The 111,955-nt window shown below is 71.1% G+C and carries 110 protein-coding genes and 3 pseudogenes; 75 read left to right on the top strand and 38 right to left on the bottom strand.

Features of this window, described 5'->3' with window-relative positions; translation table 11 throughout:
* Positions 1-74: 74 nt before the first annotated feature.
* Positions 75-449, top strand: coding sequence for a hypothetical protein (locus BM419_RS14345; RefSeq protein ID WP_056530696.1), 375 nt, complete (start codon positions 75-77; stop codon positions 447-449).
* A 337-nt stretch (positions 450-786) separates the two neighbouring features.
* Positions 787-1,047 carry a hypothetical protein gene (locus BM419_RS14340; RefSeq protein WP_056530699.1) on the top strand — a complete coding sequence of 87 codons (261 nt, stop codon included), beginning with the start codon at positions 787-789 and terminating at the stop codon, positions 1,045-1,047.
* A 19-nt stretch (positions 1,048-1,066) separates the two neighbouring features.
* On the opposite strand, the gene BM419_RS14335 is transcribed toward BM419_RS14340, so the two are convergent.
* A complete protein-coding gene (locus tag BM419_RS14335; protein ID WP_020095111.1) occupies positions 1,067-1,246 on the bottom strand; it encodes a hypothetical protein in 180 nt (59 codons plus the stop codon).
* 222 nt (positions 1,247-1,468) lie between these two features.
* Positions 1,469-1,951, bottom strand: a complete 483-nt coding sequence (locus tag BM419_RS14330; protein WP_020095112.1) for a DUF2721 domain-containing protein — start codon at positions 1,949-1,951, stop codon at positions 1,469-1,471.
* A gap of 1,009 nt (positions 1,952-2,960) precedes the next feature.
* Here BM419_RS14330 and BM419_RS14325 point away from each other — a divergent pair.
* Positions 2,961-3,791 (top strand): outer membrane protein, encoded by an 831-nt coding sequence (locus BM419_RS14325; protein ID WP_020095114.1) that lies wholly within the window; start codon positions 2,961-2,963, stop codon positions 3,789-3,791.
* A 202-nt stretch (positions 3,792-3,993) separates the two neighbouring features.
* Here the strand turns inward: BM419_RS14325 and BM419_RS14320 are convergent, their stop codons facing one another.
* Complete coding sequence (locus BM419_RS14320; RefSeq protein WP_056530705.1) at positions 3,994-4,587, bottom strand: hypothetical protein; 594 nt, start codon at positions 4,585-4,587, stop codon at positions 3,994-3,996.
* A gap of 196 nt (positions 4,588-4,783) precedes the next feature.
* Between BM419_RS14320 and BM419_RS14315 the strand changes: the two genes are divergently transcribed.
* The 8 genes from BM419_RS14315 to BM419_RS14280 all read left to right on the top strand — a co-directional run bounded on the left by BM419_RS14315 (position 4,784) and on the right by BM419_RS14280 (position 9,566).
* Entirely contained in the window at positions 4,784-4,999 is a 216-nt protein-coding gene (locus tag BM419_RS14315; protein ID WP_020095116.1) for a hypothetical protein, read from the top strand.
* 41 nt (positions 5,000-5,040) lie between these two features.
* Positions 5,041-6,045 (top strand): SDR family oxidoreductase, encoded by a 1,005-nt coding sequence (locus BM419_RS14310; protein ID WP_056530708.1) that lies wholly within the window; start codon positions 5,041-5,043, stop codon positions 6,043-6,045.
* A gap of 157 nt (positions 6,046-6,202) precedes the next feature.
* Entirely contained in the window at positions 6,203-6,469 is a 267-nt protein-coding gene (locus BM419_RS14305; protein ID WP_042675167.1) for a GCG_CRPN prefix-to-repeats domain-containing protein, read from the top strand.
* Between the two features lie 194 nt (positions 6,470-6,663).
* Complete coding sequence (locus tag BM419_RS14300; RefSeq protein ID WP_244492105.1) at positions 6,664-6,891, top strand: hypothetical protein; 228 nt, start codon at positions 6,664-6,666, stop codon at positions 6,889-6,891.
* Between the two features lie 165 nt (positions 6,892-7,056).
* Positions 7,057-7,599 carry a sigma-70 family RNA polymerase sigma factor gene (locus tag BM419_RS14295; protein WP_020095120.1) on the top strand — a complete coding sequence of 181 codons (543 nt, stop codon included), beginning with the start codon at positions 7,057-7,059 and terminating at the stop codon, positions 7,597-7,599.
* Positions 7,596-8,438 carry an anti-sigma factor family protein gene (locus BM419_RS14290; RefSeq protein WP_056530715.1) on the top strand — a complete coding sequence of 281 codons (843 nt, stop codon included), beginning with the start codon at positions 7,596-7,598 and terminating at the stop codon, positions 8,436-8,438. The genes BM419_RS14295 and BM419_RS14290 overlap by 4 nt, the downstream gene beginning before the upstream one ends.
* Positions 8,439-8,508: 70 nt before the next feature.
* Complete coding sequence (locus BM419_RS14285) at positions 8,509-9,201, top strand: helix-turn-helix transcriptional regulator (protein ID WP_056530718.1); 693 nt, start codon at positions 8,509-8,511, stop codon at positions 9,199-9,201.
* A 137-nt stretch (positions 9,202-9,338) separates the two neighbouring features.
* Positions 9,339-9,566, top strand: a complete 228-nt coding sequence (locus BM419_RS14280; RefSeq protein WP_091926802.1) for a YjiS-like domain-containing protein — start codon at positions 9,339-9,341, stop codon at positions 9,564-9,566.
* Between the two features lie 48 nt (positions 9,567-9,614).
* Here the strand turns inward: BM419_RS14280 and BM419_RS14275 are convergent, their stop codons facing one another.
* On the bottom strand, positions 9,615-10,634 hold the full coding sequence (locus tag BM419_RS14275; RefSeq protein ID WP_091926801.1) for a zinc-dependent alcohol dehydrogenase family protein: 1,020 nt from the start codon (positions 10,632-10,634) through the stop codon (positions 9,615-9,617).
* Positions 10,635-10,854: 220 nt separating this feature from the next.
* Here BM419_RS14275 and serA point away from each other — a divergent pair, with 220 nt between their 5' ends.
* The gene (gene serA / locus BM419_RS14270) at positions 10,855-12,075 is read left to right on the top strand and encodes a phosphoglycerate dehydrogenase (RefSeq protein ID WP_082558002.1); all 1,221 of its coding nucleotides are present in this window, start codon (positions 10,855-10,857) and stop codon (positions 12,073-12,075) included.
* A gap of 114 nt (positions 12,076-12,189) precedes the next feature.
* Here the strand turns inward: serA and BM419_RS14265 are convergent, their stop codons facing one another.
* From BM419_RS14265 to cysE, 3 genes are all read right to left on the bottom strand, one after another.
* Entirely contained in the window at positions 12,190-14,184 is a 1,995-nt protein-coding gene (locus BM419_RS14265; protein ID WP_091926800.1) for a family 2A encapsulin nanocompartment cargo protein cysteine desulfurase, read from the bottom strand.
* Complete coding sequence (locus BM419_RS33235) at positions 14,171-15,568, bottom strand: family 2B encapsulin nanocompartment shell protein (RefSeq protein ID WP_026605239.1); 1,398 nt, start codon at positions 15,566-15,568, stop codon at positions 14,171-14,173. Before BM419_RS33235 ends, BM419_RS14265 begins: the two co-directional genes overlap by 14 nt.
* Positions 15,569-15,997: 429 nt before the next feature.
* The gene (gene cysE, locus BM419_RS14255) at positions 15,998-16,870 is read right to left on the bottom strand and encodes a serine O-acetyltransferase (RefSeq protein WP_020095129.1); all 873 of its coding nucleotides are present in this window, start codon (positions 16,868-16,870) and stop codon (positions 15,998-16,000) included.
* Positions 16,871-17,507: 637 nt separating this feature from the next.
* Here cysE and BM419_RS14250 point away from each other — a divergent pair.
* The 3 genes from BM419_RS14250 (at position 17,508) to BM419_RS14240 (ending at position 19,414) form a co-directional block, all read left to right on the top strand.
* Positions 17,508-17,786, top strand: coding sequence for a hypothetical protein (locus BM419_RS14250; RefSeq protein WP_091926799.1), 279 nt, complete (start codon positions 17,508-17,510; stop codon positions 17,784-17,786).
* Positions 17,787-17,841: 55 nt separating this feature from the next.
* Complete coding sequence (locus BM419_RS14245; RefSeq protein WP_091926798.1) at positions 17,842-19,092, top strand: hypothetical protein; 1,251 nt, start codon at positions 17,842-17,844, stop codon at positions 19,090-19,092.
* 100 nt (positions 19,093-19,192) lie between these two features.
* A complete protein-coding gene (locus tag BM419_RS14240; protein ID WP_091681463.1) occupies positions 19,193-19,414 on the top strand; it encodes a hypothetical protein in 222 nt (73 codons plus the stop codon).
* Positions 19,415-19,441: 27 nt separating this feature from the next.
* Here BM419_RS14240 and BM419_RS14235 read toward each other — a convergent pair whose 3' ends face one another.
* Genes BM419_RS14235 through BM419_RS14215 form a run of 5 tightly spaced genes read right to left on the bottom strand, consistent with a single transcriptional unit; the run spans position 19,442 to position 24,547 of the window.
* Positions 19,442-20,242, bottom strand: a complete 801-nt coding sequence (locus BM419_RS14235) for an ABC transporter ATP-binding protein (RefSeq protein WP_091681464.1) — start codon at positions 20,240-20,242, stop codon at positions 19,442-19,444.
* 7 nt (positions 20,243-20,249) lie between these two features.
* Positions 20,250-21,620, bottom strand: coding sequence for an ABC transporter substrate-binding protein (locus BM419_RS14230; RefSeq protein WP_091926797.1), 1,371 nt, complete (start codon positions 21,618-21,620; stop codon positions 20,250-20,252).
* 33 nt (positions 21,621-21,653) lie between these two features.
* Positions 21,654-22,667 (bottom strand): branched-chain amino acid ABC transporter permease, encoded by a 1,014-nt coding sequence (locus tag BM419_RS14225; protein WP_244540774.1) that lies wholly within the window; start codon positions 22,665-22,667, stop codon positions 21,654-21,656.
* Between the two features lie 27 nt (positions 22,668-22,694).
* Positions 22,695-23,588: a branched-chain amino acid ABC transporter permease gene (locus BM419_RS14220; RefSeq protein ID WP_042675144.1), complete on the bottom strand. Its 894-nt coding sequence runs from the start codon at positions 23,586-23,588 to the stop codon at positions 22,695-22,697.
* The gene (locus BM419_RS14215) at positions 23,585-24,547 is read right to left on the bottom strand and encodes an ABC transporter ATP-binding protein (RefSeq protein WP_091926795.1); all 963 of its coding nucleotides are present in this window, start codon (positions 24,545-24,547) and stop codon (positions 23,585-23,587) included. Before BM419_RS14215 ends, BM419_RS14220 begins: the two co-directional genes overlap by 4 nt.
* Before the next feature lie 424 nt (positions 24,548-24,971).
* Here BM419_RS14215 and BM419_RS14210 point away from each other — a divergent pair, with 424 nt between their 5' ends.
* Together BM419_RS14210 and BM419_RS14205 are read left to right on the top strand one after the other, a co-directional pair.
* Entirely contained in the window at positions 24,972-25,703 is a 732-nt protein-coding gene (locus tag BM419_RS14210) for a Crp/Fnr family transcriptional regulator (RefSeq protein WP_091926794.1), read from the top strand.
* Positions 25,704-25,760: 57 nt separating this feature from the next.
* On the top strand, positions 25,761-26,480 hold the full coding sequence (locus BM419_RS14205; protein WP_091926793.1) for an HWE histidine kinase domain-containing protein: 720 nt from the start codon (positions 25,761-25,763) through the stop codon (positions 26,478-26,480).
* A gap of 3 nt (positions 26,481-26,483) precedes the next feature.
* Here BM419_RS14205 and BM419_RS14200 read toward each other — a convergent pair whose 3' ends face one another.
* Both BM419_RS14200 and BM419_RS14195 read right to left on the bottom strand, forming a co-directional pair.
* A complete protein-coding gene (locus BM419_RS14200; protein WP_091926792.1) occupies positions 26,484-27,263 on the bottom strand; it encodes a Crp/Fnr family transcriptional regulator in 780 nt (259 codons plus the stop codon).
* A 213-nt stretch (positions 27,264-27,476) separates the two neighbouring features.
* Positions 27,477-27,695, bottom strand: a complete 219-nt coding sequence (locus tag BM419_RS14195; protein ID WP_020095142.1) for a DUF6894 family protein — start codon at positions 27,693-27,695, stop codon at positions 27,477-27,479.
* A gap of 325 nt (positions 27,696-28,020) precedes the next feature.
* Here BM419_RS14195 and urtA (BM419_RS14190) point away from each other — a divergent pair, with 325 nt between their 5' ends.
* The 7 genes from urtA (BM419_RS14190) (at position 28,021) to BM419_RS14160 (ending at position 34,608) form a co-directional block, all read left to right on the top strand.
* On the top strand, positions 28,021-29,316 hold the full coding sequence (gene urtA, locus BM419_RS14190) for an urea ABC transporter substrate-binding protein (RefSeq protein WP_056530753.1): 1,296 nt from the start codon (positions 28,021-28,023) through the stop codon (positions 29,314-29,316).
* Between the two features lie 181 nt (positions 29,317-29,497).
* The gene (gene urtB, locus BM419_RS14185; protein WP_091926791.1) at positions 29,498-31,069 is read left to right on the top strand and encodes an urea ABC transporter permease subunit UrtB; all 1,572 of its coding nucleotides are present in this window, start codon (positions 29,498-29,500) and stop codon (positions 31,067-31,069) included.
* 5 nt (positions 31,070-31,074) lie between these two features.
* Positions 31,075-32,229, top strand: a complete 1,155-nt coding sequence (gene urtC / locus BM419_RS14180; RefSeq protein WP_026605241.1) for an urea ABC transporter permease subunit UrtC — start codon at positions 31,075-31,077, stop codon at positions 32,227-32,229.
* A gap of 89 nt (positions 32,230-32,318) precedes the next feature.
* Positions 32,319-33,029 carry an urea ABC transporter ATP-binding protein UrtD gene (gene urtD, locus BM419_RS14175; protein ID WP_042675143.1) on the top strand — a complete coding sequence of 237 codons (711 nt, stop codon included), beginning with the start codon at positions 32,319-32,321 and terminating at the stop codon, positions 33,027-33,029.
* A gap of 2 nt (positions 33,030-33,031) precedes the next feature.
* Positions 33,032-33,727, top strand: coding sequence for an urea ABC transporter ATP-binding subunit UrtE (gene urtE / locus BM419_RS14170; RefSeq protein WP_091926790.1), 696 nt, complete (start codon positions 33,032-33,034; stop codon positions 33,725-33,727).
* Positions 33,728-34,016: 289 nt separating this feature from the next.
* Positions 34,017-34,223, top strand: coding sequence for a hypothetical protein (locus BM419_RS14165; RefSeq protein ID WP_020095148.1), 207 nt, complete (start codon positions 34,017-34,019; stop codon positions 34,221-34,223).
* Between the two features lie 100 nt (positions 34,224-34,323).
* Entirely contained in the window at positions 34,324-34,608 is a 285-nt protein-coding gene (locus tag BM419_RS14160; protein ID WP_091926789.1) for a hypothetical protein, read from the top strand.
* 15 nt (positions 34,609-34,623) lie between these two features.
* Here BM419_RS14160 and BM419_RS14155 read toward each other — a convergent pair whose 3' ends face one another.
* From BM419_RS14155 to BM419_RS14145, 3 genes are all read right to left on the bottom strand, one after another.
* Positions 34,624-36,270 carry a hybrid sensor histidine kinase/response regulator gene (locus tag BM419_RS14155; protein WP_091926788.1) on the bottom strand — a complete coding sequence of 549 codons (1,647 nt, stop codon included), beginning with the start codon at positions 36,268-36,270 and terminating at the stop codon, positions 34,624-34,626.
* A gap of 431 nt (positions 36,271-36,701) precedes the next feature.
* Positions 36,702-37,535 (bottom strand): hypothetical protein, encoded by an 834-nt coding sequence (locus BM419_RS14150; protein WP_091926787.1) that lies wholly within the window; start codon positions 37,533-37,535, stop codon positions 36,702-36,704.
* Between the two features lie 79 nt (positions 37,536-37,614).
* On the bottom strand, positions 37,615-38,247 hold the full coding sequence (locus BM419_RS14145; RefSeq protein WP_042671988.1) for a LuxR C-terminal-related transcriptional regulator: 633 nt from the start codon (positions 38,245-38,247) through the stop codon (positions 37,615-37,617).
* 274 nt (positions 38,248-38,521) lie between these two features.
* On the opposite strand from BM419_RS14145, the gene BM419_RS14140 reads away from it, so the two are divergent.
* The 11 genes from BM419_RS14140 (at position 38,522) to BM419_RS14090 (ending at position 50,155) form a co-directional block, all read left to right on the top strand.
* Positions 38,522-39,115, top strand: coding sequence for a hypothetical protein (locus BM419_RS14140; protein ID WP_091926786.1), 594 nt, complete (start codon positions 38,522-38,524; stop codon positions 39,113-39,115).
* A gap of 3 nt (positions 39,116-39,118) precedes the next feature.
* Positions 39,119-40,219: an AAA family ATPase gene (locus BM419_RS14135; RefSeq protein WP_091926785.1), complete on the top strand. Its 1,101-nt coding sequence runs from the start codon at positions 39,119-39,121 to the stop codon at positions 40,217-40,219.
* A gap of 73 nt (positions 40,220-40,292) precedes the next feature.
* Positions 40,293-42,248, top strand: coding sequence for an AAA family ATPase (locus BM419_RS14130; RefSeq protein ID WP_056530780.1), 1,956 nt, complete (start codon positions 40,293-40,295; stop codon positions 42,246-42,248).
* A 22-nt stretch (positions 42,249-42,270) separates the two neighbouring features.
* Entirely contained in the window at positions 42,271-43,632 is a 1,362-nt protein-coding gene (locus tag BM419_RS14125) for a hypothetical protein (RefSeq protein WP_091926784.1), read from the top strand.
* Complete coding sequence (locus BM419_RS33230; RefSeq protein WP_091926783.1) at positions 43,629-45,071, top strand: peptidoglycan-binding domain-containing protein; 1,443 nt, start codon at positions 43,629-43,631, stop codon at positions 45,069-45,071. The genes BM419_RS14125 and BM419_RS33230 overlap by 4 nt, the downstream gene beginning before the upstream one ends.
* A 9-nt stretch (positions 45,072-45,080) precedes the next feature.
* On the top strand, positions 45,081-46,436 hold the full coding sequence (locus tag BM419_RS14115; RefSeq protein WP_091926782.1) for a hypothetical protein: 1,356 nt from the start codon (positions 45,081-45,083) through the stop codon (positions 46,434-46,436).
* 52 nt (positions 46,437-46,488) lie between these two features.
* On the top strand, positions 46,489-47,253 hold the full coding sequence (locus tag BM419_RS14110; protein WP_091926781.1) for a hypothetical protein: 765 nt from the start codon (positions 46,489-46,491) through the stop codon (positions 47,251-47,253).
* A 67-nt stretch (positions 47,254-47,320) separates the two neighbouring features.
* Positions 47,321-48,124, top strand: a complete 804-nt coding sequence (locus BM419_RS14105; protein ID WP_091926780.1) for a hypothetical protein — start codon at positions 47,321-47,323, stop codon at positions 48,122-48,124.
* A gap of 129 nt (positions 48,125-48,253) precedes the next feature.
* Positions 48,254-48,673: a hypothetical protein gene (locus BM419_RS14100; protein ID WP_091926779.1), complete on the top strand. Its 420-nt coding sequence runs from the start codon at positions 48,254-48,256 to the stop codon at positions 48,671-48,673.
* A gap of 100 nt (positions 48,674-48,773) precedes the next feature.
* The gene (locus BM419_RS14095) at positions 48,774-49,682 is read left to right on the top strand and encodes a lysozyme inhibitor LprI family protein (protein ID WP_244540769.1); all 909 of its coding nucleotides are present in this window, start codon (positions 48,774-48,776) and stop codon (positions 49,680-49,682) included.
* A gap of 128 nt (positions 49,683-49,810) precedes the next feature.
* Positions 49,811-50,155: a hypothetical protein gene (locus BM419_RS14090; protein WP_020095162.1), complete on the top strand. Its 345-nt coding sequence runs from the start codon at positions 49,811-49,813 to the stop codon at positions 50,153-50,155.
* Positions 50,156-50,190: 35 nt separating this feature from the next.
* Here BM419_RS14090 and BM419_RS14085 read toward each other — a convergent pair whose 3' ends face one another.
* Genes BM419_RS14085 through BM419_RS14070 form a run of 4 tightly spaced genes read right to left on the bottom strand, consistent with a single transcriptional unit; the run spans position 50,191 to position 53,531 of the window.
* Positions 50,191-50,490, bottom strand: a complete 300-nt coding sequence (locus BM419_RS14085) for a hypothetical protein (RefSeq protein ID WP_056530802.1) — start codon at positions 50,488-50,490, stop codon at positions 50,191-50,193.
* On the bottom strand, positions 50,474-51,601 hold the full coding sequence (locus BM419_RS14080) for a hypothetical protein (RefSeq protein WP_244540768.1): 1,128 nt from the start codon (positions 51,599-51,601) through the stop codon (positions 50,474-50,476). The genes BM419_RS14085 and BM419_RS14080 overlap by 17 nt, the downstream gene beginning before the upstream one ends.
* Positions 51,598-52,017 carry a DUF4383 domain-containing protein gene (locus BM419_RS14075; protein WP_026605246.1) on the bottom strand — a complete coding sequence of 140 codons (420 nt, stop codon included), beginning with the start codon at positions 52,015-52,017 and terminating at the stop codon, positions 51,598-51,600. Before BM419_RS14075 ends, BM419_RS14080 begins: the two co-directional genes overlap by 4 nt.
* Before the next feature lie 59 nt (positions 52,018-52,076).
* Positions 52,077-53,531 carry an FAD-binding oxidoreductase gene (locus tag BM419_RS14070; RefSeq protein WP_020095166.1) on the bottom strand — a complete coding sequence of 485 codons (1,455 nt, stop codon included), beginning with the start codon at positions 53,529-53,531 and terminating at the stop codon, positions 52,077-52,079.
* A 308-nt stretch (positions 53,532-53,839) separates the two neighbouring features.
* Here BM419_RS14070 and BM419_RS14065 point away from each other — a divergent pair, with 308 nt between their 5' ends.
* The 12 genes from BM419_RS14065 (at position 53,840) to urtA (BM419_RS14010) (ending at position 65,664) form a co-directional block, all read left to right on the top strand.
* Positions 53,840-54,526 carry a helix-turn-helix domain-containing protein gene (locus BM419_RS14065; RefSeq protein WP_091926776.1) on the top strand — a complete coding sequence of 229 codons (687 nt, stop codon included), beginning with the start codon at positions 53,840-53,842 and terminating at the stop codon, positions 54,524-54,526.
* Between the two features lie 101 nt (positions 54,527-54,627).
* Positions 54,628-55,536, top strand: a complete 909-nt coding sequence (locus BM419_RS14060; protein ID WP_091926775.1) for a class II glutamine amidotransferase — start codon at positions 54,628-54,630, stop codon at positions 55,534-55,536.
* Between the two features lie 49 nt (positions 55,537-55,585).
* Positions 55,586-56,272 carry a GltB/FmdC/FwdC-like GXGXG domain-containing protein gene (locus BM419_RS14055; protein WP_091926774.1) on the top strand — a complete coding sequence of 229 codons (687 nt, stop codon included), beginning with the start codon at positions 55,586-55,588 and terminating at the stop codon, positions 56,270-56,272.
* A gap of 103 nt (positions 56,273-56,375) precedes the next feature.
* Complete coding sequence (locus tag BM419_RS14050; protein ID WP_091926773.1) at positions 56,376-57,704, top strand: FMN-binding glutamate synthase family protein; 1,329 nt, start codon at positions 56,376-56,378, stop codon at positions 57,702-57,704.
* A 75-nt stretch (positions 57,705-57,779) separates the two neighbouring features.
* Positions 57,780-59,087, top strand: a complete 1,308-nt coding sequence (glnT, locus tag BM419_RS14045; RefSeq protein ID WP_056530819.1) for a type III glutamate--ammonia ligase — start codon at positions 57,780-57,782, stop codon at positions 59,085-59,087.
* 90 nt (positions 59,088-59,177) lie between these two features.
* On the top strand, positions 59,178-59,642 hold the full coding sequence (gene ureE, locus BM419_RS14040; protein WP_056530822.1) for an urease accessory protein UreE: 465 nt from the start codon (positions 59,178-59,180) through the stop codon (positions 59,640-59,642).
* On the top strand, positions 59,636-60,319 hold the full coding sequence (locus BM419_RS14035; RefSeq protein WP_091926772.1) for an urease accessory protein UreF: 684 nt from the start codon (positions 59,636-59,638) through the stop codon (positions 60,317-60,319). The genes ureE and BM419_RS14035 overlap by 7 nt, the downstream gene beginning before the upstream one ends.
* Positions 60,320-60,329: 10 nt before the next feature.
* Positions 60,330-61,025 carry an urease subunit beta gene (locus tag BM419_RS14030; RefSeq protein ID WP_056530829.1) on the top strand — a complete coding sequence of 232 codons (696 nt, stop codon included), beginning with the start codon at positions 60,330-60,332 and terminating at the stop codon, positions 61,023-61,025.
* A gap of 10 nt (positions 61,026-61,035) precedes the next feature.
* Complete coding sequence (gene ureC, locus BM419_RS14025) at positions 61,036-62,748, top strand: urease subunit alpha (RefSeq protein WP_091926771.1); 1,713 nt, start codon at positions 61,036-61,038, stop codon at positions 62,746-62,748.
* A gap of 42 nt (positions 62,749-62,790) precedes the next feature.
* Complete coding sequence (gene ureG / locus BM419_RS14020) at positions 62,791-63,417, top strand: urease accessory protein UreG (RefSeq protein ID WP_020095176.1); 627 nt, start codon at positions 62,791-62,793, stop codon at positions 63,415-63,417.
* A 2-nt stretch (positions 63,418-63,419) separates the two neighbouring features.
* Positions 63,420-64,256, top strand: a complete 837-nt coding sequence (locus BM419_RS14015; RefSeq protein WP_091926770.1) for an urease accessory protein UreD — start codon at positions 63,420-63,422, stop codon at positions 64,254-64,256.
* A gap of 175 nt (positions 64,257-64,431) precedes the next feature.
* The gene (urtA, locus tag BM419_RS14010; RefSeq protein ID WP_091926769.1) at positions 64,432-65,664 is read left to right on the top strand and encodes an urea ABC transporter substrate-binding protein; all 1,233 of its coding nucleotides are present in this window, start codon (positions 64,432-64,434) and stop codon (positions 65,662-65,664) included.
* 213 nt (positions 65,665-65,877) lie between these two features.
* Here the strand turns inward: urtA (BM419_RS14010) and BM419_RS14005 are convergent.
* Positions 65,878-65,982, bottom strand: a pseudogene (locus tag BM419_RS14005) (integrase core domain-containing protein); the annotation flags it as partial.
* Between the two features lie 15 nt (positions 65,983-65,997).
* Positions 65,998-67,305, bottom strand: coding sequence for an MFS transporter (locus BM419_RS14000; protein WP_020096109.1), 1,308 nt, complete (start codon positions 67,303-67,305; stop codon positions 65,998-66,000).
* Positions 67,306-67,582: 277 nt separating this feature from the next.
* Between BM419_RS14000 and BM419_RS13995 the strand changes: the two genes are divergently transcribed.
* The 6 genes from BM419_RS13995 to BM419_RS13970 are packed head-to-tail and all read left to right on the top strand — an operon-like array spanning position 67,583 to position 73,403.
* The gene (locus BM419_RS13995; protein ID WP_020096110.1) at positions 67,583-68,398 is read left to right on the top strand and encodes an IclR family transcriptional regulator; all 816 of its coding nucleotides are present in this window, start codon (positions 67,583-67,585) and stop codon (positions 68,396-68,398) included.
* 15 nt (positions 68,399-68,413) lie between these two features.
* Entirely contained in the window at positions 68,414-69,571 is a 1,158-nt protein-coding gene (locus BM419_RS13990; RefSeq protein WP_091926768.1) for a CaiB/BaiF CoA transferase family protein, read from the top strand.
* A gap of 10 nt (positions 69,572-69,581) precedes the next feature.
* A complete protein-coding gene (locus BM419_RS13985) occupies positions 69,582-70,298 on the top strand; it encodes an enoyl-CoA hydratase/isomerase family protein (RefSeq protein ID WP_091926767.1) in 717 nt (238 codons plus the stop codon).
* 25 nt (positions 70,299-70,323) lie between these two features.
* Entirely contained in the window at positions 70,324-71,151 is an 828-nt protein-coding gene (locus tag BM419_RS13980; RefSeq protein ID WP_020096113.1) for a CoA transferase subunit A, read from the top strand.
* On the top strand, positions 71,144-71,899 hold the full coding sequence (locus BM419_RS13975; protein ID WP_020096114.1) for a CoA-transferase subunit beta: 756 nt from the start codon (positions 71,144-71,146) through the stop codon (positions 71,897-71,899). The genes BM419_RS13980 and BM419_RS13975 overlap by 8 nt, the downstream gene beginning before the upstream one ends.
* Positions 71,900-71,936: 37 nt before the next feature.
* On the top strand, positions 71,937-73,403 hold the full coding sequence (locus BM419_RS13970) for a class I adenylate-forming enzyme family protein (RefSeq protein ID WP_244540767.1): 1,467 nt from the start codon (positions 71,937-71,939) through the stop codon (positions 73,401-73,403).
* 312 nt (positions 73,404-73,715) lie between these two features.
* Here BM419_RS13970 and BM419_RS13965 read toward each other — a convergent pair whose 3' ends face one another.
* The 7 genes from BM419_RS13965 to BM419_RS33380 all read right to left on the bottom strand — a co-directional run bounded on the left by BM419_RS13965 (position 73,716) and on the right by BM419_RS33380 (position 80,857).
* Positions 73,716-75,164, bottom strand: coding sequence for a class I adenylate-forming enzyme family protein (locus BM419_RS13965; RefSeq protein WP_244492111.1), 1,449 nt, complete (start codon positions 75,162-75,164; stop codon positions 73,716-73,718).
* Complete coding sequence (locus BM419_RS13960; protein WP_020096117.1) at positions 75,161-75,982, bottom strand: enoyl-CoA hydratase-related protein; 822 nt, start codon at positions 75,980-75,982, stop codon at positions 75,161-75,163. Before BM419_RS13960 ends, BM419_RS13965 begins: the two co-directional genes overlap by 4 nt.
* Before the next feature lie 20 nt (positions 75,983-76,002).
* The gene (locus BM419_RS13955; RefSeq protein WP_103985789.1) at positions 76,003-77,238 is read right to left on the bottom strand and encodes an MFS transporter; all 1,236 of its coding nucleotides are present in this window, start codon (positions 77,236-77,238) and stop codon (positions 76,003-76,005) included.
* A gap of 12 nt (positions 77,239-77,250) precedes the next feature.
* Positions 77,251-78,471, bottom strand: a complete 1,221-nt coding sequence (locus BM419_RS13950; RefSeq protein ID WP_091926765.1) for an ABC transporter substrate-binding protein — start codon at positions 78,469-78,471, stop codon at positions 77,251-77,253.
* A 152-nt stretch (positions 78,472-78,623) separates the two neighbouring features.
* The gene (locus tag BM419_RS13945) at positions 78,624-79,607 is read right to left on the bottom strand and encodes an acrylyl-CoA reductase (NADPH) (RefSeq protein WP_091926764.1); all 984 of its coding nucleotides are present in this window, start codon (positions 79,605-79,607) and stop codon (positions 78,624-78,626) included.
* Between the two features lie 21 nt (positions 79,608-79,628).
* Positions 79,629-80,273: an acrylate utilization transcriptional regulator AcuR gene (locus BM419_RS13940; protein ID WP_091926763.1), complete on the bottom strand. Its 645-nt coding sequence runs from the start codon at positions 80,271-80,273 to the stop codon at positions 79,629-79,631.
* Positions 80,274-80,548: 275 nt separating this feature from the next.
* Positions 80,549-80,857, bottom strand: a complete 309-nt coding sequence (locus tag BM419_RS33380) for a hypothetical protein (RefSeq protein ID WP_348273191.1) — start codon at positions 80,855-80,857, stop codon at positions 80,549-80,551.
* A gap of 321 nt (positions 80,858-81,178) precedes the next feature.
* On the opposite strand from BM419_RS33380, the gene BM419_RS13935 reads away from it, so the two are divergent.
* The gene (locus tag BM419_RS13935) at positions 81,179-82,378 is read left to right on the top strand and encodes an IS256 family transposase (RefSeq protein ID WP_091926762.1); all 1,200 of its coding nucleotides are present in this window, start codon (positions 81,179-81,181) and stop codon (positions 82,376-82,378) included.
* A gap of 380 nt (positions 82,379-82,758) precedes the next feature.
* Here BM419_RS13935 and BM419_RS32390 read toward each other — a convergent pair whose 3' ends face one another.
* Positions 82,759-82,974, bottom strand: coding sequence for a hypothetical protein (locus BM419_RS32390; protein ID WP_175556304.1), 216 nt, complete (start codon positions 82,972-82,974; stop codon positions 82,759-82,761).
* Here BM419_RS32390 and BM419_RS13930 point away from each other — a divergent pair.
* From BM419_RS13930 to BM419_RS13870, 14 genes are all read left to right on the top strand, one after another.
* On the top strand, positions 82,870-83,808 hold the full coding sequence (locus BM419_RS13930) for a MurR/RpiR family transcriptional regulator (RefSeq protein WP_026605401.1): 939 nt from the start codon (positions 82,870-82,872) through the stop codon (positions 83,806-83,808). The genes BM419_RS32390 and BM419_RS13930 overlap by 105 nt on opposite strands.
* Positions 83,805-84,782, top strand: coding sequence for an isoaspartyl peptidase/L-asparaginase family protein (locus BM419_RS13925; RefSeq protein WP_020096123.1), 978 nt, complete (start codon positions 83,805-83,807; stop codon positions 84,780-84,782). The genes BM419_RS13930 and BM419_RS13925 overlap by 4 nt, the downstream gene beginning before the upstream one ends.
* Positions 84,783-84,790: 8 nt before the next feature.
* The gene (locus BM419_RS13920) at positions 84,791-86,704 is read left to right on the top strand and encodes a dipeptide ABC transporter ATP-binding protein (RefSeq protein ID WP_091926761.1); all 1,914 of its coding nucleotides are present in this window, start codon (positions 84,791-84,793) and stop codon (positions 86,702-86,704) included.
* A gap of 31 nt (positions 86,705-86,735) precedes the next feature.
* Positions 86,736-88,283: a glutathione ABC transporter substrate-binding protein GsiB gene (gene gsiB, locus BM419_RS13915; RefSeq protein ID WP_244540766.1), complete on the top strand. Its 1,548-nt coding sequence runs from the start codon at positions 86,736-86,738 to the stop codon at positions 88,281-88,283.
* Between the two features lie 105 nt (positions 88,284-88,388).
* Positions 88,389-89,309 carry a glutathione ABC transporter permease GsiC gene (gsiC, locus tag BM419_RS13910; protein ID WP_091926759.1) on the top strand — a complete coding sequence of 307 codons (921 nt, stop codon included), beginning with the start codon at positions 88,389-88,391 and terminating at the stop codon, positions 89,307-89,309.
* 7 nt (positions 89,310-89,316) lie between these two features.
* Positions 89,317-90,219, top strand: coding sequence for a glutathione ABC transporter permease GsiD (gene gsiD / locus BM419_RS13905; protein ID WP_020096127.1), 903 nt, complete (start codon positions 89,317-89,319; stop codon positions 90,217-90,219).
* Positions 90,216-91,292: a DmpA family aminopeptidase gene (locus tag BM419_RS13900; RefSeq protein ID WP_020096128.1), complete on the top strand. Its 1,077-nt coding sequence runs from the start codon at positions 90,216-90,218 to the stop codon at positions 91,290-91,292. The genes gsiD and BM419_RS13900 overlap by 4 nt, the downstream gene beginning before the upstream one ends.
* A 3-nt stretch (positions 91,293-91,295) precedes the next feature.
* Positions 91,296-91,454: a M55 family metallopeptidase gene (locus BM419_RS32870; protein ID WP_234080784.1), complete on the top strand. Its 159-nt coding sequence runs from the start codon at positions 91,296-91,298 to the stop codon at positions 91,452-91,454.
* A 234-nt stretch (positions 91,455-91,688) separates the two neighbouring features.
* On the top strand, positions 91,689-92,525 hold the full coding sequence (locus BM419_RS13895; RefSeq protein ID WP_091926758.1) for a VOC family protein: 837 nt from the start codon (positions 91,689-91,691) through the stop codon (positions 92,523-92,525).
* Between the two features lie 101 nt (positions 92,526-92,626).
* Complete coding sequence (paoA, locus tag BM419_RS13890) at positions 92,627-93,202, top strand: aldehyde dehydrogenase iron-sulfur subunit PaoA (RefSeq protein ID WP_043713390.1); 576 nt, start codon at positions 92,627-92,629, stop codon at positions 93,200-93,202.
* Positions 93,202-94,152 (top strand): FAD binding domain-containing protein, encoded by a 951-nt coding sequence (locus tag BM419_RS13885; protein WP_020096131.1) that lies wholly within the window; start codon positions 93,202-93,204, stop codon positions 94,150-94,152. The genes paoA and BM419_RS13885 overlap by 1 nt, the downstream gene beginning before the upstream one ends.
* Before the next feature lies 1 nt (position 94,153).
* On the top strand, positions 94,154-96,367 hold the full coding sequence (gene paoC, locus BM419_RS13880; protein ID WP_020096132.1) for an aldehyde oxidoreductase molybdenum-binding subunit PaoC: 2,214 nt from the start codon (positions 94,154-94,156) through the stop codon (positions 96,365-96,367).
* A gap of 22 nt (positions 96,368-96,389) precedes the next feature.
* Positions 96,390-96,905, top strand: a complete 516-nt coding sequence (locus tag BM419_RS13875; RefSeq protein WP_020096133.1) for a VOC family protein — start codon at positions 96,390-96,392, stop codon at positions 96,903-96,905.
* A gap of 89 nt (positions 96,906-96,994) precedes the next feature.
* A complete protein-coding gene (locus BM419_RS13870) occupies positions 96,995-98,107 on the top strand; it encodes an alkene reductase (RefSeq protein WP_020096134.1) in 1,113 nt (370 codons plus the stop codon).
* Positions 98,108-98,171: 64 nt separating this feature from the next.
* Here BM419_RS13870 and BM419_RS13865 read toward each other — a convergent pair whose 3' ends face one another.
* The 5 genes and pseudogenes from BM419_RS13865 to BM419_RS13845 form a co-directional block, all read right to left on the bottom strand.
* Positions 98,172-101,033, bottom strand: coding sequence for an ATP-binding protein (locus BM419_RS13865; RefSeq protein WP_081636574.1), 2,862 nt, complete (start codon positions 101,031-101,033; stop codon positions 98,172-98,174).
* Positions 101,034-101,588: 555 nt separating this feature from the next.
* Positions 101,589-102,528 (bottom strand): annotated as a pseudogene (locus BM419_RS13860) (IS630 family transposase).
* 91 nt (positions 102,529-102,619) lie between these two features.
* A pseudogene (locus BM419_RS13855) lies at positions 102,620-103,060 on the bottom strand (transposase); the annotation flags it as partial.
* 3 nt (positions 103,061-103,063) lie between these two features.
* On the bottom strand, positions 103,064-103,399 hold the full coding sequence (locus BM419_RS13850) for a hypothetical protein (protein ID WP_020096501.1): 336 nt from the start codon (positions 103,397-103,399) through the stop codon (positions 103,064-103,066).
* A gap of 29 nt (positions 103,400-103,428) precedes the next feature.
* On the bottom strand, positions 103,429-103,965 hold the full coding sequence (locus BM419_RS13845; RefSeq protein WP_234080783.1) for a hypothetical protein: 537 nt from the start codon (positions 103,963-103,965) through the stop codon (positions 103,429-103,431).
* Positions 103,966-104,651: 686 nt separating this feature from the next.
* Here BM419_RS13845 and BM419_RS13840 point away from each other — a divergent pair.
* From BM419_RS13840 to BM419_RS13815, 6 genes are all read left to right on the top strand, one after another.
* On the top strand, positions 104,652-105,506 hold the full coding sequence (locus tag BM419_RS13840) for a hypothetical protein (protein ID WP_081636610.1): 855 nt from the start codon (positions 104,652-104,654) through the stop codon (positions 105,504-105,506).
* 117 nt (positions 105,507-105,623) lie between these two features.
* On the top strand, positions 105,624-105,944 hold the full coding sequence (csgH, locus tag BM419_RS13835) for a curli-like amyloid fiber formation chaperone CsgH (RefSeq protein ID WP_139257071.1): 321 nt from the start codon (positions 105,624-105,626) through the stop codon (positions 105,942-105,944).
* Positions 105,945-106,223: 279 nt separating this feature from the next.
* Positions 106,224-106,757 carry a hypothetical protein gene (locus tag BM419_RS13830; RefSeq protein WP_020096497.1) on the top strand — a complete coding sequence of 178 codons (534 nt, stop codon included), beginning with the start codon at positions 106,224-106,226 and terminating at the stop codon, positions 106,755-106,757.
* 4 nt (positions 106,758-106,761) lie between these two features.
* Positions 106,762-107,256 (top strand): curli assembly protein CsgF, encoded by a 495-nt coding sequence (locus BM419_RS13825; protein WP_020096496.1) that lies wholly within the window; start codon positions 106,762-106,764, stop codon positions 107,254-107,256.
* A 122-nt stretch (positions 107,257-107,378) separates the two neighbouring features.
* A complete protein-coding gene (locus BM419_RS13820) occupies positions 107,379-108,281 on the top strand; it encodes a CsgG/HfaB family protein (RefSeq protein ID WP_026605477.1) in 903 nt (300 codons plus the stop codon).
* Between the two features lie 6 nt (positions 108,282-108,287).
* Entirely contained in the window at positions 108,288-109,283 is a 996-nt protein-coding gene (locus BM419_RS13815) for a lytic transglycosylase domain-containing protein (protein ID WP_020096494.1), read from the top strand.
* Here the strand turns inward: BM419_RS13815 and BM419_RS13810 are convergent.
* Positions 109,277-109,633, bottom strand: a complete 357-nt coding sequence (locus BM419_RS13810) for a hypothetical protein (protein ID WP_043713697.1) — start codon at positions 109,631-109,633, stop codon at positions 109,277-109,279. The genes BM419_RS13815 and BM419_RS13810 overlap by 7 nt on opposite strands.
* A 557-nt stretch (positions 109,634-110,190) precedes the next feature.
* Positions 110,191-110,337 (bottom strand): hypothetical protein, encoded by a 147-nt coding sequence (locus BM419_RS32865; protein ID WP_234080782.1) that lies wholly within the window; start codon positions 110,335-110,337, stop codon positions 110,191-110,193.
* Positions 110,338-110,769: 432 nt separating this feature from the next.
* On the opposite strand from BM419_RS32865, the gene BM419_RS13800 reads away from it, so the two are divergent.
* Positions 110,770-111,792 carry an IS110 family RNA-guided transposase gene (locus BM419_RS13800; RefSeq protein WP_091926757.1) on the top strand — a complete coding sequence of 341 codons (1,023 nt, stop codon included), beginning with the start codon at positions 110,770-110,772 and terminating at the stop codon, positions 111,790-111,792.
* Positions 111,793-111,955: the final 163 nt, after the last annotated feature.

Raw genomic sequence — 111,955 nt, 5'->3', positions numbered from 1 at the left:
GGAGAATCCGGCGGTGTCGACAATTCAAGCGATCCCGTTCACGCGTCCCTAGGGCTCCGCACCGACGGTGGTGCATGCGTTCCGCCGATCCGACACCGCGCCTGTTCGCGGCCGCGGCCGCCCTCACCGGCACCGGGATCCTGATGTGCCGGACCGAGCCGTCCTGGGACGGGATCCTGATCGGCCTGTTCTGCCTCGGGCTCTGGGCCCTCGGCATGTTCGGCACCCTCGCGGCACGGCCTGGCCGACCGGTGCGTTCCGCGCCGCGGATGCGGCCCATCGTGCTGGAGGCGGTCGTCGTCGAGACGCCCCGGTTCCCGCCGGAGCTGCTGCCCGCGCCCAGGCCCCCCGCGGCCCGGGACCGTGCCCTGGCGGGCCCCTCCCGCCTGCCGGAGCTCCCGTCGCACCGGCAGCGCGTGGTCGAGCGCTACACCCGCAGGCGCGGTTGAGCGCGGCGAGGTGGCCGACCAAACCGCGAGCGCGTCGCGACGGCCGACCGGCGCGACGCCCTCGTGGGCGATCCGGAGACGATCCCGGACGCCGACGACGCGGCGGGCGAGGCGGCCTGACGGAGCCAGGGCGGCGTCCGACCGCCGGGCGATGCCCGTCCACGCGGGATTTTGGGGGCGAGCGCGAGAGGCACCGCGCGGGATCGCCCGTGGGCCGGACCGATCTGGTATGGATCGCGCTCGACGCGTCGTACCGAGAGAGGCCGGCGCCCGGGATCCTTGCGCCACGCCCGTTCCGGCGGCGCGCGGGTCCCGTGATCGGACGGGAGATCGCCACATGGCCACGCCCGAGACCCAGGCGCCCTACCGGCTGCAGTGCATGATCCACCGGGAAAGCGCCGGCGGCATCATCATCCACGACGAGCAGATTCCCGGGCCCCTCGTGGAGGCGGCGGTCGCCGCCGCCAAGGCCCGCTTCGCGGAGCTACGCGCCGGCCGCGCGGGCTCGGCGGCCCTGCGGGATTCCGCCGGGCGGGTGGTCTGGTCGGCCCGGCAGGACGCCGCGACGCCCGGCACCGGGGGATCGGCAGGCCGGTAGGCTTCGGACCGACGCGCCGTCAGGTGAGGTGGCGCGGCTCCAGATCGATCACAGGGCCGCCCACGTCGAAGAACTCGTCCTCGTACGGAAGCGCCTCATCCAGCTCCTCGGCCTCGCGCCGCCCGAACGGGATGACCGCGGACAGGATCCCGAGGCAGAGCGCGCCGGCAACGAAGGCAATCAGGATCGCGATGCTCATGACAGAACACTCGGGCGTCGCCGGCGGCGGAGTCGGGCCACGGCGAGACTAAGGCCCGGCTCGCGCACGCCGCAACCGAAATCGCCGCCCGTTCGCGCCGGATCGCCCAGCCCGCACGGCGGGCGCGGCCGCAGCGCGCGGCACGGGCTCGCCCCGCGATCTCCGGAAGATCGGGAGGCCGCTCCCGGTCGCGGAGCGCGTCCGGGCGATCCGGGACGGGCCTCACCGCGGCGTCGAAACCTGATCCTGCTGCCGGTCGACCGCGTCGCGGACGCCGCGGCCGGCCATGAGGATCTCGGTCATGAACGCCGCGATCGCCGCCACGGTGCAGACCAGCGCCGCTCCGAAGCAGGCGAACAGGACGGACGCGGTCGCCGCGTCGCGCAGCGCGCCGACGAACAGCGTGAGCACGGCAAGACCGATCAGGCCGCCCGCCAGCGAGGCCAGGACCACCGCCACGTCCAGCACGAAGGAGCGCCGCCGCAGGAAGGTCAGCCGGCGGGCGAGGCGGCCGGCCTCGGCTTCCGTCGCCCGGGCGGCCTCCGCCGAGAGGCTGTCGACCTTGTCGGAGATCCGGCCGAGGCGGGTCGAGAACACGTTGAGCAGCGTCGCCAGCGCCGACAGCAGGAAGGCGGGCGCGAGCGCCACCTGGATGATGTGGGCGATGCTGTCGGGCTCGGTCGCGCTGAGGGAGAAGCCGAACATCGGCGGGCTACGCGGGCGGACGCGCCGCGCCCCGCCTCCGCCGGTCGCCGGGACGGACGGCGGCGTTGCTCCGGACCGGGCGGATCACCACAGGAGGCCCTCCGCCTGCAGCCCGGCCACGAGCAGGCACAGCGCCGAGAGGAACGCCACCGCGAGATACGGGGCCGGCGTGTCGGTCATTGAGGCCTCCCGGCCGGCGCGGGGCCGGCATCCCCGATCCGGGTCCGGGCCCGGAGGGCCGGCATCGAAGGCAGCGCGACGGGGTGCATGCGCGTCTCCTGAAATCTCCACCGACGACGAGGCCGGCAGATAGGGCCTGCGGCGCGCCGGAAAAGCCGCGGCCGCCGCGCCGCCCCGGCGTGGCGGCGCCTTCTCCACAGGTCGGGAGACCGGCGCCGCGCCGCCGCCGATCCCCCGCGAGATCTGCCGGTGCCGAGGAGATCGATCCGGCCCCGGCGGCGCGCCAAGACCCGGGGATGCGCGATCAAGACTCGGGCCAGTCGGGCGGCCGGTTTCATCTGTGCAGATCCGTGGCCGGACGCGCGAGTGGTGCCCGCACAGAGGCGCGATGGCGTCCGAAAGCCCCGCAATACGGGACGGGATCGCGCGAGATCTGCGGCGCCGCCCGCACCCGCGCGCCCGGGGATGCGCGGGCACCACCCGTAAATTAATGTTAACCGCTCGCGTGATCGCGATCGGGCTTGCGGGCCGCCGACCGGTAGGATTTATTAAACCTCGAAGCTTCCTGGTTGGTCCTGGGAACGTTCACCGACAAACTGAAGCCCCGTCCGCTCGAGCGCGACGGGGCATTTTGTTTCTGGAAACATTCGGATACCGAAGTTCTTCTCGGGCTAGACCAGTCGATTTCGCGATGTGCTCCAGCGCACCCGGCTGTTTCGGGGTCAAAGACCCGATTCCGAGCTGTTGCAGCGATGCACTATCGCCCCGGCACGTCCTGGCGTTCTGTCCGCCCCGCACACATCCCGCCCAACGGGAGACAGAGGACCAGATGATCAAGAAGCTTCTGCTCGCGAGCGCCGCTACGGCTCTCCTGACCGGCGCCGCCTCGGCCGCCGACCTGCCGCGCCGCGCCGCCCCGCCGCCGGTGTTCACCCCCGTCCCGGTCTTCACCTGGACCGGCGCCTACTTCGGTATCAACGCCGGCTACGCCTTCGACGCCAGCAGCAACAACACCAACAGCTTCGGCGTGCCCGCCCCCTACGGCAACGGCACAACCGCCTTCTTCAGCCAGCGCAACCAGGAAGGCTTCACCGGCGGTGGCCAGGTTGGCTACAACTTCCAGTTCACCCCGGGCTCCGGCATCGTCGTCGGTGTCGAGGCCGACGCCCAGTACCTCGACTTCGGCCGCAGCCGGAACAACGCCTTCCTCGTCGGTCCGCTGGCCCCCGGCTACTACGTCACCGACCCGCGCGGCCTCTCCAGCCTCGACTTCTTCGGCACCGTCCGCGGCCGCATCGGCTACGCCTTCGACCGCGTCCTCGTGTACGGCACCGGCGGCTTCGCCTACGGCTCGGGCAGCGCCGACCGCTCCTTCGGCGGCTTCGCCGGCAACGACAGCTTCCGCACCGGCTACGCGGTCGGCGGCGGCATCGAGTACGCCCTGCCCACCGACTCGTTCCTGAACTTCTTCCGTTCGAACGCCGTGACGCTCAAGGTCGAAGGCCTGTACGTCAACCTCGACCGCAACACCCGCAACCAGGGTGCGTTCGTCATCAACGCCGCCAACAACTTCCCGGTGGTGTACAACAACATCGGCCGCCGCGACGACGAGTTTGCCGTCATCCGCGCCGGCCTGAACTACAAGTTCGGCTCGTACTAAGAACCACGCGCGACCGCGCCCCCCGCGCCGCGGGGGGCTGCGTCCCGCTCACCGGGACGGCGCGCGGGCCTCTGGACAGGCCGCATCCCTTCTCGACCTGAGCACCCCAGCCCGATCAAACTGGCCGCTTGAGCCGAGGAGCGTCCCGGGAGCCATTCCCGGGACGTCTTGCGTCGGGGGCGAGGGCCCGCCGCGGCGCGCCTCAGGCGTGGACCGCGTGCTCCAGCTGCGCCTTCGACATCCGCGACCGGCCGGGCACGTTCTGCGCCCGGGCCTTGCGCATCAGCGCGGCCTTGGTCGTTTCCACCTTGCCGGACGCCTTGCCGGACGCCTTGGCGGCAGACTTGCCGGTCGTCTTGCCGGACGTCTTGCCTTTTCCGGACGCCTTGGTGGACTTGCCGTCCTCGCGCGCCGCGGCGGCCTTCTCGGCGGCGGCCTTCGGCTGCTTCGAGAACTGCTTGCCCTTCCGGGTATCGGCGCGCTTCTTGGCCGTGCTGGCGGCGTATTCCGTGTCGGTCAGGCTCTCGCGGGCCTTCTTGGGCAGGTAGCGCTCGCCGGTCTTGCCGCTCTCTTTGCCAGACTTCGTGCCCCACTCCTCGTCGGTCCATTGCTGGAGATGGTTGTCGGCCGACTTCTTGCCGGCGTAGCCGCCGCCCTCCTTCTTGTATTCGGCGGTCGCAATCTGCGCCTTGCGCGCCGACCACTGGCCGGGCTTCCCGCCCTTCTCGGACTTCGTGACCTGCGTCTTGACCTTGTCCCACAGTTTCGGGTCGGTCTTCTTGGCGGTTCCTGACATCGGCGCCTCGTGAAAAAGATTTGGCAGACAACACGGGCCCCGCGGCCGTGTTCCTGCGGCGCGTTCGCCCGGCCCGCACCCTCCCGCACCTCGATTCGCGCACAGCGTCCGCCGCCCCGCGGCCGGGGGCGCCGGATACGCCGGCCGCCTGACGGGTTGGCCCTCAGGGGATCAGGCCCATCGCGAGGGATGCAGCATGGCGGACACGCCGGACGACACCCAGGCCGAGCGGATGCCGCACGGCGAGCCGGAGCGCGCGGGCCTGGCCGACAGCCCCCGCGACACCGCAACCGGCACGGTCAGGCCGCAGGACGGCCCGATGGAGCGGGCCGGCACCGAGAAGGAGGAGGCGCGCCAGGGCGGGACCAGTCTCGGCGCGGAGCGCGACCGGCCGGGCGGAGGCCGGGGCTGAGCGCCGCCATCGAGACAGCACGCGAGAGAGGAAGACGCAGCATGCAGATCCGGCACAAGCCCCTGCGCGAGCAGGTGATCGTCATCACCGGCGCCTCCAGCGGGATCGGCCTCGCCACGGCCCGGGCGGCCGCCCGCCGCGGCGCCCGCGTCGTGCTGGCGGCCCGGAACGGCGCCGCCCTCGACGACATCGTCCGCGACATCCAGGAGCGCGGCGGCGAGGCCCGGGCCGTCGTGACCGACGTGTCCCGCCGCGAGGATGTCGAGGCGCTGGCCGCAGAGACCGTGCGCGCCTACGGCGGCTTCGACACCTGGGTCAACAATGCCGGTCTCTCGATCTTCGGCCGCCTCGAGGAGGTTTCGGACGAAGACCATCGCCGGCTGTTCGACGTCAATTTCTGGGGGATCGTCTACGGCTCGACGGTGGCGCTGCAGCACCTGAAGCGGACCGGCGGCGCGCTGATCAACCTGGGCTCCGTCGCCTCCGACCTCGCCTTGCCGATCCAGGGCATGTACTCCGCCTCCAAGCACGCGATCAAAGGCTTCACGGACGCGCTCCGGATGGAGCTCCAAGAGGAGGGCGCCCCGGTCTCGGTGACGCTCATCAAGCCGGCCTCGATCGACACGCCGTTCCCGGAGCATGCCCGGAACTACATGGCGCAGGCGCCCAAGCTGCCGCCGCCGGTCTACGACCCCGCTGACGTCGCCGACGCGATCCTGTACGCCGCGGAGCACGGGCCCCGCGACCTCTACGTCGGCGGCGGCGGCAAGCTGATGAGCGCGCTGCGCAAGCGGGTCCCCGCGGCGACCGACTGGATGGGCGCCCAGGTGATGTCGCGGAGCCAGACGGCGGGCGCGGCCGGCAAGCGGCGGGACGGCGCCCTCCACGCGGCCGGCCGCGACGGGGCCGTGCGGGGCGGCTCGCCCCACCACGTCATGCGCAGCGCCTACACCCGGGCCTCGATCAACCCGGTCCTGACCGGGATCCTGCTGGCGGGGGCCACCGCGGCCGCGGCCTCGCTGCTGGGCCGCGTCGACCACCGCTAGAGCCCCGCCGCGGCGCCCGCCCCCGCGCGGGCGCCGGCCGGACTGTTTGTTTCTAGACGATGATGGCGGAGGTCAGCCGACATTCAGGCCCGATGACCATTCTGACCGGGTCTTGCGCCGGGCCGAACCGGCGCGGAACCGAACAGAAGGTCTGATGATGATGCACGTGAAGATGATCGCGGCCGCCGCGGCTGTCGTCGGCGGCCTCGGCCTGGCCTCCGCCGGCGCGGCGCCCCTGGCGCCCGCCGGCGCCGATACGCTCACCGGCCCCGCCGCGGTCAGCACTGTGGCGTTCGGCTGCGGCCCCGGCTGGGCGCCCGGCCCGTACGGGCGCTGCCGGCCGATGTACCGGCGGCCGCGCTTCTACGGCCCGCGCTGCTTCTTCCGTCCGACCCCGTGGGGACCGCGGCGCGTCTGCCGCTAAGGTCGCGCAGGCACGCGTCCCGACGCGCGGGTCCGGCGCCGAACCGTGGCCCGACCCGCGGGTTGATCCAGGGGCAGGTCCCGTCTCCGAGGAGGCGGGGCCTGCCCCTTTCCCGTTGACGGTGATGCGGGCCGGCAGCGCCGGGGATGCCACGACCGGGACCGCGGACGGTCCCGCTCCGGTTGGACATGGCCATGGCCCAGGATAAGAGCGGCGGCGCGAACCCCTCGGCGGCGGAACGGGCGGCGGCCGAGCGCGTCGCCCGCAAGCGCCTCGGTCCGGACGGCTGCCCGGAACCGGCACCCGACCGGCGATCGCCGTCCGGGCAGGACCGCGGGAGCGAGGCCGCGGCGCCGGACCGCCGGGCGCCTCCGGGGCGGCCGGTCGCGACGCGCCACCGGCCCGAGAGGCTTCCCGAGTAGCGCCCCGAGTAGCGCCCCGAACATTCGCGTGCCCGGACGCGGGAATAAAGCCCGCCGCCGCCCGGTTCCCGATTGTGTGGCACAAGGCTGCAGGCAGGAGCGCGAGGGCAGGGACCCCATGGCTTCGCAGGCTCTCGAGGGGGCGGGCCCGGCCCGGCCGCCGACATGACGACCCTGGCGCGCGCGCGCTTCAGTCAGCTCGTTCTCCCGCGCCTGGACGAGGGCTACCGGCTCGCGCACTGGCTCACCGGCAACGCCACCGACGCCGAGGACGTGATGCAGGAGGCGTGTCTGCGCGCCTACCGGGCGATCGAGGGGTTCGCCGAGGGCAATGCCCGAGCGTGGTTCCTGACCATCGTCCGCAACACCGGCTATTCCTGGCTGCAGCGGCACCGGCCGCGGGCGGTGGTCTTCGCCGACGACCTCGCCCCCGAGGCCCGCGCCGAGCTGGAGATCGGGGGCGCCCTGACCGAGGTCCCGGAGACGCCCGAGGCGACCCTCATCGCCCGCGACGACGCGGGGCAGCTCGCCCGGGCGGTCGAGGCCCTGCCGGTGGCCTTCCGCGAGGCGCTGGTCCTGCGCGAGTACCACGGCCTCAGCTACCGGGAGATCGCCACGGTGACGGGGGTCCCGATCGGGACCGTGATGTCGCGCCTCGGCCGCGCGCGGCAGCACCTGCTTGCACGGCTCGCGAAGGACGGGCGATGACCGACGACGAGACCCTCCTGCTCCTCAGCGCCTACGCGGACGGCGAACTGTCGCCCGGCGAAGTCCTGGCCATGGAGCGCCGTCTCGCGGCGGATCCCGACGCGCGGGCCCTGGCGGAACGCCTCCGCGACCTCTCGGCCACCCTGCGCGGGCCCCTCGCGGGGCCGCCCGCCCCGGAATCCCTGCGGGCGCGCGTGATCGAGCAGATCGGCTTCACCGACCCGCCTCCGTCGCGCGGCCGCCTCGGAGGCCCGCTCGGGACCCGGCTCGGGTCCTGGGTCGGGACCTGGGTCGAGGCCTGGCTCGAATCCTGGCGCAGATCCCGGCAGGCGCTGGCCGCGACGCTGCTCGTCGGCCTCGTCGGCGGGGCCGCGCTCGGCGGCGGGATCGTCTATCTCGACCGCCCCGACGGCGCCCCGGATACCGGCGCGGCCGTGCTCGCCGGCCATCTCCGCGGCCTCGCGGCGCCCCAGCCCTTCGACGTCGCCTCCTCGGACCGGCACGTGGTGAAGCCCTGGTTCAACGGCCGGACCCCCCTCGCGCCCGAGGCCCCCGACCTGTCCGACAAGGGCTTCCCGCTGGTCGGCGGCCGGGTCGACATCGTCGGCGGAACCCCCGTGCCGACCCTAGTCTATCGCCGCGACAGGCACGTCATCAGCGTCACGGTGGTCCCCGCCGCCGACGGCCCCGGCGCCGGCGAGGAGCGGCGCGACGGGTCCACGCTCGAGCGCTGGCGCCACGGCGACCTCACCTACTGGGCGGTCTCGGACCTCAACCGGCGCGACCTGCGCGCCTTCGCCGACCTGTTTCAGTCCCGGACCGGGGGCCCGCCGGGATAAGGCGGGAATAAGGGACGCCAGTTTCGGGTTATTACTGATATCGTGATGACGATCCGGCGAGGATCCCAGCGTGATCAGTCAATCCCACCTGCACACCCGCAGAGCCGAAACGATATCCGGGATCGGCTCCGCCCAGGAGCGGCGGGTTCAGGCCGGCGGCACCCCGGCCTTCCCGGACCCGACCCTCGTGGAGGCGGCGCTCCATCTCCTGGCGGAGCATCTCGAGCAGGGGCTGGCGGTGGCCGACCGGTACGGGCGGGCCCATTTCCTGAACCGCGCGGCGCAGGCCTTCGTCGCGCGCGGCCTCCTGTGCCTGGAGCACGGCGGCCTGCGCGGCGCGACGCCCGAGGACAGCGCGGGGCTGCGCCGGGTCATCGCCCGCTGCGCCGCGGGCCATCGCGGCGGCTCGGTGCGATTGGAGGGCGCGGGCGGGACGCTCCTGGTCGCCGCCTCGGCGATTCCCGGGACGCTCGGCCCGATCGGCGAGGGCGCGGTTCTCCTGCGTCTCACCGACCCCGGGACCCCGCGCCTGCCGGATCCCGGCATTCTCCAGGACCAGTTCGGCTTCACGCCCGCGGAGGCGGCCCTGGCCGTCGACATCCTGGCCGGGAACGACCTCGCGGCGAGCGCGACGCGCCGCCGGATCACCCGGAACACGGCGCGCGTGCACCTGCGCCACTTGTTCGAGAAGACGGGGACGCGCCGCCAAGCCGAGCTGGTGCGCCTGCTCCTGCTCTGCCCGCAGCCGATCGCGGACGCCTAGCGCGCTCCGGCAAAAATATTCGCGCCGCGCGCCACCCTTAATCCGAACGGAGGATGCGCATACTTTGCATTGAAGCGAGGCTGATCCGGCCGATCGTGGATAAACCACGGATCTTTCGGCGCAACGGAGGCTGGATCATGATCCTCTCGTTCCTGAAATCTGCCCGGAAGAGCCGTATCGCGGCGCGAAATCTTCGCATTCTCTCGGTCCTCGACGACGAGATGCTGAGCGACATCGGTCTCGACCGGCGCACACTTCGCACGTTCTGCGAGAACGGCTGCGCGCACGTGCCGCCGCCGCCGAGCCAGGCCGAGACGCCCCGGGCCCTGATGATACCCGGTGGGCTCGGGATCGCCTTCCGCTGAACGCCCGCCGCACCGCCCGCTGCACCGCCTCGGGCCCGGCCGGACCGCTCAGATCTCGACGCAGATCTTGCCGAAGTGACGGTTGCTCTCCTGGTGGCGGAACGCCGCGACGAGGTCGTCGAGGGGGAAGCGGCGGTCGATGACCGGCCGCAGCCCGCAGGCGTCGATGCCGCGGATCATCTCGATCTGGTGGCGCCGGCTGCCGACCAGCACGCCCTGCAGCCGGATCTGCTTCAGGAGCGCCGGCACCAGCGGCAGCTCGCCCGCGACCCCCGAGAGGATGCCGATCACCGAGACGTGGCCGGCGACCCGCGCGGCGGCCATGGACTGCTCCAGCGTCGCCGGGCCGCCGACGTCGAGGACGTGGTCGACACCGCGCCCGTCGGTCAGGCGCCGGGCGGTCTCGCCCCAGGCCGGGTCGGTGCGGTAGTTGATGACGTGGTCGGCGCCGAGACCGCGCAGGCGCCCCAGCTTGTCGTCGCTGGAGGAGGTGGCGATCACCGTGGCCCCCGCCGCCTTGGCGAATTGCAGGCCGAACAGCGACACGCCGCCGGTGCCCTGCACCAGCACCACGTCGCCGCTCTTCAGGCCGGCATCGGCGTGCAGCGCCCGCCACGCGGTGAGCGCGGCGGTGGTCAGCGTCGCCGCCTCGGCGTGGTCCCAACCCCGCGGGGCGCGGGTGAAGGCGGTGGCAGGCGCGGTGACGCCCCCGCGGGCGTAGCCGTCGACCCCGTCGCCCGGCACGGTGGCGAAGCCCTCGACGCGCGGCGCGCCCTCCAGCCAGGTCGGGAAGAACGTGCTGACCACCCGGTCGCCCACGGCGAACTCGGTCACGCCCGGCCCCACGGCCTCGACCTCGCCGGCCCCGTCCGACATCGGGATGCGCGGCTCGCTCGGGCCCCACATCCCGCTGACCACCGCATAGTCGTGGTAGTTGAGGGAGCTCGCCCGCAGGCGGACCGTGATCGCGCCGGGCCCGGGCTCCGGCACGGGCCGCTCGCCGAAGGTCACCGCGTCGAAGCCGCCGCCGGGCTGGACGATCACGGCCCGGGCTGTCGATCCGGTCATGGTGCACCTGTCGCTCCGCGGCCTCGGCCGCCGGGAGGCGGACACTGGCAGGCCCGGCGCGCGCCGTCGAGACGACGGGGCCGGGCCGTCCGCCGCGGGGCGGGGAGGGCGGCCCGCGCCGCGCGCCCGCAACCCCGTCCCGCCCGCGCCGCCCTTGCCGCTGCGCCGCGCCGGCGCCAAGGTCGCGGATCGCATCCCGTCCGTGGAGGGAGGACAGACCGTGTCGACCGAGCGCGTCGTTCTGACCGAAAGCATAGCGCCGACAGCGTCCAGGATCTTCACCCAGGCCGGGATCGGCGCCATCCGGCAGCTGTCGCGCGCGGTCAGCCCCGGGGACGCCGGCGAACTGGCCGACGTCACCGTCCTCGGCATCCGCTCGCGCACGCAGGTCACCGCCGCGCTTCTCGACGCCCTGCCCGACCTCGCCGCCATCGGCTGCTTCAGCGTCGGGACCAACCAGGTCGACCTCGAGACGGCGCGCGCCCGCGGCCTGCCCGTGTTCAACGCGCCGTTCTCGAACACGCGCAGCGTCGCCGAACTGACGATCGGCGAGATCGTGATGCTGCTCCGGCGCATCGTGCCGCGCTCGGTCGCGGCTCATGAAGGCGGCTGGGACAAGTCGGCCACCGGCGCCTTCGAGGTGCGCGGCAAGACGCTCGGCATCGTCGGCTACGGCAATATCGGCGCGCAGCTCTCGAACCTCGCCGAGGCGATGGGCATGCGCGTGATCTTCTACGACCTCACCGACAAGCTGCGCCACGGGAATACCGAGCCGGCCGAGAGCTTCGAGGCCCTGCTCGCCGTGAGCGACGTGGTCAGCCTGCACGTCCCGGAGACGCCGCTGACCCACGGGCTGATGGGCGCGGAGCGGATCCGCGCGATGAAGCCGGGCGCCTACCTGATCAACAACAGCCGCGGCACGGTCGTGGACCTGGACGCCCTGGCGGCGGCTCTGCGCGACGGTCACCTCGCCGGGGCCGCGATCGACGTCTTCCCGGTGGAGCCGACCTCCAACGCCGAGCGCTTCGTCTCGCCCCTGCAGGGGCTGCCGAACGTGATCCTCACCCCCCATGTCGGCGGCTCGACCGAGGAGGCCCAGGACCGCATCGGCGCGGAGGTGGCCCGCAAGCTGGTCGACTACGTCCAGACCGGCTCGACGCTCGGCGCCGTGAACTTCCCCCAGGTCCAGCTGCCGCCGCGCCTGTCGGGCGCGCGGTTCCTCCACGTGCACCGGAACGTGCCCGGCGTGCTCGGGCAGATCAACGCGATCTTCTCGGGCCGGTCGCTCAACATCGACGCGCAGTACCTGCAGACGGACGGCGAGTTCGGCTACGTCGTGGTGGACGCGTCCGTGCCGCCGGGCGAGGCGGACGCGGTGCTCCGCGCGCTGCGGGCCATCGACGGCACGGTGCGGACGCGGCATCTCCGGCCGGCGGCGTGAGGATCCGCGCGCCGCGCCGGACGTCGGCGACGGGTCGCGCGGATCCTCACGCCCGCAGGGCAGGGTTCGGCGCGGACACGACGCCCCCGCGCCCGCCGGCCGGCGACGCGCCGGTCACGGTCGCGGCAGGGTGTGCAGCGCCCGCAGGAAGGCGTCGACCTCCGCGCGGGTGTTGTAGAAGGCGAGCGAGGCCCGCACCGACTGGTCGACCCCGAACCGGCGCAGGGCCGGCAGGGCGCAGTGGTGGCCCGAGCGCACCGCGATGCCGTGACCGTCGAGGTGGTGGGCCACCGCCGCGTTCGTCTGCCCCTCGATCACGAAGGACATCACGCTCGCCTTCTCCCGGGCCGTGCCGATCAGGCGCAGGCCCTTCACGTCGGCGAGCCCACCCTGCGCGTAGCCCAGGAGGTCGTGCTCGTAGGCGGCGATCGCCGGCATGCCGATACCCGCGAGGTAGTCGAGCGCCGCTCCGAGACCGACCGCCCCGGCGATGTCGGGTGTGCCCGCCTCGAACTTCTCGGGCGCGCCCTTGTAGACGGTCTTCGCGAAGGTGACGTCCTCGATCATGTGGCCGCCGCCCTGCCAGGGCGGCATCGCCTCCAGCAGGTGGGCCTTGCCGTAGAGCGCGCCGATGCCCGTCGGCCCGAACACCTTGTGGCCCGAGAAGACGAGGAAGTCCGCGTCGAGGGCCTGCACGTCCAGCGGCATGTGCGGCGCGGATTGCGCCGCGTCGACCAGCACCGGCACCCCGTAGGCGTGGGCGAGCTGGATGATCTCCCGCACCGGGTTCACGGTGCCGAGCGCGTTGGCCACCTGCGTCACCGAGACGATCTTGGTCCGGCCGGAGAGCAACGCCGCGTACTGCTCGAAGATGATCTCGCCCCGATCGTTGACCGGGATCACCCGGAGCGTCGCCCCGGTCTGCTGCGCCAGCAGCTGCCAGGGCACGATGTTGGCGTGGTGCTCGATGGTCGAGACGATGATCTCGTCGCCCGGGCCGATCTGGGCCCGGCCGTAGGAGTTCGCCACGAGGTTGATCGCCTCCGTGGTGCCGCGCAGGAAGACGATGTCGTCCTTCGTGGGCGCGTTGAGGAAGCGGCGCACCGCCGCGCGGCCGCCCTCGAACAGGTCCGTGGCGCGCGCCGCCAGGGTGTGGGCGGCCCGGTGGATGTTCGAGTTGTGCCGGGCGTAGAAGTCCGCGGTCGCGTCGATCACGGCCTGCGGCTTGTGGGTCGTCGCGGCGTTGTCGAGCCAGACCAGCGGGTGGCCGTTGACGCTCTGGTGCAGGGCCGGGAAATCCCGGCGGACATGCTCCACGTCGAAGGGCGCCGCCACCGGGCTCGAGCCCTGCGCGACCAGGCGCGGCGCCGGGCCGGGATCGCGGGCCGGCTCCACCCGTGGGCTCGCCGACGCCCTGCGGGCCGGGCCGGGTCCGAGGTTCAGGAAGTAGTAGTCGGAGGCCGGCGCCTCGGGGGCCCGGGACAGAGGGCCGGTCCGCGCGAAGCGCTCCTGCGCCGCGTCACCGCCGGCCTTCGACGGGTCGGCCGGCACACGGTGCGGGACGAGCGCTTGGGCGAAGGCGTGGGCGCGGGGATGGTCCGCGGCGATCTGCCGGTGCAGCTCCGGACCGCCGGGCAGGGCGGCCGCCAGCGCCGGGGCGCTGGCGAAGGAGAAATCGGGCAGCACGGGGCGCGGGCTCGCCGGGTGGACCGGCGGGATCGCCCCGACATCGGCGAGGACCGGGCTCGCGGGTGCGAGGTTCGGCACGGTCGGGCCGGAGAGGCCCGGCAGGCCGACCGGCGGCGCCCCGAAGGAGCGCGCCGCCAGCGCGGAGGCGTCGGGCGGCAGGCCGGCGGGCTGGCCGCCCGCTGGGGCGGAAGGGACGCCCAGGGGCGCACTCGGCAGCGGCGCGCCGCCCGGGCCCTGGGGCAGGCTCTCGAGGGCCTGCGGGACCTGGGGGCCGGCGGGGAGCGCCGGCGCGAAGGGCCGGCTCGCGGCCTGACCCTGCCCGTAGATCTCCCGGGCGAGGCGTCCGACCAGATCCGCGTGGGCCAGCTCGCCCGGGCTCGCCCCGGGCAGCCCGAGGGCGACAGCCTCAGGCGTAGTCATGGTAGTTGCCCAGCAGCACGTTATCGAGGCGGGCGATCGCGTCCTCGACCAGCACGGCGGCCGAGAAGTAGCGGGTCACGAGGTGCGAGGCGATCGAGTGGTCGTTGGTGCCCATGTAGCGCACCGACAGGCCGGGCTCGATCTCGCCGGTCACGCCCGATTTCTGCAGGCCGACCACGCCCTGCTCGCCCTCGCCGACGCGCAGCAGCAGGATCGAGGTGGTCTCGGCCCCGGTCACCGGGTCGAGGTCGATCGGCAGCTTGTCGCTCGGCACCAGCGGCACGCCGCGCCACGTGATGAACGGCGCGCCGAACAGGTGGACGACGACCGGCGGCACGCCGCGGCGGGTCGCCTCCCGGCCGAAGGCCGCGATGGCGCGGGGATGGGCCACGAAGAAAGCGGGCTTCTTCCAGACCAGGGTCAGCAGCTCGTCGAGGTCGTCCGGGGTGGGCGGGCCGCCGCGGGTGGGGATGCGCTGGCGCGGGCCGACCTCGCCCAGGAGGCCGAACTGGGCGTTGTTCAGGAGCTCCCACTCCTCGCGCTCCTTCACGGCGTCGACCGTGAGGCGGATCTGCTCGCGGAGCTGGTCGATCTCGTTGGAGTAGAGATCGGTGACGCGGGTATGGGTGTTGAGGATCGTCTGGATGGTCGAGAGGTGGTACTCGCGCGGATCGACCTCGTAGTCCACGAAGGTCGTCGGCAGGCGCGGCTCGCCGGTATGGACCGCCAGCAGCTCGATCCCCTGCTCGCCGTAGGAGTTGGTGTGACCTTTGAGGCGGTCGCGCTCCTCGCGGTACTGCGCGATCTTGGCGCGGATCTCCTCGCTCTCCACCGCGGCGGCGTCGAGGGTCAGGAGGGTCACGGCCGACAGGGCCTTCACGGCCGGGGCGGGCGCGCGCTCACCGGCGAGGCCCGCATCGCCGAAATAGTCGCCCTTCGTGGCGAGCCCCTGGCGCAGGCGACCCTTGTAGGGGCCCGACAGGGTCAGCTCGACGGTGCCGTCGGCCACCACCGTGAGGCTGCGGCCGGCGGAGCCCTCCTCGTGGATCACCGTTCCGGCCTTGTGCCGGCTCTCGGTGAACTTGGCCGCCAGCGCCGCCAGCTCGGCATCGCCCAGCCGGCTGAACAGCGGCACGGCCCGCAGGGAGGCGGGACGGATCACCTTGCCGTCCCCCTTGTCCTCGGCGACGAGATCGATCCGGCCGGGGCGGGCCAGCACGACGGCGCGGCGGTTGACGCGGTAGACCCCGCCCGCCACGTCCACGAAGGGCAGGAGCCGGAGCAGCCAGCGCGGCGTGTTGGCCGCGTTCTGGACCGAGGTGACGGTCGCCGTCGCAAGATTGCGTGCCGCCGTGGCGCTCACGCTCAGACCCGGTCCGCTCATCGTTCGTCCTCACTCCATCCAGGATTTCAGGCGCGCCGCGCCGATCCGCGCGGCGGCGGTGCGCCCCGCAGCCTGTGCGGGGCGGACGCAAGTCGTTCCGATCAGAACGCGACGACGATCGCGACCCGAGCGGCCGAACCGTCAATCAAATCATGTATTCTCTAGCAGTCCGACAGCCATCGTCGAACGCTCGGCCGGGCCGACTTCATCGTTGTTCCGGCGATGTCTGGATAAAGTCTGATTCGCCCAAGGGTCAACGGAATGATGTCCCTATTTTTCGTCGATTCGTAGAAATGGATCCCGTGGTATGCACGACGAACAGGACACGACCGTCCTCTGACATGCATGTCAGAGAACTTAATTCTACCGAGTCGCGCCCAGCGGCGGCGCCCGGACGACTTTGTTGTCAGGAAAAATCTTTCGCGCGTCTCAGATGCCGTCCCCGTAGCCGAAGGACTGGTCCATGCTGAGCGCCGGCTCCTCGTCGACGGGCAGGCGCGAGACGACCCGAGCCGGCACGCCCGCCACAGTCGTGTGGGGCGGCACGTCCTGCAGCACCACCGCGGCGGCCGCGACCTTGGCGCCCGCCCCGACGCGGATGTTGCCCAGCACCTTGGCGCCGACGCTGAGCAGCACCCCGCGCTCGATCTTGGGATGCCGGTCGCCGCTCTCCTTGCCGTTGCCCCCGAGCGTCACCGACTGGAGGATCGAGACGTCGTCGGCGATCACCGTGGTCTCGCCGATCACCACGCCGGTGGCGTGGTCGATGAACACCCCCGAGCCGATCCGGGCCGCCGGGTGGATGTCGCAGCCGAACACCTCGGAGATCCGGCTCTGGACGTGCAGCGCCAGGGTCGCCCGGCCCCGGTGCCAGAGCCAGTGGCCGACCCGGTACGCCTCGAGCGCGGCGAGTCCCTTGTAGAACAGGAATGGGTCGAGGTAGCGGCGGCAAGTCGGGTCGCGCTCGCGGATCGCCACGAGGTCGCGCACCGCGTGGGCGCCGGCCTGCGGGTCGGCCTCGAAGGCCGAGAGGCACAGGTCGCGCATCGACAGGCGAGCGAGGTCGCCGTCCCCGAGCCGGTGGGCGAGGCGGTAGGCGAGGGCCTGTGCCAGCGAGCGCTGGTCGAGGATCGTCGCCTGGATGATCCCCGCATAGAGGGGCTCCTCGATCAGGGCCGCCTCGGCCTCGGCGCGCAGGGCGGCCCAGACTTCGGCCTCCGCGGTGCTGCGGCTCGTGATGCGCAGGGGCGGCTGGACCACGGCCATCGTGGCGCCCGCGGCGGGCAGGGCAGCGTGATGCATCGGTCGTCGCCGATCACGGCAGGGGGCGGAACGAGCCGGGCCGGCCGCGCTCCAGGGCGTCGTGCCCCTGGACCGTCACGCCCACATTGGCCGGGGCGTCGCCCCGCATCATCGTCCCCGGGGCCATGGTGTCGTCTCCCTCGAATCGGTCGCGGTGGCGGCCCGATTCCGCCGGCGGCGCCGGCGAGAAGTCTCTTCCGGATGCCCCGGCCCGGCGGAGAAGGTTTCGACCGCACGAGCGCGTTGCCGGAGCATTGTTTCGCTAAGTCCTTGTTAAAGAATGATATTCAGGCATCGCGCCGGTTTTGGCAAGTCCCGGGAGCCGGCCGTCGCCGACCGGCACCGGCGATCGATCGCGGCCGCGATCCCGGCATATTTCCGCCGACCCCGTGCTTCTGCTCCGGCTCGCGGCTTCGACGAACAACCTGCGCTGCAAGTCCTCGCCAATTTGGCAGCACATTCTCGGGTCCGGCACCTACATTGACGGCGTCGACATACAGTCGATGCGGAGCCCAACGGAGGTTTGCCGTGATCACCAGCAAGGAACGGTTCGCCCGGATGACTGCGCCGTGTCTGCCGTGTTGCCGCGTCCAAGAGGAGGAGAGCGCACGACATCAGACACGCGAGGCGACCACCGATGCTGACCTATGACACGACCCGGAACACCCGTCCCGACCTGAGCCCCGAACCGGCCGCCGCCCTCGGCCGGACCCTGTCCCGGAGCGTCCGCTCCCATCCCTCCCACGAACGCGCCGCCCTCGCGAGCGCCCTCGACGACGGCCTGATGCCCGACGAGGTCGCGCAGATCCTCGCCGGCCGCCCGGTGGCCGAGGCCTTCCCGATCCGCTGGGGCGAGAGCCCGGAAGCCTACGCGTCCCGGGCCGTGTCCGAGATGTTCGTCGCCTACCTCCAGTAGGCGCGTCGCTGCCGGCCGCGCCGGCCTCTCCGACCACGAACGATGGAAACCTGCCATGTCGGTCTTCCCCCGCGGGTGGAGGCGCCGGACGGGGACGGCCGCCTGCGCGCTCGCCCTGGCGCCCGCCCTGGCGCTCGGTGCCGCCGGCCCGGCCGCGGCCGGACACCCGCCGAAGGGCCGCGGCGCGGCCGGCGTGCCGGACGTCCCGGCCCGGCTCACGGTCGGGCCGGGCGGACGGGACCTGAGGCTCGCGGGCGATCTCGCGGCCGGGGTCGCCGCGCGGGTCCGGGCCATCCTCGCCGCGCACCCGCGGATCGCCCGGATCCATCTCACGAGCGACGGCGGCCTCGTGGAGGAGGGGGCGGCGATCGGGGCGCTCGTGGCGGCCCGCGGCCTCGCCACCTACGTCCCCGACGCCTGCGCCTCGGCCTGCACGCTGATCTTCGTCCGCGGCCGGACGCGCTACCTCGCGACCGGCGGCCGGCTCGGCTTCCACGCCCCCTACGAGATCGGGGCGCGGGGCCGGATGCGCCCGGTGGATTCCGCGCCGGAGCGGGCGGCCTACCGGGCCGCCGGCCTGCCGGCGGCCTTCGTGACGCGGGCGCTGGCGGTGCCCCCGGCCGGGATCTGGATCCCGACGGACGGGGAGCTGCGCGCGGCCGGCATCGTCACCGAGGTCGTCGGACCGGACCGCTTCCCCGATTCCACTCTGGACGCGGATCCGAGCGCGGCCGGGGCGCGGGCCGCGATCCTGCGGAACCTGCCGATCCTGCGCCAAGCCGAGGCGGCGGGGCTCGACCCGATCGCCCGGTGGTACCGGGACGGCTACGCCGCCGGCCGGCCGGAGGCGGAGGCCGCCGCGGGGTTGAGGCGGATGGCCGCCGGCTACCTGCAGCGGCGCTTCCGGGCGGCCGACGACGCCGTCGTCCGCGCCCTGGGCCAGCGGATCCTGGCGACGCTGGAGCGGGCCGGCGCGGGGGACGCGGCGGCCTGCGGCCTCCTCGCGGCCGGCGACCTTGTGGCGCTCGACGCGCGGCTGCGGGCCGAGCGGCCCGCGTCGCACGGGCTCGCCCCGCTCCTCGCCCGGACACGGGCCGCGCGGCCGGACGGGGCGGCCGCGCCCGCCGCGGACCCGGGCACCGCGCGGTCGATGGCCGCAGCGGCGGCCCCCTCGGGCGACTGCGCCGCCCGGATCGCCGCGACGCGGCGCGCCCTCGACCTTCCGGCCCGCGAATCGGCCGCCGCGCTGCGGGCCCTGTTCCTCGCGGAGCCGCAGCGGATCCTGGCGAGCCGCGACGGGCCGTAGCGGCCCGCCGACCCTCGACACGCCGCGCCGGCGCCTATCTTCGCACCCGCGGCACGCCCCGGACGGGCGCCGGCCGCGGGGGGAGACGGGGGTTCGACGGATGCCGGATTATCGCCTGCGCGGGGCGGTCCGTGGCGAGGATGGCGAGATCGGCGCGCCGCGCGTCGACGAGGTGCTCACGGCCGCGGACGCGAAGGAGGCGGTGCGCCTCGCCAACAGCCGCTCGCTGACGATCGAGGACGACGCGGTGAACGCCCTGTGGCTGGTCGACGCCCACGGTACCCTGCTCTGGTCCCTGCGCCGGGCCGACCGGGACTCCTGACGCGAGGCCTGACGCGGGCCGGCACCGTCAGCCCGATGCGCGGCGGCCCGTCTCCGGCAGCGCGGCGGCCCCGGCATCGTCGGCGCCCCCGAGATACAGGGACCGGACGTCGTCCCGCGCCCGCAGGGACGCGGCGGTGCCGGCCAGCGCGCTGCGCCCGTTCTCCAGCACCACGGCGTGGTGGGCGTGGCGCAGGGCGAGGCGGACGTTCTGCTCGGCCACCAGCAGGGTCAGACCCTCGGCGCGGTTCAGGCCGGCGAGCACCCGGTAGATCTCCTCGACCACGCGGGGGGCGAGCCCCATGGACGGCTCGTCGAGGACGAGCAGCCGGGGCCGCCCCATCAGCGCCCGGCCGATCGCCGCCATCTGCTGCTCGCCGCCCGAGAGCAGGCCGGCGGCGACGCCCCGCTTCGCGGCGAGCCGCGGGAACAGGCCGTAGACCCGGTCCAGATCGGCGCGCACGCCGCCGCGGCCCGTACCGCGCCCGAGCCCGCCCGCCACGAGGTTCTCCTGGACGCTCAGGCTCCGGAAGCAGTGGCGCCCCTCCAGCACGCCGACGAGCCCGGCGCGGACGAGGACATCGGTCCGGGTCCGCGTCACGTCGCGCCCGTCATAGGCGAGGCGCCCGGCCGTGACCCGGCCGCGCAGGGCCGGCAGCAGGTTCGACACCGCCCGCAGCAGGGTCGTCTTGCCGGCGCCGTTGGCGCCGACCAGGGCGACGATCTCCCCCGCCCGGACCGCGAGGTCGACGCCGTGCAGGGCGTGCACCGCCCCGCCGTAGACGACCTCCAGGGCCTCGACCTGCAGGAGGGGGGGCGCGGTGCTCACCGGGCGCTCACCGGGCCGCCGCGGCGGCCTGCTTGCCGGCCACGTCCGCGGCCTCCTCGGCCGCGCAGTCGCGCGGGGTGATGCCGCGCTCCTTGGCGTAGGCGGTCGCGGAGGCCTCGATGAGCGGGCGCAGGCTCGCCCAGTCGGGGGCGATCCAGTCGGACACCACGGTCCACTTCGCCCCGTCCCATTGCTGGAAGGTGACGCGGCCCTCGCCCTCGTGGTTGGCGCAGGTGACGTTGATCGAGTGGAACAGGCCCTTGGCGCCGAGCGCCGCCACCCGGGCCTCGTCGAGGCGCAGGTGCTCGAAGCCCCAGCGCACCTCGTCGCCGGTGAGCGTCCGCTGGCCGAACCGCGCTTGCGCGATCCGCACCGCCTCGACGTTGAGGATGCCGTTCAGCACCCCGAGATTGTGGTAGACGCTGCCGATCCGCTTCCGGTCGGCGAGGTTGCCGTTGCCGGCCCCGTAGACCCTGCCGACGACCTCCTGGATCACCGGGTAGGCGGTGCCCGAGGCCTGGGTCGTGATGGCGACGTAGCCCTTGGCGGCGTCGCCCGCCGGGATCACGTCCTCCTCCGAGTTCGACCAGACATTGCCGACGATGCGGTCGGCCGGGAAGCCGGTCTTCTGAGCGGTCTTCAGGGCCACCGGGTTCATCACGCCCCAGCCGCGCAGCACCACGAAGTCGGGCCGCAGGCGCCGGATCGTGAGCCACTGCGACTGCTGCTCGTTGCCGGGATGGGGCACCTCGATCTGCGCGACGGTGAAGCCGTAGCGCTCGGCGAGCCGCGCGTAGATCGGGATCGTCTCCTTGCCGTAGGGCGAGCCGTGGTAGAGCACCGCGACGGTCTTGCCCTTCAGCTTGTCGAGGCCGCCGCCCGCGCGGGTGCCGAGATACTGGATGATGCCGCTCGTCTCGCTGTAGGGGTTGAGCAGCAGCGGGAACACGTAGGGGAAGACGCGCCCGTCGGTGGAGTCGGTGCGGCCGTGGTTGATCGTGATCAGCGGCACCTTGTCGGCGGTGATGCGGTCGATCATCGCGTAGGCGATGCCCACCGAGAGCGGGTTCCAGGCGGCGATGCCGGGCCGGGACTTCAGCCGCTCGTAGACCTCGACGCCGCGCTCGACCTCGTACTGGGTCTCGCCCTCGCTCCAGGTGAGCTTGACGCCGTTCACCCCGCCGTCGCGGGCGTTGATCAGGTTGAGATAGTCGATGAAGCCGCCGAAGAAGCCGGTCCCGCCGGCCGCGTAGGGGCCGACCCGGTAGCTCTGGAGCGGGAAATACTGCTCGTCGGCCCAAGCGGCCCGGGGGGCCGCGCCGGCGAGCGCGACGGTGCCGGCGAGGAGCGCGGCGCGGAGACGGGTCGTCAGGGGCATGGTCGTCCTGGGGTTGGTCAGGCGGGGAGGGGATCAGGCAGCGCGGCGGCCGAGGCGGCGGCCCGCCCGGTCGAGGAGGGCGGCGAGGCCGGCGGGCTCGCGGATCAGCACGGCGACGATCAGGGCGCCGAGTACGACGCGCTGGACCATCTCCAGGGTGCCGGAATCGAACCCGTCGCCGAGCAGCGCCGCGCCGAGGCGCGACAGGAGCAGGGGCAGCACCACGATGAAGCCCGCGCCCAGGAAGGCGCCGCGCAGGGTGCCGAGGCCGCCGATGATCACGATGAACAGGATCTGGAAGGAGCGGTCGAGGTTGAACCCCGCCGGCTCGACGGTGCGCAGATACGCGAAGGCCCAGAGCGCCCCGGCGATCCCGATCACGAAGGACGAGGCCGCGAAGGCCAGGAGCTTGGTCCGGGCGACCCGCACGCCGACGAGGCGGGCGGCAGTCTCGTTGTCGCGGATCGCCACGAGGTTCCGGCCCGTGGGCGAGGTCACGAGCCTCCACGCGACGAAGGTCAGCAGCGTGACCACCGTGAGCGTGACCAGGTAGCGGCCGCGCGGGTCGTCGAAGGACAGGCCGGCCACCACCAGCCGGGGGGCGGTGACGATGCCCGAGGGGCTGTCGTCGGAGATCCAGCCGATCCGGTTCAGCGCCCAGGCCACGAAGAACTGCACGGCGAGCGTCGAGACCGCGAGGTAGAAGCCCCGCAGGCGCAGGGCCGGCAGCCCCGCCACCAGCCCGGCGAGCGCCGCCACGAGGCCGGCGAGCAGGAGCGACGCCGGGAGCGGCAGGCCGGGCAGGCGCAGCGACAGGTTGAAGGCCGCGTAGGCCCCGACCGCCATGAAGGCGGCCGAGCCCAGGGAGAGCAGCCCGGCATAGCCGGTGAGCAGGTTGAGCCCGAGGCCGGCCAGCGCCAGGGCCAGGAACGGCGTCAGCAGCGCCTCGAACAGGTAGCTCGTGCCGGTGAGCGGAAGGATCCCGTAGGCGAGGACCAGCAGGGCGCCGAGGCCGAGGGGCCCGGCGGGCAGGTGCGGGCGCGGCACGGCGCGGGGGAGGGCCACCACGGCGGCTCAGACCCGCTCGACGGCGCGCAGGCCGAGCAGGCCCGACGGCCGGACCAGCAGGAAGCCCAGGGCCGCCACGTAGGCGATCCAGCCCTCGATGCCGCCGCCGATGACCGGACCGAGATAGACCTCGGACAGCTTCTCCGCCGCGCCGACGATGAGCCCGGCCACGATCGCCCCGGCGACGGAGTCGAAGCCGCCGAGCACGAGCACCGGCAGCGCCTTCAGCACCACCAGCGACAGGGAGAACTGCACGCCGAGCCGCGCCCCCCAGAGCAGCCCCGCCACCAGCGCGACGATCCCGGCGGCGATCCAGACCGCCGACCAGATCCGGGGCAGGCGCAGGCCGGTGTTGAGGGCGGCGAGCGGATCGTCCGCCACCGCCCGGAAGGCGAGGCCGGTGCGGGTGTAGCGGAAGAAGGCGGCGAGGACCGCCACCATCAGGCCCGCCACCGCGGCGGCGAACAGGTCGAACCGGCTGACCAGCACGCCGCCGAGATCGATCGGCGTGTCGTCGATGCCGAGGTCGAGGCCGTGGACCTGGGTGCCCCAGGCGAGCTGGGCCGCGCCCTCGATCACGTAGGCGACGCCCAGCGTCGCCATGAACAGGGTGATGGGCGGCTGGTTGACGAGCGGCCGCAGCACCAGGCGCTCCACGCCGAGACCGACCACCACCATCGCGGCGAGCGTCGCGGCCAGGGCCGCCGGGACGGGCAGGCCGCGCTCGGTCAGGCTCACGAAGGTGAGGGCGGCGAACAGCACCATCGCGCCCTGCGCGAAGTTGAGCACGCCCGAGGTCTTGTAGATCAGCACGAAGCCGATCGCCACGAGGGCGTACATGACGCCCGACAGGAGGCCGCCGACGACGACCTCGATCAGGAAGGCGAGATCCGGGCTCATGCGGCGGCCGCGTCCCCGTCTTCAGCCGCGTCTCCATCCGCGGCGGGATCAGCGGCGGGATCAGCGGCGGCATCCGCCTCCCCGTCCGCGAGCCCCAGATAGGCCGCGATGACCGCCGGGTCCGCCCGCACCTCCGCGGGCGTGCCGGTGGCGATGCGGCGGCCGTGATCGAGCACGGTCACCCGGTCGGAGAGGCGCATGACGACGCCGATATCGTGCTCGATCAGGACGATCGCGGCCCCGGACCGATCCCGCGCCGCCCGGATGAAGCCGGTCATCTCGGCCTTCTCGGTCGCCGTCATGCCGGCCATCGGCTCGTCGAGGAGCAGGAGCCGCGGCCCGGCCACCAGGGCCCGGCCGAGCTCGACCCGCTTCTGGAGCCCGTAGGGGAGGCTGCCGGCGGGGCGGTCGGCCACCGCCGCGAGGCCGAGGCGTCCGATCACCGCCTCGGCGGCGGCGCGGTGCGCGCGCGCCTCCCGCCGGGCGGAGGGCAGGCCCAGGATCTGGGCCGCGGGCCCGGCGCGCCGCGCGGCCGAGAGCCCCGCGAGGACGTTGTCGCGCACGCTCAGGCCCGCGAACAGGGCGAGGTTCTGGAAGGTCCGGGCGACGCCCAGCGCGGCGAGCCGCCCGGCCGGCACCCGGGCGAAGCTCTCCGCGCCGAGCCGCACCCGCCCGGCCCGCGGCGCGTAGAGGCCGGTGATCGCGTTGATCAGCGAGGATTTGCCGGCGCCGTTCGGCCCGATCACGGCGTGGATCTCGCCGGCCCCGACCGCGAGGTCGATCTCCGCGAAGGCGACGGTGCCGCCGAAGGCGAGGGACAGCCCCTCGACCGACAGGACCGCGTCCGCCCGGTCCCGGTGCGGGCCGCCGCCGGGGCCTGCCGCCGGGCGGGCGGCGGGCCGGGGGAGGGGGGGTCGCCCGTCCCGGACCGGGCGGACGAGGCGCAGCGCAGGCTGCATGGGCAGGAATCCGTCCACGATAGGCCGTCCGCTGCGGCGCGAACCGGCAGAACCCGTTGAGAGAAGGCGAGGAACAGGACGACGACGTGTCCCGAGCCGATATTCCGGCATTCCCGCCAGTCAAATCGTGCTCCGCCGGGTCCGCGAAGTCAAAAGCACAGTCTTTTCAATTTCGACACAACGCGCGAACATTCTCCCTCCGGGAGAGTCTGGCGCGGTATCACTGCCCTAGTCCTCGCGATGGGCCGCCCGAACCGCCGAGATATTGCCGCCTCGCGACGGTGACGGGCCTGGATCCGGGCGATTCGGCCAGGTGCGGCGGGCGGAAAGACACCTTACGGTAGCACAAACTAATCTGCGTAAGTATTCATGGCTTGAAACAAAATGTAGGTTCGCGCCCCCACGCCGTCGTGGAGTCGCCGCCATGCCAAACCCGCTCGTGCACAAGCTAAATTGCTATGTCGGGCTCTCCGAAGACGACCGGATGTGCTTGGCCGACGCCATGAGCCCGAGCCGCATGGTCGCCGCGCGCACCGACATCATCCACGAGGGCGAGGATCCGCGCGCGATCACCGTGATCCTCGAGGGCTGGGCCTGCCGGTACCGGCAGTTCGCCAACGGGCGCCGCCAGATCGTCTCGCTCCTGCTCCCGGGCGACCCGTGCGACCCGCACATCTTCCTCCTCGACGAGATGGATCACGCGATCGGCGCGATCACGCCCGTGCTCCTCGGCCAGATCTCCGGCCCCGCGATGCGGGACGTGACCGCCCGCAGCCCGCGGCTCGACATGGCCTTCCACCGCGAGGCCCTGGCCACCGCGGCGATCCAGCGCGAGTGGACGGTCAGCCTCGGCAGCCGCACCGGGATCGAGCGCCTCGCCCACCTGTTCTGCGAGGTGCACGCGCGCTTGGCAGCCATCGGCCTGAACGACGGGAATACCTGCGCGATGCCGATGACGCAGAACGATCTCGGCGACGCGATGGGGCAGACCAGCGTGCACATCAACCGCACGCTCCAGGAACTGCGCGGCATGGGGCTGATCACCCTGCGCAGCCGGCGCCTGACGATCCACGATCCGGCCGCGCTCGCCCGGCTCGCGCATTTCGACACCGCGTACCTCCATCTCACCGAGGCCGGCCACGCCGCCGCGCGCTGAACCCTGGCCGCCCCGCGGTGATTGAGCCAGGTTGAACGACATCCGGAGTGGCCCGGCATGACAGACCCTCGCGATCCGGCGGAGCGACTCGCGGCCCTCGAGGCCGACAACGCGCGCTTGCGCCGGCTGCTCGACGCGGCGGGGCTCCCGGACGGCCTGCGCCACGGCATGCGCAACACGATGGCGATGATGCGCACCGTCATGCACCGCTCCGCCGAGAGCGCCGCGGATGTCGAGAGCTACGTGGCGCATCTCGACGGCCGGTTCGGGGCGATCATGCGCGTGCAGGCCGCCACGGACGCGTTCGGCGACGCGGACCTGCACACGCTGATCTCGGACGAGCTGATGTTCCACCTCGCCCGCGAGGGCGAGCAGGCCAGCCTCGCGGGCCCGCGGGTGCGCCTCCGCCCCAAGGTCGCCCAGGTCGTCGCGCTGGCCCTGCACGAACTGGCGAGCAACGCGGTGGAGCACGGATCCCTGGCGCTCCCCCAGGGCCGGATCCGCGCCGCGTGGCGGGTGACGGACGCGGAGGCCGGACCGCCCGTCCTCAGCCTCGACTGGGCCGAGACCGGCGGCCGCGGTGTCCAGGCCTCCGGACGGCGCGGCTTCGGCACGGACGTGCTGACGGAGATGCTGGCCTACGATCTCGGCGCGGCGGTCGACCTGCGCTACGAGCCGGACGGGCTGCGCTGCGCGATCCGCGTGCCGCTCACGGCCCAGATCGGGCGCCGCGTGGCCGAGGATCCCGAGACGGACTGGGACGGCGACGGCCGGTGAGCCTCACGATCCGGACGCCGCCCGCACCTGCCCGGTCATCTGCGGCAGCGCGCCGAGCGCCTCCACGGACGGGTTCGGGCCGGGCAGGAGCAGGTAGTCGGGCGTGAACCCGGAAAACTCCCGCAGACGCTCGAGATTCGGCACGCGCACGCTCTTGCGCCCGCTCTCGATCAGGCCGGCCCTGCGTAGATCGGAGAGGACGCGCGAGAGGTGGACGTTCGAGAGCCCCGCCGTGTCGGCCAGCTCGGACTGCGCCAGCGGCAGGCGGTAATCGGGCTCCAGGCCGAGGCCGACGGCGTTCAGGCGCGCGAAGAGCTCGCAGATGATGTGGGCGACCTGCCTGTCGGCGGACCGGCGCCCCACCCCGACGAGCCATTCCTGCAGGACGGCCTCGTCGACCAGGACCGACCACCAGAGGGCGCGGTAGATGTTGGGCCGGAGGGCGGCGAGTTCCTTGATCGTCCGGTAGGAAACCGAGGCGACGGTGCAGGGCGTCAGCGTCGCCACGGAGTGGATCGCCCGGTTGAGCAGGGACGCGTGCAGGTCGCAGCCGTCGCCGGGCACGAGGTAGGCGAGGATCGAGCGCCCCCCGTCGGGCACCAGCTTGTAGCGGCAGGCGAACCCGTCGAGGATCACGTAGGCGGCGTCGGGCCGCACGCCTTCCGAGACCAGGTCGCGGCCCGCCTCGACCTGCGTGACATCGCTGGTCGCCGCTGCCAGGGCGGCCACGTCGCCCTCGTCCAGGTTCGCGCGCAGGGCCAGCTTCCGAAGGAAGGGATTCAAGGGATCTCCCGGACATCCTGCCCCGCGCGCGGGGCCGCCTCTGCGTAAACGCGTGACGGCTTATCCTTACTCCGCGAACGCATCAAATGATCGCCACGCCCGGATGCGGCTCTCGGCGCGATCGGACCGGGGCCGCCTCCCGGCATCGGCCGCGAAGGTCGCGACAAGTCGCGCCGCGTCGTGCCCGTCGGGGCATGGGGCCGGGTCGGCGTATCAGGAGAGCGGCAGCGTGCGCAGGACGGTGCCGTTCGCGTCATGGATCTCCATCCGCCAGCCCGCCGCGGCGTCCGGCAGCTCGCCGGCCTTCCGGAACTCCTCGATCAGCACCAGCGCCTCCGCCTCCGCGTGCGCGACCGACGCGGCGAGGACGCCGGTCTCGTCCTCGATCGTCTCGCCGTCGCTCCTCAGGCGGAAATAGTAGCGCTCTGCCATGACAGCCTTCAGCCCAGGACCCCCTCCCGCCCCGGCGGACGGACGCCGCCCGCCCCGCGGGCTGAGGTAAGTGGCATCGATCCGCATCCGTTCAACGTGCTGGCGAGATTGCGGTCGCCGGTGCCCATCGCTTGGTCCGCCTGCCCCCCCACGTGCCCCCCGACGCCGCAGGACGCGGCACGGCGTTGCCGCTCCGGCGGGCGAAACGCCGTCCTTCTGGGCGCCGGCGCGCCCCGAGCAGCCTCCCAGCGCGCCATGCCTAAATAATTGGCACACGATTTGCGAAGCCCGCCCCGTCGCGAGGAAGACGACGCAGGGGACCGCCATGAAGGCATTTGGAACTTGGGCCTCGGCCGCCGCGCTGGCCGCCGGGCTGGCGATGGGCACGCTGGGAGCGGGCGCCGCCCGGGCGCAGGAGACCATCAAGGTCGGGATCCTGCACTCGCTGTCGGGCACGATGGCTATCTCGGAGACCACCCTCAAGGACGCGATGCTGATGCTCATCGCCGAGCAGAACGCCAAGGGCGGCGTGCTGGGCAAGAAGCTGGAGCCGGTGGTGGTCGATCCGGCCTCGAACTGGCCGCTCTTCGCCGAGAAGGCTCGCGAGCTGATCAGCAAGGACAAGGTCGCGGCCGTGTTCGGCTGCTGGACCAGCGTGTCGCGCAAGTCCGTGCTGCCGGTCTTCAAGGAGCTCGACAACATCCTGTTCTACCCCGTCCAGTACGAGGGCGAGGAGAGCGAGCGGAACGTGTTCTACACCGGCGCTGCCCCGAACCAGCAGGCGATCCCGGCGGTGGATTACCTGATGTCGGAGGATGGCGGCGGCGCCAAGCGCTGGGTGCTCGAGGGGACCGACTACGTCTACCCGCGCACCACCAACAAGATCCTCGAAGCCTACCTCAAGTCCAAGGGGGTCAAGGACGAGGACATCATGATCAACTACACGCCGTTCGGCTTCTCGGACTGGCAGACGGAGGTGTCGAAGATCAAGGCGTTCGGCTCGGCCGGCAAGAAGACCGCCGTGGTCTCGACCATCAATGGCGACGCCAACGTGCCGTTCTACAAGGAGCTCGGCAACCAGGGTATCAAGGCCACCGACATCCCGGTCGTCGCCTTCTCGGTGGGCGAGGAGGAGCTCGCCGGCATCGACGCCAAGCCGCTGGTCGGCCACCTCGCCGCCTGGAACTACTTCGAGTCGATCAAGACGCCGGAGAACGAGGCCTTCATCAAGAAGTGGCAGGCGTTCAAGAAGAACCCCAAGGCCGTCACCAACGACCCGATGGAGGCCCACTATATCGGCTTCAACATGTGGGTGAAGGCGGTCGAGAAGGCCGGCACCACCGACCCCGACAAGGTGATCGACGCGCTGCCGGGCATCGAGCAGAAGAACCTCACCGGCGGCACCGCGAAGATGCTGCCGAACCACCACATCACCAAGCCGGTCTTCATCGGCGAGATCGAGGCGAACGGCCAGTTCGACGTGGTCTGGAAGACCGAGGGCCTGATCCCCGGCGAGGCGTGGTCGAAGCAGCTCGAGGGCTCGAAGGACCTCGAGGCCGACTGGGTCAAGCTCAAGTGCGGCAACTACAACACCAAGACCAAGTCCTGCGGCGGCGCGTAAGCCGCCTTATCCCCTCCCCAGGCGATCCCGGGCCTGCCCGGGATGCGCTCAAGCTTGCGGGGAGGGGTAGGGGTGGGGGTGGGGGTGGTGCAGGAGGCACCGCCACGCTCGATCCTGAACCACCCCCTCCTCCGGCTCCTCCCCGCAAGGGGGAGGAGAGTTCCGCTGCGCCAGAAGTGCCATGCTCCGTCTCCTGACCCTCCTCGTCCTGCTGCTCTGCGCCCCGGCGCTCGCCCAGGCGCCCGATCCCTACGCGCAGCTCGCCGGCGACGGCTACGCCGAGATCGAGGCCGGCGTCTCCGGCCTCGCCGCCTCTGGCGACCCGCGCGCCGACGCGATCCTCTCGGCCCTGTCGGACGGCCGCCTGCTGGTGGGCCCGGACAAGACCCTGCTCATCCGGCAGGGCGGCGCCGTCGTGGACGCGAGGACCGGCGCCCCGGCCGCCGACAGCCCCGACCTCAAGCCGGTGCGGGCCAACAACCGCGTCCGCCGGGCGATCGAGGCCGCCCGCGGGCAGCTCGACCTCGCGAGCCCCGACCCGGCCCGGCGCCGGGCCGCCGCCGACGCGGTGTTCAAGGCGCGGGACGCGGCCGCGCTGCCGGCCCTCGACGCGGCGCTCGCCCGCGAGACCAGTCCGGGCGTCCGGCAGGCGCTCACCGAGGCCCGCGCCGCCGTGCTGCTCGCGAGGCCCGGCACCGCGGAACCCGACCGGATTGCCGCGATTCCAGCCATCCAGGCCCGGGGCGATGGCGACGCGATGGGCATCCTGCGCGGTCTCGCGGCGGATCCGAGCGAGGCCGTGCGCGCCGCCGCCGCCCGCGGCATCGCGGCGATCGAGACGCGGCTCGCGATAATCGGCGCCCTCCAGAACGTCTGGTACGGCATCTCGCTCGGCTCGGTCCTGCTGCTCGCCGCCATCGGGCTCGCCATCACCTTCGGGGTGATGGGCGTGATCAACATGGCCCACGGCGAGATGGTGATGCTCGGCGCCTACACGACCTACCTCGTGCAGGAGCTGATCCGCACCAAGGCGCCCGTCCTGTTCGGCTGGTCGCTGGCGATCAGCATCCCCTGCGCGTTCCTGGTCGCCGGCCTCGTCGGGGTGCTGATCGAGCGGTTCATCATCCGCTTCCTGTACGGGCGCCCGCTCGAGACGCTGCTCGCCACCTTCGGGGTCAGCCTCGCGCTGCAGCAGGGCGTGCGCTCGATCTTCGGCCCGACCAACCGCGAGGTCGGCGCCCCCGCCTTCATGAGCGGCGCCTTCGACTTCTACGGCCTGTCGATCACCTGGGGCCGGATGTGGATCATCGTGTTCGCGTTCGCCGTGTTCCTGGGCCTCCTGTTCGTGCTGCGGAAGACGTCCTTCGGCCTGAAGACCCGGGCGGTCACCCAGAACCGCCGCATGGCCGCCGCGATGGGCATCCGCACCCCCTACGTCGACGCCCTGACCTTCGGGCTCGGCTCCGGCATCGCGGGGATCGCGGGCGTCGCCCTCTCGCAGATCGACAACGTGTCGCCCAATCTCGGCCAGGGCTACATCATCGACTCGTTCCTCGTGGTGGTGTTCGGCGGCGTCGGCAACCTCTGGGGGACGCTGGTGGCGGCGCTGACGCTCGGCGTCGTGAACAAGCTCGCCGAGCCGTATATCGGCGCGGTGCTCGCCAAGATCGGCCTCCTTATCTTCATCATCCTGTTCATCCAGAAGCGCCCGCGCGGCCTGTTCGCGCTCAAGGGCCGGGCGGTGGAATCGTGAGCCCCATGCCGCCTCGCACCCCCCTCATCGACCTGAAGGGCTGGATCTTCCTCGCCGTCCTGGCCGCCTTCTGCCTCGCCGTGCCGGTGCTGAATCTCGCGGTGCCGGAGGGCTCCGGCCTGCACCTGCCGACCTACCTGGTCTCGCTCTTCGGAAAATACCTCGCCTACGCGCTGCTCGCGGTCAGCCTCGACCTCGTCTGGGGCTATTGCGGCATCCTCTCGCTCGGCCACGGGGCGTTCTTCGCCCTCGGCGGCTACGCGATGGGCATGTACCTGATGCGCCAGATCGGCGCCCGGGGCGTCTACGGCAACCCGGTCCTGCCCGACTTCATGGTGTTCCTGAACTACAAGGCGCTGCCCTGGTACTGGTACGGCTTCGACCACTTCGCCTTCGCGGCCCTGATGGTGCTGCTGGTGCCGGGCCTGCTGGCCTTCGTGTTCGGCTGGCTCGCCTTCCGGTCGCGGGTGACCGGCGTCTACCTGTCGATCATCACCCAGGCGCTGACCTACGCGCTGATGCTCGCCTTCTTCCGCAACGACATGGGGCTCGGCGGCAACAACGGGCTGACCGACTTCAAGGATCTCCTGGGACTCTCGGTTCAGGCACAGAATTTCCGCGTCGGCATCTTCGTGGCCACCGGAATCGCGCTGGCTTTGGGCTACCTGATCGCCCGGGTCATGACGGTCTCGGCCTACGGCAAGATCCTGATCGCCGTGCGCGACGCCGAGAGCCGCACGCGCTTCCTCGGCTACCGGCCGGAGCACTTCAAGACGCTGGCCTTCACGGTCTCGGCCATGATGGCGGGCGTCGCCGGCGCCCTCTACGTGCCGCAGGTCGGCATCATCAATCCGGGGGAGTTCGCGCCCACCAACTCCATCGAGACGGTCATCTGGGTGGCGGTGGGCGGTCGCGGCACGCTGGTCGGCGCGGCGCTCGGCGCCGTGCTGGTCAACTACGCCAAGACCGTGCTCACCGGCGCGATGCCGGACGCGTGGCTGTTCGCGCTCGGCGGCCTGTTCGTGTTCGTGACGCTGTTCCTGCCGCGCGGCCTCGTCGGCACCGCGATCGAGCGGTTCGGCTCCCGGCGCGCCGCCGCCAAGCTGCCGCCGGAGCCCGCCATCGCCCCGAAACTCGCCGAAGAAGGGCAGGGCTCGTGAGCACCGACCTCCTCGAACCGCCGGATGCCGCTGCCCGCGGCCCCGCCAACCGGAAGCGCGAGACGGACGCGCTCCTCTACCTCGACGACCTGCGGGTGACCTTCGACGGCTACAAGGCCCTGCGCGGCCTGTCGCTGACGCTGGCCCGCGGCGAGTTGCGGGCGATCATCGGCCCGAACGGCGCCGGCAAGACCACCATGATGGACTGCATCACCGGCAAGACGCGGCCGGACAGCGGCATCGCGCTGTTCGACGGCACCCACGACCTGCTCAGGAGCGACGAGCCGGCGATCGCCGACCTCGGCATCGGCCGCAAGTTCCAGAAGCCCACCGTGTTCGAGAGCCACACGGTCGCCGACAACATCCTGCTCGCCCTCAAAGGTCCGCGCGCCGCCTTCGCGTCCCTGTTCGGCTGGCGCAACCGGGTGGAGGCCGCGCGGATCGATTCCCTGCTGGAGACCGTCGGCCTGCTGGCCCACCGGGGCCGCCCGGCGGCCGATCTCAGCCACGGCCAGAAGCAGTGGCTGGAGATCGGCATGCTGCTCGCGCAGGACCCCAAGCTCCTGCTGGTCGACGAGCCGGTGGCCGGCATGACCGACGCCGAGACCGCCGAGACCGCCCGCCTGCTGCGCCGCATCGCCGGCGAGCACGCCGTGCTGGTGGTCGAGCACGACATGCACTTCGTCCGCGACCTCGGCTGCCGGGTCACCTGCCTGCACGAGGGCGCGGTGCTGGCCGAGGGCTCGATCGACGCCGTCTCGGCCGACCCCCGGGTCGTCGAGGTGTATCTGGGACGATGACCATGCTCTCCGTCGACGGCATCGACCTCTATTACGGCGCCGCGCAGGCGCTCCGCGGCGTCTCGCTGACGGCCGAGGCCGGGCGGGTCACCACGGTCCTGGGCCGCAACGGCGTCGGCAAGACCTCGCTGCTGCGGGCGATCGTCGGCCAGCAGCCGGTGCGCTCCGGAGCGATCCGTCTCGACGGCCGCCCGATCCAGGGCCTCGCGCCCTACGACCGGGCGCGCGCCGGGATCGCCTTCGTGCCCCAGGGCCGCGAGATCTTCCCGCTGCTCACCGTCAAGGAGAACCTGGAGACCGGCTTCGCGCCGCTCAGGCGCCGCGACCGCCATATCCCGGGGGAGATCTACGACCTGTTCCCGGTGCTCAAGGACATGCTGAACCGGCGCGGCGGCGACCTCTCGGGCGGCCAGCAGCAGCAGCTCGCCATCGGCCGGGCGCTGGTGACGCGGCCGAAGCTCCTCGTGCTGGACGAGCCCACCGAGGGGATCCAGCCCTCGATCATCAAGGATATCGGCCGGGCGATCACCTACCTGCGCGGCAAGGGCGAGATGGGGATCGTGCTGGTCGAGCAGTATTTCGAGTGGGCCCGGGACCTCTGCGACTCCTACGCGGTGATGGATCGCGGGCAAGTGGTGCTGGCCGGCCCCCGGGCCGGGATGGTCGAGGCCGACGTGCTCCGCTGGATGTCCGTCTAGCGCGCCCGCCGCACGTCCCGCCGGCGCCGGGCCTGCGAATACGGCACTTCGATCCGGATATCGGGACGGATAATCAACAATCGGAGCGCGGCCGGGGCCGATATCGACCGCCAAATCTGTGCACACGGCCCTGGTTGGCCAATGTTAAAACACAATTCAGGTCCGCCATGGGGCACAACCACGGGGGGGCCCATGACGATCCTGGATCCGATCACCGGCGAGCTGGTCACCATCGCCGTTCCGCGGCCGCGGCCGCAGGCCGGCCCGCGCTGACGGGCGGCGCGCTGTCATGACGAACGCGACCGATCGAAGGGCCGGCCGCCGCGGCGTCCGCGGCGGCCGTGCCCAGGTCCGGACGGTGCCGCCGGGCCTGCTGCTGGCCGGCGGCGTGGGGGCGAACGCCCCGCTGACGGCCGTCGACCTGATCGCCCAGGCCCGCGCGGCCCGGCGGGAGGCCGAGGCCCGCGACGGCGCGGACCGCGCGGAGCAGGGCTGACGCGGCGACCGGGGCCGCCGAGCCGGCCGCCCGCCTCTTGAGATCACCCGCGCGGGATGGTCAGAAGGCCGGCAGTCTCGCGGCAGCCGGCGGGTGAGTCATGAAGTTCGGCGTCCTGATCCTGGCCGGCGCCTGCGGCGTCCTCGTCGGGATCGTCATCGGGTACGTCGCGGGAACGCGACTCAGCCAAGCCTTCGCGCAATTGCCGGTGACGGACCGCTCTCCCGCCGCGCAGGCGCTCCGGATCGTGGACCGCATCGCGACCGAGCACGGCCTCGCGCGGGACGCGCTGCTCCGGGCGATGCTCGACCAGCAGGGCGGCCGGACGGGGACCGCGCGTCCCGGCGAGGAGCCGGGCAGGGAGCCGGGCGAACCGGCCCGGTAGGGCGCCGACCGCGCCTCACGCGGCCGGCGCCGGCCGGGGGCGCAGCCGGAGGCTCGCGGCGGTGAGCACGGAGCGCAGCTCGGCCGGCCGGACCGGTTTCGAGAGGATCGGGATGTCCGGCGCCCCCAGATCCTCGCGCACGCGCGCCTCGTCGTGGCCGCTCATCACCACCGCCGGCAGCGGGCGGCCGGCGAGCCTCCGGACCGCCGCGATGCAGTCCGTCCCCGTGACGCCGTTCCCGAGCTCGAAATCGGTGATGAGGAGGTCGATCTCCGGCACGGCGTCGGGGATCCCGGTCTCGGGCCGGACGCGGCAGCCCCATTTCTCCAGCAGGCTGGCGGTCGCCCGCAGCACGGCAGCGTCGTCCTCCACCAGCAGCACGCGCAGGCCGCCGATCGTCGCCGGCGGGTCGAGCCGGGCGGGGAGGGCCGCGGGCTGCGGGGCCCGGGCGAGGGGCAGGTCACCGATCGTCACGCAGGTCCCGCGCCCCGGCACCGAGCGCAGCGTCACCGTCAGGTCCAGGAGCGCGCCGAGCCGCCGGACGATCGGCAGGCCGAGGCCCACCCCCTCGACGTCCCGGTCGCCGCGGCGGCGGACTTGGTAGAACTCGTCGAAGACCCGCTCCTGATGCGCGACCGGGATCCCGGGGCCGCGATCGTAGACCTGGATGGCGAGCCGGTCGCCCCGCCGGCGGCAGGCGATCAGGATCGGCCGGCCGGGCGCGTACTTGATCGCGTTGTTGACGATGTTCTGGACCATGGTCGTGAGCAGGGCCCGGTCGGTGCGCACCACGACCGCGCAGGCGCGGCTGCGCAGGGCCGTCCCGGCGATCTGGGCGGCCTCGGAGTTCTGGCGCCGGACATCCTCGAGGATGTCGTTGATCGCGACGGGCTCGGGCCGGGGCTCCACCCGTCCGCTGTCGAGGGTCGAGATGTCCAGGAGCGACTTGAACAGGCGCGAGACGCTCTGCAGCGACCGGTCGATGTTCTCGACCATCTGCAGCTCCTCCGGCCCCAGCCGGGCGCCGCGCAGGCAGGCGGTGAACAGGCTGATGGCGTGGATCGGCTGGCGCAGATCGTGGCTCGCCTGCGCCAGGAAGCGCGACTTGGACAGGCTCGCCTCCTGCTCGCGCTCGTAGGCGCCGCGCAGGCGCTCCAGCAGGCTGTAGATGTAGGTCGGCACGAGGACGGTGATGGCCGTCAGCGTCAGGACGAGGAACGGGTTCGCGCGCCAGTACGCGTTGAAGTACGTGGTGACCGCGATCGAGACCAGGGCCGCCGCCGTGGACGCCTTCAGGGCGGTGACGCCGTAGCGCAGGCCGTTGCCGACGATCAGCCGGATGACGATCGCGTAGAGCGGCAGGAACGGCGCGCCGCCCACCGCCATCGTGTAGGTCATCCCGCCGAGGTCGAGGAGGAAGGTGACGACGCGGCGCGGCGTGTTGCTGCCGGGATTGCGGCTGATCCAGCCGTACAGCGCCACGGCGAAGACCCAGTGGCACGTCACCAGATAGGCGACGAACCGTGCCTCCGGCGGGGCGATCCCGCCGTAGATCTGGGGCAGGAGATACAGGCAGGCGAGGCCGATGACGACGGCCCGGATCAGCGCCTGCGCCTTCTCGTTGTCGTACGCCTCGTCCCGCCGGCGCCGCGACCCGAACATCGGCGGCTCAGGCCCGGCCGGCTGCGACGCCGAGACCGAGACCGAGGCAGGGCACCCGCTCCGCCGGAGCGGACCCCGCGGCGTCCGCCCTGAATCGCGCCGTGCCGGCCCCGGTCTCCCGCTGTCGCTTCATCGTGCAGTCGCCCTGCCGCGTCGCCGCCCGGGATCCGGGCAACGGCGCGCCGCCGTCGCCGATCGCGGACAGATCTGACAAGTCTACCTGAAGGTGATCGACGCCACCAGACGCGACGGGAGCCCGCGATGTGGCGGCGCGGACGAGTCTTCGGTGCTAGAACCGCTTATTCAGTCTCCGCTACAATGGTCCCCGTGCTGCATCGAGACGTTCCTGCGGAAAATATGCGGCAGATTATTTTTTACTTCACTGCAGGTCTGATCTCGTCGACCGGCCGCACGCACGCTCGCGGGCGCCGTCAGCGGTAGGTACCGGCGCCCGGATCGAATCGATAGACCCGGGCATCCCGGTCCGTGGCCGGACGCAGCGCCCCGTCCGCGCCCAGCACGGTGCCGCTCAGCGTGACCCGGACCGGGGGCCACGCGGCGGGGTCGCGCGGATCCTCCGGCAGGATCTCCAGCCGCCCCGCGCTCGATCCCAGCCGGCAGGGATCCTCCGCGCAGCCGGCCGTCTCGTCGGCGCCCGCCGCGACCTCGCCCGCGAGCGTCCAGTGCGCCGGCGCGTCGCGGAACTGGAGGAGGAGGTACGAGAAGCCCTGCGATCCGGCCGTCCCGTAGACCGTGAGGCGCAGGCCCATCAGGAGGCGGCCCCGGCTCAGCGGCCTGAACACGGCGCCGAGCCGCTCGTCCACCTCCGGGGCGCCGCCGTTGCGGTTCCCGGTCCCGATCCGGCCGGACAGGACCTGCACGTCTTCGAGGCGCCAGCGCATATCCTTGAGGACGTAGGTGGCGGCCGCGACGCTCCGCCGGTCGGGCGCCGCGGCGTCCGCGCCCGGGGCCGGCATCGTGACGAAGCCGGTGAACCGGCTCCCGGTCTCGGTGGAGAACATCGCGGCGGTCCAGAATTCTGCCGTGCGGCCGTCCTTCATCCGGCAGGTCTCGGCCTCCTTGTCGGCGGGCCGCCCGCAGATCGCCGCCAGCACCGTGGCGTGCGGCAGCATGGCGAGGTCGGGATCGGCCGCGGCGGGCGCGGCAGCGAGCCCGGCAGCCAGCACCGGCAGCACCGCCAGGGCCGGACCCGTCGGAAAACGCCCGCGGGCCGCGCGCCCGTCTCCCCGTCCCGCCCGTCTCATGCGCCGGGCTCTGCCACGGAGCCCGGCACCGGGCCATTCGGACAGGTGTACGATCGGCCCCGCCGCACGGTCCGCCTCCTCAATCCCCGACGCCGGCCGTGGCGGCCTTCGCGGCCGCGGCGGACCGGGAGGTCACGTCGAGGGCGCGCAGGAGCGCCGAGACGTGGATGCGGACGGTGAAGGGGGAGATCTCGAGTTCCCGGGCGATCTCCTTGTTGGTGCGTCCCAGGGCGACGAGGCGCAGCACGTCGCGCTGGCGCTGCGTCAGGGGCGGGAGCGGGCCGCGCGGCGCGGCGAGACCCGAGACCGGGCTGCGCCGGATCACGAACTCGCCGTCGCGGATCGCCGCGATCGCCTGGGCGATCTCCGCGGCGGGCAGCGCCTTGCCGATGAAGCCGTCGGCACCCTCGGCCATGACGGTCCGGATCAGGCCCTCGTCCTCGATCATCGACACGACGATGATCGAGGCCCGCTCGAACTCGACGCGCAGCGCGCCGATGGAGTGGCGGGGATCGAGGCCGGGGAACAGGAGGTCGAGGAGGAACGCCCGCGGGGGCGCCCCGGCGCGGGCCATCGCCAGGACCTGCTCCATGGTGGCGGCCTCCCGGACCAGGGCCTGCGGGTAGAGCCGCTCCGCGATGCGCCGCATGCCCTCGCGGAACAGCGGGTGATCGTCGGCAACGATCAGGGTCTCTCGCGCGGAGCCGTTCATGCCACTCCCGGTCGCAGCATCGGAATCTATCCCCATGACGTCGCGGCGCGGAGCCATGCCGAGGAAAATCCCCGGCGTGTCAAGGCTGCGACGATAGGTCATATACACTAGTAGACCGGTTTTTTCCGCCTGCCTAGAAGTCGGCCGGTCATGGTGACAGGCATCGGCCCGCTAATTTCTTCGAATCTTTCCAAAAAGAGCGAGGCTGCAGGTCATGTCGTGCGCGCCGACGCGACGCACGAATTACGTCGTTCCATGTTCGGGGGCCCGCTGGATGTCGGAAGTCGAACACCAGAATGCTGAGCGGCAGGCTCAGGATAGGCTTTCCGAGCCCCGCGCGGCCCCGAGCGCCCCGCCCGCCGCCAAGCCGGGCCTCTCGCCGAGCCTCATCGCGATCGTGGGCGGCCTGGTGGCGGCGGGCGCCGTCGCGGGCGTGCTGCTCTCGGGCGGCGGCGAGACCGCCGGGACGGCCGCGCGCCCGGCCCTGACGCTGGTCAAGGCGGGCGAGATCGACAAGGCCGCCGAGACCCTGCCCTCCGACGAGAAGGACAAGATCGTCGCGGAGGCCAAGGCCTGCCGGGCCCCGCTGGGCCAGATGCGCCTTTCGAAGATGGCGGCCGATGCCGGCGGCGTGGTGCGCATCCGGGCCGGGAACTACCTGTCCCCCGCCTTCAACGTCGCCGACGGGCCGATCAACGTCGCGGTCCCGTTCCCGGCGCCCTACGAGACCGGCAAGGGCGAGATCACCATCGAGGGCGCCGCCAAGGACGTCTTCGTCGAGCTGACGCCGGGCCTGAAGATCGACACGACCGGCGGCGTCCAGCGGATCCCCGTGATCTGGAATACCAGCAAGCCCTGCGGAGGCTGACGGATGTCGAAATCCGCCATCCTCCCCTTCGTCGTCTCCGGGCTGGTGGTCGCGGTCCTCACCCCGCTCCTGCTGAGCACCGATTACGGCCCGATCGCCTGGTGGAACGCCGCCGGGCCGGAGCTGCGCTGGAAGGCGGCGATCGGGATCGCCGTCGCCCTGCTGGCGGCTCTGGGCCTCGCCGCGACCGCGACGGCCGCGCGGAAGGCGGAGGCCGGCCTCGGGCAGCCGGCCGGCGGCCTGCTGGCCCTGCCGCGCCTGATCGTGGCGCCGCGCCGGGTCGTGGAGGCCCGGTCCCCCGAGGCCGTGATCGCGAATCTCGAGGCCATGGTCGGGCTCGCGCCGGTCAAGCGCGAGGTCAACGCCCTGATCGCGCGGCTGGAGCTGGAGCAGCGGCGGCGCGCCGAGGGCCTGCCGGTGGCGGCGATCAGCCAGCACATGGTGTTCACCGGGCCGCCCGGCGTCGGCAAGACCGAGGTGGCGCGGGCGATCGGCGAGATCTACCGGTCCCTCGAGGTGCTGCGCCGCGGGCATCTCGTGGAGGTCGACCGCGCGGCCCTGGTGGCGGGCTATGTCGGCCAGACCGCGGCCAGGACCCTCGAGAAGTGCCACGAGGCCCTCGACGGCATCCTGTTCATCGACGAGGCCTACACCCTGGCCGCCGGCGGCGGGGGCGGCGGCGACTTCGGCAAGGAGGCGATCGACACCCTCCTCAAGTTCATGGAGGACAACCGCGACCGGATCATCGTGATCGTCGCCGGCTACACCAACGACATGCGCCGGTTCATCGACACCAATCCCGGTCTCGCCGGCCGGTTCACCAAGACCGTCGAGTTCCCGCCCTACAGCCCGAAGGATCTCTGCGAGATCCTGAGGCGCATGGCGGCCCGGCAGCAATTCACGCTCCCCGAGGGGTTCGAGGCGGCGCTGACCCCCTGGCTCGCGCAGCGGTCTCGTGCCGACGACTGGTCGAACGCCCGCGAGATGCGGACCCTCTTGGAGAAGGCCCGCGAGGCCCAGGCCGCCCGGGTCGCCCTCCAGGGCGGCGACCTGCGCCGCCTGGAGATCGTCGACCTGCTCCGCGCCACCGGCGAGGACGCCTGAGGGCGGCCCAAGGGGCCACGCGCGCCCAGCACCCAGGCCATCACCAGGGCCAGCACCAAGGTTCGCCACGTCCATGGAACGCCTCGACAAGCATCCGGTCGCGCTCTTCGCGGTCATCGTGCTGGGTGCCACCGGCCTGCTGGTCGCCCTGCGGCCGGACGTGCTCGGGTCGCTCGCCGCGACGCCGTCGGCGCTGCTGCGCAACGGCCTGATCCTCGGCGGCCTCGTCGGCGGCCTGCTCGCGGCGAGCTACATCCCGGCGCGGATCGAGGCGACGCGGCGCGCCCTGGACCGGGCCCGGGCGAGCCGCAAGATCCGCCCGATCCGCTTCGTCGACGACGGCGCGGCCGCGGAGAAGAAGGACCTCCTGGCCACCGCGCTCGCGACCCTCGACGGCATGGTCGGCCTCGACCCCGTGAAGCTGGAGGTGAAGGGCGTCATCGCCCGGATGCAGGTGGAGCAGCAGCGCCGCGCCCAGAACCTGCCGGTGGCGGCCATGAGCCAGCACATGGTGTTCACCGGGCCACCCGGCGTCGGCAAGACCGAGGTGGCGCGGGTCCTCGGCAGCGTCTTCAAGGCGCTCAAGGTGCTGCGCAAGGGCCACCTCGTGGAGGTCGACCGGGCCGGGCTGGTGGCGGGCTACGCCGGCCAGACCGCGATCAAGACCCTGGAGCGCTGCAAGGAGGCCCTCGACGGCATCCTGTTCATCGACGAGGCCTACGCGCTGGCTCCCGGCGGCGGGAGCGGCGGCGAGTTCGGCAAGGAGGCGATCGACACCCTCCTCAAGTTCATGGAGGACAATCGCGACCGGATCATCGTGATCGTCGCCGGCTACACCAACGACATGCGCCGGTTCATCGACGCGAATCCCGGCCTCGCCAGCCGGTTCACCAAGACCGTCGAGTTCCCGCCCTACAGCCCGCCGGAGCTCGCCGAGATCCTGAAGCGCATGGCCGCGGGCCAGGGCTTCGTCATGCCGGAGGGGTTCGAGAAGGACCTCGCCGCCTATGTCGGGGCCCGGTCGAAGGCCGAGGACTGGGCCAACGCCCGCGAGATGCGCACGGTCCTGGAGAAGGCCCGCCAGGCGCAGGCGCTGCGCCTCGCCGCCAGCCCCGGCGGCGACATCAACCGGCTCGAACCCGCCGACATCGCCGCGGCCCTCGGCCGCCAGGCCGGCGGCGCGGTCGACATGGACGCGGCCCGGAAGGTCATGGCCCGCCTCGACGCGATGATCGGGCTCGCGCCGGTCAAGGAGCAGGTGAAGACCGTGGCGGCGCGGGTGCTGGTCGATGCCCGGCGCCGCGCCGAGGGCATCGAGGTCGGCGCGGTGAGCCAGCACATGGTGTTCACCGGGCCGCCCGGCGTCGGCAAGACCGAGGTGGCGCGCATCATGGGCGACATCTTCCGGACGCTCGGCGTCCTGCGGAAGGGGCACGTGGTCGAGGTCGACCGGGCCGGGCTGGTGGCGGGCTACGTCGGCCAGACCGCGGCCAAGACCCTGGAGCGCTGCCGCGAGGCCCTCGACGGCATCCTGTTCATCGACGAGGCCTACACGCTGGCCGAGGGCGGCGGGGGCGGCAGCGACTTCGGCAAGGAGGCGATCGACACCCTCCTGAAGTTCATGGAGGACAACCGCGACCGGATCATCGTGATCGTCGCCGGCTACACCGGCGACATGGCCCGGTTCATCGACACGAATCCCGGCCTCGCCGGCCGTTTCACCAAGACCGTCGCGTTCCCGGCCTACGACCCGTACGACCTCGTCGAGATCCTGCGCCTGATGGCGTCGCGGCAATCGTTCCGGCTGCCGCCGCGCTTCGAGACCCTGCTGATCCCGTGGGTCGAGCAGCGCGCGCAGCGGCACGACTGGGCGAATGCCCGCGAGATGCGCACGCTCCTGGAGCGCCTGCGCGAGGCCCAGGCGATGCGCCTCGCCAGCGATCCCCTGGGCGATTACGGCCAGTTCGAGCTCGTGGATGTCGAGCGGGCGCTCGGCGGCGGGGCCCCGCGCCCCGCCGCCCTGTCGTGACGGCCCGGGAGCCGTCGCAGCCATGAGCATCGCCCGCGAGGACTGGCTGCGCGCGCACGCGGCCCTCTGGTACGACGATCGCCGCTACCGCCTGGCCTGGCTCGCCCTGCCACAGGCCGTGACCTGCGCGGTGGCGGGCCTGTGCATGGCGCTGGCCGCGCAGGGTGTCTGGGGTCAGCCGGCCACCGCCTCGAAGGCGCGGCTCGCCGAGCTGAGCGCCCTGCGCGACCGGGCCGGCAAGGACGGCGACCGCAAGGCGTTCGACGCGCTGACCGCCGCGGCCACCCAGGGCCAGATCGACGCCGCGACCAAGCTCGGGACGCTCTACGACCCCCTGACCGCCGCCTACTTCCCGAACAAGCCCGCGCCGAACGATTTCGTCCGGGCGGCCGCCCTCTACGGACCGGGCGCCGCGATCGGCGATCTCCTGGCGGTCACGCGCCTCGCGGACGTGCTGCTCGACCCGGCCAACCCCAACCGCGACCTCCGGCGCGGCTGCCGCCTGGCCCAGACCTGGATCGACGCCCCCGAGACGCTCGAGCGCACGATCACCGGCGAGGAGCGGCTGACCGTCAAGCTCGCCACCTGCTACGTCGAGCCCGAGAGCGGCCTGCCGCAGGACCCGGTGCGGGCCGGGGGGCTGGTGACCGCGGTGCTGTGGCGCCGCCACCGGCCGACGATGGACGCCTTCATCAACAATCTCGGGCAGCAGAACCCCGCCCTGGTGTCGGGCATCCAGCGGCACCTGGCCGAGCAGCGCCGGTACATCGGCCCGGTGGACGGGCGGCCCAATCCCGGGATCATCACGGCCCTCCAGGTGGAGGCGGGGATCACCAACACGGTCGCGACCCCGCGGCCCGAGCCGCGGCGGGTGACGCCCAAGGGCCCGGATCCGGAGGTGCTGGCCCTCCAGGCCGCCGCCCGGACCGGCGACCGGCGGAAGATGGCCGACCTGAAGAGCCGCGCCGAGGCCGGGGACGCGGACGCGCTCACCGCCTACGCGCGCCTGTTCAACCCGGTGATGAACAAGGGCGACGTCTTCGCGCCGGACGCGCAGGTCGCCGTCGCCGCCTACGAGCGCGCCGCGGCCGCCGGCAACGGCATGGCGGCCGGCGAGGCGGCGGTGCTGTACGATTCCGGCTACGGCAACGTCGCCAAGGATCCCGGGAAGGCGGCGGCCCTCGCCCTGCGGGGCGTCGACCTCAAGGACGACCAGATCACCTTCTGGCTGCTGTTCCCGGAGGCGGGCAACTGGAGCGACGGGTTCTGGGGCGCGATCCAGGCCGCGCTGACCGCCCGCGGCTTCTACACGCTCCCGGTCGAGAACAAGCGCAATTCCGCGGTCATCACGGCCCTGCGCGCCTACATGAAAGCCAAGTCATGAGCGGCGCCACGATCGGGACCGACCGGCTCCGGGCGCACGCGACGCTCTGGTACGCGGACGCGCGCTACCGCCTCGCCTGGCTGGTCCTACCCCAGGCCGCGGTCGCCCTCCTGGCCGGCCTCGCCCTCGCGCTGCTGAAGCCCGCGGGCGAGTGGGGCAAGCCCGCCGACAGCAAGGAGAACGAGAAGCTCTATCTCGACCTGCTCGACAAGGCCGGCAAGGACGGCGACAGGGCCGCCTTCGAGAAGCTGCGGACGGCCGCCGAGGCCGGCGACGTCAGCGCCCGCTCGTTCATGGGCGCCCTCTACAATCCCGAATGGGCCGCGGTCTACGCCAAGAACCCGGTCAAGCCCGACGCCGCCAAGGCGCTGACCTACTACCAGAAGCCCGCCGACCTCGGCTTCCCCGGGGCCCAGCGCGGCATGACCGAGCTCCTGCTCGACCCCGCCCGCGGCCAGCACGATCTCAAGCGGGGCTGCCGCTACGGGCTGGCCTTCCAGGCGAACCCGGTCGCGGCCCGGAACAACTACCTCGATTCCTGGTCGACGCTCTACTGGATCGCCGGCTGCTACACCGATGCCGCGAGCGGCGTCTCGCGGGATCCGCAGAAGGCCGCCGACCTCTACATGGACACGGTGGCGGCCAAGCTGCCGCGGGCGGTCACCGCCTTCACGGACGAGCTCGGCCGGCAGCCCCCCGACCTCGTGGCGGCGATCCAGCGCGACCTCGCCAAGCGCGGCTTCTACACCGGGCCGGCCGACGGGACGGCGACGCCGCAGACGCGCGCGGCCGTGCAGGCCCTGGCCGGCCGGGGTGCCGGCCCGCAGGGCAACGCGGGAGCTGGCAGTGCGGGGGCGGGCAACACCGGAGCCGGCAACCCCGGAGCCGGCAACCCCGGCGCCGCGAAGCCCGCCGGCCCGCCGCCTCCGGCACCGCCCGCGGCGACGCCGAGCGTCGAGGAGCTCATCGCGCTGTCGAAGAGCGCGGTCTCCAATGCCGCCGACGCGGCGAAGCTCCGGGGCCTGGCGGAGAGCGGCGTCCCGGTGGCGCAGTACCTCTACGCCGCGATGCACCTGTCCCCGGCCAACAAGGAGCAGCGGGTCACCGCGCCGGACGGACCCCTGGCGGCCCGGTATCTCGAGCGCCTCGCGGTCGAGCGCTCCTTCGCCCCCGCGGCGGCCTCGGCGGCCTTCCTGTACGACCTCGGCGGCGCCGGCCTGCAGCGGGACCCCGCGAAGGCGGCCGACCTGACGATCCGCGCCCTCGAGCTCAAGTCCAACGAGATCCTGCAGAATCTCGAGCAGGACCAGTGGGGCGCCGGCTTCTGGGCCGCCCTCCAGCAGCGCCTCGCCGACCGGAATCTCTACCAGGGCCGCGTCGTCGACCAGCGCAACGACCGGACCATCCAGGCGGCGCGCCGCCTCCTCGGCAATCCATAGGAGACGGCCATGGGCCCCCGCCGCAAGGATCCCGCGCGGTTCCCGGACCCTGGGGCCGGGCGCCGCACCGCCCACCGCGCCGCCGCCCTGCTGGCGGGCCTGATGGCGGGCCTGCTGGCCGGCCTCCTCCTGCCCGCCGCCGCGCAGGCGCAGATCAAGGTCCGCAAGGCCGACTGCTTCTTCGCGGCCGACGGCAGGACCGTCATCGACGGGGTCTGCGAGTTCCTGACCGACGCGCGCAGCTACGGCGTGGGCGGGTTCCGCCTCGCCACCTACACCAACGGCTACCTGCGCGACGGCGTGGTCGTGTCGGTGACGGCGCCCGGCCAGGGCACGGCGACCTGGAACCGGGAGCCCGGCGGCAAGCCCGAGGACGGCCCCGCCGACAGCGTCACCGCGGAGGGCGCCTGCTGGACCGGGTCCCGGAGCCGGATCTGCGCCTGGAAGGTCGGCGAGGGCCGCCCCGGCTTCGGCGGCGCCCCCGCGGCGGCGCCCGAGGCCGGCGCCCCGCGGGCCGCCGACTGCTACCTCGAGGTCGCGGGCGATGTCCGCCTCGACGGGGCCTGCCAGTTCCGGTCGGAGACCGGGCAGACCGGCGCCCGCGGCTTCGAGATCCGCTCCTACGCCGCGGGCAAGCTCGACGTCGTGGCGCAGCTCGTCCGCGACCCGCAGAACCCGCTGAAGGCCACGGCCTTCTGGAACGGGTCGTCCGGGGGCCTGCGCGCCGCCGAGGCCCTCGGCGCCCTGTCGCCGAGCGGCCCCTGCTGGGACAATGACGGCGCCCGTCTCTGCGTCTGGCAGCCCGGCCAGCCCCGCGGCGGCTGGGACCGGCGGGCCGAGGCCCGCGCTCCGGCCACGCCCGAGACTCCACCGTCGCCGCCGCCGTCGCCGCCACCGGCACAGGCGCCGACACAGGCGCCGCCTCCGCCGCGCGACGGCGCGGAGGGGCGCGATCCGCCGCCGGGCACGTTCCTGAAGCTGTCCTTCAAGGGCCGCTGCGAGTCCCTGATGATGGACGGGGAGGACCTCACCGCGACCTGCGCCCCAGAGGCGGTGAACACCTCCGTCGTCGGCAGCCCGAAGGCCGGGTTCATCTTCGGCACCACCGACGGCAAGGCCATGGCGTTCATGGCCTCGGCCAAGGGCTTCGTCGAGGGCGGCACCCTGCACCAGCCCGTCGACGAGCTGATGTACGCCGAGCGCGACCAGTCCACCTTCAAGGTCAAGGGCACCTGTGAGATGCCCAACCCGATGGGCGGCCCGGTGGTCATCACCTGCAACGCCCAGTCGGCGAACAGCACCTACGCGGTCCGGTTCCGTACCGACGGCGGCAAGCCGGTCCTGACGCGCGGCGACGCGAAGTGAGGCTCTCGCCGCGGACCGGAACCGCCCGACCCGCGAACCCGAGGAGGATCCCATGGCACGACGCGTTACGACGGGAGGGGCCGGCGGCACCGGGATCCTCGTCGGCCTCCTGGGGCTCTGCCTCGCGGGACCGGCGCTCGCGGGATCCACGAGCGTGACCGCGCGGCCCGGGGAGCGGGTCCGCCTCGACGGCTACGCCACCCACGAGACCCGACCGGGCTGCCCGTCCGTTCCGGCGGCCGCGATCGAGCTGGTCACGCCCCCGCGCGGCGGCCGCATCGAGCAGCGGCGCGAGTTCCTGGTCCTCGGCCAGAACATCGACGGCACCCCGTCGCGGGACGGCTGCCAGGACGTCGAGCGGGACGCGCGGACGCTCTACTACACGGCCCGGCCCGACTTCGCCGGCCACGACACGGTGTCGGTGATCGTCACGTTCGTCACCGGCGAGGAGGCCACCTACACCTACAGGATCACGGTGCCCGAGGGCGAGGGCCGGCGGGCGCCGGCGGTGTCCCAGGCACCCGCCCCCCGCGACGCGGGCCTCGCGCGGCCGGCCCCGGCGGCGCGCGCCGCTCCCGCCGAGCGGGCGACTCCGGCCGCGACTCCGGCTGCGACTCCGGCTCCGGCACCCCGGGAGGCGAGCACCGGCGACTTCCTGCGCGACGCGGTCCGGGGCGCGGTCCCGGCCACCCGGCCGGCGCCGGCCGCGCCACCCCCGAAGGCCGCCGAGGCCGCGGCGCCCGTGTCCGGCACGCCCGCGCCGCCGCCGCAGCAGCAGCTGGCACCGCCGCGCCCGCCCGCCGCGCCGCAGCTCTGACGCAGCTCCGGCGCGGACGGCCGGACCGGCCGCCCGCGCCCCCACCGCCAAGCCGAGGACGAGTCCCGTGCATCAGCGCCTCCCGAACGCCCCCCGATCCGCGGCACCGACCCGACCGCGTCGGCGCGCCGGCGTCCTCGCCCCCGGATCGGCGCTCTGCCTGCCGCTCTGCATTTCGCTCTGCCTCGCCCTGCCGGCCCGGGCGGAGGTGGAGAACAAGACCGCGCGCCCCGGCCAGCGGATCTTCCTCCAGGGCTTCACCTACTACTTCGCCACGCAGGGGTGCCGCTCGCGCGCGGCCACGATCGAGCTCGTCAGGCCGCCGCGCGGCGGGCGCATCGAGCAGCGGCGCGAGTTCCGGATCCTCAGCGGCAAGGTCGACGAGACCGGGGCGCAGATCCGGCAGCCGGACGGCTGCGAGGACGCCAAGAAGGATTCGATGTCGCTCTACTACACGGCACGGCCCGACTTCTCCGGACTCGACACCCTGTCGATCGACGTCACCTTCGGGGATGGGTCCACGGTGCCGTACACGTTCCGGATCACCGTGCCGCCGGGCGAGCCCCGCCGGGCCCCGGCGGTGTCGCAGGCGCCCGTCCCGCGCGCGGGCGGCGCCGGGCAGGCCGCGCCGGCGGCCCGGGCGACGCCGGCTCCGGCCCCCCGGGAGGCCGGCACCAGCACCGGCGACTTCCTGCGCGACACGGTCCGCGGCTCGGTCGCGGCCCCGCGGCCGGCACCGGTCGCGGAGCCTCCGAAGTCCGAGGCGGCCGCGGCGGACGCGCCCGGCGCGCCGCCTCGGACCGAGCCTCCGCCGCCGCGCGCGATGGCGCCGGCGCCGCGCCCCCGGCCAGCGGCCGCGCCGCAGCTATGAGACCCTGCGGGGCCGGCCGGTGCGGCCCGGCCTCGCTCATCCGACGAATCCACGCCTGACCGGCCCCCGCTGCACAGGTCCGGCAGGTCATCGACAGAACCACCAGCAGAGCGAAGTGAGAGGCGCCCCATGGGATCGATGCGGAACGCATTCATCTACGCGACCATCCTGTCGACGCTCCCGCTCCCCGCGGCCGCGGCGGAGACGTGCCGCGACCATTACCGGAGCGAGGGGACGCCGATGCTCCAGGCCATCACCTACAAGACATGGATGATCTTCCCCTCGGTCAGCCCCAGGGCCGCGTTCGACCGGGTGACGCGGGCGGTCCTGGCCGAGGGGTTCGTGGGCGTGCACGTGGAGAAGGCGCTCGGGACCCTGACGGCCCAGCAGGAGACATCCGGTTCGGGGCGACCGCAGACGCTGCGGGTCGTCGTGCGCAAGGCCGGGGCGGGCAGCCGGGTCGACGCCCTGTTCATGGTGCAGGCCGGTCAGATCGGTCAGGATGTCGACCAGAACCTGTGCCGCATCGTCGATGCCGCGGCGCAGTAGGCCCCCGATGTCGACCGGCTCCAGGCACGCGGCCCAGAGGCGAGGTTCCGATGCGCAGTCCGGTGCGAGCTTCGGGGCGATGCTCAGCGCGGGACCGGCCGTGACGCGCCTCCCGGCGGCCACCCTCGCGGCAGCCATCGCCGCCTCCCTCGCCGCAACCCTCCTGGCGCCGTCGTCGGCCCGCGCGATCGACTGCCGCAAGGCGGCCAGCCCGCTCGAGCGCATGATCTGCGCCGACCCGGCGCTCCGGAAGGCGGACGCCGCCCTGGGTGCGGCCTATTCCGGCCTCCTGCACAGCACGGACGACGCCGAGATCCGCGCGATGCTGGTCGCCAGCCAGAAGCGCTGGGTGGCGGCCCGGGACACGTGGCTCGGCGACCCGGACGCGGCCGACGCGCGCGCCGTCGTGCTGGAGGCGATCCGGGCACGGACCGAGGACCTGTCCGGCCGCTCGAAGAGCGATCCGGCCCGACCGCACTGGATCGCGGCGGCGCTGCGGCAGCGGGCCTTCGCGGCGCGGTTCACCGGCGGCCCCTTCGCGGGGTTCGACGCGGCGTGCGACTTCCTGCCCGTCGGGCAGGACCGGGTCTACGGGTGCTTCGGCAGCCGGCGCTACCAGAACGGCGACCGGGTCTGCACGCTGTCCGACGACTGGGCGAGCGGCCACACCTCCGAGACGCGCACGGTCGCGCGGGTCGTCGACGGCGCCGCGCGCACGGTCGCGACCTGCACGATCGGCGGGGGCGACGACGCGGAATGCCCGGGTCCCGACAACGCCGACGGCCGCTGGGCACGGCCTGCCGCCCCGGCCGCCGCCGGCGCGGCAGCGGCACCCGCGGGCCCTCGGCCCGTCCTCGACGTCGAGCTGGCCCCGGACGCCGATGCCGAGACCTGGCTCTCGACCTGCCTGACCGACCCCGCCTATCCGCCGCCCGACCCGGTTCCGGCGGCCCGGACGGCCCCGGGATCGAGCCCGCCCGCGCCGGCGGGCGCCCCGAGCAGCCGGTGACGATGGGACCGCACGCCCCCGCGCCTGATCCGGGCCCTGCGCCGGCCCGGAGCCGCCGGCACGCTCTCGGTGACCACGACGGGCGACGGCGAATTGCCCGAGGTCCACGAATACGGGGTCGCGTGCCGATGAGACGGATCCTGCGGGCGCTGCCGCTGATCGCCGTGACGGGCCTGGCCGCGACCGCCGCGGTCGCGGCCCCCATTCCCCCCTGCGCGGCCGACGCCGAGCGGCAGGCCCTCAAGCTGCTGCGCTTCCACAGCGACGGCGACGCGCGGGCCACGGTCGATCCCGCGTCCGTCCGGTCCGTCGGCACCGTCGCGTCCCTGGTCGGGACGCGACGCTTCCAGGTGATCGAGGTGGAGGGCAGCATCTACAAGGGCGCGTATCGGATCCGGCTGATCTACGCGCCGATGCCCGGTAGCTGCGTGCTGATGGGGCAGGAGATCCTCGAGCGCTCCGATCCCTACTGAGCACCGGCCCTCCGGCCGCCCCTCGGGCGCTGTCCTCAGCGCACGCCGAGGCAGCCGGTCCCGGGCGCCGGCAGGACCAGCCAGGCACCGCCCGCGTAGAGGCGCCGGACCGCGCCCGGCGCGGCGGGCCGGAGCACCAGGTACGCGCGGCCGGACGAGACCAGGGCCCCGTCGTCGGCGGCCGCCAGGGCGGCGGGGTTCCCGAGCGCCACCACGGTCTCCGGCTGGACCGCGAGGGCGGTCAGCGCGGTCACGCCGAGCCCCCCGGCGAGCGCCGCCGCGACGGCGCCGACCGGCAGGCCGCGCCGCGGGCGCCGATCAGTAATCGTAGGCATGCTCGAACCGCCCCCCCGCGGCCTCCACGGCGCGGATCTGCGCGACGAGCTGCTCCACCGCGGTGTCGTAGCCGACGCGCTGCCAGCCCGGCTCGGACTGGATCGGCATCGCGAACAGCGGCTCGGCCCCGGCGAGGGTGACCGTCCGGCCCGGCGGCAGGAGGACGGTGGTGAGGATCCGGTGGTTGCCGGCGATCTCCAGGACGGTCCGGCCCCGCGCGCCGAGGCCCCGGACGATCTCCGTGAAGGCCCGGTAGCGCGGCGTCTCCATCAGGGCGGCCGGGCCGCCGTCGCCGGCCGGGACGGGGCCGAGGAGGGTGATGCGCGGGTCGGCGGCCGCGTCGCCGGCATCGAGCCCCGCCACGACGCTGCGGATCGTCAGGCCGGCCGGGTCCATCCCGGCGAGCCACGCGATCCCCTGGGCGTAGGCCCATTTCACCCCGTATTGCAGCGTGAGCGCGCCGCGCCGCTCGACAGCCCGCAGGGACGGCGTGAACGGGACCTCGTGCCAGAGCCGGGACAGCTCCGCGTCGAACGGGTAGCGGTACCAGGGGGTCTGGCGCAGGAACGCGGCGTAATCCCCGAGCAGCCGGGCGTTGAACCGGTCCTCGTCGGTCGGTTCGGGCCCCCGCCACCGCGCGGTCAGGGCCCCGAGGGTGCGCTCGTAGGCCCCCTGGATCAGCATCTCGGCCGTGAAGCTCAGGCCGATCACGTAGTTGGTGACTTTCTGGCCCGCGGTGACGTCGCCGGTGCGCCCGGCCGCCCGGGTCGCCCCGCACAGGCTCGTCCAGAAGCCCGTCGTCGCCGCCCAGTAGTCGAAGGCCGATTCCGAGGCGGAACGCGTCACCCCGGCGAGGTCCGCGTAGGCGTGGACGATGTCCCATTCGGGGAAGGTGAGGTAGCTGTCGCCGGCCGCGCGCTTGTAGCCCTCGGGGGCGATCCCGAAGCGCGAGCCGCCCGCCGAACGCCCCGGCCCGGCGGGATCGGGCCTGACCGTGCAGCCCCCCTCGATCGCCGCGACGGGCAGGGCGCAGGCGAGGGCCAGAACGGCGAGGCCGGCGACCGCCCAGCGGACGACCCGTCGCCGGCGGCGGGGGGGCCGGGGGCTCACGCGGCGACCCCGGCCGCGGTCCGGGCGCGCCACGGCCACCAGCCGAGCACGACGCCGGCGAGGCCGAGGCTCAGGTGCGGGCCGTTGGACAGGAGCGGGCTGTCCTGGAAGCCCTTCAGGAACAGCGACAGGTCGAGGAAGCTCGACCCGGTGAGCACGCCGACGACGCCGTCGAGGAGGTAGATCGCCCCGAAGGCCCGCAGGAAGGTCACGGCGGCGGAGCGCGACCACAGGCCGGCGGCGAGCGCCCACAGGCCGGAGGCGAGGTGGAGCGCGTCCTTGTAGACGTCGAGCCGGAACAGGCCGAAGACGCGGCCCTCCGCGTCCCGGAAGGCCGGGACGTAGTCGGTGGCGGCGGCGAACAGCAGGATGGCCGCGAAGGCGAGGGCGGCCACCTGCGGGGGCGTGGGTCTCATGGGCGTCTCCTGAGTCGGCACGCGCGGCCCGCGCGAGGCGGATCCGTGCCGGGGCGCGGTCAGGCCATGTAGGTCGACCACAGGGCGTTCCGGAACAGCAGCCCCGGATCGTAGCGGCGCTTGGCCGCCACGAAGGCGTCGAGCTTCGGATAGGCCCGGGCCATCTGGTCGCGCCGGGCGTGCAGGCGGTAGGGCAGGTAATAGGCCCCGCCGATCGCCACGACGCGCTCGATCAGGGCCTCGGTCATGCGCATCATCGCGGCCTCGTCGCCGGGGGTGAGGCCCTGCGAGAACGACATCACCGCGCCGATGCGCGGGCCCGGCGCGTAGGCCAGCGCCGAGTCCGGGTCCGCCGCCACGTAGCGCAGGGTGACGTTGAGGCAGTCGCAGCCCGAGCGCGGGATGGTCTCGCGGCAGGCGGCGAGGAACGCGTCGAAGCGCTCGGGCGGGACGAAGTACTCGTGCAGGATGTCGGTGCGGCTGCGGTCGCGCGAGGCGAGGTTGGCCACCGGCTCGTTCATCAGGCTGTTGCGGGTGGCGAGGCCGGGATCGAGCGTCGGGTTGAGCCGGGTCTCGGCGATCCAGCGGGCGCGCTTGCCGAACTCGCTGCCGACCTGGGCGCGGTAGATCTCCCGCGAGACCGCCGAGAACGCCCCCTGGGCGGCCGCCGCGGGCAGGACCTGCGGCGGGTGCTCGGCCTCCGCGTAGGTGACGAGGATCGCCTCGTCGAAGAAGCCGGCCTGCGCGACTGAGAGCCGGCCGTAGGCCATGCGCAGGCGCGCGTCGCGCGCCACCGCCGCCGCGAAGGCCGGCGCGAAATCCGCGGCCGGCATCACCGCGAAGGTCGGCGTGAGGAGGCGGTTCGGCACCATCTCGACCACGAGGTCGACCACGATGCCGAACAGGCCGTAGCCGCCCATCGCCAGCCCGAACAGCTCGGCGTTCTCCTCGCGGGAGCAGGTCACGAGGCTGCCGTCGGCCAGGACGAGGCGGACGGCGCGGACGGTGGAGCCGAACGGGCCGTGCGGCGCGGGCCAGCCGTGAGCGTTGACGCAGAAGGTCGAGCCGACCCCGAAATCGCTGTTCGACTGCATGACCGTCGGCGAGTAGCCGATCCGGTCGAGCTGCCGGATGACCTGCGACCAGCGCGCGCCGGCCCCGACCCGGTAGAGGCCGGCGGCTGTGTCGGGCTCGATCGGGCCGCCCTCCAGGGTCACGGCCGTCCCGTCGCGGGCGAGGCTCTGGGCGCCCATGGAATGCCGGGCGACGCCGACGGCGACAGGCCGGCCGGCGGCGGCGGCATCCCGGATCTCGGCGCGCACGGCCTCGATCAGGGCGTCGGTCGACCCCGTCGGGAGCACGGCGTGGCGCGTCACCGGGGTCGGGTTGAGGCCGCTCGCGTCGTTGAGGATGATCCGCGGCGCGGCCCGGGCCGCCCGCGGCAGCAGCGCGGCGGCCGCCGCGGCGCCGCCGCCCGCGAGGATCCCGCGCCTGCTCGGTCCTGTCCCGGCCATGCCCACCCTCGATTCGCGCCGGCGGGGCGACCGGCTCGCCCCGCCGGCCAACCCTGCGACGGGTTCGGATCCGGCGGCGTGAGATCACGCACGGAGCGCGGCGCACCGCCGGCCGGGACGATGCCACGCCGCCCCCGGCGCGGTCGAGCGCCCGCGCTCCGGCCGTCTGCGCCGCGCGCCGATCCGTCCTCAACCGCGATTCTTCGACGGGTCGCGGATCGCGACGTTGACAGGCGTCCGGGGCCACGGCACGGCGGCGGAGGACCCGCTTGGCCGGAGCCCACGATCGCCGAGGAGGGAGATCCGCCATGCCGTCAGGCGCTTCGAACCGGACGGCAGGGGAGGCCCCGCGGCGGGAGCGGGAGCCGGTCCTGCTGCAGGATCCGCACGCCGTCCGCGAGCCGCGCGAGAACAACCTCGAGCGCGCGATCGGCCACGCGGTGCGCGAGCGCCGGAAGCGGCTCGGCATCACCTCGGCGGACCTCGCCGCGACGACCGGCCTGTCGCCCGGCATGCTGTCGAAGATCGAGAACGGCAACATCTCGCCGTCCCTGACGACGCTGCAGCTGCTCGCCCAGGCGCTCGGCATGCCGATCACCGGCTTCTTCCGCGGCTACGAGGAGGTCCGCAACGCGGTCTTCGTCAAGGCCGGGGAGGGGATCGAGCTGGAGCGGCGCGGCACGCGGGCCGGGCACCAGTACAACCTGCTCGGGCACATCCACGAGAACACCAGCGGCGTGACGGTCGAGCCGTATCTGATCACGCTCACGACCGATTCGGACGTGTTCCCGACCTTCCAGCACCCCGGCCTGGAGTTCCTCTACATGCTGGAGGGCGAAGTGCTGTACCGGCACGGGGACCGGCACTTCCACATGCAGCCCGGCGACAGCCTGTTCTTCGACGCCGATGCCCCGCACGGGCCGGCGGAGCTGCTCGTGCTGCCGGCCCGCTACCTCTCGGTGATCGCGTATCCACAGTCGGGCCGCACCGGCTGACGGGCCGCGTTGTTCTCTGGAAGAAATCTTATTTCTTGAGGGTTGATTTCCGCCGCGCAGGCCGCCTATGCTCCGGGCGAACCCGCGACGGAGGTGGTGCCATGTGCGGCATCGTCGGATTGTTCCTGAAGGACCCCGCCCTGGAGCCGCAGCTCGGCGCGCTGCTCGCCGACATGCTCGTCACCATGACGGATCGGGGGCCGGACTCGGCCGGCCTCGCGATCTACCGGCCGCCGGCCCCCGGCCTGTCGAAGATCACCGTGCAGTCGGCACGCCCGGAGGCGGATTTCCCCGCCCTGGAGCAGCGCCTCGCGGAGGCCTCCGGCGGCTCGGCGCGGGTGGCGGTGACGAGCTCGCACGCGGTCATCACCGTGGCGTCCGACCGCCTCGCCGCGACGCGCGGCGCCCTGAAGGGCCTCGCGCCCGATCTGCGCGTGATGGGCGCGGGCGAGAGCGTGGAGATCTACAAGGAGGTCGGCCTGCCGCGGGAGGTGGTGGCGCGCTTCGGCATCGCCGGGATGTCGGGCACCCACGGGATCGGCCACACCCGGATGGCGACGGAATCGGCCGTGACCACCATGGGCGCGCACCCGTTCTCGACGGGCGCCGACCAGTGCCTCGTCCATAACGGCTCGCTGTCGAACCACAACAACCTGCGCCGGAGCCTCGCCCGCGACGGTATGGCCTTCGAGACGGAGAACGATTCCGAGGTCGCGGCGGCCTATCTCACCACCGCGATGGCGCGGGGCCGGGACCTCGGCGCGGCGCTCGCGGGGGCGCTCACGGATCTCGACGGGTTCTTCACCTTCGTGGTCGGCACCAAGTCCGGCTTCGGGGTGCTGCGCGACCCGATCGCCTGCAAGCCCGCGATCATGGCGGAGACCGAGCGCTACGTCGCCTTCGGCTCGGAATACCGGGCGCTCGTCGGGCTGCCGGGGATCGAATCCGCCCGCGTCTGGGAGCCCGAGCCGGCGACCGTCTACTTCTGGGATCAGCGGCGGGCCGCCTGAGCCGCCCCCGCAGCCTTCTCGTCACGGATCTCGTCCACGGATCTCGCCCATGCCCGTCTTCGATCTGGCGGCGACGCCCCTGCGCGCCCTGAACCAAGCCCTCCACGGCGTCGCTCCGAGCGCCAACGACACCGAATTCGAGGTGCTGAACCCGCGGGGCCAGCACGCGGTGGCGGTCGGGATCGACGGGCCCGTCACCGTCACGGTGCGCGGCCCGGTCGGCTACTACTGCGCCAGCATGAACGACGGCGGCACCGTCACGGTGCAGGGCTCGGCGGGTCCCGGCGTCGCCGAGAACATGATGTCCGGCACCGTCGTGATCGAGGGCGACGCCTCGCAATATGCCGGCGCCACCGGGCGCGGCGGCCTCCTCGTCATCAAGGGCAACGCGGCCTCGCGCTGCGGCATCTCCATGAAGGGCATCGACATCGTCGTGCACGGCTCGATCGGGCACATGTCGGCCTTCATGGGCCAGTCCGGATCCCTCGTGGTCCTGGGCGATGCCGGCGAGGCGCTGGGCGACTCGCTCTACGAGGCGAAGCTGTTCGTCCGCGGCAGCGTGAAGAGCCTCGGGGCCGACTGCGTCGAGAAGCCGATGCGCCCCGAGCACCGCGCGCACCTCGCGGCCCTGCTGGACCGCGCCGGGGTCGCGGACGTCCGGCCGGAAGAGTTCCGGCGCTACGGCTCGGCCCGCAAACTCTACAGCTTCAACATCGACAACGCCGACGCCTACTGAGAGCGCGCCGCCGGAGTGGATACCGGTTCGGCGCAAGCGAGCGCGTCGAATCAAGGACTTAAAGCCGCTCCCGATCGGGAGCGGCTCAAGCGGGAGACCGGGCATGACCTACCAGAACCCGCCGATGCCGCCGCGCAAGTCGGCGACCTTCGACGACCACACCCTGGCGGAGATCCGCCGGGCCGCGGCCACCGGCATCTACGACATCCGCGGCGGCGGCACGAAGCGCAAGCTCCCGCATCTCGACGACCTGCTGTTCCTCGGCGCCTCGATGTCCCGCTATCCCCTGGAGGGCTACCGGGAGGCCTGCGGGACCGGCGTCACCCTCGGCACGCGATTTGCCAAGAAACCGATCGCGTTGAAGATCCCGATCACCATCGCCGGCATGAGCTTCGGATCCCTGTCCGCCAACGCCAAGGAGGCCCTCGGCCGCGGCGCTACGCTGGCCGGCACCTCCACCACCACGGGGGACGGCGGCATGACCGACGAGGAGCGCGGCCATTCCGACATCCTCGTCTACCAGTACCTGCCCTCCCGCTACGGCATGAACCCGCGCGACCTCCGGCGCGCCGACGCCATCGAGGTGGTGGTCGGCCAGGGCGCCAAGCCCGGCGGCGGCGGCATGCTGCTCGGCCAGAAGATCTCCGACCGAGTCGCCGCCATGCGCGACCTGCCCAAGGGCATCGACCAGCGCTCCGCCTGCCGGCATCCGGACTGGACCGGCCCGGACGATCTCGAGATCAAGATCGGCGAACTGCGCGAGATAACCGACTGGGAGAAGCCGATCTACGTGAAGGTCGGCGGCGCCCGGCCCTATTACGACACCGCACTGGCCGCGAAGGCCGGGGCCGACGTCGTCGTCCTCGACGGCATGCAGGGCGGCACGGCGGCGACTCAGGACGTGTTCATCGAGCATGTCGGCCAGCCGACGCTCGCCTGCATCCGCCCCGCCGTGCAGGCGCTGCAGGATCTCGGCCTGCACCGGAGCGTGCAGCTCGTGATCTCGGGCGGCATCCGCTCGGGCGCGGACGTCGCCAAGGCCATCGCGCTCGGGGCGGACGCGGTCTCGATCGGCACCGCGGCGCTCGTCGCCATCGGCGACAACGACCCGGCCTACGAGGAGGAGTACCGCGAGCTCGGCTCGACCGCGGGTGCCTACGACGACTGGCACGAGGGCCGCGACCCGGCGGGCATCACCACGCAGGACCCCGAGCTGGCGGCCCGCCTCGACCCGGTCCGCGCCGGCCGGAAGCTCGCCAACTACCTGAAGGTGATGACCCTGGAGGCGCAGACGATCGCCCGCGCCTGCGGCCACAACCACCTGCACAATCTGGAGCCCGAGGACCTCGTGGCGCTGACGCTCGAGGCCGCCGCCATGGCCCGCGTGCCGCTGGCCGGGACCGACTGGTACCCGGGCAAAGCGGGCTTCTAGGGCCCTTCAACCCCGCCGGTCGCGCCGGAACGGGGCGCGGCCGGCCCCCACCCGATCCGCGCTCAGGGGGCTGCCGTGACGACCGACCTTTCCGCCTACGCCGCCGAGCACGGCGTGAAGTACTTCATGATCTCCTACACGGACCTGTTCGGCTGCCAGCGCGCCAAGCTGGTGCCCGCGCAGGCGATCGGCGCCATGCAGCGCGACGGCGCGGGCTTCGCGGGCTTCGCCACCTGGCTCGACCTGACACCGGCCCATCCCGACCTGTTCGCGATGCCGGATGCCGCCTCGGTGATCCGGCTGCCCTGGAAGCCGGACGTCGCCTGGGTGGCGGCCGACTGCACCATGGCGGACGCGCCCGTCGACCAAGCGCCCCGGGTGGTGCTGAAGCAGCTCGTGGCGCGGGCCGCCGACGAGGGCCTGCGGGTCAAGACCGGCGTCGAGGCCGAGTTCTTCCTGCTGAGCCCGGACGGATCGGCGATCTCGGATCACCACGATCGGGCGGAGAAATCCTGCTACGACCAGCAGGCGCTGATGCGCCGCTACGACGTGATCGCCGAGATCTGCGACCACATGCTGGCTCTGGGCTGGAAGCCCTACCAGAACGACCACGAGGACGCGAACGGCCAGTTCGAGATGAACTGGGAGTACGACGACGCGCTGGCCACCGCCGACAAGCACGCCTTCTTCAAGTTCATGGTCCGCTCGGTCGCCGAGCGGCACGGCCTGCGGGCGACCTTCATGCCGAAGCCGTTCCCGGGGCTGACCGGCAACGGCTGCCACTGCCACGTCTCGGTGTGGAACAATGCCGGCACCGTGAACGCCTTCGCGGATCCCGAGATGCCGTTCGGCCTCTCGACCCGGGGCCGGCACTTCCTCGGCGGGATCATGCGGCACGCGCCCGCGCTCGCCGCGATCACCAACCCGACGGTCAATTCCTACAAGCGCATCAACGCGCCCCGCACGATCTCGGGCGCGACCTGGGCGCCGAACGCCGTGACCTGGACCGGCAACAACCGAACCCACATGGTGCGCGTGCCCGGGCCGGGCCGGTTCGAGCTGCGCCTGCCCGACGGGGCGGCCAATCCGTACCTGCTCCAGGCGGCGATCCTGGCGGCGGGCCTGGACGGCCTGGCGTCGGCGGCCGATCCCGGGCCGCACAGCGACGTCGACATGTACCGCGACGGCCACGCCGTCACCGGCGCGCCGCGCCTGCCGCTCAACCTGCTGGACGCCCTGCGCGCCTTCGAGGCCGACGAGGCCCTGCGGGACAATCTGGGCGGCGCGTTCTCCGTCGCCTACCTCAAGTTGAAGCAGAATGAGTGGGACAGCTACTGCGCCCATTTCACCGCCTGGGAGCGCGAGACCACGCTCGATGTCTGAGCCGGTGCTGCCGGTGACGTGCCGAGCGGCGGACCGGCTCTTGCAAGGCCCAGATCGATCCTGGCCACGGGGAGCGGGACGCGGACCGACATGCGTGTGATCCATCGTATCCTGGGCAGCCGGCAGGACGCCGAGATGGCGCATCGCCTGCACCACCTCGCGCATCGCGGCGCGGTGGACGTGCTCGTCGTGTCGAGCACCGACGTCGCTCGGCGGCGGATCCGCGCGACCACCCAGTCCGGCGAGGAGATCGCCCTCGCCCTGCCGCGGGACGAGCCGCTCTTCGACGGGGCCGTGCTGGCGCTGGACGCGGACCGCGCCCTCGTCGCCCGGGTCGGCTCCGAGCGCTGGCTCCGCCTCGTCCCGGACAGCCAGGCCGCCGCCCTCGAGCTCGGCTACCACGCCGGCAACCTCCACTGGCGGGTCCGCTTCGCCGACGGCGCCCTCCTGGTGGCGATGGACGGACCGGCCGACGCGTACCTCGTCCGCCTCGGCGCCCTCGTCACCGACCGGCAGGTGACCCACACCATCCTCGACGAGGCGGCGCCGTGCTGAGCCGGCTCCTGTCCCTCCAGCAGGCCGACGCCGCCTTCCCGAGCGGGAGCTTCGCCTTCTCCAACGGGATCGAGGGGCTCGTCGCGGGCGACCCGGCCTTCGACACGGGGAGCCTGACGTGGACGCTCACGGCCCTCGTGCGCTTCCGGTGGGCGGAGAGCGACCGCGTCGCCCTGATCCTCGCCCACCGCGCCGGCCCCGATCCGGCCCGGCTCGGCCGCATCGACGCCGCCGTGGAGGCGGCCACCCTCGTCGAGGCGATGCGCACCGGCAGCCGGCGCAACGGCGCCTCCCTGCTGACCACCCACGCGCGGCTCGCGACGCCCGGTGCCGGGGACATCCGCGCCGCGATCCGGTCCGGGCTCATGCTGGGGCACCTCGCCACCGTGCAGGGCGCCCTGTGGCGGGGGCTGGGCCTGTCGGAAGCGGAGGCGGCGGCCGTCGCCAGCTACCAGCTCGTCTCCGGCCTGGTCTCGGCCACGGTCCGGCTCGGTCAGGTGGGCGCCATCCAGGGCCAGCAGGCCCTCCAGACGGTGCTGCCGCTCGTTGCGGAGATCGCCGAGCGGCCCGTGACCGAGGACCCCGACGGCGCGATCGTCCTCACGGGCTTCACGCCGCTGATCGAGGTCGCCGCGATGCGGCACGCGCGCGCCGACCTGCGCCTGTTCGCCAACTAGGGAGCGGGTGATGCTGCTCACGCCCACCGAGCTGGAACGGCTCACGATCTTCACCGCGGCCGAGCTCGCCCGCAAGCGCCGGGCCCGCGGCCTCAGGCTCAACTACCCCGAGGCGGTGGCGCTCATCACCGACGAGATCCTGGAGGGCGCGCGCGACGGGCGCAGCGTCGCCGACCTCATCGGCTGGGGCTCCACGATCCTGTCGACCGAGGACGTGATGCCGGGCATCGCCGCCATGCTGCCGATCCTGCAGGTCGAGGGCGTCTTCCCGGACGGCACCAAGCTCGTCACGGTCCACGAGCCGGTCCGCGCCCGGGCGGGCGCCCCCGCCGACACCCTGGAGCCCGGCGCGATCCTGCCGGCCGACGGCGCGATCGAGCTCGCCGCGGGCCGCCCGCGGGTCACCCTCGACGTCGTCAACACCGGCGACCGCCCGGTCCAGATCGGCTCGCACTACCACTTCTTCGAGGTGAACCGGGCGCTCGACTTCGACCGGGCGGCGGCCCTGGGACACCGCCTCGACATCCCGGCCGGGACGGCGATCCGCTTCGAGCCGGGCCAGCGCAAGACCGTGACGCTGGTCGGCTTCGGCGGCGCCCGGGAGCTGACCGGGCTCAACGACCTGACGCAGGGGACCCTGCCCGACGACGCGGCGCGGGCGGCGGCCCTCGCCCGCGCCAAGGCCCGCGGCTTCAAGGGCGCCTAGGGAGATTGCCATGGTGACGATCCCGCGCCGCGACTACGCCGCCCTCTACGGGCCGACCACCGGGGACGGGGTGCGGCTCGCCGACACCTCCCTGGTGGCGGTCGTCGAGCACGACCACGCCGTCTATGGGGACGAGTGCCTGCACGGCGGCGGCAAGACCCTGCGCGACGGGATCGGGATGGCGCCCGGGGTGACCGCCGCGCAGGGCGCGCTCGACTTCCTCCTCTGCAACGTCGTGGTGATCGACCCCGTCCTCGGCATCCAGAAGGGCGATCTCGGCATCAAGGACGGGCGGATCGTGGCGCTCGGCAAGGCCGGCAACCCGGCGATCATGGACGGCGTCGACCCGCGCCTGATCGTGTCGGCCGGGACGACGGTGCGCGACTGCGAGGGCCTGATCGCGACGCCCGGGGCCATCGACGTGCACGTGCACTTCGATTCCGCCGGCCTGCCGGACCACGCGATCGCCTCCGGCGTCACGACCCTGCTCGGCGGCTCGCTCGGGCCGATCACCGTCGGCATCGATTCCGGCGGCCCGTTCAACACCGGCCGCATGCTCCAGGCCGCCGAGGCTTGGCCGGTCAATTTCGGCTTCCTCGGGCGCGGCAACACCCACCGGCCGGCCGCCCTGAAGGAGCAGCTGGAGACCGGCGTCCTCGGCCTCAAGATCCACGAGGACTGGGGCGCGATGCCGGCCGCGATCGACGCCTGCCTGGGCTTCGCCGACGCGTACGACTTCCAGGTCCAGCTCCACACCGACACGCTGAACGAGTCGGGCTTCGTGGAGGACACGCTGGCGGCGATCGGCGGCCGCACCATCCACATGTACCACACCGAGGGGGCCGGGGGCGGCCACGCGCCGGACATCATCCGGGTCGCCGGGCTGCCGCACTGCCTGCCCTCGTCGACGAACCCGACCAACCCCTACACGGTCAACACCTTCGACGAGCACCTCGACATGACGATGGTGTGCCACCACCTCAACCCGGCCCTGCCGGAGGACGTGGCCTTCGCGGAGAGCCGCATCCGCGCCCAGACCATCGCCGCCGAGGACGTGCTCCACGACATCGGGGCGATCGCGATGCTCGGCTCCGACAGCCAGGGCATGGGCCGGATCCACGAGGTCGTCTGCCGGACGTGGCAGCTCGCCTCGAAGATGAAGGACCAGCGCGGCCCGCTCCCCGAGGAGAGGCCGGGCTTCGGCGACAATGCCCGGATCAGGCGCTACATCGCCAAGTACACGATCAACGCGGCGCGCACCTTCGGCATCCATGAGCATGTCGGCTCGCTGGAGCCCGGCAAGATGGCCGACATCGTGGTCTGGCGGCCGGCCTTCTTCGGGATCAAGCCGGAGCTCGTGATCAAGGGCGGCTTCATCGCCTGGGGCGCGATGGGCGATTCCGCCGCCTCGCTGATGACCTGCGAGCCGGTGCTGATGCGCCCGCAATGGGGCGCCTTCGGGCGCGCCAAGCAGGCGCTCTCGGCCTGCTTCGTCCACCCCCTGGCGATCGAGGCCGATCTCGGCGGCCGGCTCGGCCTGCGCAAGGCGCTCCTGCCCGCCCGCGGGACCCGCACGCTGACGAAGGCCGACATGCTCTGGAACGACGCCTGCCCGGAGATCCGCGTCGACCCGCAGACCTTCGACGTCTTCGTCGACGGCGTGCTCGCCACCTGCGAGCCGGCCCGGACTCTGCCGCTCGCCCAGCGCTACATGCTGCGCTGAGCGGCGCCGAACCCCGCCACCCCTCTCACGGCCCCGCTCCCCATGACCGACGTGACTCCCGCGAACGCCGCCCGGATCGGGATCGGCGGCCCGGTCGGATCCGGCAAGACCGCGCTGATCGAGCGGCTGATCCCCGTGCTGCGGGCGCGGGGCGTCGATCTCGCGGTGATCACGAACGATCTCGTCACCAAGGAGGATGCCGAGCGGCTGCGCCGCTCCGGGCTGATCGATCCGAGCCGCGTCGAGGCGGTGGAGGCCGGGGCCTGCCCGCACACGGTGATCCGGGAGGACCCGACCCTCAACATCGCCGCGGGCGACGCGCTGGAGGCGCGCTTCCCGGGCCTGCAGCTGCTCGTCTTCGAATCCGGCGGCGACAACCTCGCCTCGACCTTCTCCCTCGACCTCGTGGACTGGTGGATCTTCGTGATCGACGTGGCCGGCGGCGACGACATCCCGCGCAAGCGCGGCCCGGGCGTGCTGCGCTGCGACCTCCTCGTGATCAACAAGGTCGACCTCGCGCCGCATGTCGGCGTCGACCTCGACGGGATGCTCGCGGAGGCCGCGCGGGTCCGGAGCGGCAGGCCGGTCCTCGCCACGAACGCGCGCGCGGGCCTCGGCATCGACGCGGTGGCGGATGCCATCGGCCGGGCCGTCCTGTTCGCGCCCTAGCCGTGCCCGACGACGTCCAGACCGGCCGCCGCGCGACGGCCCGCCTCGGCTTCGTGCGCGGCGGCGGGACCAGCGTGCTCGCCGACCAGCACGTGCCGTACCCGTTCCACATCACGAAGCCGTTCCGCCTGTATCCGCAGCGGCCGGAGCTGATCACGCTGTACCTGCAATCGGCCTCCGGCGGCCTCTACCGCGGCGACCGTCTCGGCCTCGACATCGCGATGGGTCCGGGCTCGGCGGCGCACGTCACCACCCAGGCCGCCACGGTCGTCCATCGCAGCGCCGACCAGCCGGCCCGCCAGGACACGCGGATCCGCGTCGGCGCCGATGCCTTCCTCCACTGCGTGCCCGATCCCCTGATCCTGTTCCCCGGCGCCGCCCTCTCGGCCTCGACCCGGGTCACGCTCGAGCCCGGGGCCCGTGCCGTCGTCTCCGAGAGCATTGCGTGTCACGACCCGGAGGGCCGCGGCAGGCCGTTCGAGCACGTCGAGCTCGCCCTCGGCATCGAGACGGCGGCGGGGGCCGTCCTGGTCCGCGAGCGGGCGCGCATCGCCGGCGCCGAGTTCCGCGATCCGGCCTCGCCGCTCGGCCCGTGGCGGGCCTACGGCGCCCTCGTCATCCTCGGTCCGGCCCCGTGCCTGCCGGATCCCGGGGACGTCCAGGCCGCGGCCGACCGCACCGGCTGCCGGGCCGGGCTCAGCCCGCTGCCGAACGCGGCCGGGCTCGGCCTCCGGCTCCTCGCGCCCGACGGCGGCACCCTGGCGGCGGGGCTGGAGGCGGCCGCTGATCGCGCCTTCGCGGCGCTGACCGGGCTCGCCCCGGCGCGCCGCCGCAAATAGGAAGCCGGCGCCCGGGATCGCCGCCGCCGATATGGGCAGGCTGCCGATGTTTTCATCTTGCGAAATTTATTTTCTTTTGAAGAAATATGCCGAAGGAGACGATCCGTGCGCGACGGCTGATCCGGTGCGGACGGGGCGGCCCACCTTATCGAACGATCTGAAGGATTTGCCCCCCATGGCGACAGACGATCCCGCGCACTTCACCCTCCGCCGGCGCCTGCTGCTCGGGCTGGCGGCGGCCCCGCTCGCGGCATCGCTGCCGCGCGTCGCGGCGGCCGCCGAGGCCGGCGCTCTGGCGGTGACCGACAGCGAGGTGACGGTCGGCATCCTGCACTCGATCACCGGCACCATGGCGATCTCGGAGACCGGGCCGAGCCAGGGCGAGAAGCTGGCGATCCAGCAGATCAACGACGCCGGCGGCGTGCTCGGCCGCAAGATCAAGATCATCCAGGAGGACGGCGCCTCCGACTGGCCGACCTTCGCCGAGAAGGCCAAGAAGCTCCTCGTCAACGACCACTGCGCCGCCGTGTTCGGCTGCTTCACCTCGGCCTCGCGCAAGGCGGTGCTGCCGGTCTTCGAGCAGTACAACGGCCTGCTGTACTATCCGACCTTCTACGAGGGCCTGGAGCAGTCGAAGAACGTCTTCTACACCGGCCAGGAGGCCACGCAGCAGATCCTCGCCGGCCTCGACTGGGTCCACAAGGAGAAGGGCGGCGACAGCTTCTACTTCATCGGCTCGGACTACATCTGGCCGCGCACCTCTAACAAGATCGCCCGCCGGCACATCGAGACCGTGCTCAAGGGCAAGGTCGTCGGCGAGGAGTACTTCCCCCTCGGCCACACGCAGTTCAACTCGGTCATCAACAAGATCAAGCTCACCAAGCCGAAGGTGATCTTCGCCACGATCGTGGGCGGCTCGAACGTGGCGTTCTACAAGCAGCTGAAGGCGGCGGGCATCGACCTGTCGAAGCAGGTGCTGATGACGCTGTCGGTGACCGAGGACGAGGTTGACGGCATCGGCGGCGAGAACATCGCCGGGGCCTACTCGTGCATGAAGTACTTCGAGTCGATCCAGAACGAGAACAATAAGGCGTTCGTGGCCGCGTTCAAGAAGATGTGGGGCGAGAAGACGGTCATCGGCGACGTGACGCAGGCGGCCTATCTCGGCCCGTTCCTGTGGAAGATGGCCTGCGAGAAGGCCGGCACCTTCGACGTCGACAAGGTCGTGGCGGCCTCGCCCGGCCTGGAATTCAAGGGGGCGCCGGAAGGTTACGTGAGGATCGACGAGAACCACCATCTCTGGTCGAAGACCCGGGTCGGCCGGGCCAAGCCCGACGGCCAGTTCGAGATCGTCTACACCAGCCCCGAACTGATCAAGCCCGATCCGTTCCCGAAAGGGTACCAGTAGGCCAGGCTGACGGCTGCGAGGATATCGGTGGCCGGCCGGGTCCAGATGACGGGCTCGGCGTGTCGGTTGTGGCCGGCGATGTCGCGTTTGATCGCCGCCTGCGGGTCGACGACGCCGATGACGGGGCCGCGCCGCGTGTCCGTCGTCGGAAGAGCTGAAACGCCTTGAGGCGCCCAGAGACGGAGGCTGTGGTCCAGCCGGGCTGGCCTGCGGCCGCCACGCATCGATCTCGCTCCTCGCGGCGGCCGACGACGAGAACCAGTTCGCGTTCAGGCACTCGTCGCGCAGGCGGCCATTGAACGAGTCGGCCAACGCGCTTGTGCCGGTCCGCGCTCAGGCCGGCGTGACAGCCGTCGTCCCACGTCGGGAGATGTGCACGTTGCGGTAGAGGGTCAGAGCGCCCACGATCGAGAACAGGGCCGCACAAGCGAGCCAGAGGCCTGGCATGGCTCGATTCCCCGTTGCGTGGATCAGATAGGTACAGATCGCCGGGGTGAAGCCGCCGAAAATTGCCTGTGCGAGACTGTAGGCCAGGGAGAAGCCTGTGGCGCGAACCTCGGCCGGCATGATCTCGGTCAGCGTGACGACCATCACCCCCTGGTAGCCGCCATACAGGAACGACATCCACATGAGGGCGGCCAGCAAGCGGCCGAAGGACGGGTCTGTCACGAGCCACGCCATGACCGGGTAAGCCGTGAGACCGATCAACACCGAGAAGGTCAGGAGCACCGGAAGCCGCCCGACCCGGTCCGACACCGCCCCCATAACGGGCACCCAGACGAAGTTCGCCACGCCGACGCAGACGGTGACCACGAAGCTGTCATGCGCACTTAGGCCAAGAACCTGACGCGCGTAGGTCGGGGTATAGGCCGTGATCATGTAGAAGAAGACGCTCGTCAGTGTGACGAGCAGCACCGCCTTGAGCACGATCGCCCAGTTCTGGAGAAGTGACCGGTAGATCTCGCCGAGGGTTACGCGGCGATGCTTCGCCCGCTGCGCAAAATCCTCGCTCTCCTGCATCGAGCGCCGGATCCAGAACAGGACGGGGATGATCAGGCAGCCGATCAGGAACGGAATGCGCCATCCCCAGGCGAGCATCTGCTCCTCCGTCAGGAAGCCGCGCAGGGTCACGCCGATAACGGCGGCGAAGACCACGGCGACCTGCTGGCTCGCCGATTGCCAGCTCACGTAGAAGCCGCGATTCCCCGGCGTCGCGATCTCCGACAGATAGACCGAGACGCCGCCGGATTCGGCGCCGGCGGAGAACCCCTGCAGCAGTCGGCCGATCAGGACGAGAATGGGAGCGGCGATGCCAATCGATGCGTAGGTCGGCGTGAACGTGATGAGCGCGACGCCCACCGACATGATGGCGAGGCTCATGACCAACCCGGCTCGTCGGCCGTGGCGGTCGATATAGGCGCCAAGCACGATGGCGCCGAGCGGACGCATCAGGAAGCCGATCCCGAAGGTGGCCAACGACAGCATCAACGAGACGTACTCGTTGTCGTTGGGAAAGACGGCCTTTGCCACCGCAGCGGCGTAGAAGCCGTAGACCATAAAATCGAACATTTCGAGGAAGTTTCCGCTCACGACGCGGAAGACGTCCTTCTTCGAGGGCGGTCGCTGCACCGAAGCGTCCATGGTTTCTCTCCCGTCAATGAATCGGCCTCCTCTTCGGAAGGCTGTGCCGGCCTGAGAACGACGCAAGTTGTTCTATTATTTGGAACGACGTATCAGGAATTGATAGGCTATGAACGCCCTGGCCTGCAGTCAATGGAGAACCTGCAGAATTCGCGACCGCGCGGCCGGTATTCGAGAAACCGCCATTGTTGTTGCAACTCGTTCAGAGGACTGCACTTGACGAGGCGCCACGGGCAACGCTAGCTTTTACCAGAACGGCGTTTCGAATGTTGGAACGATGGACAGCACCCTCCTCAAGGGATTGATGCTTCTCGAGCACTTGGCCGGCAGCGAGACGCCCCGGGGCGTCAGCGAACTGGCACGCGCGCTCAACCTCACGAAGAGCAATGTGCATCGCACGCTCCAGACACTGGTGGCCGCCGGCTACGTGCGCGCCCAGACGGGTGGCACCTACGCCTGCACCTTGAAGCTCTTCGAGCTCGCCAGTCCCGTTGTGGCGCGGATCGACGTCCGGCAGGTCGCCGAGCCCTTCATGCGGACCCTGGCCGATCAAACCCAGGAGACCATCCACCTGTCGCTGCTCGACCGGGCGGACGTCATCTACCTGCACAAGATCGAGAGCCCCCAGCCGGTTCGCGCCTATTCGTCGATCGGTGGCCGCGCTCCGGCCTATTGCGTGGCGTCCGGCAAGGCGCTGCTCGCTTATCAGGAGGAGGCGCTGGCCCACCTGCCGGAGACGCTCCAGGTCCACACGCCGCGCACGATCGCGACCCTCGACCTCCTGCGGCGGGAACTCGAGCAGGTCCGGATTCAGGGTTTCGCGATCAATCGCGGGGAGTGGCGGGAGGGCGTGTGCGGGCTCGCCGCGATCGTCCACGATGCCATGGGCCGTCCCGTCGCGGCGATCGGTATCTCCGGGCCGGCCGATCGCCTGAATCCCACGGCGCTCCGCCGCTTCAGCGACGTGGTCGTCGACGCGGCGCGCAGCCTGTCGCGGGCCCTCGGCTACAACCCCATCACCGTCTCATCCCCTGCCGCGCCGCGGCATGCCCGAGGCTCAGCGCCCCCGCGCGCGCCGGCGGCGCTTGCCTGATCGAGGAGTAGGCCCATGCGACCGCTGTCCGGTATCCGCGTGATCGAGTTCTGCAGTGTCGCGGCCGGGCCATTCTGCGCCATGCTGCTCGCCGACATGGGAGCCGACGTCATCAAGGTCGAGAATCCGGAGGGCGGCGACTCGATGCGGGCCTGGCCGCCCCTCAACGCGGGCTTCAGCGAGAACTTCGCCTCGCTCAACCGCAACAAGCGCTCTGTGACGCTGGACCTGAAGGATCCGGCCGACAAGGCGCGCGCCCTGGACCTGATCGGCTCTGCCGACGTGGTGCTGGAGAACAACCGCCCCGGCGTGATGAAGCGGCTCGGCCTCGACTACGTGCGCGTCAGCGCCGGGCGGCCCGGCTTGGTCTATTGCTCGATCTCAGCCTTCGGCCAGGAGGGGCCGCGCTCCGCCGAGGCCGGGTTCGACCTGACGCTCCAGGCGATGAGCGGCGTGATGAGCGTCACGGGCGAGCCCGGCGCGCCCCCGGTCAAGTGCGGCGTACCGATCTCGGATTTCGGCACCGGCCTCTACGCGGCCTACGCCATCGCGGCGGCGCTGCTCCAGGTGCGGGCGGGCGGACCCGGCGCACACATCGACGCCTCGATGTTCGGCGCCTCCCTGGCGATGGGGGCGCTCCAGACCAGCGAGTATTTCGGCAGCGGCCGCGACCCGAAGCGCCTGGGCTCGGCCCATCCGCGCAACGCCCCCTATCAGGCCTTCCGCGCCCAGGACGGGTACTTCGCCATGGCGGCGGGCAACGACGCCCTCTACCGCGCCGCCTGCGCGGCGATCGGGCGCGACGACCTCGCCGAGGATCCGCGCTTCGCCTCGACCGCCCTGCGGGCGCAGAACCAGGGCGAACTCCTGGCGATTCTGGAGCGCGACTTCGCCGACCTCACCTACGCCGACCTGCTGGCCCGGTTCCGCGCCGCGGGCGTGCCCTGCGCACCGATCAACGGCTACGCCGACGCCCTAGCCGACCCGCAGGTCGCGCATATGGGCTGGGTCCAGCCGGTGACCCTGCCGTCCGGCGCTGAGACGCGCACCTTCGTGTCGCCGCTGAAGTTCTCAGGGGAGGGCTTCCCGATCTACCGGGAGCCGCCCGCCCTCGGGCAGCACAACGCCGAACTGTTCGGCGAGGCCGCGCCGGCTCGCGCGCGCACGGCTTGAGGGCGGCGCCATGGACGAACTCCTGAAAGAGCGCAGCGGCGACACGCTGACCCTGACGCTCAACCGCCCCGACAAGATGAACGCCCTGTCGGCCACCCTGGTCGACGCGCTGCTCGACGCCGTCGCGGCTGCGGCCGGCGACGGGACACAGCTCCTCGTGCTGAAGGGCGCGGGGCGCAACTTCAGCGCCGGGTTCGACTTCGGCGGCTACGCGGACCTGTCGGAGGGCGACCTGCTGCTCCGGTTCGTGCGGATCGAGCAGCTCCTCCAGGCGCTGGCCCACGCGCCGTTCGACACGCTGGCGCTCGCGCACGGGCGGAACTTCGGCGCCGGGGTCGACGTGATCTGCGCCTGCGGCCGGCGGGTCGGCGATCCGGCCGCCACCTTCCGCATGCCGGGCCTGTCCTTCGGGCTGGTGCTCGGCACGCGGCGCTACGCCGAGCGGGTCGGCGGCTCCAAGGCCCGGCTCGTCCTCCAGGAGGGGCGGGTCTTCGACGCCCCGGAGGCCCTGTCCGACGGGTTCCTCACCGCCGTCGCGGCGACCGACTCGTGGTTCGACACCGTCGCGGCCGCCTCGGAAGCGGCGACGCGGCTGTCTTCCTGGGCCGGGGCGGCCCTGAACCGCGCCGCCGCCCGCGACACCCGCGCGGACGACCTCGCCGACCTCGTCGCCTCGGCCGCGCGCCCGGGGCTGAAGGACCGGATCCGCGCCTACCGCGCGGCCTGACACACGCCCGATCGGAGGACGCCCCGTGAGCGCCGGAACCCAGAAGATCGTCCCCCTCGCAGACCTCGCAGCCCGCGTGCCGGACGGCAGCTCCCTGGCGCTCGGCGGCAGCTTCCTGCACCGCGGCCCCTTCGCGTTCGTGCGCGAGCTGATCCGCCAGGGCCGCCGCGACCTCGAAGTCGTCAAGCAGTCGCCCGGCTATGACATCGACATTCTCTGCCGCGCCGGCGCCCTGTCGCGGGCGAAGGCGGGGATCGTGGCCATGGAAGGCAATTTCGGCCTCGCGCCCTGGTACCGCCGGGCGATCGAGTCCGGCGAGGTCCGCCTGGAGGAGCACGCCTGCGCCAGCCTGACGGCGGGCCTGCGGGCGGCTGCCTTCGGCGTGCCGTTCATGCCCTGCGGCGGCATCCACGGCTCGGACCTGCCGGCGCTCAACGGCTGGAAGACGATCGAGGACCCCTACGGCAGCGGCGAGGCGGTCTACGCCATCCCGCGCATCCAGCCGGACTTCGCGGTGATCCAGGCCAACGAGGTCAGCGCGTCGGGGGACGTGCGCGTCTTCGGGACCTCGCACTGGGACCGGATCATGAGCCGCTCGGCCAAGCGCGTGCTCGTGGTGGCCGAGCGGGTCGCCCCGGACGCCTCCTTCCGCGACCAGCCCGAACTGACGCTGGTGCCCCACTTCCTCGTCGAGGCGTTGAGCATCGTGCCGAACGGGGCTTGGCCCGGCTCGCTCTGGCCGGATTACGAGATCGATTACCCGGCCGTGGAGGCCTACATGGCCGACGCCCCGGGCGTGCTCGCCGATCACCTCGCCGCCGGCCCCGAGGCCCGGGAGGCTGCCCATGTCTGAGGCGCCGTCCAACGCGATCGAGGCCTGGTCGGGCTTTTCCTACATCGTCACCAATCTCGCCCGGTTCGTGCGGCCGAACGAGATCACCTTCAGCGGCGTGAACTCGGCCCTGCCGATGCTGGCCTGCCTCCTGGCCAAGCAGGCCTATCCCTTCGCGTTCACCTACATCAACGTCGCCGGCGGCGTCGACCCGAACCCGTCGAAGGTGCCGATCTCGTCCTCCGACCCGGTCCTCGCCGAGGGCTCGCGGGCGATCTTCGCCAATGAGGATTTCTACGATCTCTGCACCCGCGGCCTGATGGACCTGTGCTTCCTGGGCGCCGCGCAGGTCGACGGGCTGGGCCGCACGAACGTCTCCTGCATCGGCGACTGGCACGCGCCGCGGGTGCGGCTGCCGGGCGGCGGCGGCGGCGCCGTGATGCTGCCCACCGCCCGCCGGGCGGTCACGTGGCGTACGGAACATTCCCGCCGCACCCTCGTCGAGACCCTCGACTTCGTCACCGCGGCCGGCGGCATGCACGGCGTGGTCACGCCGATCGCCGTCTTCACGAAGCGCGAGGGCCGGCTCGTGCTGGCCTCCTGGCATCCGGAGGCGAGCCTCGACGAGGTCCGGGACCGCACCGGCTTCGCGTTCTCGGCGGACGGTGCCGCCTCGACGCCTCCGCCGACCCCGGCGGAGCGGGCGGCGCTGGCGGTCCTCGACCCGGAGGGCCGGTTCGAGGCCGATGCGGGCATCCGCCTGCGCTGAGGCGCGGGGCAGACAGACGGGACAGGAGATCGCCGCCATGAGCGCTGCCATGCCGGACTCGATCAGCGCGCGGCTGCGCGCGGCCATCGCGGATTATGCGGGGACGGGCCGCACGGCGCTCTCGGGCTCCGACGTCGTATCCTATGCCGACCTCGGCGCGCGGATCGACGCCGCCGCGGGCGCAGTCCGGGACTGGGGTGCCGCCAAGGGTGACCGGGTCGGACTGATCGCGCCCAAGAGTGCGGCGGCCATCGTGGCCTACTTCGGGGCCATGCAGGCCGGCGCCTGCGTCTGCTTCCTGGAGCCGGGGCTCGCGCCGGAGGTGGTGGCCGAGCAGGCTGCGCTCGTCGGCATGCGGCATCTCATCGTCGCCCAGGTCGACGCCTCGCCCGTCGCTCTGACCGGCCTGGACGTCCGCGCACTGGACAGCCTCGCCGACGGCGCGGCCTTCGCGGCCGAGGTCAGCCCGCGGGATGAGGCCATGCTGCTTTTCACCTCGGGGAGCACCGGCCGGCCGAAGGGCGTGCTGCTGCGCCACGAAGGCCTGATCTGCAACGCCGCGGGCGTGCTCCGTCACACCGGTACGGGGCCTGCGGACCGGCTTCTCCACGTCATGCCACTTCATCACACGAACGGCATCAACAACCAGTTGATCGTGCCTCTCCTGGCCGGAGCCGAGATCGTGTTGATGGAGCGCTTCCAGGCCGAGGCCGCCCTCGACCGCCTGCGATCTGGCGGCATCACCTACATGACCGGCGTGCCGACGATCTACGCGCGGATGCTGCCCCTGCTGCGCCCCGGGGAGCGCTTCCCGGGCCTGCGCTTCCTGCGCTGCGGCTCGGCGCCGATCACCCCGACCCTGCATCGGCAGATCGAGGAGGCCTTCGGCGTGCCGCTCCTCGTCTCCTACGGCCTGTCGGAGGCGACCTGCACCTCGACCATGAACCCGCCGGGCCGGCGTCGCATCGGCACGATCGGGACCGTGCTCGCGGGCCAGAAGGTGGACCTGTTCGATCCGGCCACGGATCGCCCGGTCGAGGCCGGCCGGGAAGGGGAGATCCGCATCTCCGGCCCGGCCCTGATGGCCGGCTATCTCGGCAGCGCGGACCAGCCGATCGTGGACGGCTGGCTGCGCACCGGTGATCTCGGCCGCTTCGACGCCGACGGCTTCCTCGCCATCACGGGGCGCATCAAGGACGTGATCATTCGCGGCGGCGAGAATATCTCGCCCGCGTTGATCGAGCGGCAACTCGCTGCCCATCCGGCCATCTGCGACTGTTGCGTGGTCGGCGCCCCCGACGCGGATCTCGGCGAGGTACCGGTGGCCTTCGTGGTGCTGCGGGAGGGCGAGGGCCTCGACGAGCCGGGGCTCAAGGATTTCGTACGGGGTTCCCTCGCGCGGATCTACGTGCCGGCGCAGATTCGCAGGCTTGACGTGCTGCCGGTCAACGGCGTCGGCAAGACCGACCGCAAGGCGCTGCGTAGCTTGTTGGCCGCTTCCTAGGACACATGTCTACGCGAACGGCAGCGCGTCTCACCGCCCCGCCTCGGTGTGGCGCACGTTCGCGGCCGACCCAGGCCAGAACCGGCTCCGACCTGATTGCATCAAGCCGGCAGCTCTGGATCCTTGTTGTACCACGCGTTTTTGCGACGAACCCGGATCCGCTTCGGCGGCATGCGCACCGGCGCCGGCAGGTCCACGTCGATCAGGACAGGGCGGACCGGCTCTCGAGCCGGAAGGGCGCTCGCGCGAATAGGCTCCCCGCGGTGCTGAGAGCGCGGACAAGACGATCGTGCGGACGGCCCCCGTCCCAGCCTAGGAGCTCACTGGCGCGCCCTGCAGGTCGGCCGACGTCGTCTCCGCGTGGATCAGCGTGAGCGTACTGACCATCGCCCGGCTCGCCTTTCCGGTCGCGCCCGACGGCAGCGTGTCGCTGAAGACGATCACGTCCGGCACCTTGTAACGTTCGAGATGGGCCGATGCCCAGCGCCTGAGTTCGTCCGCCGACAGCGCGCGGTCAGGCTTCAGCACGACGACCGCGTGGATCGCCTCGCCGAGGCGCGGGTCGGGCACGCCGGCGCACAGGGCCGCCGCGATGTCCGGATGCGCGCACAGGGCGTTCTCGATCTCCAGGGGCGCGATCTTGTTGCCGCCCCGCGCGATGATCTCCTTCGAGCGCCCGACGAGCTCGACGTGACCGTCCTGGCGCAGGCGCGCGAGATCGCCTGTGCGGAAGTGGTCCGCCTCCAGCGCGGAGCGCGTGAGCTCAGCGCCGTCGAGATAGCCGAGCATGCCGCAGGCAGTTCGGATCCGCAGCTCGCCGGTCTCGCCCAGAGCGGCGAGCGCGCCGTCGTCGCGGACGATGCGGAACGACACGCCCTCGGTTGGCATGCCGATCGACCCAGCCTCCGAGACGTCCCGCGGTCGGTGACAGAAGTCGCAGGAGCCAGTCTCGGTCGAGCCATAGAGGTCGACGAGCTCGGCCTTCGGCCATCCGCCGCGGACTGCTTGCGTCAGCGACGGGCTGAGCGCCTCGCCGCCGGTCAGCACCGCCCGCAGACGGGGGGCCGGCGGGACACCGTCGGCCAGCAGGGCTCGCAGCATGGTCGGCACAGCGGCCAACACCGTCCCCTCCGCGGCGAGCAGGCCCTCGAGCGTCGCGGGCGTGAACTTCGGGACGAGGACGAGTCTCGCCTCAGAGCGGATCGCCAGGAGGCTCGCCCAGATCCCGAAGATGAAGGTCAGCTGGAGCGGCACCGCGACGACGTCGTCCGGGCGAAAGCCCAGCAGCCGGTCGAGGATCGCGAGCTTGCGCGCCAGGGCATCGTGTCCGAGAACCACGCCCTTCGGCACGCCGGTGCTGCCCGAGGTGAAGACCACGAGGGCGGCCCCGTCCAGGAGCGGCCGCACCGGCGGCGCATCCTCCGCGATCTTCTCCAAGCTGAGCCCGTCGGCCCGGAAGCGGGCACGCGTCGCCCGCTCGACCGCCGCGCGGGTGAGCGGTGCAGCGGCTCGGTGAACGGGCACCGCGACCGCGCCCGCCCGCCAGAGGCCGAGCAGCGTCCCGAGATCGAGCGCCCGGTTGCCGATGGTGAGGTGCACCGGCTCGTGCGGGCGCATGCCTGCCGCACGCAGCCGACCGGCGACCAGATCCGCGTGTGCACCGAGGTCGCGCCCCGTCATCCCGGGGCCGGAACTCTCGTCCACCCGGCTGCCTGGGCGGCCGAGCCCAGCGCCCAGGAGTTCCGCCAGCGCCCCGGTCACGATCCGGCTCCCGGGAAGCGGCTGTCGCGCCAGGCCAGTGCCGCCTTGAGGCCTTGCGACCGGGCGATGTCCATGAAGGCCCGCTTGTCCGGCGAGCCTTCGCCCTCGATCAGCAGGTCGATGTCGAGGGCCGTCTCCAGGGCCTCCAGCATGCCGCGCGCCTCGATCGACCGGTTGAGGGCCCGTTTCGTCTCCTTGACGAGGTTCGGGTCGATCGCCGCGATGTGCCGGGCAAGGCGCAGCGCGCTCGCGTCGAGCTCGGCAATCGGCACGACTCGGTTGACCATTCCGATCTCGTAGGCGCGCCGCGCCGGAATGCGGTCCTCGCCCGTGAGGATGATCTCCTTGGCGATCTTCGGGCCGACGATCCAGGGCAGGATCATCACCACGATACCGGCCCCGAACTTCAGCTCCGGCTCGCCGAAGAAGGCATCCTCGGCCGCCACGGTCACGTCGCAGGCCAACGCCAACTCGCAGGCGCCCGCGAGGCAGGGACCACGCACCGCCGCGATGGTCGGCTTCGGGCAGTGCCAGAAGCGCATCGGCACATCGAAATCCTTGCGCAGGATCGGGCGCCACTGGCTCACGCCTTCAGGGCGCAGCGCCATCTGATCCTTGAGATCGAAGCCCGACGAGAAGGCCGTGCCGGCCCCGCGCACGATCACGGCGCGCACCGCATCGTCGGCCTCGGCCGCGTCCATCGCCTGCGCGAGTTCGTCGAGCATGGTCGCGCTGATCGCGTTGGTGCGCTCCGGGCGGTTCAGGGTGATGCGTGCCACCGGCGCGAGCGTCTCGTAGGTGATCGTCTTGAAGGCCACGGGTGGCTTTCTCCTCGCTGTCACTTGCGTCCTCCCGCCAGCCGCTTGGCCTCGGGTAGGCGCCGCAGCCGCAGCATCGAAGCGAGACCCAGGAACGGCCCCACGGCCAGCAGCGCGAAGGCGAAGCGCCAGCCGAGGAATGTCCCGGCGAAGGCGATGAGCTGGATACTGACGAGCGTCAGGAGAAAGCCGAGGCAGGTCTGCACGGTGAGCATCGTGCCGATCAGCCTGCGGTCGCTCAGCTCGCTCACCGCCGCCGAGAACTGCGCCGAATCGGCGATTACCGCGACGCCCCAGAGCACGCCCACCGCCAGCACCGCCCAGGCAGGGCCGCCGAACAGGAAACCCACCGCGATGGCACAGCAGCCGCTGGCCAGCATCGAGGCGCCGGTGACCAGAGTGCGCCCGAGTCGATCGGCCGCCCAGCCGCCCAGCATCGCGCCGAACGCCCCGGCCGCCACCACCGCGAAGGCGGCCAGTTCCGGCGGGAACGGCGGCGCGTTGCCGTAACGCTCACGGAAGCTCGCCGCCATGAAGGCACCGATCCAGGCCCACATCGCGTAGAGCTCCCACATGTGGCCGAGATAGCCGAGATTGGCCAAGCGCACGCCGCGATTGCGCCACGCCTCCAGGGCGTTCTCCAAGCGCAGGGGCGGGGCCTCCGACCGGATCGGCCCGAGTTGCACGAAGCGGATCAGGGCCGCCGAGAGGAGGGCGCCCAACGCCGCACCGAGCACCGGCAGATGCCAGTCGAGCTGGCCGAGGGCCGCGACGAGGTGGGGCAGCGCCGAGCCGAGGGTGAGCGCGCCCACCAGAAGGCCGATCAGCAGCCCCAGGTCACCCACCGCCCAGGTCGCGGCGATCTTCATGCCGACCGGGTAGACGCCGGCCATGCAGGCCCCCGTCACGAAGCGCAGCAGCGGCACCATCGGCGAGGTCGGCGCGAAGGCCAGCATCAGGAGGTTGGCGAGACCGGCCGCGACGGCGCAGCCGCAGAACAGCCGGCGCAGGTCGAACCGGTCGGCCAGCCCCAGCAGCGCGCTGACCAGGGTGCCGGCGACGAACCCGGCCTGCACGCTGTTGGTGAGCAGGGCCTCCTGGAACGGGCTCAGCGTCCACTGCGTGCGGATCGCGCCGATCGAGGCGGTGGTGGCGAACCACGTCGCCATAGCCGCCACCTCGCTCAGGAGCAGCAGCCCGATCGCCATCCGCTTTGCGCTGATGGTCGCGCTGTCGGCCGCGTCAGGACGTGCCATGGCTAGGCTGCCTCACTTCGCGGCCGTATGGGCTACGAGGGGGCAGCCGCCGTCGGCCATGGGCCGGAACGCCTGGTCGCCGGGGATGGTGTCGACGAGCTTGTAGTAGTCGTACGGCCCCTTCGACTCGGACGGGTCCTTGACCTGGAACAGGTAGAGGTCGTGGATGGTGCGCCCGTCCGCGCGGATCGAGCCGTGGCCGAACAGCGGATCGTTTGTCGGCATCGCCTTCATCTGCGCGACGATGTCGGTGCCGCGATGCGCCTTGTCCTTGTCGAGGGCGGCGATCGCCTTCATCCAGTGGAGCATCGCCGCGTAGGTGCCGGCCTGGTTCATCGTCGGGTAACGGCCACCGTTGCGTGCCGCGAACCGCTTCGCCCAGGTCCGGGTGCCGTCATTGAGGTCCCAGTAGAACGCCTCGGTCAGAGTCAGGCCGTGGGCGACCTTCAGGCCGACTGAGTGGATGTCCGAGATGAAGGCGAGGAGCGCGACGAGCTTCTGGCCGCCGTCGGTGAGGCCGAACTCCGAGGCCTGCTTGATGGCGTTGATCGTGTCGCCGCCGGAATTGGCGAGCGCGACCACCTGCGCACCGCTGCCCTGGGCCTGGAGCAGGTAGGAGGAGAAGTCGGTGCTCTGGAACGGAGCCAGGACGTGTCCGAGGGACTTGCCGCCCGCCTTCGTCACGGCCTCGGTGGCGTCGCGCTCCAGAGCGTGACCGAACGCGTAATCCGTCGTGAGGAAGTACCAGGACTTTCCGCCCTGCGTGATCACGGCGCGCGCCGTGCTGTTGCCGAGAGCCCAGGTGTCGTAGGTCCAATGGACGTTGGTCCGGGTGCAGTTCTTCCCGGTCAGATCCGAGGACCCGGCGCTCGCGATCAGGAATGCCTTGTCCTTCTCGCTCGCGATGTTCGACACGGCCAGGGCGACCGAAGAGGTCGGTACGTCGACGATCGCGTCGACCTGGTCGACGTCGAACCAGCGTCGCACGATGGCCGCGCCGATATCGGGCTTGTTCTGATGGTCGGCCGAGAGAACCTCGACGCGGAAGCCTCTCACGTCCGGCTTGAAGTCCTCGACGGCCATGCGCGCGGCCTCGACGGAGCCCGGCCCCGCGATGTCGGCGTAGAGCCCGGACTGATCATTCAGCACGCCGATACGGAAGGTCGGCAGCGGGTCGGCCTGCACGGCGGACAGGCCGCCAAACAGGATCGCCAGCGCGAATACACCCTTCATGGTCTTTCCTCCATCGGTATGAACGGACTGTGTTTGTTTTTGTCAGTCCGGCGGCAGTGCCGCGTTCAGTATTAAGCCATCACACCCAAGTCTTCCCTGTATGATTTCCGTCTGTTCCGCAGTTGAACGGCGGCGAGAGGCGGCGAGAACGCCTAGCGATGCACGTCAACGACGACGCGGCCGCGCACCCGGCCCGACATCAGGCGTTCCGCGGTGGCCACAGCCTCTGTCAGGCCGATCTCGTCCGTGATCGCCTCGAGCTTGACCGGATCGAGGTCGCGGACCAGCCTGTTCCAGGCGTCGATCCGCTCGGGCCGCGGGCACATCACGCTGTCGATCCCGATCAGGCTGACTCCGCGCAGGATGAAGGGGGCCACGCTCGCAGGCAGGTCCATGCCCTGCGCCAGACCGCAGGCCGTCACGACACCCCGGTACTTCATGGCGGCACAGACGTTCGCCAGCGTGTGGCTACCGACCGCATCGACGGCCCCGGCCCAGCGCTCCCGGGCGAGCGGCCTGCCCGGATCCGAGAATGCCGCCCGGTCCAGCACCTCCGCTGCGCCGAGGCGGCGCAGGTAATCGGCCTCCTCAGGACGGCCGCTCACCGCCACGACCGTGTAGCCGAGGCGCGACAGGAGAGCGACCGCCGTGCTGCCGACGCCACCGGCCGCGCCGGTGACGACGACCTCGCCCTTGTCGGGGGTGACGCCGTGGCGCTCGAGGGCGATCACGCACAGCATCGCCGTGTAACCGGCAGTTCCGATCGCCATCGCCTGCCGTGGCGTGAGCGTCTCCGGCAACGGCACCAACCAGTCGCCCTTGAGCCGTGCGACTTGCGCCAGCCCACCCCAATGGGTCTCGCCGACGCCCCAGCCGTTGAGGACGACGCGGTCGCCGGCCTTGTAGTCGTGATGCCGGGATTCGCGGACGGTGCCGGCGATGTCGATGCCCGGCACCATCGGAAACTTGCGCACGACCGGCCCTTTCCCGGTGATCGCGAGCCCGTCCTTGTAGTTCAACGTCGAGTAGGCGACATCCACGGTGACGTCGCCCTCGGGGAGCTGCGCCTCGTCGATCTCACGTAGGCCGGCGCGGTAGCCCGCCTCATCCTTCTCGATCAGGATTGCCTTGAACATTCGGGGCACTCCATGGGGCGCTCAGCGCGTAAGACAGGTCAGGAATAGGGTGGCGAAGAGGTCGAGAGGCTCGGGGCTGCGCTCGAGCTTGGCGCGCAGGACCGCACCTTCCCAGCCGATCCAGAAAAACGCCGCCAACGCAGCGCAATCGGCATCCGCGGCGATCTGGCCGGCTGCCTGGGCGTCCCGGAGACAGCGCTCCGTCCGCGCCTGCCAGTCGAGGAGCACGCCGTGCAGACGGTCCCGAAAGAGCTCGGGCAGGGCGCTCATCTCCTGCCCAAGATTGCCGACGACACAGCCGCGACGGAACTCGTAGCGTGCCATGCCGGCCTTCGCGTCGGCGACGAAGTTCCTGATGCGCTCGATCGGGGTCGTACTCTCATCGAGCAACCAGCGGTCGAGCTTGCGCGCGAAGTAGGCTGCGTACGCCTCGATCAGTTCGGCGCCGAAGACGTCCTTGCTCGCGAAATAGTGATAGAACGAACCTTTCGGCACACCCGCGGTGCGCAGGACCTCTTCGAGGCCGGTTGCCGAGTAGCCCTTCTCCGATAGCAGCGCGACGCCCACCCGGATCAAGGCCGCCCGCGACGTGCCGTAGGCCGGCTCAGGCCTAGGTGGCCGACCCCTCTTGCGCGCGGTGACAACCGAGACCGAATCGGACTTCATGAATTAGAAATAGACCGGTTGATTATTAAATGCAACGAGCCTGGGCGATCCTGTCAGACTGCGTTCCGCGCGCAGCTCTCAGGAGGAGGAGCTGCGACGCGCCGAGATCGTGTCTTTCTGATCCAGTGGCGAAGGGTCGGTGCCGTCTCCCGATGCCGCAGGGCGAACGCACCGGTGCGCAAGGGGCGGTTGTCGGGGCCGGGCTTAGCTAGAGCTCGCCGGTTGTGGATGAGGCCGTTTGTGCGTGGAATCGAAGAGGCGAGGGCGCTCTACTTTCAAATCCTTGCGCTGGCGAGGCCGAGCTGCCGGCAGGCCGGGCCGGTCAGCGCGGGACCCTCGGGGGCGATGAATAGGCCGGTCATCGTGCGTCCGATTTCTTGGTGCCGCGGATGAGGCGGCAGCGCGGGGTCGTGGCCGGCTCCACTGTTCTTCGTTTCGATGCAGAAGATGGCACGGGCGCCGGTTGGGGCGGTGCCACGGATGACGACGAAGGCGGTGCGATCGGCAGTGAAGCGCGGGTCGCCGCGGCCGAGACGGGGTTCCCGGGATGGGTTGATGGATGAACAGCCGCCACCACGCGGCACCGGCAGTGCCGCAGAATGGGCATAAGCGGGGGAGCGGCACCGGCTGCACGGCAAGCGAGGCTCGGCGGCGGCGGGGGTGCCGTGGGAGCGGCGGCGGCCCTGCCCGAGGTCCGGGCGTGGGTCGAGTGGGGTTGGGTGCAATGGCGACCGGTGAGACACGGGTCGTGTCCCTGGAGGTGGTGTAGCTCGCCGGTAGCGGGAGAGCCCGCCTGCGCGCCCTTCACAGCGCTGTAGCAGGCGGGATCTCTCGCGGGGTGGTCATCGGCGGTTGCCGGGTAGGGTCGGGTTGCGAGCACCAACCGCGAACCCGAGAGCCCCCCGATGACCGACGAGATGATGGCCCTGCGCGGGCTGATGGAGAAGAGCGCCGACGCCGATTTGCTGCGCGAGATGATCGGCTTTGCGGCCGAGCGGCTAATGGAGCTGGAGGTTGGTGGCCTGACCGGCGCGGCCCATGGCGAGAAGAGCGCCGAGCGGCTGGTCCAGCGCAACGGCTACCGTGACCGGGATTGGCAGACGCGGGCCGGCACGGTCGAGCTGAGCATTCCGAAGCTGCGCAAGGGCAGCTACTTTCCGGGCTTCCTGGAGCCGCGACGCATGGCCGAGAAGGCGCTCACGGCTGTGATCCAGGAGGCCTACATCCAGGGCATCTCGACCCGCTCGGTTGATGACCTCGTCCAAGCGATGGGCGGCACAGGCGTGTCGAAGAGCCAGGTCAGCCGGCTCTGCCAGGAAATCGACGAGCGCGTGGGCGCGTTCCTCGCCCGGCCCATCGAGGGCGAGTGGCCCTACCTCTGGATCGACGCGACCTACGTGAAGGTGCGCCAGGACGGCCGTATCGTCTCTGTCGCCGTCATCGTGGCGGTCGGTGTGAACACTGACGGCCGTCGCGAGGTGCTCGGCATGGATGTCGGCCCGTCCGAGGCCGAGACGTTCTGGACGGACTTTCTCCGCAAGCTGGCGCGCCGCGGCCTGCGCGGGGTCAAGCTGGTGATCTCGGACGCCCACGAGGGCATCAAGGCGTCGGTGGCCAAGGTGATGAACGCGACCTGGCAGCGTTGCCGTGTCCACTTCATGCGCAACGTGCTCGCCCATGCCGGACGCAGCGGGCGGCGTGTCGTCTCCGCCTTCATCGCCACGGCATTTGCCCAGGACGATGCCGAGGCGGCCCGTCAGCAGTGGCGGCGCGTGGCCGATCAGCTCCGGCCGAAGGTCCCCAAGCTCGCCGCCCTGATGGACGAGGCTGAGCCGGACGTGCTGGCCTACATGGGCTTCCCCACCCAGCATCGGGTCAAGCTGCACTCCACCAACCCGCTGGAACGCCTCAACGGCGAGATCAAGCGCCGGACCGAGGTGGTCGGCATCTTCCCCAACGAGGCGGCCATCACACGCCTCGTCGGCGCGATCCTGCTGGAACAGAACGACGAGTGGGCCGTCCAGCGCTCCCGCTACATCACCCTGGAAAGCATCGCCCCGATCGGCGATGATCCCCTCGTCAGCCTGCCGACCCTGGCAGCCTGATCAATCCGGCCCAAGCCGGTGATCGTGGTGGCCACGCCGAAGCTACACCACCCCAGGGGACACGACCGAGACACGCGCTCGACATGCGCAGCCGTGCGTCAAAGCGCCGTTCGGTCACCTGGGTTTGGGACGCGCTGCTGCCGGACCTTGGCCTTGAGCTAGGAAGTTGATCGACGATTTCGCGCCCGTCACGGCCATTCGGTGGCGTCAGCCGGCATCTCCGAAGCAGACATCAGCATAGATCGGCTCACCGGTCGCCATTGCACCTGCAGTGAGCCCCCCACAGCAGGAGCGCAACTGCAGCCATCGGCCAACGCAGTTGCCGTGAACGGGGAGGCGCATCTGACTAGGAGCGAGGTGACCCAATTTGTCTGGGAAGTTCAGCGATTTGTGCAACTGGTGCCGCGAAAAGAAGCGTCGAAGCGCTTGCGGGTGATCGAAAAAATTCTCAGACTGTCCGGCAGTGAGAATTTTTGATCGGCTCGAGCGTCGTGGCGTTGGAACCCAAGGAACTTTCTGTCGCGCAACGGATCGCGCACGCGTTTCCGGCGCTCAGCTCCGCTCACCGAGAGGTCGCCCGCTTCGTCCTTGATCATCCGTTGCGCGCCGCGACTCTGCCCGTGAATGAGCTTGCAGACTTGGTTGGCGTCTCCGTCGCCACCGCTAATCGGTTTGCCCGCGCCGTGGGCTACGAGGGCTACGCAAAGTTCCGCGCGGCCCTCGTCCTCGGCTATGAGAAGGCGCTCGCACCGGTCGAGAAGCTGCGCGGCAGCCGAGATCAGCCCGCGACCGCGTCCGGCATCCTCGACGGAGCCTTGGCCGATATCGTCCGCAACATCGAGGCGACGCGGCGTGGGCTCGACGGCCAGACCTGTGCGCAGGCCGTCGAGGCGATCCGCCGGGCCCGACGGGTCTACGTCGTGGGCCTGGGCAGCAGCAGCTGGCCGGCCGGCATCCTGGCGCGCAACCTCGACGTCAACCGCGAGGACGTCCATCTGCTGGCGACACTGGAGGGGCCCGGCTTCGCCGCCCGGAGCCTGCGCCGGCTGACGACCGACGACCTCGTCATCGCGCTCGCAACCCCGCGGTACTTCGCCGACACGGTGCGGCTGGCCGAGATCGCACGGAAGCACGGCGCCGCGGTCCTGGCGCTGACTGACGGACCGCACTCACCCCTCGTCGCCACCGCAACGGTCGCGCTCTACGCGCAGACCGACTGCCACTACTTCGCCGCCTCGGATGCCAGCCTGACGGCCCTCGTGGAGGCCCTGGCGAGCGCCTTCGCCCACGCCACCGAGGATCTCGTCCCGGCCGCGACGCGCGTGACGGAAGCGGTGCTGCCCTGGCTCGACCGCGACTACGCCGCCTGGCCGCCGCAGGGCGGAGCCGACGACCTGCCCGACACCCCGCCTCCGGGAGCCGTTCCATGAGCGACCACCGCCCCGTACTCGTGATCCACGGCGGTGCCGGGACGATCGCGTCGGGCCAGGCCGATCCCGGCGAGGCGCGCTACCACGCGGCCCTCGCCGGAATCCTGGCGGCCGGAGCGGCCTGCCTCGCCGACGGCGGGAGCGCCCTCGACGCCGTGAGTGTCGCCGTCGACCTTCTGGAGGAGTGCCCGCTCTTCAATGCCGGCCACGGCGCCGTCTTCACCAGCGCCGAGACCCACGAACTCGACGCCGCGATCATGGACGGCGCCACCCTGCGGGCCGGCGCTGTCGCGGGCGTCTCGCGGGTGCGCCGGCCTGGCCGCGCCGCCCGCGCGCTGATGGAGGCCGGCGAGCACGTCCTTATGGCTGGTGCCGGCGCCGAGACCTTCGCGCGCCGGCACGGCCTCGAGATGGTCGAGCCCGATTTTTTCTCGACAGAGGCCCGCCGCGACCAGCTTCGCCGAGCGTTGGCCGCCGGGCAAGTCGCCCTCGACCACGACACGGCGTCGGGGCCCCTCGACGAGACCCGCAAGTTCGGCACGGTGGGCGCCGTCGCCCTCGACCGGGACGGCCACCTCGCCGCCCTGACCTCGACCGGCGGCATGACCAACAAGCGTCCCGGCCGGATCGGCGACTCGCCGCTGATCGGCGCGGGCACCTACGCGGACGACAGGACCGCCGCGGTCTCCTGCACCGGCACGGGGGAGGCCTTCATCCGCGTCGCGGCGGCGCACGATGTCTGCGCGCGCATGGCCTACGGGGGCCAGGACCTCGAGGTGGCAGCCCGGGCGGTTGTCGAGGAGCACCTGCCGACTGTCGGCGGCCGCGGCGGGCTGATCGCCGTCGATGCGCGTGGCCGGGTCGCAATGCCGTTCAACACCGAGGGCATGTATCGCGGCCTCGTCCGCTCCGGCGAGGCGCCGGCCACCGCGATCTTCGGCGAGACCCGCCGCGTCCCCGCACCAGCGCGCTGAGATCCGCCATGCCGACCATCGCAGCCGGGACCGCCTCTCCTGCCGCTCTGCCCGACGGACGGGTCGTCTCCGTCACCGGCCTTACCGTCCGCTTTGCGAACTCCGAGCGGGTCGTGGAGGCGGTCCGCGACCTCGCGTTCCACGTCGACGCCGGCGAGACCCTGGCGATCGTCGGCGAGTCCGGGTCCGGCAAGTCCGTGACCTCGCTCAGCCTGATGCGCCTCGTGGAGCACGGCGGCGGCCGGATCGCGGCCGGGCAGATGCTGTTCCGGCGCGGCTCGGGCGAGGTGCTCGATCTCGCCGCCGCCCCGAACGCCAAGATGCGGGCGATCCGTGGCGCCGAGATCGCGATGATCTTCCAGGAGCCGATGACCTCCCTGAACCCGGTCTTCACCGCCGGGGACCAGATCGCGGAATCGATCCGCGTCCACCAGGGGAAGAGCGCCTCAGCCTCCCGGGCCGAGGCCCTGCGGATGCTCGACCTCGTGCGCATCCCCGAGGCGCGCAACGTCCTCACGCGCTACCCGCACCAGCTCTCCGGCGGCATGCGCCAGCGCGTGATGATCGCCATGGCCCTGTCCTGCAAGCCGCAGTTGCTCATCGCCGATGAGCCGACCACGGCCCTCGACGTCACGATCCAGGCGCAGATCCTCGAACTGATCCGCAGCCTCCAGGCCGAGATGAAGATGGGCGTCGTCTTCATCACTCACGACATGGGCGTCGTGGCCGAGATCGCCGACCGCGTGCTGGTCATGTACCGCGGCGACAAGGTGGAGGAGGGGGCGGCGCCCGCGCTCTTCACCGCGCCGCGCCACGCCTACACCCGGGCGCTGCTCGCCGCCGTTCCCCGTCTCGGCGCCATGGCGGGCAGCGACCTGCCGCGGAAGTTCGACCTGCTGCGGGCCGAGGCCCGGGAACACCCGGCGGGGCAGGGTGCGTCCGCCCCGGTCGACGAATCCCACGACACCGTGCGCGCCGGCGCCGGGCCGATCCTGCGGGTGCGCGACCTCGTCACCCGGTTCGACATCCGCGGCGGCCTTCTGAATCGCGTGCGCCGCCGCGTCCACGCGGTGGAGCAGGTCAGCTTCGATCTCCATCCCGGCGAGACCCTGGCCCTCGTCGGCGAATCCGGCTGCGGCAAGTCGACGACCGGCCGCTCGCTCCTGCGCCTCGTGGAGAGCCAGAGCGGCCTGATCGAGTTCGACGGCGGCAACATCCGCGACCTGCCCCCCGGGCAGTTGCGCGGCCTGCGGCGCAATATCCAGTTCATCTTCCAGGACCCCTACGCCTCCCTCGATCCCCGCCTGACCGTCGGCTTCTCGATCATGGAGCCGCTGCTGGTCCACGGGATCGCGACGCGCCGGGAGGCCGAGGCGCGGGTGGCGTGGCTGCTCGAGCGCGTCGGGCTGACCCCCGACCAAGCCCAGCGCTACCCGCATGAGTTCTCGGGCGGACAGCGGCAGCGCATCGCCATCGCCCGGGCCCTCGCCCTGAACCCGAAGGTCATCGTCGCCGACGAGGCGGTCTCGGCCCTCGACGTGTCGATCCAGGCCCAGATCGTGAACCTGATGCTCGATCTCCAGCGGGAGTTCGGCCTCGCCTACCTGTTCATCAGCCACGACATGGCGGTGGTCGAGCGCATCAGCCACCGGGTGGCGGTGATGTATCTCGGCCAGATCGTCGAGATCGGCCCCCGCCGGGCGATCTTCGAGGACCCGCAGCACCCCTACACCCGCAAGCTGATGGCGGCGGTGCCGGTCGCCGACCCGGCCCACCGCCACCTGCGCGCCCGCCGGCTCCTGACCGACGAGATCCCGAGCCCAGTCCGGGCGCTCGGCGACGAGCCGCAGGTCGCGCCCCTCGTCGAGATCGGCCCCGGCCATCTCGTCGCCCGCCACACGGTCGGCGGCCTCGCCGCCTGACACCGCCTATCCCCGCCAGCAGGATCGTCCCATGCCCCGAGGTCTGACCATGTTCGAGCGCTTCCTCCTCGCCGCCGGCCTGCTCGCCGCGGCAACCGCGCCCGCCGCCGCGGCCGGCGACCCGATCCTAGCGATCAGCGGCCAGCCCGAGACCCTCGACCCGTACAATACGAACACGACGCTCACGACCGCCGTCACCAAGTCGTTCTACGAAGGCCTCTTCGGCTTCGACAAGGATCTGAAGGTCCGCAACGTCCTGGCCGAGAGCTACGAGACATCGCCCGACGGCCTCGTCTACACGTTCAAGCTGCGCGAGGGCGTGAAATTCCACGACGGCACGACGTTCGACGCCGCTGCGGTGAAGGCCAACCTCGACCGCGTCCTCGACCCGGAAAACCACCTCGCGCGGTACAACCAGTTCAACCGCATCAAGACGATCGAGGTGCTCTCGCCCACGAGCCTGCGCATCACCCTGAAGGAGCCCTTCGGGCCCTTCATCAACTCGCTGGCCCACGCCTCGGCGGCGATCATCTCGCCCACGGCCCTGAAGAAATACGGGAAGGACATCGCCTTCCACCCGGTCGGCACCGGGCCGTTCACCTTCGTCGACTGGAAGCAGACCGATTACGTCAAGGGCGCGAAGTTCGCCGATTACTGGCAGGCCGGCTTCCCGAAGGTCGACACCATCACGTGGAAGCCGGTGCCCGAGAACGGCACCCGCGCCGCCATGCTGCAGACCGGCGAGGCCGATTTCGCCTTCCCGCTGCCCTACGAACAGGCCAAGATGCTCGAAGCCAGCAAGAAGCTGAAGATCGAGGTCCACGCCTCGATCATCGAGCGGTATCTCAGCATGAACGTGCTGCAGAAGCCGTTCGACGACCTGCGCGTCCGCCAAGCGATCAACTACGCGATCAACAAGGAGGCGTTGGCCAAGGTCGCCTTCTCGGGCTACGCCTTCCCGGCGCAGGGCATCGTCCCGCAGGGCGTGCGCTACGCCCACAAGATGGATCCCTGGCCCTACGACCCGGCCAAGGCGCGCCAGCTCCTCAAGGAGGCCGGCTACGCCAACGGCTTCGAGGCGACCCTCTGGAGCGCCTACACCACCACCACCGCCCAGAAGGCGATCCAGTTCCTCCAACAGCAGCTCGGCCAAGTCGGCATCAAGGTGCAGACCCTGGCGCTGGAGCCCGGCCAGCGCACCGAGTGGGTGCAGACCGCCCCCGATCCGAAGACCGCCCGCGTCCGCCTCTACTATGCCGGCTGGTCGTCCTCGACCGGTGAGGCAGACTGGGGCCTGCGGCCGCTGCTCGCGACGGAGGCGTGGCCGCCCAAGCTCAACAACACCGCCTACTACAGCAACGCCGAGTTCGACGCCCTTCTCGCCAAGGCGCTGGTCTCGACGAACGACGCGGAGCGCGCCGAGCTCTACGCCAAGGCGCAGGAGATCGTGATGAAGGACGCCCCCTGGGCGCCGCTCGTCACCGAGCAGAACCTCTACGCGACCTCCGCGCGGCTCTCCGGCGTCTACGTCATGCCCGACGGCAACATCGATTCCGGCGAGATCGCCGTCGCTCCCTAGCCGCCGCCAGCGGACCCCGCGCCGGGCGGCCCGGACGATGGCCGGCCCGGCGCGGACGTCCCGCGCGATCGCTTCACGCAAACCCCGGATCGCGGGCGCGAGCCTATGCTGACCTTCCTGCTCAAGCGGCTCCTCGGGCTGCTGCCGACGATGCTGATCGTCTCGGTCCTCGTCTTCCTGTTCGTCCACCTGCTTCCCGGCGATCCGGCGCGGCTGGCGGCCGGGCAGGATGCCGACGCCCAGACGGTGGCCCTGGTACGCACAGAGCTCGGCCTCGACCGGCCCCTGCCGGAACAGTTCGTGCGCTACTTCGCCAACCTCGCCCGCGGCGATCTCGGCGTCTCGATCCGCACCCGCCGCCCGGTCTCGACCGAGATCGGCGAGCGCTTCCTGCCGACCCTCCTGCTCACCCTCACCAGCATGGCCTGGGCGGTCGCCTTCGGGCTGATCATCGGCATCGTCTCGGCGGTCTACCGCAACGAATGGCCCGACCGGTTCGGGATGACGCTCGCCGTGTCCGGCATCTCGTTCCCCGCCTTCGCACTCGGCATCCTCCTGATGCAGATCTTCTCGGTCGAGCTCGGCTGGCTGCCGACCGTCGGCGCCGACACGTGGCGGCACTACGTGCTGCCGTCGCTGACGCTCGGCGCGGCCGTGGCCGCCGTGATGGCCCGCTTCACCCGCGCGGCCTTCGTGGAGGTCATCGGCGAGGATTTCGTGCGCACCGCCCGCGCCAAGGGGCTCAAGGAGCGCGTCGTGATCGCCAAGCACTGCCTGCGCAACGCCCTGATCCCGGTCGTGACCATGATGGGCCTGCAGTTCGGCTTCCTGCTCGGCGGCTCGATCGTCGTCGAGGCGGTGTTCAACTGGCCCGGCATGGGCCGCCTGCTCGTCGATGCCGTGAACCAGCGCGACTACCCGGTGATCCAGGCCCTGGTCCTGCTGTTCTCGCTGGAGTTCATCCTGATCAACCTGATCGTGGACGTGCTCTACGGCCTCATCAACCCGACCATCCGCTACAGGTGAGCCGGCCGTGACCGATATCCTCGTCCCCGCCGCTCCCACCGTCGCGCCCGTCCCCACCGGCATCCGGACGCCGTGGTCGGAATTCTGGCGCAAGTTCCGGCGCCAGCGCGTCGCCGTCCTCGCCCTGGGCTTCATCGGCCTGCTGGTCGTGGTCGCCGTGCTGGCGCCGTGGATCGTGCCCTACGACCCGGTCAACGACTTCGACTACGACCGGATCAACGAGGGCCCGTCGCTCGCGCACTGGCTCGGCGTCGATCCCCTCGGGCGCGACATCCTGAGCCGCATCGTCGAGGGCGCGCGGATCTCCCTGGCGACCGGCTTCCTCTCGGTCGCCGTCGGCGGGCTCGTCGGGACCGTGCTCGGTCTCCTGGCGGGCTACTACGGCGGCTGGTGGGACCGGATCGTCATGCGCATGTCCGACGTGCTGTTCGCCTTCCCGGGCATCCTGCTGGCGCTCGGCGTCGTCGCCATCCTGGGCTCGGGGCTCGTCAACGTCGTGGTGGCGGTGTCGGTCTTCAGCGTCCCGGCCTTCGCGCGCCTCGTTCGCGGCACGACCCTGGTCCTGAAGAACAGCACCTACATCGAGGCCGCGCGGAGCATCGGCGCTCCGGACCGGACGATCATCCTGCGCCACATCCTGCCGGGCACGATCTCGGGCATCGTGGTCTACTTCACCATGCGGCTGGGCACCTCGATCATCACGGCCGCGAGCCTGTCCTTCCTCGGCATGGGCGCGCAGCCGCCGACGCCCGAATGGGGCGCCATGCTGAACGAGGCCCGCGCCGACATGGTCTCGGCGCCGCACGTCGCGCTGTTCCCGAGCCTCGCGATCTTCTTCACGGTGCTGGCCTTCAATCTCCTCGGGGACGGCCTCCGGGACGCCCTCGACCCGAAGATCGACCGCCTGTGACGCCGGCCGCCCCCCCGCGCCCCGCGCCCCGCGTCGGCCGCCTGCCGCGGGGTCCGCGCGACGCCATCACCGACGTCCCGGGCGTGACGGTCGGCCATTGCACGCTGGCCGAGGGCGACGTTCAGACTGGCGTTACAGTCGTGCGGCCGCATGGCGGCGATACATACCGGGACCGCGTTCCGGCGGCCGGCGTCGTGCTGAACGGCTTCGGCAAGTCCGTCGGCCTGATGCAGGTCGAGGAACTCGGTGTGCTGGAGACGCCGATCGCCCTGACCAACACCTTCGCGGTGCCGGCGGTGGTCGCCGCCCAGATCCGCGCCGCGATCGCCGACAATCCGGAAATCGGGCGCGCGCTGCCGACGCTCAACCCGCTCGTCTTCGAGTGCAACGACGGCTACCTCAACGACCTTCAGCGGATGGCGGTTGAGGCGTCCCATTATCGCGACGCCCTGGACGCGGCGGGCGCCGCCGTCGCGGAAGGGTCGGTCGGGGCCGGGCGCGGGATGTCGAGCTTCGGGCTCAAGGGCGGCATCGGCACCGCCTCCCGGCGGGTCCGCGCGCGCGCGCGGGGCCGGTTCACGCTGGGCTCGCTCGTCCTGTCGAATTTCGGCAAGCCGTCCCAGATTCGGGTCCGCGGCGTGCCGCTCGCCGCTCAGCTCCGGGCGGCCGCCGGGGAGCCGGAATCCGGCACCGAACCGCCGGAGAAGGGCTCGATCATCATGATCGTCGCCACCGACGCGCCCCTCGACGCGCGTCAGCTCCGCCGCCTCGCCCTGCGGGCCGGGGCAGGCCTCGCCCGGACCGGCTCGGTGTTCGGCCACGGCAGCGGCGATATCGCGCTCGCCTTCTCGACCGCCTACACGGTGCCGCAGGATCCCGGCCGCCCGATGCCGGCGCCCGCCCTGCTGCACGACGCGGAGCTCGACCCGCTGTTCGAGGCCGCCGCGGACGGGATCGAGCAAGCGATCGTCCACGCCCTTTGGCGGGCCGAGGCGGTCACGGGCCGCGACGGCCACCGGCGGGACGCCCTGACCGATCTCCTGCCCGGCTGGGCCGATATCCTCGGAGTCTGAGCGATGCGCGTCCCGATCTCGACGAATATCGAGGGCGTCGCCGGGATCTATCACCGCGTCCAGACGACACCGGGCAAACCCGAATACGAGCGCGCGGCTGCTGATGACCGCTCTCGAGGCCGACGTGAACGTTGCCAGGCAGCCGGGTTGGGCCGGTATTAGCCCGTCCGCGTTTCCGGGCCCGCTTCTTCGAAGCGGACTTTATAGCAGCTCAACTTGCGCATTCCAGTTTCACCACAACCTGCACTCGGTCATTAGCCAAGAAGCAGACCTTCGGTGCTGCGCGCCGCCCCATCAGAGAGCCGGCGCCTTGTCGAATTTAACCTTTTTTTACCTGCACATCGCTCGCGACATTAGTATAGCTCTGGGCTGAGAACCTCGAGCCGGTGTATCGTTATGAACCATCAAAGCAACGACGGGCATGGCGGACACATTCGCCGTGAAGTCCTTCAGGTTGCCGGTGCCGCTGCAGCCATGGGCCTTCTCGGAGCAACTACTGCCTCCGCGCAGACTGGGCGACTGGGCGGACGTGACGATGGTCCACTCGGCGCGCGCCTGCAAGGCGTGCAGCATTTCGGCGTCACGGTCCAGAACATGGACCGGGCTTTCGCCTTCTACACCGAGGTACTCGGCGGCACCGAGGTCATGCGTGATGGCGATTTCAAGGGGGAGCCGGTCCATTTCACGCTGATGGCCGATCAAGAGATCGTTGCCCGCGAGCGCCGCGTCGATCCTCGCACCATCGGCGTCCCGGACCTGAAGGGTGGCTCCCAGCGGCTCGATGTCCGCTTCGTCCAGTTCGAGAACGTCGTCATCGAACTCCTGCAGTATCGCGACGCCACGCAGCCGATGGGCGGCGGCGACAGCTGGGCCGAGCCGCGCGACCACATGAGCCCGGCCTACCCGCGCTCGATGCACATCTGCTTCTACGTCCGCGATGACGTGAACTTCGACAAGTACATCGCTGATCTCGAGGCCGAGTGCGCCCGCCGCGGCATGACGCAGGTCAGGGCGAACCGCACCGTACCCGTGCACTCCGAGGAGCAGCGCCGCGCGGCGCCGAGGGATACCAATACGATCAAGATCCACGAGGGTCCGTCGAACGGCTGGTCGATCATCTACTGCAAGGGGCCCGAGGGCGAGCAGCTCGAATTCGTCCAAGTGCTCGGTCCCGTAAAAAAGACGTTTGCTGACGCCGCCGAGGCGCGCCGGGCGGCGACGAACCGGGGCTGAGGTGAGGTGGCCGAAGAGGGGAGACGAGAGCCTGATTTCGGCGCTTCGGCCGTGCGGAACGGCCATCGCGCCAGTTTGGATCGACGAGGAAGGGATACCCGATGAGTCCTCCCAGGCCACATGAGGTCGATCAAAGGGCGGTCGATCAGCACGCTCCGGAGGCATCCGGTTCGCTTTCCCTCTCGCTCACGGTCAACGGCGAACGGCGGCGTCTCGATCTCGACAGCCGCGTGACGCTGCTCGACGCCCTGCGCGAGCACCTGCACCTCACGGGCACCAAGAAGGGGTGCGACCACGGCCATTGCGGTGCCTGCACGGTGCTGGTGAATGGGATTCGCATCAACGCATGCCTCAGCCTCGCGGCCATGCACGACGGGGACGCGGTGACGACGATCGAGGGATTGGGCCGGCCGGACCGGCTTCATCCCATGCAGGCGGCGTTCATCGCGCACGACGCCTTCCAGTGCGGCTACTGCACGCCGGGCCAGATCTGCTCCGCGGTGGCTGTCCTCGCCGAGATCAGGGCGGGCGTGCCGAGCTACGCCACCGGCGACCTCATGGCACCGATGACGCTGGACAATGGCGAACTGCGCGAGCGCATGAGCGGCAACATCTGCCGATGCGGCGCCTACTCCAACATCGCCGATGCCGTGGCGGACGTCGCGGGGAGGCCCTGATGCGGCCCTTCAGCTACGAGCGCGTCGCGAGCGCCGAAGCGGCCGTGGCGGCCGTCGCCGCCCGGCCAGGCGCCCGGTTCATCGCGGGCGGTACGAACCTGCTCGACCTGATGAAGTTCCAGATCGAGGCGCCGGCCCATCTCGTCGACATCCGGCATTTGCCCCTGAAGGCCATCGAGGATCTGCCGGACGGCGGTCTGCGCATCGGTGCGCTCGCCACCAACACCGAGGTTGCCGCCCACCCGCGCGTGAAGCGCGATTACGGCGTCCTCGCGCGGGCGATCGTGGCCGGCGCCACGGGGCAGCTGCGCAACAAGGCGACGACCGCCGGCAACCTGCTGCAGCGCAATCGCTGCCCGTACTTCTACGAGACGTCCCTGCCGTGCAACAAGCGCCAGCCGGGCTCGGGCTGCTCGGCCCTCGGGGGCGTCACCCGCTCGCTCGCCGTCGTGGGCACGAGCCCGCATTGCATCGCTCAGAACCCGGGCGACATGGCCGTGGCGCTGCGTGTCCTCGACGCAACCGTCGAGACCGTCAGGCCCGACGGGTCGCAGCGCCGGATCGCGATCGGCGATTTTCATCTGCTGCCGGGCGACCGGCCGGAGATCGAGCACCCGCTCGAACCGGGCGAGCTCGTCACCGCCGTGACGCTCCCGCGACCGCCGGGCGGGACGCACCACTATCACAAGGTCCGCGACCGGGCCTCCTACGCCTTCGCGATCGTGTCAGTCGCAGTCGTCCTGCACAAGGACGGGACGGGGCGGGTCGCATTCGGCGGCGTCGCACCGCGACCGTGGCGGGTGGAGGATGCGGAGGCGCTCCTGCCGGGTGGACCGGCAGCCGTCGTCACGGCGGCCTTCCAGGGCGCGACGCCCACGGCCGGGAACGCCTTCAAGATCCCGCTCGCCGAGCGCGCGCTCGCACTGGTGCTGAGCGAAGGGAGGGTGTGACATGCGGTTCGACACGCCTGCCGGGCAGAACTCCATCGACGGTCAGACCATCGTCGGGCAGCCCCATCGGCGCGTCGACGGCGCCCTGAAGGTCACCGGGACGGCGCCTTACGCCTACGAGCGTCACGATGCGGCGACCGATCCTGCCTATGGCTGGATCGTCGGCGCCACGATCGCCCGCGGTCGGGTGACGCGGATCGACGCCGCGGCCGCACGAAGGGCTTCGGGCGTCCTCGCGATCCTGACGACGCTCGAGCACGACTCCGCCCCGCCGGGGTTCCGGACGACCCTCCACCTGTTCGGCGGTGCCGAGGTACGCCACTATCATCAAGCCGTCGCGCTCGTCGTGGCAGAGACCTTCGAGGAGGCGCGCGCGGCCGCCCACCTCGTCCGCGTCGACTACGAAGCCGAGCCGGCGCGCTGCGATTTGGCGGCGGAGGCTGGCAAGGCCGAGCCGATCGCGGATCGCGACAATCCGGACTACCCCGTGGTCGATCGGATCGGGGCGTTCGAGGAAGCGCTCGCCGCCGCTCCCGTGATCCTGGACGAGATCTACACCACCCCCGACCAGACTCATGCGATGATGGAGCCGCACGCCACCACGGCCGCGTGGCGCGACGGCAAGCTGACGATCTGGACTTCGGCGCAGGTCGTTTCCTGGCACCGCAACAGCCTCGCGCAGGCGCTTGGCATCGCGAAGGAGGATCTGCGGCTGGACGCGCCGTTCATCGGCGGCGGGTTCGGATCGAAGCTCATAATGCGGAGCGACGCGCTCCTCTCGGCCCTCGGCGCCAGAGCCGTCGGACGCCCGTGCAAGGTCGCGCTGCAGCGTCCGCTGATCGCGAATAACGGCACGCGCCGCGCCGGCACGATCCAGCGCATCCGTCTCGGTGCGACTCATGACGGGCGGCTCACAGCGATCGGCCACCACAGCCTCAACGGAAATCTGTCCGGCGCCTACGCGGAGGCGGCGATCGCGCCGACACGGCTCATCTACGCGGCCCCGAACCGCGAGCTGTCCATGAGGCTCGCGACCCTCGATCTCGCCGAGGGCAACGACATGCGGGCTCCGGGTGAGGCCCCGGGCCTGATGGCGCTCGAGATCGCGATGGACGAGATGGCCGAGAAGCTAGGCATCGATCCCGTCGCCTTCCGGATTCGGAACGACACGCAGGTCGATCCGCGCAAGCCGCACCGGCAGTTCTCGGAGCGGCACCTGATCGAGTGCCTCCAACTCGGCGCGGACCGCTTCGGCTGGGCGCGCCGCAACCCGGTGCCCGGCGCTGTGGGCGATGGGTGCTGGCTCGTCGGCATGGGCATGGCGGCGGGCTTTCGCCAGAACCTCCTGATGCCGTCCGGTGCCCGCGTCCGGCTCGAGCAGGATGGCCGGCTGTCGGTCGAGACCGACATGACCGATATCGGGACCGGCAGCTACACCATCCTCGCCCAGACGGCTGCCGAGATGATGGGTGTGCCGATCGAGGCCGTGACGGTGCGGCTCGGCGACTCGGACTACCCCGAAGCCGCCGGGTCCGGCGGACAGTTCGGCGCGAACAACGCCACGTCCGGGCTCTACGCCGCTTGCGTGGCGCTGCGGGCGAGCGTCGCGGCGCGGCTCGGCTTCAATGCCGAGGATGTGGCGTTCGCGGACGGGAGGGTCACGGCGGGCAGTCGGAGCGTACCTCTTCGCGACGCCGTTGAGACCGGACCACTGACCGCCGAGGACCGGATCACCTACGGCGACCTCGACAAGGAGTTCGTCCAAGCCACCTTCGGGGCGCAGTTCGCCGAAGTCGCCGTGAACCGGTTCACCGGGGAGATGCGCGTCCGCCGCATGCTCGCGGTCATCGATGCCGGCCGGGTGCTCAATCCGCTCACGGCGCGAAGCCAGGTGATCGGCGCCATGACGATGGGGGTAGGGTCGGCGCTCATGGAGGCGCTCGTCGTCGACACGCGCCACGGCTTCTTCATCAACCACGACCTCGGCGGCTACGAGGTGCCGGTCCATGCCGACATCCCGCACCTCGACGTCGTCTTCCTCGACCATCCGGACCCGGTCTCGTCCCCGATGAAGGCCAAGGGCATCGGCGAGATCGGCTTGTGCGGGGCGGCCGCGGCGGTGGCGAACGCCGTCTACAACGCCACCGGCATCCGCGTCCGCGACTATCCCATCACCCTCGACAAGCTGCTCGACCGGCTGCCGCGCGCGGCCTGATTCTTCACCTGCGGAGAGAGAGATGGCCTATCATCCCGTTCCCGTGACGCATGTCGGCCTGACCGTCACCGACATCCGCGCAGCGACCGAGTGGTACACCAAGGCCTTCAGCTGCCGGCACATCATCGGGCCCCTGCACGTCAGGCACGACGGCTCGCATATCGGCGAGGTGTTCAAGGGGATCTTCGGTGATCGGTTCGAGGAGGGATACGTGTCCCACCTCGCCACCGCGAACGGGGTGGGGATCGAACTCTTCGAGTTCGTCACACCGAAGTCGGAAGCCGTCGACGACAACTTCCGCTACTGGAAGACCGGCGTGTTCCACTTCTGCTTGGTCGACCCCGACGTCGAGGGCCTCGCGCGGCGGATCGCCGAGATGGGCGGCAAGCAGCGCTCGAAGGTCTGGACACTGTTCGAGGGAGAGCCGTTCAAGGCGGTCTACTGCGAGGATCCCTGGGGCAACCTGATCGAGATCTACTCGCACTCGACGGAGCTCATGTACGCCAACCGGAGCGCGACGGCCGCCCGGGCGGAGTGAGAGGCGAGACTTGCAAACGCAGCGGTCGGATTCCCAATGCCGGGCAACGCGCGCGTCTGCAACCTGTGAGGCAAGGAGAGATCCCGCACATGCCGACGACCGCAGATCGTGATCTGTTTTCTCCAACGAAGATCGGTGCCATCGACGTCGCCAACCGCGTCGCCATGGCACCGCTCACGCGCTCGCGTGCCGGCATGGACGGCGTCCATTCGGATCTCGCCGTCGCGTACTATCGGCAGCGCGCATCGGCCGGCCTCATCATCACCGAGGCGACCAACATCTCACGGCAGGGCCGGGGCTATGCCTTCACGCCGGGCATCTACACGGAGGTGCAGGCCGAGGCATGGTCGCGTGTGACCTCGGCCGTGCACGAGGCAGGCGGCCGGATCGTCTGCCAGCTCTGGCATGTCGGGCGCATGTCGCATGTCAGCCTCCAGGAGAATGGCGAGGCGCCCGTGTCGGCTTCGGCCATCCAGGCCGGTGAGCTCGTCTTCCTCGAGAGCCGCACGCAGGCACCTCCATCCATGCCGCGCGCGCTCCGAACTGACGAGATTCCCGATCTGATCGGCGACTATCGGCGCGCCGCGTTCCTCGCCATGCAGGCGGGCTTCGACGGGATCGAGGTGCATTCCGCGAACTGCTACCTGCTCGATCAATTCATCCGCGACAGCACGAACCGGAGGACAGATCGCTACGGCGGCTCGGTCGAGAACCGCACGCGGCTTGCCGTTGAGGTCGTAGAGGCGGTCGCGGAGGTGTGGGGTGCCGACCGCGTCGGCCTGAGGCTCTCGCCGATGACGCGGGCTGTCGGTGATACCCCGCTCGACAGCGACCCGCAGGCAACCTACGGCTATCTCGCTCGGAGGCTTGGGGAGCTGGGACTGGCCTATCTCCACTGCGTCGAGGGGCAGACGCGCGGGCCGAACGGGTCGTCCGCGTTCGACTACAAGGCGCTGCACGCCGCTTTCGGTGGGGCCTACATCGCCAATAACGGCTACGACCGGCAGCTCGCCATCGAGGCGATCGCCTCCGGCTACGCCGACATGATCGCCTTCGGTCGCTCCTTCATCGGGAATCCCGATTTGGTCGAGCGGCTGCGCCGCAACGCCCCTCTCGCGGAGGCCGATCAGGCGACGTTCTATGGCGGGGGAGCCGAGGGTTATACCGATTATCCGACCTTGGACGTTTCAGGGAACGCATAAAGGAGAGAGCCTGTTGAGCGCCGATCCGCTGCCCTCGCCGCACATCGGCTCATGGGCGGCGGCGTCAGGCCAGGGAGACCGGCCGGCCCGCATCGCTGCCAAGTCCCCCCCGACCAGCACGGCGCGCCCGCGCAGCCCTGAGATCGGGCGTGTTGAGCCCTTCGTCGAAGCCGCCGAGGACGGCGGCGAGGGCTGCCGGGCCACCATACCGGTCATCCAGCGCGGCGAGGCTCGTCGCGGCCCGTAGGCGCCATATCGCCGCTCCCTGGCTGCCGGCCAGATCGATCGCTTGCAGGAAGTGCCGCGCCGCGTCCGCCTCGCCGGCGACGCCGGTGGAGGCGAGGAGGATCTCGCCCTTGATGCGCAGCAGTTCCGGCTGGCACCAGAGTTCGCCGCCGTGCTCGGAGGCGGCGAGCGCGTCGTCGATGCGAGCGAGCGCGTCCGGAAGGTGGCCATGCGCCGCGAGGCCGGACGCCAGCGAGCCGAGATAGGCCGGACGCCGCATCCGGAAGCCGATCTCCCCCATCTCGACGAGGGCATCCTCGAGGCGGTGCAGCCCGCCCGCATCGCCCCGGCTGAGGCTCACGATCGCTTCGAGGCAATCGGCGATGACCTGCCAGATGCGCATGGCGTGACGCGCGACGTGGTCCCCGAGGCGGGCGAGGCCGCGCTCGGCTTCGTCGAGATCGCCGCCATGGAGCGCAATCGGGATCACCGTGTGCGCCAAGGCATTCGTAAGGGCGAAGGCCTGGCCGTTGGCTTCGGCCTCGACGAGCGCGCGCCGCGCCGCCGCGACGGCGTGATCCGGCCGTCCCTGGAGCCACAGGACGTTCGCGAGGGTGCCGCGTGCCGCGATCAAGCCGTGATCCTCCAGCCGCCGGCCGGGACTGTCACGGCGGGCCGCACGGGCCAGCAGGCGCTCCGCTGCCTCGCGAGCCTCGTCGAGACGGCCGAGATAGCGGAGCGCGGTGGCGGCGGGCCTGTCGACGGCCGCGCCGGCCGCGCGATCGCCGCTGGCGGCCGCCAGCGTCCTGATGCGCTCCGTCAGGGCGAACGAGGCGCCGTGGTCCCCAACCCAGGTCTGGAAGTCGCACAAGCCCCAGAGCGCCCGCAACTGGCCATCGCGGTCGGACAGCCGTTCGGCGCGGGCGAGCGCCCCGCTCCACAACTCCGCAATCCGCGCCGTCGGACCCTCGACCTGCAGCAGGGCCGCAGCGAGCGACGCCCGCAGCGTGATCTCGTACCGGTCTTCCGGACCGTCGGCGGGGGCGGCCGACGCGAGCGCCCACTCGCTCGCCTCGATCCGTTCCTGGAGCAGCGCGAGCGTGTCCCACACCACGAGCGCCTCGGCTGCCAGCGTTCGACCGAGGACGGGATCGCGCCGGTCGGTTAGGCACCAGTCGAGTGCGGCGCGGACGTTTTGGACGAGCGCGACCAACTCCTCGCGCGGGTCGGATGCCGCCTTCGCGCTCCTGCGCGCCGAGACGTCGCGACATTGCGCGACACAAAACTCCGCGTGCCGCCGACGGACCGCATCATCCTCGCCACTCTCGGCGAGGCGCTGCAATCCGTAGGCCCGCGTCGTGTCGAGAAGCTGGTACCGGGCCGACCACCCAGGAATAGCGACAATCAGCGACTTGGCGACGAGATCGGCCAAGTGGCCGATGCACGCATGCTCGGCCTCCCCAGCAGAACGGCCGATCGCGAGCGCGGCGTCGAGCGGGAAGACGCCGTGAAAGACGGACAGCCGTCGAAACAGGGTCTGCTCTCCCTGCGACAGCAGTCCGTAGCTCCAGTCCAAGGTCGCGGTCAGGCCACGGTGCCGGGGATGACCTGCCCGTCGGCCGTCGTCCAGAAGGTCCAGGCGCTCGTTCAGCAGACGGAGGAGGCCGCGAAGTCCAAACGCCCCGACCCGCGTCGCGGCAAGTTCCAGCGCCAGCGGCAACCCGTCGAGGCGGCGACAGATCTCGACGACGGCCCACGCATCGTCGTCCTCGAGGCTGAAGTCTGGAGCAGCGGCCGAGGCGCGCGCGACGAACAGCGCCACGGCCGGGAAAGTCAGAACATCCTTCGCGTTGAGCGTCCCGAACGCTGTCGGAGCCGGCAGGGGTTGGAGGCGATGCACGGTCTCGTGCGCCATCCGGAGCGGCTCCCGGCTCGTGGCCAATACGTGAGTTCCGGGCGCGGCGGTCGCGAGCATGGTGGCCAGCCGGGCCGCCTGATCGAGGGCGTTCTCACAACAATCGAGGACGAGCAGGCACTGCCGATCCGCCAGGGCAGTCGCCAGTGCAGCCTGTGGATCGTCTGCATGGATTGCGATGCGCATTTCCTGAGCGAACGCGCTCGCGAGATAGCGGTCGCTGTCGATGACGCACAGATCGACCATCCAGACCCCGTCCGGGAACTGCCCGACGAGAGCGTGCCCCACCGTCACGGCCAGGCTGGTTTTGCCGACGCCGCCGAGACCCGTGATCGTGACCAGCGGTCGCTGCAGCACCTTCGTCGCGATCACCGCGAGATCCTCGGATCGGCCGAGCAGGTCCGTCGGTTTCGGAAGGTTATGGCGCCGCGCTGCTGCCGAAATCGGCCAGGACATGACGTCGACGGGCGCGACGAAGCGGTACCCTTGTCCGCTCACCGTCGCGATGAAGCGCTTCTCCGGTTCCGCTCCTTCGAGTGCGCGCCGGATCGCCGCGATGTTGACCTTCAAATTGGACTCATCAACCGTCGTTCGCGGCCATGCGCGCTTGTGGAGATCCGCCTTGCTTACGACCTGACCTGCGCGTTCGACGAGCGCGGTCAGAATTTCCAAAGGTCGTCCCCCGAGCCTTACGACTTTTTCGGCTCGCCAAAGCCGCTGCTCGGACGGGCTCAATACGAAATCGTCGAAGATGTAGCGAACGGCTCTGCCTTCCCGCGTATCCATGCAGCTGTCGCTATCGCACTCCCGTTCGATCCCGGAGAGATGGCCTTGCTACGCTGTCGGTTGCAGCATCGCTAGCATGTCGTGGAGGCCTCAGCCATTCGTCCGGTCTGCTCATGCGGAAGCGTCGGGGTGGATGCCTCCGGCAATGGTCTTGCAAAATCTTCACTCCGGCTGATCGATGCCGGCAGGTGGCATCCACATCGACGTATCAGGAAAGAGCTTTCGGCGATCAGGTTGACTGGCTTGGATCGCCAGGAGCCCGTCCGATTTCCCAGCGAATGAGTTCAGAAGCGGCCGTTCCGCTTACGGCCAAGTCCAGCCCCACTGGTCTGTACCTCGGATGACCAGGGTGGGTGGTTTCCTGTCCTTCCGCTTTCGGGTGCAGAGAATAAAAGAGCGGACGTACGGGGTCGAGCAAAAGCTGGCCGTAAACAGGTCGTCCGCTTCGAGGCTTGGGAAAAGTGAGAGCGGACATTCGGCTCCATTTAGGAGAAGCAAGGCAAATGACCCAAATATTTTGATGATAAGGCCTAGTATCATCTAGAGCGTTTCGATTTAATCTGAATTATATCCCATAGCAGCGAAGAAATTGGCGCATTCATCGGGCGTGATGGTGTCGATGAGCCAGCCGATGGCGACCCATAGTCCTTCGACCGTGCGCTCAGCCGCCTTGCGCAGGAACGCCTTGAGCTTGGAGAAGGCCATCTCGATCGGGTTGAAGTCCGGCAGTAGGGCGGCAGGAACAGCAGCCGTACGCCCGCCGCTTCGATCGCTTCGCGGCCGGCCGGCCTCTTGTGGCTGCCGAGGTTGTCCATGACGACGACGTCTCCGAGGGCGAGTTCGGGCACGAGCACACGCGCGACGTAAGTCTGGAAGGCGTCGCGGTTGATCGGTCCGTCCAGCACGAACGGCGCGGCGATCCCGGACAGGCGCAGGCCCGCGACGAAGGTCGTGGTCTTCCAATGGTCGTGCGGCACCGGAGAGCGCAGCCGCTCGCCGCGCGGGCAGCGTCCGCGGGTTCCCGCCATGTTGGTTGAGGTCGAGGTCTCGTCGAGGAACACGACGCGGGTGGGGTCGAGGTCGGGCTGGCCCTCGAACCCACGCCTCGCGGGCCGCCTTCACGTCCAGGCTGTCCTGCCCCGCGGCGTGGGCTGTCATTTTTGTAGGTCAAGCCGCGCGCATCGAGGAAGGCCCACAGAGTGCCGAGCCCGACCGTGAGGTCGCGCTCGTCCTTCAGGCGAGCGCGCATCTCCTCCAGGGTGATGTCGGTCCTCTCGGGGATCAGACCTCGCAGGTAGGCCTCGTGCGGGTCGAGCTTGGAGCGGCGCGCCCGCCCCGGGGACGGGGAGCCACCGTCCCGGTCGTCGTCAGTGCAGCCATCCAGCGGATCGCCGTGGCCACGCCGACCCCGAAGCGCGGCCGCCTGTCGACGCTACGTCGTCCCGGCCGCGTCGACGATGCGTTCGCCGAGGTCCTGGCTGGAGGGTCGGCCCATGTCTCGCTCCTTGTCTGGAGCTCGTCATGAATCAGCGTCACACCGCCGCGTGAACCCCACACACCCGATGCAGCTCAGACCGAAAACGCTCTAGCTCCGCCTCCTCGGCTTCAGTGTTGCGCTGCTTGGAAGCGGCCACCACCGTGGCGTCGACAATCTGCCCGCCCAACGCCAGGACACCGGCTTGCCGCAGGGCCGTATCGTAGACCGCGAACAGCACCTCGATCGCAGGCCGACCCGCGATCTCGGCCCGGGTAAGCGCCTCCCGGAAGGTCCAGATCGTGTTGGCGTCCGGCACCGGATCGGACAGCCCAGGCCCTAGGAAGCGCATGAACGAGAACCGACCCTTGATCAGGATCTTGGGTCACGCTCGTCCGACAGCGAGTGGCTGGCCTGAAAGACCAGCACCTTGAACATGAACACGAGGTCGAACGGTGGGCGACCGCCCTTCGACTCGTCCGAGCGCGGCACGGCACGGGCGAGGTCGTCCCGGAACAGCTCGCAAGACGATGTGGCTCAACCGCTCCAGCGCGCCTCACTCGAGCTCGATGACGTTCCGGGAGGACGGCTGGGCACTGCGCAGGGATGGCCCGCGGTTGCTGAGGAAATCGCCCGGCGGCGCGGTCGCGGGCTTCGCGGCGGGCGCGCCGCGCACGGACTGCGCCGGCTGTTCGGGGCGGTCGATCAAGGCCGGGTTCGCGACCGGCTGCAGCGGCGTGACGACGCGCCCCTCCGCCTGATCGAGGCAGCGCCGCAGGGCGCCGGGATCGGGTAACAGCGTGCAGTCGTTCACCGAGAGCGGGCTTGGCTGGGCGGGGGCCGCCGTCGCGCCCGCCGCGAGGAGCGCGAGCGCGCCGAAGGCGGTTCGCACCGCGCGTCCCCGCGTTAGCGGCCCGGGGCTCATGGCTGCGCCTGCCGGATCCGCGGATTGACCTGTCGGACCTCGATCTCGCTTGGCTCCGACGGCAGCAGCTTGCGCGGGGCGGCTGTCCCGGTGCGGGCGGCCTGCTGCTGCGCCTGGGGCGACACCGGCTGCGGCGCCAGCGCGCTGGCCCGGCCCTGCTGCGCCGGCTGCGCGGGCGCGTCCGCCTTGTCGAGCCGGCCGAGCCGCACCCGCACGTACTCGACCGACCGCTTGGCCGCGTCGAACCCGCACTCGTAGGTCACCCGCACCCACTCCTTGGCGGGACTGAGGAAGCGGATCGAGTCGCCGCGGTAGCGGACCACGGTGGCGCCGCCCTCGGGCGCCTCAGCCTGCTGGAAGATCTTGGCGAAGGGCCGGGAGACCCACTCGAAATCCGTCGGCGCCTGCGCCTCGATCCGCGGCGCGCAGATCTGCGAGGCGAGCTCGTTGTTGGCGCGCACGCAGGTGGCGTCGCAGCCCGGAGCGGCGGGGGCGGGCTGCCCCGTCCCGGGATTGGCAGTGTTGGCCTGCATCGGTGCGGGCTGTGCGGGCGCCGGTTGCGGCGGCCCGGGTGGCGCCGCGGATTGTGCGCCCGCCGACAGGATCCCGGCCGACCATACGGTCGCGGCGGCGAGCAGGATCTGCACGCGCGATGGGCCGCGCTGCCTCATCATAGCCTCCCAATCAACACACGGCGCGGACGGTTTCCGCCTCGCGAGGACATCGACCGCTCCGTCGACCAGGTGAACCCTCCGGCTCACGCAAGGGCGACGGCCGTTCGGTAGCGGCAGGGCTCACCCCCGAGGAATCGCGCCGCATACGACCATTCAGAACGGTCTTGCTTGTTCAATAGAATACCACTTTTGGCGATGACTGATGTGTCCAATTTAACACGCATATAGCGGCCCGGTCCTTCGGCGGCGAAAACTGCCTAATCCGGTTCTGGACACCGACTCCTGAGATCGTTAACGCGCCGTCTTAAATCATTGAGAGATTTCAGTTTTCTCCGCGTCGCTTAACAGACGACATCGCGACTTTGTCGTCCGAGATCTGATGAGAAATTCCGACAATTGTATTTTTTGTCTCAGCCGGCGCTTGACACTCGTCTTCGGCTTATGGATACGCTTAACAAGCCGTTAAAGCGCCGCGACGACAGAGCGACTGCGATGGCATAGATTGTGTTCAGAAGAGCACATAAAATACAAGAGGGAGTGTATCTATGTTGAAATCAGTTGTTCTGGCTTCCGTGGCTGTCGCCAGCCTGACCGCCTTCGCGACCGGTGCCTCGGCGCAGTCGAGCACCTCGCCGATTCTCGGCAACGGCACGACGGCGAACGAGTCTTTCGTGCTCCAGCGGGGCAACAACAACAATGCGACCGTTAACCAGACGGGCACGAATGTTAAGGCCGGATCTCTCACAAATCAGGTCGATTTGACGGCCTCCAAAATTACTGAAGGCGACGCAAATTATCAATTTCAATATGCCAGCACTGTTCTCCAGAACGGATCCGGCAACGGCCTTACCATCACACAGGCCGGAACGAACAACCAAGTCGTAACCACGAATGGCAACCTCGATCGGTACGATTTCTCATTCAATCCGAACAATGGCTCGTTCAGCGCCGGAGATGGAAATTCCGCGTCGGTGACCCAGAACGGCACGAATGGCCAGGCACAGTTCCAGCAGCGGGGCAATAGAAACCAAGCCACCATCACCGTGGACAGCAACGTCCAGAATACGTACGCCGGCATTTTCCAGGACGGAAATGACAACAAGGCGGGCATCTATCAGCACGATGGAAGCAAGGATGCCTACGCGGTCGTTCGCCAGGTCGGCAGCGGTAACGAAGGCTATATCGATCAGTACGGACAGACGAATTATGCTGCCCTTCTTCAGGTGGGCAACGGCAACTACGCGACTATCGGCCAGGCCGGAACGGCCGGTGTGGGCGCGTTTGGCTACCAGAACGGCAACGGCAACACTGGCGCAATCACCCAGTACGGCAGCTATTATTCCAACGCTGGCTTTGCTCAGATCGGCAACGGCAACACGGCGCGCATTACGCAACGGTAAGACTCAGGTCTCAAACCTGCTCTCGGCCTGAGAGCCATGGGAGGGGCGCTCTTACCAGGAGCGCCCCTCCCCCTGCTCGATACCGACACAAATCCAGCCGCGGCTGTGATGCCGATCATGCCCAGCTTCACCGTCGATCCCCCCGTTATCTGCCGCGTTGTCGAGAATCGCTCCGCCGACGTGGCTCGCCTGGGCCTCCGCATCGAAACGCCGCGCCGGACCGCAGGTCGATACAACCTAATCGTGCGCAAGATCGACCCAGCCGGCACCGCCACCATGCAGCAGGGCGGCGGCTTTGACCTCGCCGATGGCGACACCCGCGAGGTCGGAAAGCTGACCATCAGCGTCCGGCCGGACGGCCAGTTGAGTGTCGAGGCCTCCGTACACGTGGACGGCCGCAGAATCGATTGCGCCTACGACAGCACGCAGGATCTGTAACACGCCGTTCGAGCCCTGAAGAGCGGTCGGTCGGGCTACGTCACTTCCTGATGGGACGAGCGACCGCGGCTCCATTGACATCGCCTCATACGGAAGACAGCCGCATGGAGTCTCCATCCTCGAGCGGTGTGTCTAATTCACCACATATCAGTAGTAGTCACGTGTGGATAAGCCTTGTTACTGTACATCTGTGCGGGACATTGATTTAAGGTCGCCCAAAAGGGGCTAGGGAGGCAGATAATGCGCCGTACGCGTCGCAGCCGCGCTGCAGGTCGAGCGTTGTTCGTTGCCGTCCCGCTCGCCGTCGCGAGTGCGGCCGGCTCAGCTGCGGCGCAGGAGCGCGTCGCGATCGAGCAGATCCAGGCGGCCGCTCAGCGCCCCGCTGGCCCTCCCGGGCGGGCGATCCAGGAGAGCGACTACATCCTCGGCAATCAGTCTGGCATCCTGCTGCTTAACCCGAGCGGCCCGCCCCAGTCGGCGCAGGCCAACCAGGCCCGCGCCCTGCAGATCGGTTCGGGCAATACGGGCACGATCGACATGTCGGGCTACGCGAACGTGGCGGTCCAGAACGTGATCGGCTCGCGCAACACGGTGACACAGCAGCAGGCCGGATCCTACAACCAGTCGGCCGTATCGGTCTTCGGCCAGTCCAACACGATCGGGACCCAGCAAGACGGCAGCGGCGCGGCGGCGACCATCACGGTCCGCGGCGACAACAACGCCATCTCGGCGCAGCAGCAGGGGACCAACCCCACGCCGATCAGCATCACGCGGGTCGGCAACGGCCCCAGCGTCTCGGTCACCCAGAGGTAGTCCCATGCGCCAGTCCGGTCTCCTCGGGCCGCTCGTCTGCGGCTGCGCTCTCCTCGCCGTCGTGGGCGCCCAGGCGGGCAGCCTTGTCTACCAGCCGGTCAACCCGTCCTTCGGAGGAAGTCCGCTGAACGGCTCCTGGCTGCAGGCCCAGGCTGCGGCCCAGAACGACGCGCAGCGGTCGGCCCAGCGCGACCAGCAGCTGTTCTCGGCCAATCAGAGCGCCGCCAACACCAAGACTCCGGGCCAGATCTTCGCCCAGCAATTGCAGACGCAGATCTACAGCTCGCTGGCCAACCAGATCACCCAGGCGCTCTTCGGCGAGAACGCCCAGCAGAGCGGTAGCTACAGCTTCGGCGGATCGCAGGTGACCTTCCAGCGCCTGGGCGGCAATATCCAGCTCCAGATCTTCGACGGCCAGTCGACCACCACCATCGTCGTCCCTGCGACCGCGGCCGTGGGCGGCTCGAGTGGCGCGACACCGCTCTTGGGCGCGCCCTGAGCGCGGCGCGCAGCGATGATTGTCGAGCATCGAAGGCGGAGCCGGCTCCGGCCTCTCGTCGCCCGCCCCGGCGGGCGCGCGGGAGGCCGGAGCGCCGAAGCGGAACGGAGACGGGGTGGCCCGTGCGTAGCATTCTGAAGAGCTTGGCCGCCGCCGCGCTGCTCTGCGCGGGCTTGGCCGCCTGCGCCCCGTGGGAGCGCGAGCTGCTCGCGCAGGCGCCCGTGGTCACGCCGCCTTCCCCCACCGATCTCAATCTCGAGACGCTGCCGCCGCCGACCCGCAAGATCGACATCGCGATCTACAATTTCCCGGACCTGACCGGCCAGAATAAGCCGAACGACAACATCGCCGAGTATTCCCGCGCCGTCACCCAGGGCGGCGGCGCCTTCGTGGTCGACGCGCTGCGGCGCGCCGGGCGGGGCCAATGGTTCTCGGTGGTCGAGCGCACCGGCCTCGCCAACCTGCTGCAGGAGCGGCAGCTGATCCGGGCGACCCGCCAGGAATTCGAGGGCACGGACGCGAAGCCGCTGCCGCCGATCCGCTTCGCGGGCCTGATCGTCGAGGGCGGCATCATCGGCTACGACGCCAACACGGTCACGGGCGGCGCCGGCGCCAACCTCCTGGGTATCGGCGGCGACACCAAGTACCGGCGCGACGAGGTGACGGTGGCGATGCGCATCGTCTCCGTGCAGAGCGGCGAGGTGCTCAACAGCGTCACGGTGACGAAGACGATCTACTCGGTCGCCCTCAACGCCAACGCCTACCGCTACGTCGCGGTGGCCAAGCTGCTCCAGGTCGAGGCGGGCGTGACCCGGAACGAGCCGACCCAGATGGCAGTGCGCGAGGCGATCGACCTCGCCGTCTACGCGACGATCATTGAGGGCAGCCGCAAGAAGCTGTGGCGCTTCCGCGACCCGGTGCTCGGCACCCGTCTCGTCGGCGAGTATCTCGCTCGCGATCGGCCGACGCCCCTTGAGGTTCCGGGACCGACGGTGGCGGCGGGCCCGCTGGTGGTGAAGTCCTGATCGGCCATGAGCCTGCCCGTCGCACCGACGCACATGTTCGGCCGCCGCCGGAGGGGCGTGCGAGGCACGCTGGCCCTCTGCCTCGTCGTGTCCGGCGCCCTGACGCCGGTGATCGCCTCGCGAGCCTCCAGCACGGCCCGGAGCCCGGCGGTCCCGGAGGTCGCCGCCCTCACGCCCTTCGCGCCGATCGCGGCGCCGCCGCCGCTCGGACTGCCGGACGGGCACGCGGACGGACCGGCGTCACCGATCATCGCGCCGGTGAACGCCGACCTGATGATTCTGGGCCGCGGCGCGTTCCGGCCGATCGAGGCGACCGCCCTGCTGTTCCCGCAGGCCGGGGACGGGATGCACGCCCTGATCATCGCCGCGGCCGCCGCCAACGGCCTGCCCGGCGACTTCTTCCTGCGCCTGCTGCGCCAGGAGAGCGGCCTCAATCCCAACGCCGTGAGCCCAGTGGGGGCGCTCGGCATCGCCCAGTTCATGCCGGGAACCGCCGCGGAGCGCGGCCTGCGCAACCCGTTCGATCCGCTGGAGGCAATCCCGAAATCAGCCGAGCTGCTGCGGGAACACAGGGTGCGCTTCGGCAATCTCGGATTGGCCGCGGCGGCCTACAATGCCGGGCCGCAGCGGGTGCGCAGTTGGCTCGAGGGTCGCTCGGGCATGCCCACCGAGACGCGCGACTACGTGGTCCGGATCACCGGCCGCACCGTCGAGGAATGGGCGGCGGAGAGCGGCCGGTCCTTCCTGAGCGCCCCGTCGCTCTTCTCGAACCCTCGCGGTTTCGGCCCGGTCGCGGGCTGGGCCGCCGATCCCACGGCGCGCCCTTCGCCCGTGTTCGAGGCGCGACCGGTCACGCGCAGCATGGCGGCTGCGAGCGACCGGTCAGCCAAGCGGGGGGCTAGGCGCCTGTCGGCTCAGTCGCAGCAACCGCGATCCGAGCAGGCCCTCTGTGCGGTCCTGAACGGGCAGGGACGCACCTGTCTGGTCCAGGCGGTCTACTGAGGCGGCGCCAGCTGCTCGACCTGGACGGCCTGGGCCGGTGTGGCCGGCCGGCGACTCTGCCGAAGCTTGCGCCGCTTCCCGCGCCGGGACACGCCGGTCGCCGGGATCGGGCCCGCCGCGTCGAGCAGGGATTGGTCGATCACGGGCGACTGCTGGAAGGCCGCCGGCCGCGGGCCGGGCGCGAGGCGCTGGCCTTCGTAGAGCTCGATGCAATCGCGGAGCGCCGTCGGGTCGCGGATGAAGGTACAGTCGTTGACGTTCGGGACGGGGGCACCTTGTGCCAGGACGCCCGTGGCGCACCAGAAGGATGCGACGCCGAGCACGACCACCCTCAATCTCGATCCCGGCATGACGAACCTCGCGGGCGTGCAGGCGAGGCGCCACACCGGCCCGAACCCACATTCATTGACACCTAACAGAACAATGGCTCGATCAACCAGTTCCGAACTGCTGCTTTCCGCCATAGAACCGCGCATCAGATCAAATTTCGAGGTTTCTGCCGACGATCTGCGCCCGGCCGATGCCGTCTCATCCTGCTCGGTGCATCGCCGGCATATGTGCAGAGCGCCCTCGATCGCGCTGCCCTGAGCGCGAGTTCGGAATGGGCTGACAGCCGGAGGGTGAACGACTGGTGCGCCCCGCTGATGACGGAGCCCTCGGCCGTTACGCCGGCGCAGATAGAACGGAACCGATGTTGACCCGAGCGGTTAAGCGCGGCGACCGTACGGACCCAAGGAGAAGGATCTGTTCGTCCGGAACAGCTCGGAGTGACGAGGAATGGCGCGCCATTCCTACCGATTATCTCGGATTATTTTAGACCTTTGTAGATCAACGGCTTGGCCCATCATCCCGGATAGTCTTACACTACTATCACCGACGATCCGTCAGCTTCCGTTCGGAGTTCCTGTTACCCTTTGCGTGACAGCCGTTCGGCCACACGCTCAAGCTCCTCGTGCAAATCCTCGGTCCACAGATGACCACATCGCGCCGTCATCTGATGCTTGGCATGGCCTAGGATCCGGCTGAGGCCGTAGAGATCCCCACCGTCCTGCACGAACCAACTGGCGAAGCTGTGCCGCAGGTCATGGAAGCGGAAGTACTCGATCCCACCCGGCAGCAGGCTCCTCCGAACGCCTTCTTCAGGTCATCCACCCGCGATCCATCCGACTTGCAGAACAGGTAGGTGGAACGGGGGCGGCCACGTCCACGCTGATGCCCTGCGGAGACGTGCACGACGGCACCAGAGCGAAGCGGTGAGAGGTTGCCCGCTCTCGGCTCACCGGATGGTAAACTGTTGTGTCTGATCGGGGTAGATAGAAGGCCGTCCGCCTTTTCTGGCGTTCCTTCCCGGAAGCGGACCGGCGGCTTTCGGCCAGATTTCGCCTCAACCGATAACTGTCACTCGCAAAACCGTAGGGGTGGACGCCCCCTGACGGCATCGATGTGCCAGAGTGGAGGTGTTGCAACACCACTGCAGGAGGCGTCCATGGGTGAGGTTAGCACAGTCGGGATCGATCTGGCTAAATCAGTTTTCCAGGTTCATGGCGCGGATACGAGCGGTGTCGTCGTTTTCCGCAAGAAGCTGCGGCGTGATCAGGTGCTGACGTTCTTCTCGACACTTCCGCGTTGCGTGGTTGCTATGGAAGCATGCGCCAGCGCTCATTACTGGGCCCGTGAGATAGCTTTGGCAGGCCACGAAACGCGGCTCATCCCGCCAGCCTACGTGAAGCCGTTCGTGAAGCGGCAGAAGAACGACATGGCCGACGCTGAGGCGATCTGCGAGGCGGCGCAGCGGCCGACGATGCGGTTCGTTCAGGGAAAAAGCGCGCAGGCCCAGGCCTCCGCAGTGGTGTTCCGTACGCGCGACCTGCTCGTGCGTCAGCGGACCCAATTGATCAATGCACTGCGCGGGCACCTCACGGAGTTCGGGTACGTCGTTCGCCAAGGTGTCGGGCACGTTGGCCAGCTCGTGGCGATCGTCCGCGACCCCACATCTGACGTGCCGGCCGAGGCAAGGCCGGTCCTGGCCATCATTGCGGGTAGCCTGGAGGCGCTCCAGGCGCAGATCGCACTTCTCGACCGCGAGATCGCCCAACGCGCGGAGGACGATGCCGTGGCCAAGCGGCTGATGACGATACCGGGTGTCGGCCCGGTGATCGCGACCGCACTCGTGGCTCTGGCACCGGCCGCCAGTACCTTCCGCCGCGGGCGCGACTTTGCGGCTTGGCTCGGTCTCGTCCCGCGGCAACACTCCAGCGGCGGCAAGGAGCGGCTGGGGCGAACGACCAAGATGGGCGAGCGCAGCCTGCGACGGTTGCTGATCCTGGGCGCGAGTTCTGCGACCAAGGTCGCGGCGCGTGATCCCGATAAAGCTGGGGCATGGTTGGCTGGCATGCTGTCGCGCAAGCCGCGCATGCTGATCACCGTCGCCCTGGCGAACAAGATGGCGAGGATCGTCTGGGCCTTGATGGCCCATGGCGGCTCCTACAGAGCTCCGGCCACGGCGTGATCGCCACGGCCTGAGGCGTCAGGGAGGCAGGGAAGGTCAGTCGAGAGGTATGGCGCAACGGTCAGAAGACGGGGTCGGGAAAACCAGTGAATGGCCAAGCGCCTCGAGCGCGCCAAAGCGACTTGGACCCGATCCGCGCTCTCCATACAGGCCAGCAGCCGTG

Origin of the sequence: Methylobacterium sp. yr668 (assembly GCF_900116245.1) — a bacterium.
Classification (GTDB): Bacteria; Pseudomonadota; Alphaproteobacteria; order Rhizobiales; family Beijerinckiaceae; genus Methylobacterium.
The sequence above is the reverse complement of the archived record's forward strand: the minus strand, read 5'-3'. Positions and strand labels throughout refer to the sequence as shown.

Bases quoted from the DNA above. Each gene is read 5' to 3' on its own strand.
- ureG (WP_020095176.1), top strand. From the start codon at position 62,791: ATGACCGACGTGACTCCCGCGAACGCCGCCCGGATCGGGATCGGCGGC.
- BM419_RS14280 (WP_091926802.1), top strand. From the start codon at position 9,339: ATGATCCTCTCGTTCCTGAAATCTGCCCGGAAGAGCCGTATCGCGGCG.
- BM419_RS13935 (WP_091926762.1), top strand. From the start codon at position 81,179: ATGACCGACGAGATGATGGCCCTGCGCGGGCTGATGGAGAAGAGCGCC.
- BM419_RS14245 (WP_091926798.1), top strand. From the start codon at position 17,842: ATGTCGGTCTTCCCCCGCGGGTGGAGGCGCCGGACGGGGACGGCCGCC.
- BM419_RS14145 (WP_042671988.1), bottom strand. From the start codon at position 38,247: ATGAACGGCTCCGCGCGAGAGACCCTGATCGTTGCCGACGATCACCCG.
- BM419_RS14065 (WP_091926776.1), top strand. From the start codon at position 53,840: ATGCCGTCAGGCGCTTCGAACCGGACGGCAGGGGAGGCCCCGCGGCGG.
- BM419_RS14275 (WP_091926801.1), bottom strand. From the start codon at position 10,634: ATGACCGGATCGACAGCCCGGGCCGTGATCGTCCAGCCCGGCGGCGGC.
- BM419_RS14230 (WP_091926797.1), bottom strand. From the start codon at position 21,620: ATGCCCCTGACGACCCGTCTCCGCGCCGCGCTCCTCGCCGGCACCGTC.
- BM419_RS14030 (WP_056530829.1), top strand. From the start codon at position 60,330: ATGCTGCTCACGCCCACCGAGCTGGAACGGCTCACGATCTTCACCGCG.
- BM419_RS13945 (WP_091926764.1), bottom strand. From the start codon at position 79,607: ATGTTCAAGGCAATCCTGATCGAGAAGGATGAGGCGGGCTACCGCGCC.
- BM419_RS13810 (WP_043713697.1), bottom strand. From the start codon at position 109,633: ATGCCGGGATCGAGATTGAGGGTGGTCGTGCTCGGCGTCGCATCCTTC.
- BM419_RS14055 (WP_091926774.1), top strand. From the start codon at position 55,586: ATGCCCGTCTTCGATCTGGCGGCGACGCCCCTGCGCGCCCTGAACCAA.
- BM419_RS14070 (WP_020095166.1), bottom strand. From the start codon at position 53,531: ATGGCCGGGACAGGACCGAGCAGGCGCGGGATCCTCGCGGGCGGCGGC.
- ureE (WP_056530822.1), top strand. From the start codon at position 59,178: ATGCGTGTGATCCATCGTATCCTGGGCAGCCGGCAGGACGCCGAGATG.
- BM419_RS13940 (WP_091926763.1), bottom strand. From the start codon at position 80,273: ATGAAGTCCGATTCGGTCTCGGTTGTCACCGCGCGCAAGAGGGGTCGG.
- BM419_RS14130 (WP_056530780.1), top strand. From the start codon at position 40,293: ATGGAACGCCTCGACAAGCATCCGGTCGCGCTCTTCGCGGTCATCGTG.
- BM419_RS32870 (WP_234080784.1), top strand. From the start codon at position 91,296: ATGCGCGTCCCGATCTCGACGAATATCGAGGGCGTCGCCGGGATCTAT.
- BM419_RS14345 (WP_056530696.1), top strand. From the start codon at position 75: ATGCGTTCCGCCGATCCGACACCGCGCCTGTTCGCGGCCGCGGCCGCC.
- BM419_RS14305 (WP_042675167.1), top strand. From the start codon at position 6,203: ATGATGCACGTGAAGATGATCGCGGCCGCCGCGGCTGTCGTCGGCGGC.
- BM419_RS13865 (WP_081636574.1), bottom strand. From the start codon at position 101,033: ATGGATACGCGGGAAGGCAGAGCCGTTCGCTACATCTTCGACGATTTC.
- BM419_RS14300 (WP_244492105.1), top strand. From the start codon at position 6,664: ATGGCCCAGGATAAGAGCGGCGGCGCGAACCCCTCGGCGGCGGAACGG.
- BM419_RS13870 (WP_020096134.1), top strand. From the start codon at position 96,995: ATGCCGACGACCGCAGATCGTGATCTGTTTTCTCCAACGAAGATCGGT.
- BM419_RS14330 (WP_020095112.1), bottom strand. From the start codon at position 1,951: ATGTTCGGCTTCTCCCTCAGCGCGACCGAGCCCGACAGCATCGCCCAC.
- BM419_RS33230 (WP_091926783.1), top strand. From the start codon at position 43,629: ATGAGCGGCGCCACGATCGGGACCGACCGGCTCCGGGCGCACGCGACG.
- BM419_RS14115 (WP_091926782.1), top strand. From the start codon at position 45,081: ATGGGCCCCCGCCGCAAGGATCCCGCGCGGTTCCCGGACCCTGGGGCC.
- BM419_RS14125 (WP_091926784.1), top strand. From the start codon at position 42,271: ATGAGCATCGCCCGCGAGGACTGGCTGCGCGCGCACGCGGCCCTCTGG.
- BM419_RS14295 (WP_020095120.1), top strand. From the start codon at position 7,057: ATGACGACCCTGGCGCGCGCGCGCTTCAGTCAGCTCGTTCTCCCGCGC.
- BM419_RS14215 (WP_091926795.1), bottom strand. From the start codon at position 24,547: ATGCAGCCTGCGCTGCGCCTCGTCCGCCCGGTCCGGGACGGGCGACCC.
- BM419_RS13925 (WP_020096123.1), top strand. From the start codon at position 83,805: ATGAGCGACCACCGCCCCGTACTCGTGATCCACGGCGGTGCCGGGACG.
- BM419_RS14205 (WP_091926793.1), top strand. From the start codon at position 25,761: ATGACAGACCCTCGCGATCCGGCGGAGCGACTCGCGGCCCTCGAGGCC.
- BM419_RS14335 (WP_020095111.1), bottom strand. From the start codon at position 1,246: ATGAGCATCGCGATCCTGATTGCCTTCGTTGCCGGCGCGCTCTGCCTC.
- BM419_RS13895 (WP_091926758.1), top strand. From the start codon at position 91,689: ATGAACCATCAAAGCAACGACGGGCATGGCGGACACATTCGCCGTGAA.
- BM419_RS13840 (WP_081636610.1), top strand. From the start codon at position 104,652: ATGTTGAAATCAGTTGTTCTGGCTTCCGTGGCTGTCGCCAGCCTGACC.
- BM419_RS14050 (WP_091926773.1), top strand. From the start codon at position 56,376: ATGACCTACCAGAACCCGCCGATGCCGCCGCGCAAGTCGGCGACCTTC.
- BM419_RS13815 (WP_020096494.1), top strand. From the start codon at position 108,288: ATGAGCCTGCCCGTCGCACCGACGCACATGTTCGGCCGCCGCCGGAGG.
- BM419_RS14110 (WP_091926781.1), top strand. From the start codon at position 46,489: ATGGCACGACGCGTTACGACGGGAGGGGCCGGCGGCACCGGGATCCTC.
- BM419_RS14340 (WP_056530699.1), top strand. From the start codon at position 787: ATGGCCACGCCCGAGACCCAGGCGCCCTACCGGCTGCAGTGCATGATC.
- BM419_RS14195 (WP_020095142.1), bottom strand. From the start codon at position 27,695: ATGGCAGAGCGCTACTATTTCCGCCTGAGGAGCGACGGCGAGACGATC.
- BM419_RS14165 (WP_020095148.1), top strand. From the start codon at position 34,017: ATGACGAACGCGACCGATCGAAGGGCCGGCCGCCGCGGCGTCCGCGGC.
- BM419_RS14250 (WP_091926799.1), top strand. From the start codon at position 17,508: ATGCTGACCTATGACACGACCCGGAACACCCGTCCCGACCTGAGCCCC.
- BM419_RS14310 (WP_056530708.1), top strand. From the start codon at position 5,041: ATGCAGATCCGGCACAAGCCCCTGCGCGAGCAGGTGATCGTCATCACC.
- gsiB (WP_244540766.1), top strand. From the start codon at position 86,736: ATGCCCCGAGGTCTGACCATGTTCGAGCGCTTCCTCCTCGCCGCCGGC.
- BM419_RS13825 (WP_020096496.1), top strand. From the start codon at position 106,762: ATGCGCCAGTCCGGTCTCCTCGGGCCGCTCGTCTGCGGCTGCGCTCTC.
- BM419_RS14320 (WP_056530705.1), bottom strand. From the start codon at position 4,587: ATGTCAGGAACCGCCAAGAAGACCGACCCGAAACTGTGGGACAAGGTC.
- BM419_RS14150 (WP_091926787.1), bottom strand. From the start codon at position 37,535: ATGAGACGGGCGGGACGGGGAGACGGGCGCGCGGCCCGCGGGCGTTTT.
- BM419_RS13875 (WP_020096133.1), top strand. From the start codon at position 96,390: ATGGCCTATCATCCCGTTCCCGTGACGCATGTCGGCCTGACCGTCACC.
- BM419_RS14060 (WP_091926775.1), top strand. From the start codon at position 54,628: ATGTGCGGCATCGTCGGATTGTTCCTGAAGGACCCCGCCCTGGAGCCG.
- BM419_RS13955 (WP_103985789.1), bottom strand. From the start codon at position 77,238: ATGGCACGTCCTGACGCGGCCGACAGCGCGACCATCAGCGCAAAGCGG.
- BM419_RS13920 (WP_091926761.1), top strand. From the start codon at position 84,791: ATGCCGACCATCGCAGCCGGGACCGCCTCTCCTGCCGCTCTGCCCGAC.
- BM419_RS13950 (WP_091926765.1), bottom strand. From the start codon at position 78,471: ATGAAGGGTGTATTCGCGCTGGCGATCCTGTTTGGCGGCCTGTCCGCC.
- urtC (WP_026605241.1), top strand. From the start codon at position 31,075: ATGCCGCCTCGCACCCCCCTCATCGACCTGAAGGGCTGGATCTTCCTC.
- BM419_RS13845 (WP_234080783.1), bottom strand. From the start codon at position 103,965: ATGCAGGCCAACACTGCCAATCCCGGGACGGGGCAGCCCGCCCCCGCC.
- BM419_RS13975 (WP_020096114.1), top strand. From the start codon at position 71,144: ATGTCTGAGGCGCCGTCCAACGCGATCGAGGCCTGGTCGGGCTTTTCC.
- BM419_RS13990 (WP_091926768.1), top strand. From the start codon at position 68,414: ATGCGACCGCTGTCCGGTATCCGCGTGATCGAGTTCTGCAGTGTCGCG.
- BM419_RS14325 (WP_020095114.1), top strand. From the start codon at position 2,961: ATGATCAAGAAGCTTCTGCTCGCGAGCGCCGCTACGGCTCTCCTGACC.
- BM419_RS13985 (WP_091926767.1), top strand. From the start codon at position 69,582: ATGGACGAACTCCTGAAAGAGCGCAGCGGCGACACGCTGACCCTGACG.
- BM419_RS32390 (WP_175556304.1), bottom strand. From the start codon at position 82,974: ATGATCAAGGACGAAGCGGGCGACCTCTCGGTGAGCGGAGCTGAGCGC.
- BM419_RS33235 (WP_026605239.1), bottom strand. From the start codon at position 15,568: ATGAGCGGACCGGGTCTGAGCGTGAGCGCCACGGCGGCACGCAATCTT.
- BM419_RS14160 (WP_091926789.1), top strand. From the start codon at position 34,324: ATGAAGTTCGGCGTCCTGATCCTGGCCGGCGCCTGCGGCGTCCTCGTC.
- BM419_RS13885 (WP_020096131.1), top strand. From the start codon at position 93,202: ATGCGGCCCTTCAGCTACGAGCGCGTCGCGAGCGCCGAAGCGGCCGTG.
- BM419_RS14315 (WP_020095116.1), top strand. From the start codon at position 4,784: ATGGCGGACACGCCGGACGACACCCAGGCCGAGCGGATGCCGCACGGC.
- paoC (WP_020096132.1), top strand. From the start codon at position 94,154: ATGCGGTTCGACACGCCTGCCGGGCAGAACTCCATCGACGGTCAGACC.
- BM419_RS13800 (WP_091926757.1), top strand. From the start codon at position 110,770: ATGGGTGAGGTTAGCACAGTCGGGATCGATCTGGCTAAATCAGTTTTC.
- ureC (WP_091926771.1), top strand. From the start codon at position 61,036: ATGGTGACGATCCCGCGCCGCGACTACGCCGCCCTCTACGGGCCGACC.
- csgH (WP_139257071.1), top strand. From the start codon at position 105,624: ATGCCCAGCTTCACCGTCGATCCCCCCGTTATCTGCCGCGTTGTCGAG.
- BM419_RS14075 (WP_026605246.1), bottom strand. From the start codon at position 52,017: ATGAGACCCACGCCCCCGCAGGTGGCCGCCCTCGCCTTCGCGGCCATC.
- BM419_RS14265 (WP_091926800.1), bottom strand. From the start codon at position 14,184: ATGACTACGCCTGAGGCTGTCGCCCTCGGGCTGCCCGGGGCGAGCCCG.
- paoA (WP_043713390.1), top strand. From the start codon at position 92,627: ATGAGTCCTCCCAGGCCACATGAGGTCGATCAAAGGGCGGTCGATCAG.
- urtB (WP_091926791.1), top strand. From the start codon at position 29,498: ATGCTCCGTCTCCTGACCCTCCTCGTCCTGCTGCTCTGCGCCCCGGCG.
- cysE (WP_020095129.1), bottom strand. From the start codon at position 16,870: ATGCATCACGCTGCCCTGCCCGCCGCGGGCGCCACGATGGCCGTGGTC.
- BM419_RS14240 (WP_091681463.1), top strand. From the start codon at position 19,193: ATGCCGGATTATCGCCTGCGCGGGGCGGTCCGTGGCGAGGATGGCGAG.
- BM419_RS14155 (WP_091926788.1), bottom strand. From the start codon at position 36,270: ATGTTCGGGTCGCGGCGCCGGCGGGACGAGGCGTACGACAACGAGAAG.
- BM419_RS14085 (WP_056530802.1), bottom strand. From the start codon at position 50,490: ATGCCTACGATTACTGATCGGCGCCCGCGGCGCGGCCTGCCGGTCGGC.
- urtE (WP_091926790.1), top strand. From the start codon at position 33,032: ATGCTCTCCGTCGACGGCATCGACCTCTATTACGGCGCCGCGCAGGCG.
- BM419_RS13970 (WP_244540767.1), top strand. From the start codon at position 71,937: ATGAGCGCTGCCATGCCGGACTCGATCAGCGCGCGGCTGCGCGCGGCC.
- BM419_RS13995 (WP_020096110.1), top strand. From the start codon at position 67,583: ATGGACAGCACCCTCCTCAAGGGATTGATGCTTCTCGAGCACTTGGCC.
- urtA (WP_091926769.1), top strand. From the start codon at position 64,432: ATGGCGACAGACGATCCCGCGCACTTCACCCTCCGCCGGCGCCTGCTG.
- BM419_RS14210 (WP_091926794.1), top strand. From the start codon at position 24,972: ATGCCAAACCCGCTCGTGCACAAGCTAAATTGCTATGTCGGGCTCTCC.
- BM419_RS14140 (WP_091926786.1), top strand. From the start codon at position 38,522: ATGTCGGAAGTCGAACACCAGAATGCTGAGCGGCAGGCTCAGGATAGG.
- BM419_RS14290 (WP_056530715.1), top strand. From the start codon at position 7,596: ATGACCGACGACGAGACCCTCCTGCTCCTCAGCGCCTACGCGGACGGC.
- BM419_RS14220 (WP_042675144.1), bottom strand. From the start codon at position 23,588: ATGAGCCCGGATCTCGCCTTCCTGATCGAGGTCGTCGTCGGCGGCCTC.
- gsiC (WP_091926759.1), top strand. From the start codon at position 88,389: ATGCTGACCTTCCTGCTCAAGCGGCTCCTCGGGCTGCTGCCGACGATG.
- urtA (WP_056530753.1), top strand. From the start codon at position 28,021: ATGAAGGCATTTGGAACTTGGGCCTCGGCCGCCGCGCTGGCCGCCGGG.
- BM419_RS14000 (WP_020096109.1), bottom strand. From the start codon at position 67,305: ATGGACGCTTCGGTGCAGCGACCGCCCTCGAAGAAGGACGTCTTCCGC.
- BM419_RS14135 (WP_091926785.1), top strand. From the start codon at position 39,119: ATGTCGAAATCCGCCATCCTCCCCTTCGTCGTCTCCGGGCTGGTGGTC.
- BM419_RS14090 (WP_020095162.1), top strand. From the start codon at position 49,811: ATGAGACGGATCCTGCGGGCGCTGCCGCTGATCGCCGTGACGGGCCTG.
- BM419_RS14100 (WP_091926779.1), top strand. From the start codon at position 48,254: ATGGGATCGATGCGGAACGCATTCATCTACGCGACCATCCTGTCGACG.